At 43.2% G+C, this 98,221-nt stretch carries 102 protein-coding genes, 1 tRNA gene, 1 pseudogene and 1 other annotated feature (1 of these 105 only partly in view); of the genes and pseudogenes, 16 read left to right on the forward strand and 88 right to left on the reverse strand.

Going from position 1 to position 98,221, the window contains the following annotated elements:
• From PCY11_RS02915 to PCY11_RS02935, 5 genes are all read right to left on the reverse strand, one after another.
• Positions 1-1,586, reverse strand: partial view of an ATP-dependent RecD-like DNA helicase gene (locus PCY11_RS02915; RefSeq protein WP_070845350.1) — the 5' portion only. Its footprint begins 1,141 nt before the window's first position; 1,586 of the gene's 2,727 nt are visible here — the first part of the coding sequence; it begins with the start codon at positions 1,584-1,586; its stop codon lies off the left edge, out of view.
• A 183-nt stretch (positions 1,587-1,769) separates the two neighbouring features.
• The gene (locus PCY11_RS02920) at positions 1,770-4,763 is read right to left on the reverse strand and encodes a type I restriction endonuclease subunit R (protein ID WP_301362479.1); all 2,994 of its coding nucleotides are present in this window, start codon (positions 4,761-4,763) and stop codon (positions 1,770-1,772) included.
• Between the two features lie 127 nt (positions 4,764-4,890).
• On the reverse strand, positions 4,891-5,256 hold the full coding sequence (locus PCY11_RS02925; protein ID WP_070845348.1) for a TIGR02328 family protein: 366 nt from the start codon (positions 5,254-5,256) through the stop codon (positions 4,891-4,893).
• Positions 5,257-5,634 (reverse strand): YbgA family protein, encoded by a 378-nt coding sequence (locus tag PCY11_RS02930; protein ID WP_070845346.1) that lies wholly within the window; start codon positions 5,632-5,634, stop codon positions 5,257-5,259. It lies immediately after the preceding gene.
• Positions 5,635-5,893: 259 nt separating this feature from the next.
• On the reverse strand, positions 5,894-6,151 hold the full coding sequence (locus PCY11_RS02935) for a SemiSWEET family transporter (RefSeq protein WP_003011864.1): 258 nt from the start codon (positions 6,149-6,151) through the stop codon (positions 5,894-5,896).
• A gap of 287 nt (positions 6,152-6,438) precedes the next feature.
• Here PCY11_RS02935 and PCY11_RS02940 point away from each other — a divergent pair, with 287 nt between their 5' ends.
• Entirely contained in the window at positions 6,439-6,702 is a 264-nt protein-coding gene (locus tag PCY11_RS02940; RefSeq protein ID WP_003012241.1) for a SemiSWEET family transporter, read from the forward strand.
• A 369-nt stretch (positions 6,703-7,071) separates the two neighbouring features.
• On the opposite strand, the gene PCY11_RS02945 is transcribed toward PCY11_RS02940, so the two are convergent.
• From PCY11_RS02945 to PCY11_RS02965, 5 genes are all read right to left on the reverse strand, one after another.
• Positions 7,072-9,057, reverse strand: a complete 1,986-nt coding sequence (locus PCY11_RS02945; protein WP_301362455.1) for an ABC transporter permease — start codon at positions 9,055-9,057, stop codon at positions 7,072-7,074.
• Positions 9,058-9,816: an ABC transporter ATP-binding protein gene (locus PCY11_RS02950; protein WP_004219620.1), complete on the reverse strand. Its 759-nt coding sequence runs from the start codon at positions 9,814-9,816 to the stop codon at positions 9,058-9,060.
• Positions 9,817-9,831: 15 nt separating this feature from the next.
• Positions 9,832-9,960: a hypothetical protein gene (locus PCY11_RS02955; RefSeq protein WP_261674222.1), complete on the reverse strand. Its 129-nt coding sequence runs from the start codon at positions 9,958-9,960 to the stop codon at positions 9,832-9,834.
• Positions 9,961-10,075: 115 nt separating this feature from the next.
• A complete protein-coding gene (locus PCY11_RS02960; RefSeq protein WP_301362457.1) occupies positions 10,076-11,050 on the reverse strand; it encodes a sensor histidine kinase in 975 nt (324 codons plus the stop codon).
• The gene (locus PCY11_RS02965; protein WP_061455317.1) at positions 11,043-11,720 is read right to left on the reverse strand and encodes a response regulator transcription factor; all 678 of its coding nucleotides are present in this window, start codon (positions 11,718-11,720) and stop codon (positions 11,043-11,045) included. The genes PCY11_RS02960 and PCY11_RS02965 overlap by 8 nt, the downstream gene beginning before the upstream one ends.
• A gap of 169 nt (positions 11,721-11,889) precedes the next feature.
• Between PCY11_RS02965 and PCY11_RS02970 the strand changes: the two genes are divergently transcribed.
• Positions 11,890-13,074, forward strand: a complete 1,185-nt coding sequence (locus PCY11_RS02970) for a DUF2974 domain-containing protein (protein WP_301362459.1) — start codon at positions 11,890-11,892, stop codon at positions 13,072-13,074.
• A 227-nt stretch (positions 13,075-13,301) separates the two neighbouring features.
• On the opposite strand, the gene PCY11_RS02975 is transcribed toward PCY11_RS02970, so the two are convergent.
• The 4 genes and pseudogenes from PCY11_RS02975 to PCY11_RS02990 form a co-directional block, all read right to left on the reverse strand.
• A complete protein-coding gene (locus tag PCY11_RS02975; protein WP_301362460.1) occupies positions 13,302-16,538 on the reverse strand; it encodes a pneumococcal-type histidine triad protein in 3,237 nt (1,078 codons plus the stop codon).
• 7 nt (positions 16,539-16,545) lie between these two features.
• The gene (locus tag PCY11_RS02980; RefSeq protein WP_155200215.1) at positions 16,546-17,481 is read right to left on the reverse strand and encodes a zinc ABC transporter substrate-binding protein; all 936 of its coding nucleotides are present in this window, start codon (positions 17,479-17,481) and stop codon (positions 16,546-16,548) included.
• Positions 17,482-17,833: 352 nt separating this feature from the next.
• A pseudogene (locus PCY11_RS02985) lies at positions 17,834-18,817 on the reverse strand (Gfo/Idh/MocA family protein).
• 16 nt (positions 18,818-18,833) lie between these two features.
• Positions 18,834-20,096 carry a DUF6287 domain-containing protein gene (locus PCY11_RS02990; protein ID WP_301362461.1) on the reverse strand — a complete coding sequence of 421 codons (1,263 nt, stop codon included), beginning with the start codon at positions 20,094-20,096 and terminating at the stop codon, positions 18,834-18,836.
• Between the two features lie 248 nt (positions 20,097-20,344).
• On the opposite strand from PCY11_RS02990, the gene PCY11_RS02995 reads away from it, so the two are divergent.
• A complete protein-coding gene (locus tag PCY11_RS02995; protein ID WP_195424460.1) occupies positions 20,345-20,866 on the forward strand; it encodes a DUF2975 domain-containing protein in 522 nt (173 codons plus the stop codon).
• 10 nt (positions 20,867-20,876) lie between these two features.
• On the forward strand, positions 20,877-21,083 hold the full coding sequence (locus tag PCY11_RS03000) for a helix-turn-helix transcriptional regulator (RefSeq protein WP_003006064.1): 207 nt from the start codon (positions 20,877-20,879) through the stop codon (positions 21,081-21,083).
• A 504-nt stretch (positions 21,084-21,587) separates the two neighbouring features.
• Here PCY11_RS03000 and metG read toward each other — a convergent pair.
• The 22 genes from metG to PCY11_RS03110 form a co-directional block, all read right to left on the reverse strand.
• Positions 21,588-23,579 (reverse strand): methionine--tRNA ligase, encoded by a 1,992-nt coding sequence (gene metG / locus PCY11_RS03005; RefSeq protein WP_195424458.1) that lies wholly within the window; start codon positions 23,577-23,579, stop codon positions 21,588-21,590.
• Between the two features lie 160 nt (positions 23,580-23,739).
• Positions 23,740-24,432, reverse strand: coding sequence for a phosphoglycerate mutase (locus PCY11_RS03010; protein ID WP_003012031.1), 693 nt, complete (start codon positions 24,430-24,432; stop codon positions 23,740-23,742).
• Between the two features lie 144 nt (positions 24,433-24,576).
• The gene (locus tag PCY11_RS03015) at positions 24,577-25,023 is read right to left on the reverse strand and encodes a Fur family transcriptional regulator (protein WP_003006041.1); all 447 of its coding nucleotides are present in this window, start codon (positions 25,021-25,023) and stop codon (positions 24,577-24,579) included.
• A 417-nt stretch (positions 25,024-25,440) separates the two neighbouring features.
• Complete coding sequence (locus tag PCY11_RS03020) at positions 25,441-25,716, reverse strand: HU family DNA-binding protein (RefSeq protein WP_003006038.1); 276 nt, start codon at positions 25,714-25,716, stop codon at positions 25,441-25,443.
• Positions 25,717-25,826: 110 nt separating this feature from the next.
• A complete protein-coding gene (locus PCY11_RS03025) occupies positions 25,827-26,660 on the reverse strand; it encodes a DegV family protein (protein WP_049472934.1) in 834 nt (277 codons plus the stop codon).
• An 89-nt stretch (positions 26,661-26,749) separates the two neighbouring features.
• On the reverse strand, positions 26,750-27,478 hold the full coding sequence (locus PCY11_RS03030; RefSeq protein ID WP_301362462.1) for a metallophosphoesterase: 729 nt from the start codon (positions 27,476-27,478) through the stop codon (positions 26,750-26,752).
• 20 nt (positions 27,479-27,498) lie between these two features.
• Entirely contained in the window at positions 27,499-29,157 is a 1,659-nt protein-coding gene (recN, locus tag PCY11_RS03035) for a DNA repair protein RecN (RefSeq protein ID WP_301362463.1), read from the reverse strand.
• Positions 29,158-29,163: 6 nt separating this feature from the next.
• Complete coding sequence (locus PCY11_RS03040; protein WP_003006022.1) at positions 29,164-29,598, reverse strand: arginine repressor; 435 nt, start codon at positions 29,596-29,598, stop codon at positions 29,164-29,166.
• The gene (locus PCY11_RS03045; protein WP_195424454.1) at positions 29,588-30,406 is read right to left on the reverse strand and encodes a TlyA family RNA methyltransferase; all 819 of its coding nucleotides are present in this window, start codon (positions 30,404-30,406) and stop codon (positions 29,588-29,590) included. Before PCY11_RS03045 ends, PCY11_RS03040 begins: the two co-directional genes overlap by 11 nt.
• Positions 30,399-31,274: a polyprenyl synthetase family protein gene (locus PCY11_RS03050; RefSeq protein ID WP_301362464.1), complete on the reverse strand. Its 876-nt coding sequence runs from the start codon at positions 31,272-31,274 to the stop codon at positions 30,399-30,401. Before PCY11_RS03050 ends, PCY11_RS03045 begins: the two co-directional genes overlap by 8 nt.
• Positions 31,271-31,483 carry an exodeoxyribonuclease VII small subunit gene (locus PCY11_RS03055; protein WP_003006013.1) on the reverse strand — a complete coding sequence of 71 codons (213 nt, stop codon included), beginning with the start codon at positions 31,481-31,483 and terminating at the stop codon, positions 31,271-31,273. The genes PCY11_RS03050 and PCY11_RS03055 overlap by 4 nt, the downstream gene beginning before the upstream one ends.
• Positions 31,461-32,801, reverse strand: a complete 1,341-nt coding sequence (gene xseA, locus PCY11_RS03060; protein ID WP_049486561.1) for an exodeoxyribonuclease VII large subunit — start codon at positions 32,799-32,801, stop codon at positions 31,461-31,463. The genes PCY11_RS03055 and xseA overlap by 23 nt, the downstream gene beginning before the upstream one ends.
• A 152-nt stretch (positions 32,802-32,953) precedes the next feature.
• Positions 32,954-33,151, reverse strand: coding sequence for a hypothetical protein (locus PCY11_RS03065; RefSeq protein WP_049486562.1), 198 nt, complete (start codon positions 33,149-33,151; stop codon positions 32,954-32,956).
• 74 nt (positions 33,152-33,225) lie between these two features.
• Complete coding sequence (locus PCY11_RS03070) at positions 33,226-34,680, reverse strand: glycoside hydrolase family 32 protein (protein ID WP_070845312.1); 1,455 nt, start codon at positions 34,678-34,680, stop codon at positions 33,226-33,228.
• 9 nt (positions 34,681-34,689) lie between these two features.
• Positions 34,690-35,535 carry a carbohydrate ABC transporter permease gene (locus PCY11_RS03075; protein ID WP_176745622.1) on the reverse strand — a complete coding sequence of 282 codons (846 nt, stop codon included), beginning with the start codon at positions 35,533-35,535 and terminating at the stop codon, positions 34,690-34,692.
• 1 nt (position 35,536) lies between these two features.
• Positions 35,537-36,439, reverse strand: coding sequence for a carbohydrate ABC transporter permease (locus PCY11_RS03080; RefSeq protein ID WP_014712989.1), 903 nt, complete (start codon positions 36,437-36,439; stop codon positions 35,537-35,539).
• Between the two features lie 85 nt (positions 36,440-36,524).
• On the reverse strand, positions 36,525-37,838 hold the full coding sequence (locus PCY11_RS03085; RefSeq protein WP_041826251.1) for a sugar ABC transporter substrate-binding protein: 1,314 nt from the start codon (positions 37,836-37,838) through the stop codon (positions 36,525-36,527).
• A gap of 132 nt (positions 37,839-37,970) precedes the next feature.
• Positions 37,971-38,966: a LacI family DNA-binding transcriptional regulator gene (locus PCY11_RS03090; protein WP_070845308.1), complete on the reverse strand. Its 996-nt coding sequence runs from the start codon at positions 38,964-38,966 to the stop codon at positions 37,971-37,973.
• 26 nt (positions 38,967-38,992) lie between these two features.
• Positions 38,993-39,871: an NAD(P)H-hydrate dehydratase gene (locus tag PCY11_RS03095; protein ID WP_070845306.1), complete on the reverse strand. Its 879-nt coding sequence runs from the start codon at positions 39,869-39,871 to the stop codon at positions 38,993-38,995.
• A 52-nt stretch (positions 39,872-39,923) separates the two neighbouring features.
• A complete protein-coding gene (locus PCY11_RS03100) occupies positions 39,924-40,697 on the reverse strand; it encodes an HAD-IIB family hydrolase (RefSeq protein WP_049487481.1) in 774 nt (257 codons plus the stop codon).
• A gap of 13 nt (positions 40,698-40,710) precedes the next feature.
• Positions 40,711-41,565: a bifunctional methylenetetrahydrofolate dehydrogenase/methenyltetrahydrofolate cyclohydrolase gene (locus PCY11_RS03105; protein WP_003005994.1), complete on the reverse strand. Its 855-nt coding sequence runs from the start codon at positions 41,563-41,565 to the stop codon at positions 40,711-40,713.
• 165 nt (positions 41,566-41,730) lie between these two features.
• The gene (locus PCY11_RS03110; protein WP_003005989.1) at positions 41,731-41,961 is read right to left on the reverse strand and encodes a DUF1797 family protein; all 231 of its coding nucleotides are present in this window, start codon (positions 41,959-41,961) and stop codon (positions 41,731-41,733) included.
• A gap of 247 nt (positions 41,962-42,208) precedes the next feature.
• Here PCY11_RS03110 and PCY11_RS03115 point away from each other — a divergent pair, with 247 nt between their 5' ends.
• The 3 genes from PCY11_RS03115 (at position 42,209) to PCY11_RS03125 (ending at position 45,548) form a co-directional block, all read left to right on the forward strand.
• Complete coding sequence (locus PCY11_RS03115) at positions 42,209-44,464, forward strand: ATP-dependent Clp protease ATP-binding subunit (protein ID WP_070673764.1); 2,256 nt, start codon at positions 42,209-42,211, stop codon at positions 44,462-44,464.
• 264 nt (positions 44,465-44,728) lie between these two features.
• Complete coding sequence (locus PCY11_RS03120; protein ID WP_070673763.1) at positions 44,729-45,178, forward strand: NUDIX hydrolase; 450 nt, start codon at positions 44,729-44,731, stop codon at positions 45,176-45,178.
• 67 nt (positions 45,179-45,245) lie between these two features.
• Positions 45,246-45,548 (forward strand): DUF1827 family protein, encoded by a 303-nt coding sequence (locus tag PCY11_RS03125; protein ID WP_021152773.1) that lies wholly within the window; start codon positions 45,246-45,248, stop codon positions 45,546-45,548.
• An 81-nt stretch (positions 45,549-45,629) separates the two neighbouring features.
• Here PCY11_RS03125 and PCY11_RS03130 read toward each other — a convergent pair whose 3' ends face one another.
• The 14 genes from PCY11_RS03130 to typA all read right to left on the reverse strand — a co-directional run bounded on the left by PCY11_RS03130 (position 45,630) and on the right by typA (position 61,043).
• Positions 45,630-46,064, reverse strand: coding sequence for a GNAT family N-acetyltransferase (locus tag PCY11_RS03130; protein WP_070673762.1), 435 nt, complete (start codon positions 46,062-46,064; stop codon positions 45,630-45,632).
• A gap of 60 nt (positions 46,065-46,124) precedes the next feature.
• Positions 46,125-48,917: an isoleucine--tRNA ligase gene (gene ileS, locus PCY11_RS03135; RefSeq protein ID WP_070673761.1), complete on the reverse strand. Its 2,793-nt coding sequence runs from the start codon at positions 48,915-48,917 to the stop codon at positions 46,125-46,127.
• 253 nt (positions 48,918-49,170) lie between these two features.
• Positions 49,171-49,998, reverse strand: coding sequence for a DivIVA domain-containing protein (locus PCY11_RS03140; protein ID WP_021152770.1), 828 nt, complete (start codon positions 49,996-49,998; stop codon positions 49,171-49,173).
• Positions 49,999-50,007: 9 nt separating this feature from the next.
• Positions 50,008-50,799 carry an RNA-binding protein gene (locus PCY11_RS03145; RefSeq protein WP_070673760.1) on the reverse strand — a complete coding sequence of 264 codons (792 nt, stop codon included), beginning with the start codon at positions 50,797-50,799 and terminating at the stop codon, positions 50,008-50,010.
• Positions 50,800-50,805: 6 nt separating this feature from the next.
• Positions 50,806-51,069 (reverse strand): YggT family protein, encoded by a 264-nt coding sequence (locus PCY11_RS03150; RefSeq protein ID WP_003011858.1) that lies wholly within the window; start codon positions 51,067-51,069, stop codon positions 50,806-50,808.
• Between the two features lies 1 nt (position 51,070).
• Complete coding sequence (locus PCY11_RS03155; RefSeq protein ID WP_003005962.1) at positions 51,071-51,700, reverse strand: cell division protein SepF; 630 nt, start codon at positions 51,698-51,700, stop codon at positions 51,071-51,073.
• A gap of 9 nt (positions 51,701-51,709) precedes the next feature.
• The gene (locus PCY11_RS03160) at positions 51,710-52,378 is read right to left on the reverse strand and encodes a YggS family pyridoxal phosphate-dependent enzyme (RefSeq protein WP_070673759.1); all 669 of its coding nucleotides are present in this window, start codon (positions 52,376-52,378) and stop codon (positions 51,710-51,712) included.
• A 2-nt stretch (positions 52,379-52,380) separates the two neighbouring features.
• Positions 52,381-53,646, reverse strand: coding sequence for a cell division protein FtsZ (gene ftsZ / locus PCY11_RS03165; protein ID WP_045759167.1), 1,266 nt, complete (start codon positions 53,644-53,646; stop codon positions 52,381-52,383).
• A gap of 15 nt (positions 53,647-53,661) precedes the next feature.
• On the reverse strand, positions 53,662-55,050 hold the full coding sequence (gene ftsA / locus PCY11_RS03170) for a cell division protein FtsA (protein ID WP_301362465.1): 1,389 nt from the start codon (positions 55,048-55,050) through the stop codon (positions 53,662-53,664).
• Between the two features lie 142 nt (positions 55,051-55,192).
• Complete coding sequence (locus PCY11_RS03175) at positions 55,193-56,416, reverse strand: cell division protein FtsQ/DivIB (protein WP_061591335.1); 1,224 nt, start codon at positions 56,414-56,416, stop codon at positions 55,193-55,195.
• Positions 56,400-57,482, reverse strand: coding sequence for a UDP-N-acetylglucosamine--N-acetylmuramyl-(pentapeptide) pyrophosphoryl-undecaprenol N-acetylglucosamine transferase (locus PCY11_RS03180; protein WP_042759943.1), 1,083 nt, complete (start codon positions 57,480-57,482; stop codon positions 56,400-56,402). Before PCY11_RS03180 ends, PCY11_RS03175 begins: the two co-directional genes overlap by 17 nt.
• Before the next feature lies 1 nt (position 57,483).
• The gene (gene murD / locus PCY11_RS03185; RefSeq protein WP_024055331.1) at positions 57,484-58,833 is read right to left on the reverse strand and encodes a UDP-N-acetylmuramoyl-L-alanine--D-glutamate ligase; all 1,350 of its coding nucleotides are present in this window, start codon (positions 58,831-58,833) and stop codon (positions 57,484-57,486) included.
• A gap of 90 nt (positions 58,834-58,923) precedes the next feature.
• The gene (locus tag PCY11_RS03190; RefSeq protein WP_024055332.1) at positions 58,924-59,172 is read right to left on the reverse strand and encodes a DUF3165 family protein; all 249 of its coding nucleotides are present in this window, start codon (positions 59,170-59,172) and stop codon (positions 58,924-58,926) included.
• A gap of 23 nt (positions 59,173-59,195) precedes the next feature.
• Positions 59,196-61,043 (reverse strand): translational GTPase TypA, encoded by a 1,848-nt coding sequence (gene typA / locus PCY11_RS03195; RefSeq protein WP_061591336.1) that lies wholly within the window; start codon positions 61,041-61,043, stop codon positions 59,196-59,198.
• A 178-nt stretch (positions 61,044-61,221) separates the two neighbouring features.
• On the opposite strand from typA, the gene PCY11_RS03200 reads away from it, so the two are divergent.
• Positions 61,222-61,947, forward strand: a complete 726-nt coding sequence (locus PCY11_RS03200; protein ID WP_024055335.1) for a 16S rRNA pseudouridine(516) synthase — start codon at positions 61,222-61,224, stop codon at positions 61,945-61,947.
• Between the two features lie 44 nt (positions 61,948-61,991).
• Here the strand turns inward: PCY11_RS03200 and PCY11_RS03205 are convergent, their stop codons facing one another.
• Positions 61,992-62,375 carry a rhodanese-like domain-containing protein gene (locus PCY11_RS03205; protein WP_024055336.1) on the reverse strand — a complete coding sequence of 128 codons (384 nt, stop codon included), beginning with the start codon at positions 62,373-62,375 and terminating at the stop codon, positions 61,992-61,994.
• A complete protein-coding gene (locus PCY11_RS03210; protein WP_003017930.1) occupies positions 62,375-62,593 on the reverse strand; it encodes a YqgQ family protein in 219 nt (72 codons plus the stop codon). Before PCY11_RS03210 ends, PCY11_RS03205 begins: the two co-directional genes overlap by 1 nt.
• 87 nt (positions 62,594-62,680) lie before the next feature.
• On the opposite strand from PCY11_RS03210, the gene PCY11_RS03215 reads away from it, so the two are divergent.
• Positions 62,681-63,340, forward strand: coding sequence for an A24 family peptidase (locus PCY11_RS03215; protein ID WP_301362466.1), 660 nt, complete (start codon positions 62,681-62,683; stop codon positions 63,338-63,340).
• Between the two features lie 7 nt (positions 63,341-63,347).
• On the opposite strand, the gene trpB is transcribed toward PCY11_RS03215, so the two are convergent.
• The 14 genes from trpB to asnA all read right to left on the reverse strand — a co-directional run bounded on the left by trpB (position 63,348) and on the right by asnA (position 76,242).
• A complete protein-coding gene (trpB, locus tag PCY11_RS03220; protein WP_301362467.1) occupies positions 63,348-64,535 on the reverse strand; it encodes a tryptophan synthase subunit beta in 1,188 nt (395 codons plus the stop codon).
• Positions 64,536-64,656: 121 nt separating this feature from the next.
• Positions 64,657-64,892 (reverse strand) — a binding site (T-box leader).
• Positions 64,893-64,959: 67 nt separating this feature from the next.
• The gene (locus PCY11_RS03225) at positions 64,960-65,487 is read right to left on the reverse strand and encodes a VanZ family protein (protein WP_042760081.1); all 528 of its coding nucleotides are present in this window, start codon (positions 65,485-65,487) and stop codon (positions 64,960-64,962) included.
• Positions 65,474-66,562, reverse strand: a complete 1,089-nt coding sequence (gene rlmN / locus PCY11_RS03230; protein ID WP_003005918.1) for a 23S rRNA (adenine(2503)-C(2))-methyltransferase RlmN — start codon at positions 66,560-66,562, stop codon at positions 65,474-65,476. Before rlmN ends, PCY11_RS03225 begins: the two co-directional genes overlap by 14 nt.
• A 6-nt stretch (positions 66,563-66,568) precedes the next feature.
• A complete protein-coding gene (locus PCY11_RS03235; RefSeq protein ID WP_049474406.1) occupies positions 66,569-67,144 on the reverse strand; it encodes a YutD-like domain-containing protein in 576 nt (191 codons plus the stop codon).
• A 284-nt stretch (positions 67,145-67,428) separates the two neighbouring features.
• Positions 67,429-69,141 (reverse strand): sensor histidine kinase, encoded by a 1,713-nt coding sequence (locus PCY11_RS03240; protein ID WP_045759155.1) that lies wholly within the window; start codon positions 69,139-69,141, stop codon positions 67,429-67,431.
• Positions 69,138-69,872: a response regulator transcription factor gene (locus tag PCY11_RS03245; protein WP_024054871.1), complete on the reverse strand. Its 735-nt coding sequence runs from the start codon at positions 69,870-69,872 to the stop codon at positions 69,138-69,140. The genes PCY11_RS03240 and PCY11_RS03245 overlap by 4 nt, the downstream gene beginning before the upstream one ends.
• A 58-nt stretch (positions 69,873-69,930) precedes the next feature.
• Complete coding sequence (gene msrB / locus PCY11_RS03250; protein WP_070845300.1) at positions 69,931-71,052, reverse strand: peptide-methionine (R)-S-oxide reductase MsrB; 1,122 nt, start codon at positions 71,050-71,052, stop codon at positions 69,931-69,933.
• An 11-nt stretch (positions 71,053-71,063) separates the two neighbouring features.
• Positions 71,064-71,624: a TlpA disulfide reductase family protein gene (locus PCY11_RS03255; RefSeq protein WP_301362480.1), complete on the reverse strand. Its 561-nt coding sequence runs from the start codon at positions 71,622-71,624 to the stop codon at positions 71,064-71,066.
• A gap of 56 nt (positions 71,625-71,680) precedes the next feature.
• The gene (locus PCY11_RS03260) at positions 71,681-72,019 is read right to left on the reverse strand and encodes a hypothetical protein (RefSeq protein ID WP_023917420.1); all 339 of its coding nucleotides are present in this window, start codon (positions 72,017-72,019) and stop codon (positions 71,681-71,683) included.
• A gap of 26 nt (positions 72,020-72,045) precedes the next feature.
• A complete protein-coding gene (gene ccdA2, locus PCY11_RS03265) occupies positions 72,046-72,756 on the reverse strand; it encodes a thiol-disulfide oxidoreductase-associated membrane protein CcdA2 (RefSeq protein WP_023917418.1) in 711 nt (236 codons plus the stop codon).
• A gap of 162 nt (positions 72,757-72,918) precedes the next feature.
• Positions 72,919-74,001, reverse strand: coding sequence for a SepM family pheromone-processing serine protease (locus PCY11_RS03270; RefSeq protein WP_049472972.1), 1,083 nt, complete (start codon positions 73,999-74,001; stop codon positions 72,919-72,921).
• Positions 73,985-74,473, reverse strand: coding sequence for a pantetheine-phosphate adenylyltransferase (coaD, locus tag PCY11_RS03275; protein WP_070845298.1), 489 nt, complete (start codon positions 74,471-74,473; stop codon positions 73,985-73,987). Before coaD ends, PCY11_RS03270 begins: the two co-directional genes overlap by 17 nt.
• The gene (gene rsmD, locus PCY11_RS03280; RefSeq protein WP_021152746.1) at positions 74,463-75,002 is read right to left on the reverse strand and encodes a 16S rRNA (guanine(966)-N(2))-methyltransferase RsmD; all 540 of its coding nucleotides are present in this window, start codon (positions 75,000-75,002) and stop codon (positions 74,463-74,465) included. The genes coaD and rsmD overlap by 11 nt, the downstream gene beginning before the upstream one ends.
• 247 nt (positions 75,003-75,249) lie before the next feature.
• Positions 75,250-76,242, reverse strand: a complete 993-nt coding sequence (gene asnA / locus PCY11_RS03285; protein ID WP_003005888.1) for an aspartate--ammonia ligase — start codon at positions 76,240-76,242, stop codon at positions 75,250-75,252.
• A gap of 159 nt (positions 76,243-76,401) precedes the next feature.
• On the opposite strand from asnA, the gene PCY11_RS03290 reads away from it, so the two are divergent.
• Genes PCY11_RS03290 through PCY11_RS03305 form a run of 4 tightly spaced genes read left to right on the forward strand, consistent with a single transcriptional unit; the run spans position 76,402 to position 79,169 of the window.
• Positions 76,402-77,079 carry an XRE family transcriptional regulator gene (locus tag PCY11_RS03290; protein ID WP_024054965.1) on the forward strand — a complete coding sequence of 226 codons (678 nt, stop codon included), beginning with the start codon at positions 76,402-76,404 and terminating at the stop codon, positions 77,077-77,079.
• A gap of 2 nt (positions 77,080-77,081) precedes the next feature.
• Positions 77,082-78,494 carry a Y-family DNA polymerase gene (locus PCY11_RS03295; protein ID WP_024054964.1) on the forward strand — a complete coding sequence of 471 codons (1,413 nt, stop codon included), beginning with the start codon at positions 77,082-77,084 and terminating at the stop codon, positions 78,492-78,494.
• The gene (locus tag PCY11_RS03300; protein WP_024054963.1) at positions 78,491-78,862 is read left to right on the forward strand and encodes a hypothetical protein; all 372 of its coding nucleotides are present in this window, start codon (positions 78,491-78,493) and stop codon (positions 78,860-78,862) included. Before PCY11_RS03295 ends, PCY11_RS03300 begins: the two co-directional genes overlap by 4 nt.
• The gene (locus PCY11_RS03305) at positions 78,843-79,169 is read left to right on the forward strand and encodes a DUF5960 family protein (protein WP_009732369.1); all 327 of its coding nucleotides are present in this window, start codon (positions 78,843-78,845) and stop codon (positions 79,167-79,169) included. Before PCY11_RS03300 ends, PCY11_RS03305 begins: the two co-directional genes overlap by 20 nt.
• Positions 79,170-79,221: 52 nt before the next feature.
• Here the strand turns inward: PCY11_RS03305 and PCY11_RS03310 are convergent, their stop codons facing one another.
• The 12 genes from PCY11_RS03310 to PCY11_RS03365 all read right to left on the reverse strand — a co-directional run bounded on the left by PCY11_RS03310 (position 79,222) and on the right by PCY11_RS03365 (position 87,311).
• Positions 79,222-79,938, reverse strand: a complete 717-nt coding sequence (locus PCY11_RS03310) for a YebC/PmpR family DNA-binding transcriptional regulator (RefSeq protein ID WP_070845296.1) — start codon at positions 79,936-79,938, stop codon at positions 79,222-79,224.
• Positions 79,939-80,113: 175 nt separating this feature from the next.
• A complete protein-coding gene (locus tag PCY11_RS03315; protein ID WP_013903192.1) occupies positions 80,114-80,368 on the reverse strand; it encodes a Txe/YoeB family addiction module toxin in 255 nt (84 codons plus the stop codon).
• A 3-nt stretch (positions 80,369-80,371) separates the two neighbouring features.
• Complete coding sequence (locus tag PCY11_RS03320; protein ID WP_003014291.1) at positions 80,372-80,626, reverse strand: type II toxin-antitoxin system Phd/YefM family antitoxin; 255 nt, start codon at positions 80,624-80,626, stop codon at positions 80,372-80,374.
• A gap of 224 nt (positions 80,627-80,850) precedes the next feature.
• Entirely contained in the window at positions 80,851-81,954 is a 1,104-nt protein-coding gene (locus PCY11_RS03325) for a nucleotidyltransferase (RefSeq protein WP_045759150.1), read from the reverse strand.
• Positions 81,955-81,960: 6 nt separating this feature from the next.
• Positions 81,961-82,701, reverse strand: coding sequence for a class I SAM-dependent methyltransferase (locus PCY11_RS03330; protein ID WP_282184847.1), 741 nt, complete (start codon positions 82,699-82,701; stop codon positions 81,961-81,963).
• Between the two features lie 322 nt (positions 82,702-83,023).
• Entirely contained in the window at positions 83,024-83,377 is a 354-nt protein-coding gene (gene rsfS / locus PCY11_RS03335) for a ribosome silencing factor (RefSeq protein WP_049522610.1), read from the reverse strand.
• Between the two features lie 14 nt (positions 83,378-83,391).
• Positions 83,392-83,892: a cysteine hydrolase family protein gene (locus tag PCY11_RS03340; RefSeq protein WP_070845294.1), complete on the reverse strand. Its 501-nt coding sequence runs from the start codon at positions 83,890-83,892 to the stop codon at positions 83,392-83,394.
• A complete protein-coding gene (gene yqeK, locus PCY11_RS03345; RefSeq protein ID WP_003012035.1) occupies positions 83,893-84,489 on the reverse strand; it encodes a bis(5'-nucleosyl)-tetraphosphatase (symmetrical) YqeK in 597 nt (198 codons plus the stop codon).
• Positions 84,486-85,118 carry a nicotinate-nucleotide adenylyltransferase gene (locus PCY11_RS03350; RefSeq protein ID WP_003012335.1) on the reverse strand — a complete coding sequence of 211 codons (633 nt, stop codon included), beginning with the start codon at positions 85,116-85,118 and terminating at the stop codon, positions 84,486-84,488. The genes yqeK and PCY11_RS03350 overlap by 4 nt, the downstream gene beginning before the upstream one ends.
• A gap of 21 nt (positions 85,119-85,139) precedes the next feature.
• On the reverse strand, positions 85,140-85,451 hold the full coding sequence (gene yhbY / locus PCY11_RS03355) for a ribosome assembly RNA-binding protein YhbY (RefSeq protein WP_003005853.1): 312 nt from the start codon (positions 85,449-85,451) through the stop codon (positions 85,140-85,142).
• 223 nt (positions 85,452-85,674) lie between these two features.
• Positions 85,675-86,781 (reverse strand): ribosome biogenesis GTPase YqeH, encoded by a 1,107-nt coding sequence (gene yqeH, locus PCY11_RS03360; protein WP_049472983.1) that lies wholly within the window; start codon positions 86,779-86,781, stop codon positions 85,675-85,677.
• 2 nt (positions 86,782-86,783) lie between these two features.
• Positions 86,784-87,311 carry a YqeG family HAD IIIA-type phosphatase gene (locus PCY11_RS03365; RefSeq protein WP_118095844.1) on the reverse strand — a complete coding sequence of 176 codons (528 nt, stop codon included), beginning with the start codon at positions 87,309-87,311 and terminating at the stop codon, positions 86,784-86,786.
• 182 nt (positions 87,312-87,493) lie between these two features.
• Here PCY11_RS03365 and PCY11_RS03370 point away from each other — a divergent pair, with 182 nt between their 5' ends.
• Positions 87,494-88,108 carry a TVP38/TMEM64 family protein gene (locus PCY11_RS03370; RefSeq protein ID WP_024054803.1) on the forward strand — a complete coding sequence of 205 codons (615 nt, stop codon included), beginning with the start codon at positions 87,494-87,496 and terminating at the stop codon, positions 88,106-88,108.
• A 71-nt stretch (positions 88,109-88,179) separates the two neighbouring features.
• Here the strand turns inward: PCY11_RS03370 and PCY11_RS03375 are convergent, their stop codons facing one another.
• The 9 genes from PCY11_RS03375 to rlmD all read right to left on the reverse strand — a co-directional run bounded on the left by PCY11_RS03375 (position 88,180) and on the right by rlmD (position 96,550).
• Complete coding sequence (locus tag PCY11_RS03375; RefSeq protein WP_070845292.1) at positions 88,180-90,831, reverse strand: valine--tRNA ligase; 2,652 nt, start codon at positions 90,829-90,831, stop codon at positions 88,180-88,182.
• Between the two features lie 27 nt (positions 90,832-90,858).
• Positions 90,859-91,428, reverse strand: a complete 570-nt coding sequence (locus PCY11_RS03380; protein ID WP_049474397.1) for a GNAT family N-acetyltransferase — start codon at positions 91,426-91,428, stop codon at positions 90,859-90,861.
• Positions 91,415-91,993, reverse strand: coding sequence for a flavin reductase family protein (locus PCY11_RS03385; RefSeq protein WP_003014318.1), 579 nt, complete (start codon positions 91,991-91,993; stop codon positions 91,415-91,417). Before PCY11_RS03385 ends, PCY11_RS03380 begins: the two co-directional genes overlap by 14 nt.
• 372 nt (positions 91,994-92,365) lie before the next feature.
• On the reverse strand, positions 92,366-92,713 hold the full coding sequence (locus PCY11_RS03390; protein WP_003011968.1) for a helix-hairpin-helix domain-containing protein: 348 nt from the start codon (positions 92,711-92,713) through the stop codon (positions 92,366-92,368).
• A 180-nt stretch (positions 92,714-92,893) separates the two neighbouring features.
• Positions 92,894-93,148: a DUF1912 family protein gene (locus PCY11_RS03395; protein ID WP_013903179.1), complete on the reverse strand. Its 255-nt coding sequence runs from the start codon at positions 93,146-93,148 to the stop codon at positions 92,894-92,896.
• A 2-nt stretch (positions 93,149-93,150) separates the two neighbouring features.
• Positions 93,151-94,497 carry a DUF438 domain-containing protein gene (locus PCY11_RS03400; protein ID WP_024054662.1) on the reverse strand — a complete coding sequence of 449 codons (1,347 nt, stop codon included), beginning with the start codon at positions 94,495-94,497 and terminating at the stop codon, positions 93,151-93,153.
• Positions 94,497-94,730, reverse strand: coding sequence for a DUF1858 domain-containing protein (locus PCY11_RS03405; RefSeq protein ID WP_003005810.1), 234 nt, complete (start codon positions 94,728-94,730; stop codon positions 94,497-94,499). Before PCY11_RS03405 ends, PCY11_RS03400 begins: the two co-directional genes overlap by 1 nt.
• 13 nt (positions 94,731-94,743) lie before the next feature.
• The gene (locus PCY11_RS03410; RefSeq protein ID WP_024054661.1) at positions 94,744-95,187 is read right to left on the reverse strand and encodes a cytidine deaminase; all 444 of its coding nucleotides are present in this window, start codon (positions 95,185-95,187) and stop codon (positions 94,744-94,746) included.
• A gap of 10 nt (positions 95,188-95,197) precedes the next feature.
• The gene (gene rlmD, locus PCY11_RS03415) at positions 95,198-96,550 is read right to left on the reverse strand and encodes a 23S rRNA (uracil(1939)-C(5))-methyltransferase RlmD (RefSeq protein WP_003011951.1); all 1,353 of its coding nucleotides are present in this window, start codon (positions 96,548-96,550) and stop codon (positions 95,198-95,200) included.
• 37 nt (positions 96,551-96,587) lie between these two features.
• Between rlmD and recX the strand changes: the two genes are divergently transcribed.
• Together recX and PCY11_RS03425 are read left to right on the forward strand one after the other, a co-directional pair.
• On the forward strand, positions 96,588-97,370 hold the full coding sequence (recX, locus tag PCY11_RS03420) for a recombination regulator RecX (protein ID WP_021152716.1): 783 nt from the start codon (positions 96,588-96,590) through the stop codon (positions 97,368-97,370).
• Between the two features lie 95 nt (positions 97,371-97,465).
• On the forward strand, positions 97,466-97,999 hold the full coding sequence (locus tag PCY11_RS03425) for a DUF402 domain-containing protein (RefSeq protein WP_070845288.1): 534 nt from the start codon (positions 97,466-97,468) through the stop codon (positions 97,997-97,999).
• Positions 98,000-98,096: 97 nt separating this feature from the next.
• Here PCY11_RS03425 and PCY11_RS03430 read toward each other — a convergent pair.
• Positions 98,097-98,170 (reverse strand) — tRNA-Pro (locus tag PCY11_RS03430).
• Between the last annotated feature and the right edge of the window lie 51 nt (positions 98,171-98,221).

The following is a 98,221-nucleotide window of genomic DNA, read 5'->3' on the forward strand; positions in this document are numbered from 1 at the left end:
CCATAAACTAAAGCTACCGCTGAATTAGAAAAAAGCGAAGTTAGTTTTTCTTTTTTGTAAGAATCATCTATACTATCTCCGTTCTCTTCTAGCCACTTTTCGACTGATTGAGAATGATTGATATTATTATGACCTGAAAATTCTTTTAACGTATTTAATATTTCAAGCGCATCTATTTCATATTGTGAAATAAAAATTTGTCCCCTTTCTACTTTCAGCTTCCTACCTGAATGATTGCTAATTATTTTTCTATTATACTGATTTACTAATTCGTCAACTCTTTCAGAATAATCTTCTGGTAACTCTTCTATCAAAGTGTACAGTTTCCCACGAACTTCAGTATTGTTTTTTACTAGCCTAGCCAGAAATTCATAGTCTTTACCTTTATCATCAATACATTCTAACAAATCATATATTTTGGGATTATGGTTTACTAAAGATGTACAAAATGGCATTTCATCAAAAGGAATACACCCCCATTTTAACCGTAAACCTGATAATTTTATATTTCCTCCCTCATACTGATTATGAGGATGAATATCATAATAATATTGATTTTTTAAAACTCTATTATTCATATGGAATAACAAGTATTTCAGAATGTTAAAACCAGGCTTCTTTTCCTGAACTATTGTCCTAACTTCATCTAATATGTTAAAAATATAGGATACCTTCGATTTTTTATTGATATAAGCTCTTGTCTTTAAATATAATTCCTGATTTAACTCTATAATATCAACTAAATTCATTTGATATCTTTTCAAAAATGACATAAGAATCTGATATTCCACATGAGAAGATTTAATCTCATCATTCCCCATTTTTAGAATAGAACTCAGAGATTTAAATTCACATGGTCGAATAGAGACTTCCCAATCATCGATTACTAATATTGTGAGAGGTGAACCATATATATTAATTTTTTCTGTTCGAATATATAGCTTTGTTGCATAATTGGACAGTATCTCTTTATTGGTATATGCTGTGATTCTTTCAAATTTATTATGGTCCCCATCTGTACTAGTATATGTTACTTCATAATAAATCTTTTGATTAATGAAAAATGGTTTGATTTTCTGTATGTAGTATCTTTCGTTAAAAGAAATAGGGTAAATAGGATTATCAATAACATTAGCTATTCTAGAATAATATTCCTCAGACATTGTATCCATATTAAGTGGAAAGTCATTAAGATTTTCTAATACATAAAATCCATAATTATTATTCAAAAAAATTTTAATTTTAAGCAGATATTCATAATATTTAAGCATTAATCTCTCTGAATTATTCTCGCCAAGAGTATAATGAGATGCTGAAGGCTGAAGGAATTGATGAAATTTCCTTAAAAAAATATAATTTGCATTCTCATAAATATATTTTTTCCCTAAATCCAAGTTATCAAAATTCCATTCTAAGTCTACATCGTTATCATGATTATATATTTTAAGGGCGATATGTTCTACAAAATTCCTCAGCTCATTCATAATATTTTGTGAAGAAAAGCCCCGTTCTCCAGTCGCCTTTATAAGTTTAATATTTTTGCAAATATTTTTATCAATAACTAAAATATGTTTATCAATTTTCATAGTACATACTCCCAGCATAGTAATACACTCTCATACTCTTGATCAATTGAAATTTCTCTATTCTTAATCATTTGTATAGTATTATCTTTAATTTTACTTATCTTCTGTAAAAATGAATTATTCATTATGAGATTAATTTGTAAGTTTGATGAAAGAGTTCCCTCAAGTCAATGATAATTTTTCCTACCTCCCCACTCTCAGTGGTTCAATCACCTCTTCGATCAGTTGGGTATAGGCTTCTTTGATTTGTTTTTTGTAGCTGAGTGGGTTGAGGGCATCTGCTACTTCTGCCTTATAGTCTTTGTAGCGTTGGCTCTTGGTGAGCTGGCTTTCGCCGGCTTGTTTTTTGGCGCCTTTGCGGTAGTGTTGGATATAGTAGCGGAGTTCGTCGGCTCCGATATACCACTTTTTGGCGAAGCTTACGATATGGCTATCGATGATGGATTCGATCATCTGGTCCAAAACTCCGGTGATGGATTGTCCTCGGTAGCGTTCGGGTTCTTCTTGGACTTGGGTCCAGAGGTTTTGGATGATCTCCGCTAGGCTTGGATTGGTCCGGTTCAGGCTCTCGATATAGCTGTCCACGGTTGCGATATCCTTGTCACTCAGGGTCTGCTCGTCATTTTCCTCCTGCTGGATCATACTCTGGATCAGCGTGAGGATATAGGCATAGTTGATCTCATCGACTTGGACAGACTCCAGCTCATAGTGGATATCCAGCTCGTCTTCGCTGTCCACTTCTGGATCCCTGCTCTTGATCTCTGCCAGGATATTTTGATAGAGGCCCAGATAGGCTTCGAGCTGACTGTCGCTGAGGCCTGTTTCCCGATAGATCTCTTCCTTATCATACTCCGAGTAGACGCGGATCGAGGCTTGGTACTTGTCAAAGACCTGATAGGCTTTAGCGACCTTACGGAGCTGGGCTGTTGGGGCCTGCTCGAGGGCGACTCCTTCTTCTTCCAAGTCTGTGACTTGGCCTTTAAACTCTGCCCAGGCTTTTAAGAAGTTGCGCTTCTCTTCTTCCCAGCTTGGTGCTAGGACCTCATTTTCTCCTCCATTGGAGTAGAGCTTGAGGGCATTGTCGACGGCTTCCTTAAAGGCTTGAGGGCGCTGGAAAGTGATGATATGGCCGAAGTGCTTCTTGTCATCAAAGATCCGATTGGTCCGGCTGAAGGCCTGGATCAAGTCCTGTGGGCGCATAGGCTTGCAATCGATAAAGAGTGTAGAAAGACAAGGTGCATCAAAGCCCGTCAAGAGACGGTCGACCACGATGACCAGATCCAACTGCTCATTGCGGTAGAGGTACTTGTCCTGCTTTCTGGCTAGGCGATTGTTGACATCGCTATTAAAGCCCCGCAGATCCGCCAGGCTAAAATGCGTACCAAACTCTTGGTTGTAGTCCTCCATGACCTGCTTCATGTGGTCTTGGTAGCCGATGGATTCTTCCTCATTTTCAGATACTGAGTAGGTGATGGTAAATTTTGGAAAATCTGGTAGGTATTGTTTGACCCGCTCGGAAACTTTGACCCGCTCCTTGCCAGCGAGGATGCTCTTGAGCAAATTATAATAAGCCTGTGCTCGTGGGATGGACTTGACCGTCAAGATAGCCTCATAGCTCTTTCCGACCCCTTTAGGGATATTGAGCTGTTGCTGGCTCTTATTGAGGATGGCATCGAGGACTTCTAGCATGTGCTCCTTGTCCTCATAGGCCTGGTCTGGGATCTCTTCTTCTAGGAGATCTGAAATGATGGTATTGCGATAGTCGACCTTAAAGCCCAGAACCGCTCCATCATGGATGGCTTCCTTGACCGTGTATTCATGCAGGCGATCGCCATATTGTTGGTGGGTGGTCTGAGCCAGGTCTCCCACTTGTTTGCGTTTGTTTTCCTTAAAGATCGGAGTCCCTGTAAAACCGTACCAGAGAGAGTTTTTGAAGTAGGCCTTGATCTCTTTTTGCGTCTGTGGGGTGACCGCCCGATGGCACTCATCCACGACAAAGGCCACGCGCAGGTCCTTGATCTTCCCGGCATCCCGCTGGTACTTTCCTTCTTCGAACTTACGCATCATGGTCGTGATTTTCTGAATGGTCGTGACTACCACGCGCTTGTCTTTGCCTCCTAGGCGCTTGACCAGCTCATGGGTATTGTCCGTCTCGTCGATGTCGATGACATCATTGGCCGCATAAGAGAGGAAGGACGAAGTCGTCTGCTGGTCCAGGTCTCTGCGGTCGACGACAAAAATGGTCTTTTGAATGGCTGGGATCTGCAAGAGATTGCGCGCTACCTTGTAAGAGGTCAGGGTCTTACCTGAACCGGTCGTATGCCAGATATAGCCCGACTCTTGACGGCGAGAGGCTTCCTGCACGGCCTCGATGGCATGGATCTGGTAGGGACGCAGGAGGATGATGGCTTTCTTGCTATCGTCGATGACCGAGTACTGCATGACCATCTGGTGGGCCCGGGGGATGGAGAGGACCTCATGAGCAAAACTATTGAGATCGATCATGGGTTGGTTGTCCTTGTCCACCCACTTGGTCAGGAATTGCTTATTTAGCTTGCTTTCACGGGCTGCAGCGATATAGCGTGTGTCAATTTTATTGGTCACGACAAACATCTGCAAGCTGGAATATATGCCCCGAAACTTGCCTTCACGGTCGTACTTTTTAATCTGATGAAAGGCATCTAGAAAGGCCACTCGTGGACTCTTAAGTTCGATATGGATGAGAGGTAGGCCATTGATCAGAAGGGTCGTATCGAGCCGTCGATCCTGGTCTAGCGGATAAGCCTTGGCGCTTTCGACTTGGTTGACCACTTCATAGCTCGACTTACCGGCTGCGATATTCTCCCGCCAGATGACCGCTAGACGGATGGTCCCTAGACTAGCATCTTCTCGCTGGACTTCAACCTTGGCGATCCCATTTTCACCAGCAAGCCACTTGGCCGCTTCATAATAGCTGACAAAGTTGAGCTGGTTCTTGATCTGGCGCTTTTCTTGGTCGGTCAAGGGATGGTCCGCCAGCAAGGCGACATTGTTTTGCGCGAGCTTGTCAAAGAAATTGTCCCATAACTGGTCTTCGTTCTTGAGATCATCGCGATAAGTCCACTGACTCTCTCCTGATGCCAACTGCTGGATCAACTGTCTTTCAATCTCAAGTTCTGGAGTTGCTACTGCCTTCATCCGTCTATCCTTTTCCTTGTGCATAATCTCCTATTATTATAGCATGTTTGGGAAAGAAATTAACGCTTTCAAAGCATTTTGTTGGTTTTTCGCGCAAAAAAACGAACCTGATCTGGTTCGTTCTTTCTTAGTCTAGTTGGATCCCTTTTTCTGCTAGATTGTCTAGACATTCTTTGAGATAAGTATCCTGGTGCTCGGGATAGATAGGGGTGCTCAAGGCTTCCTCTTCCAGCTCTGGATAGGCTGGGCAGGTCTTGCCTCGGTAGGTCGGCTCCCACCACTCTGGGCTGACCTTGTAGCCACGTGCAGTCATCTCCTCCATGATCAGGCGGTGATAGGCATAGAGGCGATAGGGCGAGTAGTCAAAGACATAGTTGACCGTCGCGTGCTTCTTGCCCCAGCCATTGCCTCGAAGGGCACAGCATTCCCGGTGTTGACCCAGGAGCTGGGGACGAGGGAGTTTGGGAATCAAGTCTTGGTGCCAGAGTCTCATCTATTGACCTCCTAGTAGCGTTGAATCTTGTAAGTAGCGATTCGGGTAGCGCTCAAGGAGAGTCTGGATTCCCTTGATCAGATCTTCTTGCTGGGCTTGGCCATGCTGGTATTTCTCAAGTAGCAGCATAAAGTCCGCCTTTTCTTCAGGAGTCGCCTGCTTTTTGAAATAGCCCCAGATATGCTGGAAGGCATTAGAGACCTGGCCACGATTTTCCGGCAAGGCCAGCGCTTGCTGGATCAGGTCCTCGACGTGGCTGACCTCCACCTGGTCTTGCTTGAGGTATTCCCGGATTTCCTTGTAGATATTACTGGAATGACTCAGCACCAGGTACTTATTTTTCGCCCATAGGACTTGGCAGTGATGTTTTTGATCCACTCGTGTCTCCTTTTGATCTTCTCTATGAATAGTCCTCCCATTATACCATGGAAATGATTCATTCTATCAAAAAGAGGCTGGGACAAAAGTCCTGGCCTCTCAATTTTCTTTGGATTGTCGAGCAAGACGCAGTGGTTGAGTGGGCTCTACTACGCTGATTTCATCAGCTTTTACAGCCCTACTCAACTGTGCGGAGGTGGGACGACGAAATCGAATTCTAACGAATGACCGATTTCTGTCCCACTCTCTCTTTCGTTGATTACAAGGCTGTGATGGCTGTGATCAAACCAAAGATGATCCCTGGTGCATTGGCTGCAGCAAGTGGGATATCGCGTTCTTTTTTAAAGAGGCCGTAGTAGACCCAAAGGCTACAGTTGATGGCTGCGACAAGCGGTTGAATAAAGTTTCCTTTGTGACCAGCGAGGTTGTCCATGATTTGTGGGAAGTAAGACACATACATCATAACAGACATAAAGGTCGCAACCCAACCAAGAATTTTCATTTGTTTTTCATTCATTTTGAAACTACCATTTCCTTTTCTTTTTTTAAGTATGCACTATTCTACCTTTTGTCCTTTACAAATTCAAGTCTTTTTTTCAAATGTTACCGAACTGTAAAGTGTCACAATCTTGTGATTTTGCAGGAAGATGGATTTCTTTTCGAGAGAGTCTTCTCTCTAGTTGCTATTTTTTTGACACATTGTCTAATTTTGTGCGAATGTAATCATTTTCATCTTGCATAGCATGCAAATTAATTGCATTTTCTTCCTACTTATGCTATTTTGATACACAGAGGTAAAATTTTATGAATAAACAAAAAATCAACCAAATCGTTGGCTCGATCGGTGCCTTTATTGGGATTATCGTTTTCATTGCCTACATCCCACAAATTATTGCTAATTTACAGGGAAATAAGGCCCAACCTTTCCAACCCTTGTCAGCTGCTATTTCTTGCTTGATCTGGGTCATTTATGGTTGGACAAAGGAACCTAAAAAAGACTGGATTTTGATCATTCCAAATTCAGCAGGTGTCATCCTAGGAGGATTGACTTTCCTTACATCACTTTAATAGAAAGTGAACAAAGACTGAACTCTACGGGTTCAGTCTTTTTTGTGTATCCCTTTGAAAAACAAAAACAATCGCAGTCGGTTTTCGTACAAAAAAGCCCGCCATGAGCGAGCTTAAAAAGTTGACAATTTTTACTTTGAATAACCTAATCTGGACTATTGTGCAAAAATATCCAAATGATTTCTGATTATTATTTAGAGTATATTGAAATTTTCTGCTGTGAGAAAAGTGCCTGAAATAATCATGTTTCAGGCACTCGGAATTATTGAGACCTTAGGCTCAATAATTAGTCATGGAACTTCTTCGAAGTTCGCTGACGTCCGTACTCACCTAAGGAAAGTTTCTAATTTGATTCGAGCTTCTTTTTCCTTAAATCTGCACAATCTTACGGTAGCTCCGAGAGGTGATCCAAAAGACGATCAGGTAGGTGACGAGAAAGACACCACAAACGCTGAGGGTTACGACGAGGACTTGGCCACTATTGATGACACCGAGCACTTTGAGAATGAGGCGGATCATATGGTAGGCAAAGGCCAGGTGGACAAAGGCAAAGATGAGGGGGAGGAAGAAGACAGTCCGCACTTGACGGTTGATGGTCCGTTTGACCTCGTGTTCATCAAGCCCCACCTGTTGGAGAATGACGAAGCGATCACGGTCTTCATAACCTTCTGAGATTTGCTTGTAGTAGATGACGATGACGGTTCCGACCATAAAGATCAGTGACAAGAAAATCCCGATAAAGAAGATGCCGCCAAAGAGGCTATTCAACTCTGCCACATCATTGGCTCGGTTGCCTCCATAGATAAAGGTCCCTTGGCCCTGTTGGCTGCTCAATTCATCGATCATCTTGTCATAGCTGGCTGCCAGCTTGAGTTGCTGGTCTTCATCGACATTGACATTGAAGCCACCGTAGATATTGGTATTGATGGCCAGATTTGGAAACTGAGCGACAAAGACTGAGAGGTCCGGCACGATCAGGTAGTTGAAATCCTCCGTCAGCATGTTAAACTGATTTGGCACATGATCAGTGATAAAATCCTTGCTCACCTCTTCTTTGACTTGGAAGTCTTGCCCATTGATAGTGAACTGCTTTTGCCCTTTAAGAGCCTTGTTATGGGCAAAGAGGATGACTTGGTTGCCTGTCAGATCGACTTGTTCGCCTGTCATTTGTTCATAACTAGCTGCATCAAAGACCATAAAGACGGTTTTAGGAGTGACGCTGCGTTCATCAGCTGGATAGACGGTGAAATCCGTGCCCTTTTGTGATTTGACCCCAAAGTTGGCATAGGTCATCAGATCGCGATTTTTGATCTCAAGATGATGCTCAGAAGCAAATTCATCAAATTTCTGATTAATCTGCTCCAAGTCTACCCCTTTTCCTTGGACGGAGAAATCATGAGGAGCCATGATTTTCTTGACCATTTCGCTACCGACATAGATGTTGGTGGCAGCAGAGATGGTTACCAGCACCATGGTCGAGAGGATGGCAATAGTCGCAAGGCCCACTGCATTCTTCTTCATGCGATAGATGAGGTTAGAGACCGAGATCATGTTGTTGGGTTGGTAATAATAGCTCTTCTTTTTCTTAAGCAGGTGCAAGAAGACGGTGATCCCCGCATTAAAGAGTAAGTAGGTCCCGATCATAACCAGGATAACGGCTAGAAAGAAGGTCACAAGCGCAATGATGGGGTCTTTGACAGACACAGCTAGGTAGTAGCCAAGACCGAGAGAGGCTAGGCCCAGGATGGTTTGGGGCCACAAAAAGCGGGCTTTCTTTTCGCCACTTGCTTTCTCACGAGTTAGTTGCAGGGCATTCAAACGGAGAATGCGCCAAGCATTGAGAAGAACCAAAAGGCCAAAGATGAGACCAAAGGTGACAAAGACCAGGACGACAATCCCAGGTTGGAAGGTAGATACCAGCTGGACCTTCATTTTCATGAGTTTCAAGAGGAAGGCAAAGATCAGCTTATCAAAGAGGGCTCCGATCAAGACACCGGCTGAGACAGTTACAAATCCAAAGATCAAGAGTTCCTTGAAGACCATGCTGATGAGATGCTGTTTCTCAAGGCCAAGCATGCTGTAGATTCCCAGCTCTTTGGAGCGGTTTTTCATGACAAAGCTATTGGCATAGAGCACAATAATAGCACCCGCAGCATTGACCACGAAGAATCCCAAGCCGAGAGTGAACACTATAGAAGATCCTCCTCGAAGCTCGTGAATGTGGGGATTAAAGGTCAGGGAGTCAAAGAGGTAGGCGATGGTCACTGCGAGAATGACCGCAATCGCAAAAGGATAATAGAGCTTGCGGTTCTTGATCAGATTGGAGCAAGCTAATTTAGTGGTTAATCGTAACATCTACTCCACCTCACTTGCCATGACCGTCAAGGTATCCGAGATTTCTTGGAACATCTGACGTTCTGTTTTTTCCCCGCGGAAGATCTGGTTGTAGAGAATTCCATCCTTGATAAAGAGCACGCGCTTGGCCCTCGCTGCTGCGGCGGTTGAGTGGGTCACCATGAGGATGGTTTGTCCCATGCTATTGATATCTTCAAAGACATCGAGCAAAGCAGCCGAGGACTTGGAATCCAGCGCCCCTGTTGGCTCATCAGCAAGGAGGATTTCAGGTGAGGTGATGATGGCCCGTGCAACAGCCACCCGTTGTTTTTGCCCACCAGAGATTTCGTAAGGGTATTTCTCAAGGAGTTGGTGAATGCCCAACTCCCGACTCACGCTATCCACCTTACTCATCATTTCCTTGACCGGTCTGCGTGAGAGGACGAGAGGGAGAAGGATATTGTCCTTGACGGACAAGGTATCGAGCAGATTAAAGTCTTGAAAGACAAATCCTAGTTTTTCCCGACGGAAGCTCGAGGCATCCTTGTTCTTGATAGTTGAAGTGTCGGTGCCGTTGAGATAGACCCGCCCTTCCGTCGGCTGATCCAGCATGGCTAGGATATTGAGAAGGGTCGATTTCCCGGACCCTGATTCCCCCATGATGGCAACGTATTCACCCTTTTCCACAGTGAAGTGAATATCCTTTAAGGCTTCAACCTGGGTTCCTTGGAAGCGCGTTTTGTAGATCTTTTTGATATGTTGAACATCTAGTAATGACATACTTTTCTCCTTTTATTAGTAGATCAAGAAAAATTCTTGGGTTTGTTGCAGGACTTGGAGACCAAATTCCGTCTTTTCCAGATCGGGTTGGTTACAGTGTTTCTCAGTCTTTTTGAGTTGTTTCATCCATTTCAAGAGTTTCATTTTCTTGACCTCCTTCATTTGATGAGACTATTGTATAAAAAATAAAAGGCGGCTACCATAACCTAACCTTTCATTTTGACCTTTATTTCTTACATTTTTGTAAGATGGGGAAATCTTAATCCATGACCAACTTCTTCTCTTCAAAGTGAATGGCAACCGTCGTGCCTTGGCCGACCTCTGAGTGGAGGGTGATCCTGTGGCCCAATTGCTCTGCGATTTTCTTAGATAGATAGAGCCCCAGCCCTGAAGATTGCTGGGTCAGGTGGCCATTGTAGCCGGAGAAGCCCCGCTCAAAGACGCGAAGCACATCACTATTTTTGATCCCAATCCCGCTATCTTTTATATAGAGAGTCTGGTCTTTAAAATAGATTTCAATTCCACCGGTACTGGTGTACTTGAGGCTATTGGACAAGAGCTGCTCGATAATGACCAGGAGCCACTTACGATCGGTGATGACCTCCTCTTCCAAATCATGCAGATCCACGGTCAAGTTCTTTTGGATAAAAAAGAGGGCGTACTTGCGGACTACTTCTTTGACCAAATCTTCTACCAACACGCGCTTTAAGACCAGATCATCATGAAAACTCTCCAGTCGCAAGTACTGCAAAACCAGATTGGCATAGGAGTCAATCTTAAAGAGCTCCTGCTCCATCTGCTGCTTGACAATGGGCGTCTCGACATCTTGCACCAAGAGCTGGCTAGCTGCAATGGGCGTCTTAATCTGGTGAACCCAGAGGGTGTAGTAATCCATCAGGTCATTGAACTTGGCCTGGGCTGTTTTGCCTTCCTCCAGGCGAGCCTGCTGTTCTTCAGTGTATTTTTCATAAAGGAGATGTTCTAGTGGCGAGGCAACTTCTATTTCCTCATATAGCGCTGCTTTGCGATAGTCCTGAAAGGTCATGGCACAATCCCAGATCAAGACACAGAGGGCAAAAAAGCCTAACACCAGGGTCGCATAGAGGAAAATCGTCCCCGTCTCTGGAAAGAGATAGGCAAAGACCAAATCGACGATCAAAAAGATGACCAATAGATAGAGTAGGCGCCTGCGGGATACCACATATTGCCAGAAGATCGTTCCAAATTTATTCATGGGTCAACCCGTAACCGATGCCTTTCTTGGTTTCGATGAAGTTTGACAAGCCAGCCTCTTCTAATTTCTTGCGAAGGCGGGCCACATTGACAGACAAGGTATTGTCATCAATAAAGAGGTCGCTATTCCAGAGCTCCTTCATCATATCATCACGCGCCACGATACTGCCTGCATGCTCAAACAGGACACGCAGGATCTGAAATTCATTCTTGGTCAGCTTGATGACTTCCCCTTCATACACCAAGTCCGTGGACTTGAGATTGAGGATGGCTCCCCGGTGCTCCAGCAGATTTTGATCTGTCCCAAATTCGTAGGAACGGCGCAAGAGTCCTTGAACCTTGGCAAGGAGGACATTTTGGTCAAAGGGCTTAGTGACAAAGTCGTCTCCACCCATATTGATGGCCATAACAATATCCATGGCTTGATCCCGTGAAGAAAGAAACATGATCGGAACCTTTGAAACCTTGCGAATCTCTTGGCACCAGTGGTAGCCGTTGTAAAGAGGCAGGCCAATATCCATGAGGATCAAGTGAGGGTCACTTTCAACAAAGATCCCGAGGACATCCATAAAGTCCTCTACTGCGACCACTTCATAGCCCCATTGTTCCAATAATTGTTTGACCTGTTGGCGAATAATTTCATCGTCTTCTACTAAGAGAATTTTATGCATGGCTTTCTTTCCTTCTTTTTTTCTTCTTCCTATTATAACAGATTAAACAGCAGAGAAAAAGGCTGTTTCAGAGGGAAAGAAGAACTGGCCTCTACTTTCTTGATAAGAGGCGCTTTTTCTACATCCATTTTTGTGCTATACTGAAAGAAATAAGACACGGGAGGCACAGATGTCGACTATTTTTGATTACCTAAAAGAAGTGACTTACGATTCCATATATGACCGCCCCTTCAAGGAGCTGGATGTCCTCGCTTTGACAGAGCTGACCTATCTGCCCTTTGGACACATTGTGCCTCAAGGAGATACAACAGGGATTCCAGTGCGCCTGTCTGATGCGATGGAACTGATCGATCGGACTACCGATTTTATCGTGAGTAACCAGCACCTGCAATTAGTCGATGAGTTGGCTACTTCAAAGCGCTTTAAGAACATCAAACTCCTTAACTATGTCGATGAGTACGATCCCGATGTACAAAAACAGTTTGCAGCCATGACCTATCGGCTTAGTCTGGATACGTATTTGGTCGTTTTCAGAGGAACGGATGACACCTTGATCGGCTGGAAGGAAGACTTCCACATGACCTATATGGACCATGTTCCAGCTCAGAAGCGCGCAGCCAGCTACCTGCAACATGTCATGAAGGAATTTCCAAAAGGGCGCTTCTTAGTAGCCGGTCACTCCAAAGGGGGAAATCTCGCAACCTATGCCTGCTCGTATCTACCTGATCCCTTATTTGAACGGGTCGACGCGATCTACAGCTACGATGCTCCTGGCCTCAACAAGACCATTATCGAAACCGAAGGCTACCAGCGCACGTCTCCAAATATTCGTCGCTTTGTCCCTCAGGGATCCATCGTTGGCATGATGTTGGAAGTGCCAGAACCGACGACCATTGTCAAAAGTCGCGCATTTGGTGGCTTTACCCAGCATGATGCCTTTACTTGGGAAATCAAGGACTACAGCTTTGTGACCGTTTCTGAAACCAGTCCAGATAGCCAGCAGACCGATCTGACCTTGAAGCAATGGGTTCGCGAAACATCGGCAGACGAGCGCAAGAAGTTTTTTGATACCTTTTTTGGTATTTTTCTGGATGCCGGCATCACTTCCATCAATGACCTAATCGATCTCAAGCAGCTAGCCAAGGCCAAGGAAATCCTCCAAAATGCTCAAGATTTGGATCCGACCGAGCGAGAAATGCTGGAACGCTTAGCCAAGCAGCTCATCGACACTCGCTTTCAAGCTTGGAAAAAATGGCAAACGGTCCCCCGCATCCTGGTTCAAATGGCCGCATTTTTCAAGCGAAAAAAAGCAGTCGAGACTTCCTCACCACTGCTTCTTGAGCACAAGGAGTGAGGCTCAACTACTGACTTCTTCTATTCACTAAAACGCAAAAAGAGAGTGGGACAGAAATCGGTAATTCGTTAGATTTCGATTTCGTCGTCCCACCTCCGCACAGTTGAGTAGGGCTGTAAAAGCTGATGAAATCAGCGTATTAGAGCCCACTCAACCACTGCGTCTTGCTCGACAATCCAAAAATAATCGAGAGGCTAGGACTTTTGTCCCAGCCTCTTTTCTATTTTCTATTGGTTCTGAGGAGATGGAGTATCTGGCGTGCTTGCTTCTGTTACAGCTGCGCTTGCAGGCTCTGTTTCTGTCTCAGTTGTGGCAGGCTTGCTTCCTTCTGAAGCTGCTGCTTCTTTTTCCACCGGAGTTTCTGTAGCGACAGGCGTTTCAGCTGTGGAAGCTGATTTGCCCGCTTCGTTTGCAGATGGCGCAGCTGCCAATTCCGCCTGGAAGGCTTGGATGGCCTGTAGTAAGGCTGCTTTATCACTCTTTGGATTAGCCAATTGGTCAAAGAGAGCTTCTAAGCGATCAAACACCGCATCACTAGCTCCCTTGTCCTGCAATTGTTGGTGCAAGGCCATTAATTGGTTATAGAGCTGTTGATAAAGAGCGACATCCCCAATTTGAGGCTCTTCCGTTTGCTTTTGTTTTTGCTTTTCAATGGTATCACTGATTTCGCGTAGAAGTGCTTCCCCACTTGTAATAGCCTTGTTTGGATCAGATTCTTTTCCAAGTTGAGCCAAGCCTGTTTCAAAAGTCGTTCGTTTACCTTGGTCTTCGACTTGTGGCAAGAGCGACTGGATTTGCTCTAAGAGAGCTGTCAAAATCTTGTTCTGTTGACGGGCTTCTGTTGCCTTATCCAACTCTCCATACAAGCCTTTGAGGAAATCATAAACCGCTACGTTGTAGGATGGGGTTTGACTTCCTTTTTGATCCAAAACTGTTTTTTCAATAGGATAGGTTTGGCCTTTTTCTTGGGAGAAGAGCTGGTCAATAGCTTGCTTAGTTTGGTAGAGTTCCATAAAGTGAGACTTGGAATCCCAAGCTTCTTCAAAGGCTTGAGCTCGGTAGAGCTTCAAGGCTAGATCTGCTGCCTTAGTGCGGAGTTCTGGTGTCAAGCGCGCATCGCTCAAGCTTTGGTAGAAATACTTGAGGTAATCGACCGATGTCACACCCGTCCGATCTTGCATCTCCTGAACAGCTTCTAATAGCTTCCCTTCCTGCTCTAGACGCTTACTGTCCTTGGCAGCATAGGCTTCCTGCAGTTGAGAGACCAACTCTTCCTTCTTCAATTGGAATGCTTCTGTGTCTAGCAAGCGCACTTGTTCCAGCAATTCTTGGTAACGACGGTCCAAGGCTGTCTCTTCTTTTGGCTTGACCGCTTGAGTCGCATGAATGTACTGCGCATCAACCTGTTTGAGACTAGCTAGATAGCCCTCTGTTGAATTACTTGGGAAACTCTTGACATTTTCCAAGAAGTGGCCCAAGATCAGCTCAATCCGTCTTTGTTGTAATGGATCAGAAGCATAGAGAGTCCGGCTTTCTGCTAAGAGCTGGTTGACCTTGTCCTCTACGACTTTCTTGTCCAAGTCTCCTTTTTTGTAAGGAGATTGGATGGTTGGAAGACGGTGGGCTAAGTAGTCTGCTAGTCCTGCTGAACGTACCTTGATGTAGTGGTTGTGATCGCCATGCGGGATAACAAACTGACCATTTTCAATCTGGAGGCTATAAGGAGAAATCCCTGAACGAAGCGCTGTTGCATAGAGTTCATTGATAAAGTCTAGTTCAGGATTGCCAGTTTCAAGTGGGATCCGGACATGTTCCTTCCGAACGGCATAAGGATGGATGTGGGTCGGATCATATTCTTGGTCTGGATTGTTAAAGACAAAGAAACCATTGGAAATCTTAATGGCCTCGCGAGGGACACCGTAGGTCTTACTGATGTACTGGATCTTTTCCTCATCTGAGGCATCACGAGAATAGGTCGCAACGTCATCTGTCAGGGGCTGACCCTTGTCTTCTTCTTTCTTACCAGCTAGAGTTGCCTCCGCTGCTGCAATCTCTTGAGGAGAGAGGTCCTTTTTATAGAAATAATGGGCATGGTTGCCATGAGCGACCATATAGCCTTCCTCGTCCTTGCTGATGACCTTGTCTGCGTGGAAGCCGTGATCGTGCTCCTCTTCGCGCTCGTGACTGTCGCCATGCTCATGATCATGCTCATGTTCAACTGGTCTTGTGCTTGGATTTGAAGGTAAGCTTGGACTTCCTTCTGTTGAACTACCAGTTCCTTGAGCACGAAGCAATTGGAATTGCCGCGCCAACTCACGCTCTAAAGGCGATAGGGAGCTGTAAGGGATAAAGTGGAAATGATCCCCATGAGGGTAGACAATCCCTTGATCGGTCCACTTGGTAATCTTGCTTGGATCAAAGACAGAACCATCAGACTCCACATGACGAGAAGACAACGGGGCTTTCTGCAATTCTTCGATCAAGTTGGTCAAGGTTGGACTCGGTTTAGATGCAGCTGGTTTAGAAGTCGTTGGGGTTGTCTGTGTATTGGTTGGACTGGCTGATGGCTGGTTACTTGCTTGCTTCCCAAGGCTTGGAGAGGCTTGATCTGAAGTTCCATGCCCTTGTTCTGTGCTTGCTCCAGCTAGGTGTGAGTTCCCAGCCTGATGACCGGCTTGACCACCTAAGACGGAGAGGGCTGCTGCTAACTCGCCAGCAGATAGGGCACTCTTTGGAATATAATGGAAATGACCACCATGGGGCACAATAAAGCCGTCCCCTGTATCTGAAATGACATCTCCAGGACTAAAGACATAACCATCGTCCGTACGGTAGCCACCACCTGTATGGTTCTTAGCCGTCAGCATCTCAAGGGTCTTACCTTCCTTCAACGCTTGACTAGGTTGACGGAAGTCACGGGTCTTGCCTGCCTTGTGCGAGGAGCTCGCCTGTACCGATCCTGTTTCCCCTTCTTCTTTAGCGCCACCTTTTTGTTGCTGAGCGATCTCTTCGATCGAGCGCACATTGACCGTATGTTGGGCATCCTTTAAGTAGAGATAGTATTTCCCAGCGCGTTTGATAATATAGCCATCCTTGACCTTGCTCACGATATCCGCTTCTTGCAACTGATAAGTTGGATCCCGCAAAATCAACTCTTCACTAAAGATGGCATCAAATGGGACCTTCCCGCTGTAGTAATGAAAATGATCCCCATGAGAAGTGACAAAGCCTTCATCTGTAATCTTGATGACAATCTGCTCTGCCTGGGTCTTTTCCTTGGCATTGACCGCTTCGATGCTGTCTTCCTTTTTGCTGGAGGCAGACGATGACGATTTCTTGTCCGCTTGCAAATACTGAATCTGATTCTTTTTCTCTTCCTTGACTTGTGGCTGCTGACTGAGCGCATAGGCACAGAGTCCTAGCCCCAAGGTCGCTACCAATCCAATCGTTCCCTTTTTCTTCATTCTTGATTTACTCCTCTAATTCCTTGGCTAAAGTCGCCATATTTTCTTCTAAATTTTCTAATAGATCCTTATCATTTTTCGGATCAGCTTCCAGTGGATCCAAGACCTTGACACGCGCCCCTGTTGCCTTGGCAATACTATCTGCCACTTTTGACGACGTGTGCTTTTCCACAAAGATCGTTTTTACCTTGTAGTCTTTGACAAACTGCTGGATCTCCGCCAATTGCCGAGCGGTCGGTTCTTGCTCTGGGGAAATCCCTGCAATCCCTAACTGCTTGAGACCAAAGCGTTTGGCCAGATAAGAAAAGGCCGTATGCTGGGTCACAAAAGTCTTTTGCTTGGCCTTGTCAAAGAGAGGCTGGTAGCGGGCTACCAGTTCCTCACAGCGCTTTTCAAGCTTTTGAGCATTGGCCTGATAGAGCTCCTTGTTCTTTGGATCGATCTCTCCCAAGCGTTGGGCGATGATCTTTCCTTCCTCTGCAATTTTTACAGGATCCAACCAAGTATGCGGATCATACAAGTGCTTGGCTTCTTTTCCCTGACCAGCCTCGATATCCTCTAATCCAGCCACCTTATCAAGGGTCATTCCTTGGCTGCCTTCGATCACTCGCAACTTGGAACCTTGAAGATTGGGATCTAAGCGACCGGCCCACGATTCCAGGGTCTGAGAATGATAGACAAAAACATCCGCATCATAGATCTGGGCCACTTCTTTGGTAGAGGGTTCATAATCATGGATCCCTGCACCGGACTGAACCATCCAGATGTCATTTTGATCGCCAGAGATTTCCTTGACCAGGGCATAGATAGGATAAAAACTCGTGACAATTTTAAGACCTTTTTTAGAAGGGGGCTTGCCCGCATTTCCTTGACTTCCACAAGCTGTCAGTAGAAAGAAACCGAGAAACAAGAGTCCCAGAACCTTCATTCTTCTCCTATTCATCCTTCACCTCTTTTTCATTTTTATTAACTAGTTTATTAATCGGTTAATTAACTAGTTAATAATACTGCGAATCATTTGCTTTGTCAAGCCTTTTTTACATTTTTTTCCTTTTAATGCTAGAGACTAGCAATTTCCTAGACCCCACGAGCCTTCCTTGCAGTAAAAAAGAGAGTGGGACAGAAATCGGTAATTCGTTAGAATTCGATTTCGTCGTCCCACCTCCGCACAGTTGAGTAGGGCTGTAAAAGCTGATGAAATCAGCTTTTACAGCCCACTCAACCACTGCGTCTTGCTCGACAATCCAAAAACAATTGAGAGGCTAGGACTTTTGTCCCAGCCTCTTTTCCTTTCGTTATTCTTCTTCTGGGTAAACCAAGCCCCAGTCTTTGCGGAGTTGAGTCATGAGGTCCATGACATCGCGGCTGTAGTTTAGGTAGAGATGATTTTCCCTTCCTGCGACTGCTGCTTCCATATCGAGGACTTCATACTGGAGGGCTTTAGCGGTTTCTCCTGCTTCGATCACTTCTTGTGATCCATCTTCCGTATAGGTGATGACCGCTTTTTGCCCACGTGGATATTCGTAAAGTTCGATATAGCCCTTATCATAAGCGATCGTCCCACGTTTCGGTTGTTTGGCGTGAAGACTCAGCGTCACCGTCGCCATTTCCCCTTCACGATTCGTAAGAAGGATCCCTGCTTGCTCATCGACACCAGTCGGTGCCAGCTTGACCTGTGAAACCATTTCTGTCGGCTGTGAGGTCATAAACCAACGGACGAAAGACAGGGCGTAGACACCGATGTCAAGTAGAGCCCCACCTGCTAGATTACGATTGAAAAAGCGGTTGGTCATATCGTATTCTTTATAGGAACCGAAGTTCATCTGGATGACCTTGAGAGGGCCTAGCTTGCCACTTGCTACAATTTCAGAGAGTTTCCGATAAATAGGCATATGGAAAATGGTCATGGCTTCAGCCAGTTTGACATGGTTTTCTTCAGCAAGCTTTATCGCTTCTGCCAATTCCTCACTGTTGAGAGTGATGGACTTTTCACAGAGCACGTGCTTGCCAGCTGCGAGGGCCTTGCGAAGATACTGGATATGAGTATTGTGAGGTGTTGAGATATAGATGATATCCACTTAAGGATCCTCAAAGACTTCATCAATTTCATGATACACCTTTTCGATCCCGTATTTCTCAGCGAAGGCTACCCCCTTGTCATAAGTACGATTGGCAACGGAATAGAGTTTCCCACCAAGCGCTTCAAGGGCTTGCGCCAATTCATTGGCAATGACGCCTGTTCCAAGACTCGCCCACTTATAGTTGATGTGATGGCCCATGGTTTAATCTCCTTTTTTATTGACGGTAGAAATATTGATCGGCCGGATAGTTGCCTGCAGATTGAGTGACCACTAGACGTGGCTTGCTGGTATCAGACTGGTCTCCATCTGGATTTTGGAAACCGATTTTCAGAAGTCCAATCGCAGCACCAGTCTCACCCATCTTCATCTCAACATAAGGGATCTTGCTCTTCTTATCCGAGTCTGCAACAGCCTTGAGGCTGCCTTGGCCCTTGACTTTTCCATCTGCTTGGATGACGATTTCAGCCCCCTTGCCATTGCGCCAGGTTCCAGCTAAGCTTGAGAAATCTCCTCCGTTAATGGCCGCAATATCCAAGTCTTTCTCTTTTTTCGGTTGTGGGTATGCTTTCCACCACTCTAGATGATAATCCCGGTAGGCCGCATCCCCAAAGAGAATCCGACGTTCTTGGGAAGCTACTCCATCAGGACCTGTCACACCCGCTGGGATCAGGTACAAGGTTTGCTCTTGCCCTTGGATCGCAGTCCCGTTTGCCCCAGTGAAATAAACTTCATAATAGCCTTTTCGCTTCTTGGGCTCTTTTTCTTTATTGAGCAGGTAACTCGCCCGAGTGCCTCCACTCCAGAAAGTCCAGCCGGTCTCCCCATTTACAATACTTGGAAAGGCATTGGTCTTGTTTTGGTAATATTCTTCTGGAGTATAGCCATAAAGTTTAAAACCGGAATCTGCGATTTCCTTTTCATAGGTATCATTGGAATAAGCACCTTCAAACGGTGAGAGATTGCCATCAAGGACGACATCATTGGGATCTGTCGATTTGAAAAAATCCTCTCGATTGGCAAAGACCATCTCGTGGTCGGGATTTTTGTCAGACATGGTCACCGTGATCAAAGGCTTCTTATCTGTCTTGTATTTGAAGACACGAACAGTGACTGTAAAGTCTGTATTGCCATCGGATTTTTTCATCTTGCCTGTTGAAATTTTGTTAGATCCTTCGACCTTCCAATTCGTGCTAAATTCAGCAGATACCTTGCCGTCAGCCGTTTGGTAATCGATCTTCCAGGCCTTGCCTTTTTTCTCGATTTTGGCTTCATCCCGTTCATTAGAGACGTAGTCACCACTCAAGTCAATAGCTTTTTCCTTTGGCTTAGTGGCCTTCTTACTGGTCTGGTTAAATTCCTTTTGATGGTCTGGTTGGATGTTGGAGCTAGAGTAGAGATAGACTCCACCGATCAGAACAGCTGCTCCGACCAGCCCCAGAATCGGCCCCAGGTATTTTTTCTTCCACTTAAGATTCATTTTACTACCTCCATGGAATAAGATCTTTACACTAGTATACCCTAAATCGAAAGTATAGTAAAATTCCCCTCTATGTAGTGGTTTCTCCGGCTTAAACCGACTAGTTTTAGCAGAGAATACCTGTTTTTCAAAAATAATATTTTGTTTATCGTTATTTTTTTATCGTTTTTCGATACTTTTTTATTGACTAATTTTTTATAAGGAGTATACTATAAGTGAAAAATAAATAAACTTCAAGGAGGCTTGCGATGAAAAACTCAAAAACCTTAAAAAATGTCATTGAAGTCTTGACGACTTTCATTTACTTCTGTGGCTTTATGACTGTGGCTGCACTGGTCGTCCACCTGCTTTCACGGATGGGAGTGTTTAAAGATCTCATTCAAACTGGACGCTTGTCCTTTGATGTGAATGGCATCCAGCTCTTCCCCAAACATCTGCAACCTCTCTGGCAGTTGCTCTTCCCACTAGCCTCAAGCGCTATCTATATTTACCTTCTCATCACCATTCGCAGCTTCCTCCAAAATCTCTACCAAGAAAAGATCTTTTCTCACTCCAACATTGATCTTTGCAACCGAGCTTGGAAGATTCTCTTGGTATTGTCCTTTATGTCTGGCACACTTGAAACCAGTGGAAATGCTTATCTCCTTCCCTTCACTTTCAAATTCACCTTTAACACAGGGCTTCTCCTTGCCGTTCCAATCGTCTGGGTCTCTGGCAAGATTTTAGAGAGAGGTATTGAGATTGCTGAAGAAAATGAGCTAACCATTTAAGGAGGTTGCCATGATTATCGTCAATCTAGATGTCATGCTAGCCAAGCGAAAGATGAAATCCAACGAGCTAGCCGACAAAATCGGCATCACGACTGCTAACCTCTCCATCCTCAAAACCGGCAAGGCCAAAGCCATCCGCTTCACCACCCTTGAAGCCATCTGCAAAGAACTCGACTGCCAGCCCGGAGATATCCTGGAATATCGACCAGATGAATAGGAACTATATTCGGAGACTTTCCTTAGGTGAGGACGGACAGTAGCGAATCCCTTTGGGATTCCATACCTAAGATTTGAGCCCACTGTCTCAAATCTTCCGAGAGTCTGAAACGAAAATGTTTCAGACTCTTTTCTCACTGCGGAAGTCTCCGTTAACACCCATTACTAATAGGACTCATCTACCATCCTTGTAAAATTCAATGATGGGAACCTTATCGACACAAGAAAAGCACTCCTGCGGGAGTGCTTGAGAGTGTAGACAATCTGTTCTTTCTTACAAATCAAATTAATTCTATAAAAATCAAAAAATTTATTCGTTAGAATTATTCAATCATCTACTGAAACTTTCCGCCGTGAGAAAAGTGCTAGAAACAATTGTATTTCTAGCACTCGGGAGTTTTGGAACCTAGGGTCCAAAACTAAGTCATGGAACTTCTTCGAAGTTCGCTGACGTCCGTACTCACCTAAGGAAAGTTTTTTAGATGATTTTTTCTTTGTCTATCGTTTAGCCAATGATGCTTCCATTTGGTACAGATGGATCAACAGTTAAGACTGTTAATTGATCTCCGTGTTCTGCGGAAAGAATCATACCTTGGCTGACATATTTCTTCATCATCTTACGTGGTTTGAGGTTGGCCACGATTTGGAGTTTCTTACCGACTAATTCTTGTTCATTTGGATAGAATTTCGCAATACCAGAGAGGATTTGACGGTCTTCGCCATCTCCTGCATCTAGGCGGAAGCGAAGCAATTTGTCTGATCCTTCGACGCGTTCCACTTCTTTGACTTCTGCTACACGGATTTCAACCTTGTCAAAGTCTTCAAATTTGATCTCGTCTTTTTCAGACTTGAGCTCCACTTCTTCTGGAATCCATTCTTTTTCTTGTGGTTTTCCAGCAGTCATTTGAGATTGGATGTAGGCAATTTCTTCTTCCATGTCCAGACGTGGGAAGATTGGAGTTCCTTTGGCAACCACTGTGACATTTTCAGGGAAGCCTGCTAAGGTCAAGTTTTCAAGATCGAAGTCCAAGCCCAAGCCAAGTTGTTCCATGATGGCGTTTGAGGTGTTCATCATGAATGGTTGGATCAAGTGAGCCACGACACGAAGGCTAGCTGCCAAGTGAGCCATGACCGCTGCCAATTGTTCCTTGTCACCATCTTCTTTAGCGAGGACCCAAGGCGCTGTCTCATCGATGTACTTGTTGGTACGAGAGATGATGTTCCATACAGCTTCCAAAGCGCGTGGGTAATCCACCGCGTTCATTTGCTTGTGGTATTCAGCGATGTTTTCTTCAACCACCTTTGCCAAATCAGCATCAAATGCAGTAACATTTTCGATATAAGCTGGAACTTGGCCACCAAAGTATTTATTGATCATGGCTACCGTCCGGTTAAGGAGGTTTCCAAGGTCATTAGCCAATTCATAGTTGATGCGGGCTACGTAGTCTTCTGGGGTAAAGGTACCATCTGAACCAACTGGCAAACTGCGCATAAGGTAGTAACGAAGCGGATCCAAGCCGAAGCGTTCCACCAACATTTCTGGGTAGATGACATTCCCTTTAGACTTCGACATCTTGCCGTCTTTCATGACAAACCAACCATGGGCAATCAAACGTTCTGGCAATTTAACATCCAACATCATGAGAAGGATTGGCCAGTAGATGGAGTGGAAACGAAGGATGTCTTTTCCGACCATGTGGAAGACGGTTCCGTTCCAGAATTTGTCAAAGTTTTCATGATCTTCTTGACCGTAACCAAGAGCGGTCACATAGTTAAGAAGGGCATCGATCCATACATAGACCACGTGTTTTGGATTAGATGGGACTGGCACACCCCAGGTAAAGGTGGTCCGAGATACCGCCAAGTCTTCCAAACCTGGCTCGATGAAGTTTTTCAACATTTCATTGAGACGGCCATCTGGCGTGATGAAATCAGGTTGGGATTTGAAAAATTCAACCAAGCGGTCTTGGTATTTGCTGAGACGAAGGAAATAAGATTCTTCAGAAACCCATTCTACTTCGTGGCCTGATGGGGCTACCCCACCGATAACCTTGCCATTCTCATCACGGTAGACCTCAGCCAATTGGCTTTCTGTAAAGAACTCTTCATCAGAGACTGAATACCAGCCAGAGTATTCACCCAGGTAGATGTCGTCTTGCGCAAGCAAGCGTTCAAAGACTTGGGCCACCACTTTTTCATGGTAATCGTCTGTCGTACGGATGAATTTATCATATGAGATATCGAGTAATTGCCAGAGTTCTTTCACTCCAACGGCCATCCCATCTACATAAGCTTGCGGCGTGATCCCAGCTTCTTCTGCCTTCTGCTGGATCTTTTGACCGTGCTCATCAAGACCAGTCAGGTAGAAAACATCGTAGTTCATCATACGTTTGTAACGCGCCAAGACGTCACAGGCGATCGTTGTGTAAGCTGAACCAATATGCAATTTACCAGATGGGTAATAGATAGGGGTTGTGATGTAGAATGATTTTGTCATTTTCTTTTCCTTTCAGGGCTAATGGAACCCAATTTAGTAACACTCTATTATAACATTTTTAGGGGACCCTGAAAACCCAAAACCAGCTCGGATCTAAGGAAGACAAGCAAAAAAGCTGACCGAAGTCAGCTTTTTTTTATGGATAACAAATTATGTTATCTTACTTACCAAGATAATATTCTTTTACAACGTTCAATTTTTCGTCAAATTCGAATACCAATGGTGGGAAGTTAGGGATTTCCACATCCATGATTTCGTCGTCTGACAATTGTTTGATGTGTTTTACAAGGGCACGGATTGAGTTACCATGTGCTCCTACGAATACGTTTTTACCGTCTTTAAGAGCTGGAGCGATTTTATCTTCCCAGAATGGAAGGGCACGTTCCAAAGTAACTTTCAAGTTTTCAGCATCTGGAATCACTGAATCGTCAAGTGAAGCATAACGACGGTCAGTGTGTGCTGAGTGTTCATCATCACGGTCCATTGCAGGAGGCAATACATCGTAAGAACGACGCCAGATGTGAACTTGTTCATCACCAAATTGTTCAGCAGCTTCTGCTTTGTTTTTACCAGTCAAACCACCGTAGTGACGTTCGTTCAAGCGCCATGATTTTTCAACTGGAACCCACAATTGGTCAGAAGCTTCAAGAGCCAAGTTAGTAGTTTTGATCGCACGTTTCAATACTGAAGTATAAGCTTGGTCAAATTCGATACCAGCTTCTTTGATCAATTTACCAGCGTCGATCGCTTGTTGTGTACCTTTTTCAGACAAATCAACATCAGCCCAACCAGTGAAAAGGTTAGCTTTGTTCCATTCAGACTCACCGTGGCGAGCAAAAACCAATTTTACCATTAGATGGATCTCCTTTTTATTCTCCGAGGTTTCCCCCGTTTATCTATTTTATTCTACTAGATTTTCAGTAAAAAATCTAGTGGCGACCATAGAAAAGTGCAATTTCTCACAAAAAAGAGCCTGACGGCTCTGCTTTCTCTCACATTAATTTTTCTGACAGTCGGGACAAATGCCATAGACCGTCATCTGGGTCTTGGTGATCTGGTAGCCACTTTGACTGGCTGCTTCTTCGCGAAGATCTGGGACTTCAATGTCCACATCTGCGATACGGCCACATTTTTCACACACCACATTCAAATGGTCATGCCCCATGAAATCAAAATAGGTCGTGGTATCATTGCGAACCTTGATCTCAGAGACAACCCCCTCATCAATTAAAACCTTGATATTGTTGTAGACAGTTGCTAGACTCATGCTTGGAAACTGAGGCAATAAATCACGATAGATCTTCTCAGCGCTTGGATGTTCATGACTCGCCACTAAATAGGAAAGAACTGCTCTACGGGTATCAGTAATCCGAATACCCTTGGCACGCAAATTTTGCAAGACTTCTTCCACGCGCTCTTCTTCATGACGATGCAATGCGTTCACTATGATTCCCCCTTTCCAATATGATTTAATCGATTCGTTACCCTTATTATATCATGTTTCAAAATAAATCACTATTTAGAATGCTTTTAATTAAAAAAAATGTCCGGGGGACATTTTTTTCACGAGCCTGAAAATGGAAGAGCGAGTCTAATCTACTCTCAGCCGATCCAACTGGTCATCCAGCGCACGGTTCCTAGGATCATTTTGACCACGAGGATCATAAAGCAAAATTCCAGTACGAACCACAGCCCTTTCAGTAGATACAAAATAGGTCGGATAAACAACAGGGCAAAGAGTCCTAAAATGAATCGCATGTTCTTTTCTCTCTCTTTCTTTTTTCCTATTATACCCTTATCCTATAGAGCTGTCCAACAAAAAAACCACCCTAGAAATCTAGGATGGCTTTTCAAAATGCAATTATTTAACTGCTTCTTTAAGAGCTTTACCAGCTTTGAATGCTGGAACTTTAGAAGCTGCGATTTTGATTTCTTTACCAGTTTGTGGGTTGCGACCTTTACGAGCTGCACGTTCACGAACTTCGAAGTTACCGAAACCGATCAATTGAACTTTTTCACCTTTTGAAAGGTATTCTGAAACAGCTGCAAATACAGCGTCAACTGCTGCTGCTGAGTCTTTTTTAGTCAATTCTGTAGCTTCTGCCACTTTTGCGATCAAATCTTGTTTGTTAGCCATTTAACAAATCCTCCAAATTTTTTTAGGCTTTACGCCTTAACAGTACTATAATATCTAAAAAAAGCCTTTAGGTCAAGTACTAAACCTGTTTTTTCAAACATTTATTCAGCTTATTCGTAGCGCACCAAAACTGCAAATGCATTCTCACCTGTATGGGTTTGAATAATCGATCCAGTTTCGAGAACAGGGATCGCTTTTTCAACGAGCGATTGCAACTGAGCCTTCATTTCATTGGCCCACTCTGGTGTCCCTGCATAAGAAATCCCGATCTCAGCCACCTTACTATGGGAAAGTTTCTCTACCAATTCATCCAACCATTTCTTAAAGGTCTTGTTTCCACGTCCCTTGACGATTGGTTCCAACTGATGGTCCTTCATTTGCATCACCACACGGATGTTAAGAAGCGAGCTCAAAAGTCCGGTAACACGGCCAATCCGACCACCTTTAACTAGATTTTCCAAGGTAGATACGCCGATATACAACTCTGTCTTTTCTTTGACTTCTTCAATACGAGCTAAAACGGTGTCTAGATCTGCTCCTTCTTTAGCCAACTTAGCTGCCTCAACCACTTGAAACTTCATGGCTTGGTCTGTAAAGCCACTATCAATCACAGTTACTTCTGCCCCTGATAAGGTTGCCCCTTGGCGAGCTGCCTCTACGGTTCCTGACAAGGCATGAGACATATGAATCGAAACGATATGAGCTCCGTCTGCTGCTAACTTTTCATACACCTCCGCAAAGACTCCAACGGGTGGTTGGCTGGTCTTTGGAAGATTTTTGCTAGATTGCATTAAGCGCAAGAAGTCCCCTTCGCCCAACTCACTGTCGGAATAAAGGACTCCATCCACCATAACAGAAAGTGGCACAATGGTGATGCCATATTCTTCAACCACTTCAGGCTCAATTGTAATAGATGAGTCTGTAACTATTTTAATATTTGCCATATATTTCTATACTCTTCCTAAGAATGTTCTGCTTTCATTATATCAAAAAACACGGGGTTTTGCAGTGAAAGATATCTATTCCTGCTTCCTCAGTCGTCTGCAGCAGAAAAACCTGTATTATGAAGGACATGGTCTTGGACAATTCCTTGATCATCCAAGAGCAATCCATGGAGGACTCCACCAAAGACAGCGCCCCCATCGACGCCCATTTTCTGATCTGAAATCCAAAGATTTTCGGTACCGACTGGCTCATTGAGCAGTCCATAGACCGGTGTATGGCCAAAGACGATCCATTTGCCTGTATGATTCTCCGCTTCATGGAATGGTTTTCGGATCCAGACCTTTTGATAATCACTGGTTTCTCGCCAATTTTCAAGGGTTAGATCCACACCAGCGTGGACAAAATAATAGGTCTCTGTCTCGTAGTCAAAAGGCAAACTACGGATGAAGGCCACCAAGTCAGGAACGGCATTTTCTACTGCTTGCGCATCCGCAATGCCATCTACAGGAGCATCGAGCGGCCGGCCTAACAGAGAGTTGATAGTCGTATCGCCACCATTTCTTCGGTAGTGGTCATAACGCTCTTCTGGATTGTCCAACCAGGCTAAAAACATGTACTCGTGATTCCCGGAAAGGCAAACAGCTCCGTGATGGTCTACGTAGTCCTTTACGATTTCAATTGATCGTTTGCTGTTTTCGCCTCGATCTATCAAATCCCCTAAAAAGACCAATTGAGCTTTTCCATCCCATTCTGTCATGAGCTCTTCTAGCATTTGTGCTTTTCCGTGAATATCTCCGACTACAAAGTATGTTGACATTGTTTCAAACCTTCTTTCTCTTAACGCTTGAGAAGTTGCTCTGCTTGTTGACGGGCAGCTTCCGTTAGATCCTCTCCTGCCAGCATCTTGGCAATTTCTTCAATTCGTTCTTCTCTATTGAGCAAACGCACAGTAGATACAGTTGAGTGTTCATCACTGATTTTCTCAATATAGAATTGATAATCTGCTGCAGCGATGACTTGAGGCAGGTGAGAAATGGCAAGCACTTGGCCATTTTGACCAATCTTATGAATTTTCGCTGCAATGGCTTGAGCCACGCGCCCAGAGACCCCTGTATCCACCTCGTCAAAGACGATACTGGTTTTTCCTTCTTTTCGAGAAAAAGCCGACTTAATGGCCAACATCAAGCGTGACAATTCTCCGCCGGATGCTACCTTGACAAGAGGTTTAAAGTCCTCTCCTGGGTTGGTCGAAATGTAAAATTCGACAGCTTCATTTCCCTCACGATTAAACTTAGCTTTGCTAAAGCGCACTTGAAAGCGCGCCTTGTCCATGTAAAGGTCCGCTAATTCTTGCTGGATTTCATTTTCTAAAGCTTGGGCCAGGGCATGCCGCTGATCACTCAAATCTTGAGCCAAGGATACCAAACTCTTTTCCAAACGTTTGAGTTCTTTTTCTAATTTCTCAGATGAGAGGTCACTTCCGGTGAGGAGACTATATTCTTTAGTAATTTGCGCCAGGTATTCCAAGACATCCTTGACTTGGCCACCATACTTTCGCGTGATGGAATGAATCAAATCCAAACGCGACTCCACCTGCATGAGGCGATTGCCATCAAACTCCAGACCATCGACCACATCTTCTAAGCGTTTGGTAATGTCCTCAAGGGCATAGAAGGTTTCCGCCAGCTGGCCTGAGAGCTCTTTGTAGCTGGGATCGTATTCTTCGATGCTTTCCAGATCATTCATGGCTGAGCGAACATTGGAGAGGCTCGAAAACTCTTCTGCATCCAGCATGGTATAGGCATTGGTTAGGGTATCAGCAATCATCTTGTGATTGAGCAGGCGTTGGCGTTCTTGCTCCAGACGCAGGTCCTCATCCACTTCCAAGGCAGCTGCCTCAATCTCTGCAATTTGAAACTCCAACATCTCAATACGGGCCTTGTTTTCCTGCTGGTTGCGCTGAAGTTCCACTACTTGTTTGCGCAGACGTTTGTAATCTTCAAAGGTTTGACGATAAGCGTCTTTGGTTTGGAAAAAGGCTGCATCCCCAAATTCATCCAGCATAGCGATATGCAATTGGGGGCGCATAAGTTCTTCCTGATCATGCTGGCCATGGATGTCCACCAAATGTTGACCGACTGCCTTTAAGACAGATAAATTCACCATCTGACCATTGATCCGGCTGACACTTCGTCCATTTTGCAGGATCTCTCGGCGAATGATCAATTCATCGGTCCACTCTAGTCCTTGCTCTTCAAAGAGAGCCGTCAGATGGCGATTGCTCTCAACAGTGAAGAGACCTTCGATTTCCGCTTTTGGGGCTCCGTGTCGAATGACATCCGTCGTTGCGCGGCTTCCCAGCATCATGTTCATGGCATCGATAATGATGGATTTCCCTGCACCTGTTTCCCCTGTCAGTACCGTCATTCCCTTTTCAAAATTTAAGGAAATCTCTTCGATAATGGCAAAGTTCTTAATCGACATTTCTAATAGCATAGGCTCTTACCACCCAAAGATTGATTTGAGGATATTCTCTGCTTCTGGAGCTGAATAGGCGATCAGCAAGATCGTATCATCATCTGCAACAATACTAAAGATATGCTCCTTATAAATCTCCCGCAAGCGACGTTTGACTAAAGGAGCCGTCCCTGGAACCATGGTGAAATTGACATATTCTCCCATGCGGCGATGAGACAAGATATTGCTTTCGATCATCCCGATCCCCTGGTGGTGCTTACGTGGCAATTCATAGACATAGGTCATGTCTTTTAGAGGGCGTTTTACGATGCCCAATTCTTTGATATCCCGTGACACTGTAGCTTGGGTTGCTGAGATGCCTTCTTCTTTCAAATGTTCGACGATCTCTTCTTGCGTCCCCACTTCATGATCGCGAATGAAGCGACGAATTTTTTCTAATCTGATATTCTTACTCTTCATGTTTAAATTCCTTGTGTGCCAGCTCCACAACAGCCTCCAGCTGCTCTGTCGTTGGCTTTGTTTTCTCTTCTTTTTTTTCTAGATACATCAAAAATTCGATGTTGCCATGGCCTCCTTGAATAGGGGAATAATCCACTCCCATTACCGCAAAGCCATGTGTCCCTGCAAAAGCAGCGACCTTTTCAAGAACGGCTAAATGAATCTTAGGATCCTTAATAATCCCATTTTTCCCGATCTGTTCGCGTCCTGCCTCAAACTGAGGTTTCACCAGCGCCACGACTTGTCCATTTTCTGCCAAAATCCGGTGAAGGGCTGGCAGAATCAAGTCTAAGGAAATAAAGCTGACATCGATGCTCGCAAAGCTCGGTGTCGCTTCAAAATCATCTGGCTCGGCATAGCGGAAATTGAACTGTTCCATCGAGACCACTCGAGGATCATTGCGCAATTTCCAGGCCAACTGATTGGTCCCGACATCCACCGAAAAGACCTGGCTAGCTCCGTTTTGCAGCATGACATCCGTAAAGCCACCTGTAGAAGCTCCAATATCGATGGCAATCTTGTCCTCTACAGACAAACCAAATTGGTTCAGGGCTTTTTCTAATTTAAGACCGCCCCGGCTGACATATTTGAGCTTTTCACCCTTTAATTTCAACTCGGTTGCTTCATCAATTTTTTCACCCGGTTTATCGAAGCGCTCACCATTGATGACGGCAACGACAAGACCTGCCATCACCCCTCTTTTGGCTTGTTCGCGGGTATCAAATAGGCCTTGTTTATAGGCTAATACATCCACTCTTTCCTTAGCCATCTATTCGTAATCCTTCTATTAATTTCTTGATCGCTCGCGGATCAAAGTCGCAAGCAGTTGTAATCTGATCCAACAAGTCCTCGCAAGCGTCTAATTCACTTGTCAGCAAGGCTTTTGATTCTTCCAATCCCAACAGGGCTGGATAGGTCGATTTTTCAGCTACTAAGTCCTTTTGAGGGGTCTTACCCAAAGCTTCAAAATCAGCGACCAGATCCAAAATATCATCCCGCACTTGAAAAGCCAGGCCTAATTTTTTCCCGATTTTTTCTAAGAGCTGACCAATGTCTGCTTGCAACTCTAAAATCAAACCAGCTGCAATGAAAGGATAGGCAAGGAGGCGCCCTGTCTTATTGGCATGGATAGTCTGCAATTCTGCTAGCGTGAGCTGTTTGTGCTCCCCTTCCATATCAAGGACTTGGCCAGCTACCATTCCACGACTACCGGAAGCATCTGACAATTCAAGAATCAAGGAGACCTTGACCGCATCAGGAAGGGCACTCGCAGCTATCATCCCAAAGGGATCGAGAAAAAGCGCATCCCCTGCTAAAATCGCCAGGTCTTCTCCGAATTTCTTATGATTGGTCAATTGTCCCCGACGGTAATCGTCATTGTCCATGGCTGGCAAATCATCGTGAATGAGACTTCCTGTATGGATCATCTCCAAAGCTCCTGCCACTTGAAAGTGAGGCTCTGTCAATTCCAGTCCAAAGGCCTCTAACAATTCTAGAAGGAGCAAGGGGCGCAGGCGTTTTCCACCTGCCTGAATCGAATAAAGGACCGAGTCCACTAAATGGGGGGCAACGGCTTTCTCCTCATAAAAAGAGCGAACTGCTTGCTCTACTCTATTTCGTTTTTCTTCTTGTCTCATGCTAGATCCGCTTCAGTACCATCTGCTTGCATGACCTTGACCAAGGTTTTCTCTGCTTGATCCAAGGTATCTTGCAATTCTTTTGACAACTTCATTCCTTTTTGGAATTCTGTAATAGCTTCTTCTAAAGCCACATCACCACTCTCCAATTTTTGGACGATAGCTTCCAAATCTGCTAAATTTTCTTCAAATTTCTTTTCTTTCGACATGTTTTACCTCTACTTCTAACTGGCCATCTCTCATAATGAGTGACAGCGGGTCCCCTTCTGTTACTTTCGCAACCGAATCTAGAACCTGATCTCCTTCCTTGACCATGGCATAACCACGCGCAATAATCCGACTGGTATCAAGCATCAAGAGGGCTTCTGATAAGCCTTGTACCTTGATCTTTTGCTCTTTTAGGACTTGTTCCATTCGGTTGGTTAAGATTCTCTTATCTTGGAGCAGGCGGTCTTGGTAGCGCTCGATGCGATGCAAAGGAGACGTAGCTTCTAAGCGATGACGCAGACCTTGCAGCTGATTGGCCCCTTGTCCATAAGCATCGCGCATCCCTTGTTTCAATCGCAATTGCAACTGGTCAATCTTTTGCAGGTAGCCATCATAGAGTCTTTCAGGCTGTCTAAAAATAACCGATTGACTTAATTTTGCCAAGCGTTCACGATTATAGGCCAAGCGATTGGACATCGCTGTTGCCATGCGATTTTCCTGCTTTTGTAAATGGGACAAGAGATCCAACTTCGTTACTGGAGTGGCCAATTCAGCAGCGGCTGTCGGAGTAGCGGCTCGTCGGTCTGCTACAAAATCGGCTAGAGTCGTATCTGTCTCATGTCCAACACTGGAGATAATCGAAATCCGCGATTCAAAAATGGCTCGCACCACTGCTTCTTCATTAAAGGCCCAGAGATCTTCAATTGAACCACCCCCACGACCGATAATCAAGACATCCAAATCATCCCGTTGGTTAGCCCTTTGAATATTAGCAACCACCTCACTAGATGCACCTTCACCCTGAACCTTGGTCGGGTAGAGCACAATCTCAACACCAGGGAAGCGTCGGCTCACCGTTGTGATAATATCGCGAATCACGGCCCCGCTTTGACTGGTGATGACCCCGATCTTTCTTGGAAATTGTGGCAGAGCTTGCTTCCACCGATCCTGAAAAAGCCCTTCTTCGGTCAACTTTTTCTTGAGTTGCTCAAATTGGATGGCCAAGGCCCCTACCCCATCTGGTTCAGCCTTTTCAATGACAATGGAATAACTCCCACTTGGCTCATAGAGCTGAATGCGACCGATGACATTGATCTTCATGCCTTCTTCTAGCTCAAAACCAAAGCTTCGATAAACCCCAGCCCAGACCGTCGCCTGAATAACTGCTTTTTCATCTTTTAATGAAAAATACTGGTGGTTGGGGCGTTTTCGGAAATTGGAGACCTGCCCTGTCAGATAAACCCTTTCCAAATAGGGATCCTTATCAAATTTTAATTTCAAATATTTGGTCAAACTTGATACGGATAAATAGTTGGACATAGGAACTCCTTTCTGCAGAATATGATCAAGTTTAATTATACCAAAAAACACCAAAAAAGGCTGGCAGACAAAGCGAAATCATGAATTTCCTTTCTCTACAAGCCTCATTTTATTCAAGACACTTTCTACTGGTCTATTTTAAACCAGCTTCCTTATTTTTCACACTTCTCTAACCGTTCAATAAAGGAGCTAAGACGTGCTTGGGGTTCCCCTTCATTTGGATAGGCATAACTAATATAGAAGACTGTTTTTTCCTCTTCAACCAGCGGAATTTTGACAAGATTTGGATATTCTGGAAAGAGAGTCAGATCCGTCATGAGACCAATTCCCAAATTTTCTTCGATGAACACAAATCCTATTTAGGATACAACAAAAAGACAAGTCATAGAACTTGTCTTTTATTCTTTAGGAGGCTATTGCTTTCCTATTCTTGATAGGTTTTCAAGACCCAATCGACCCCTTCATCTGCCGTGAGGGTATAGACGGGATTCTGACTCGTTTCATAAAAGGTCATGGAGAGAGTTTTACCATCCACGAATACTTCGATGGAGTTGGTATCGCGAATGATCGAAAAATGATGATCTTTTTCAGCATCCAACTGAATCCATCTCGATTGAAATGCTGGATTTTCTTTTCCAGAAATGGGGTGCCCAAATTGGTCTCGACTTAAGCTAAAGCGTTTTTGAGAGGCATCATAAACCAATTGCAAGACACTATCAGGATCAGTTTCATCACCATATCCAAGGATAAAGGAGCGACCCGGTTTGGTATCTAGCTCAAACAAGGTTTGTTTCCCTTTCGCTGGGATCGTGATCTGATTGCCCTTAACAATGGTTTCTGACGCATGCTCTACAAGAAAGTGTTCGTTCACTGACTCAGGTAACTCCTGAACCAATCGTCCGTCTTTCAGAGACAATTTTCTTGGAAGAGTCATACTACCTGCCCACCCATGAGCTAAATCATGACTGGGGATAGACCGGTGCCACATTTGCATCCAGGCAACCATGTATCGTTCGCCATTTGGTCCTTGACAAGTTTGAGGGGCATAGAAATCCAAACCACCATCCATTTCATCATAGGAATCGACATGAAAGCGCCCTGTTTCCCAATTCATGTCACCGATAAAGGCAACCGTCGAATTTAAGTTCCAGTATTTTTCTTGCTGTCTTTCCATTTCAATGGGTGACAGGATCAAGACCCATTTGCCATCTAAAGGGAAGAAATCGGGACACTCCCACATAATCCCTTGCCCTTTTTCACCTTCTAAAAGAACTGATGTAAAGGCCCAATCTACTAGATTACTTGATGCAAATAGGAGAATTTGACCTCTATCATCTGGCGTCTTAGAAGCAACGACAGCGTAATAGCTTCCTTGGTATTCAAATACTTTAGGATCACGAAAATCTGCAATATCTGCGATCCCCTCAATATGTTGAGCATGGATCACTGGATTAGTAGGCAACTTTTCAAAGGTAATGCCATCTGTCGAAACCGCAAGACACTGCGTCTCTTCTCGCTTTTCCTCATCGTCTACATGACCCGTATACAGCAAATAAAGCTTGTCATCTTTCACAATAGCACTACCCGAGAAACAACCATCCTTGTCATAGCTTTCACTTGGTGCTAAAGCTACTGGCAATTCTTCCCAATGGAGGAGATCTTTTGATTTGGCATGCCCCCAATGCATGGGTCCCCAAACACTATCATAGGGATAGAATTGGTAAAACAAATGGTATTCCCCACGGAAATAAACAAAGCCATTTGGATCGTTCATCCAGCCGATTGGAGGGAGCAAATGAAATGCCCCTCTATATTGCTGGTCAACCTTCTCCCTGTTTTCATCGATATACTGATTTGCCTTCCGAATGCTTTCCTTCATACTGATCACCTACTTAATACCTGTACCAGATCCACCTAGACCTTGAATAATATATTTTTGTGCTACGATATATACTAGAATAAGTGGAATTGTAGAAATTGTCAAAACAGCCATTACTTGATTGATATAAACTGGTTGAGTTGTATTAATGGTTGTAATTGCCACCTGCATTGAAAATTTTGACGAATCGGTTAAAACCATCAACGGCCAGATATAATCATTCCAACTAGAAATAAAGGAAAGAACACCTACTGTTGCAACCGCTGGTTTCGACATCGGCAACATAATCTTGAAAAAGATCCGTAAGATACTTGCACCATCTATTTTTGCAGATTCGATAATTTCTTCTGGAATGGCAATAAAGAAGTTTCGGAAAAGATAAATATTAAAGACACTAGCTAATCCAGGGATAATAACCGCTAAACGATTATTAACTAAGCCAAGTGAATTAATAATTGTAAATTGTGGAATCAACACTGTTTCCATCGGAATGATTAACAAGGCCAATAAAAAGCCAAACAGAATTTTTTTACCTGTAAAATTAATTTTTGCAAATGCAAATCCCGCTAAGGCGTTTACTATAATAGACCCAAGTGCAAATGTTCCTGCATAAAAAATACTGTTCCCTAGATATGTTAGAATACTAAAACGGGCAAGAACCTCTTGGTAGGGTTTAAACCAATCAGCTGGATTAAAACTAGGTAAGAATGCTTTCCAACTTGTTAAATTCTTATACACATCTGCTTCTGGCTTCATTGCTGAAACCACCATCCAGATCATAGGAAATAGAAAGAGGCCTGCTAATAGAATTAATAAAACATATTCTAAAATAATAGTCGGTTTTAAACGTTTCATCCTAATCATCCTCCTTCAAAACTCGCCGTTGTACAAGACTAATCATACCAATCAATGTTGTAAATACTAAGGCAATCGAACTTGAGTAACCAACAAGACGGTCAGTGAAACCTTGTTGATAAATGTAATATACCATAGTGATTGTTGAGTTCAATGGACCACCTTGAGTCATGACCATTGGTTGCACAATCAATTTAAATGCTGAAATCAATGTTGTCAAGAGTACAAACAAGGCAGTTGGTTTCAATAAAGGCATCGTGATATATCTAAATTGAGCCCATTTTGAAAATCCATCCAACTCTGCCGCCTCATAAATATCTTGTGGAATATTTTGCATTCCTCCAAGGAATAACAACATTTGATAACCTGCACCCTGCCATGCAGAAACAAATACAATGGCATACATGGCTTGTTTTGGACTTGTCAAGAATGGTTGTGAAGAAATACCAATTTTATTCAGTAGAGCATTGAGCAAACCATTATTTGGATTTAACAAGTATAACCAGAGGATAGAGATAACGACAAGAGACATCACAACAGGAGCAAAAAATGCTACCTTAAAGAACATATTTCCTTTACGTTTCTTATTAACAATTAAGGCCATCCCGAGAGCCGCACCAAGTTGCACTGGAATAATCCAAACTACAAATTTCAAGGTATTCAAGAAGCTTTTTATAAAGATTGGATCTTGTGCTAAGCGCATAAAATTTTGTAGTCCTACAAATTTTCTATCCTCAGGCGTTAATAGGTAATAATCTGTAAAGGCATAATAGATCACCATACCAACAGGTATCACTAAAAAGATGAAAAGTAATATTAAAGCTGGAGCTAAAAAGCTATAGCCCATAATATTTTCTTTAAGGCGTTCTTTCTTTTTTGTTTCGACTTTATTTTTTTCGCTCATTGTTCGTCTCCTAAGATGAAACTATTAAATAAAATAAGGTGGAAGGTACATTCCATAACTTACCTTCCACCTTTTTGAATGTCAACTATTTATTTAAAGATTGGTCGATTGCTGTTTGCATTTCTTTCGCACGAGCATCTAATACTTTTTGTACATCTGGATTATCTTTATAATAGCTGATATCTTGCATTGCTTGTTGGAAAGCGCGTGAAACTTGTGGATAAGCTACTACAACTGGACGAGCATGAGCCGTTTTAGCATTTTGTTCCATCAAGAAACGCATTGGCTCAGATACTTTGTCCTTAATATTTTTAATTGTTGATTTTCTGATTGGAAGAACACTGTTACCTAAGCTTAGAATTTCACTAGATTCAGTATTTGTAGCAAACTTAACAAATTCAGCGGCTGCTTCTTTTTTATCAGATTTTGTTGTAACGGCTAATTGCCAACTACCTGAAGGTGATACCAATTTCTTCGTTTTATCTGAAACTGGATAAGGAAGAATACCAAAATCAATATCTTTGTAATTTGTTTGTAGGTCTGCAATCGTCCAAGAACCGCTCAGAACCATAGGATATTCACCGGTTTCAAAACCTTTTTCAACAGGACTAACTGTCGTATATCCATCCTTCACAAGATCTTGAATAAATTGAACAGCTTCAACACTTTCTTTGCTATTGAAGTAGCCTTCCGCTTTTGTTCCTTTAGAATTCACAACAGATCCACCATTTGACCAAATAAGAGGCATGTAAGCATATGGCAACATCTCATCGTTTGAATTCAAACGGAAATCAATTGCTGGTTTGTTAAAATGATCTTTTAATTTCTTAGCAATGGCATTAAACTCAGACCATGTCCATGGTTTTTCTAGGGTTGGCAAACTAGCTTCATCAATCCCTGCTTCCTTAAACATTTTCTTATTATAGTAAACACCTACATTGGATTCTGAATAACCAAATGCATAAAATTTACCATCATAAGTTCCCTGTTGTTTAATACTGTCCAGTACATCATCCATATTATCGTCTTTTAGATAATCATCCAAAGGAGCAATCACCTTTGATTTTGCATAGGCTGCAGTATTAGGACCATCTAGTGTAATGACATCTGGTAAACTATTTGTCGTAACAGCGGCGTTAACCTTATCTTCATATCCACCACCACTACCGCTACGTGGAATAAATTCTGTCACAACCTTATATTTTGTTTTCTTTGATTTGTTGAAATTATCAACAACTTGTTGCCAAGCTTTTCCCTCAGCTGTTTCATCTGAGAACTGAACCCAGACTTTAATCTCATTTGAAGAACTTGCAGTTTTGGATTTTGATCCCCCACCACATCCTGCAAGCAATCCTAATGATAGTGCTGCAACTACAGATAACTTAATACCTTTACGCATAGCGTCCTCCTTTTTGAAACGTTTCATTTTTTTGGTTATATTTTCAACTCAAGCTAAAATAGTTGAGTTTTTTGAAACGTTTCATTTTATAGCTAAATTATAACAGCGCTTTCATAATTTGTCAAGCACTTTTTATAATTTTTTTGTAGTGTTCCCTTCAAAGAAATGTACGGGTAAACTAATCACATTCTTTTCTATTTTTTCTTTACGAATCAATTTAAGTAATAATTCTACTGCCGCTTGGGCCATCTGAGCTATTTCTTGAACAATGGTCGAAAGTAAGTACGGTTGATCAAAAGCAGGTCTTAACCCATCAAAACCAATAATTTGATAGTCCTCTAGAGGAGTTTTTCCCATCTCCGTCAAAACTTTTATAACACGTAGAGCCATAAAATCATTTACTGTAAAAATCCCATCAATCTGAGGATGAGCTTCAAAAAAGGACTTAATTTGTCTTTCTGCTTGATCTAACGGTTCTGGCATTTCAAGACTACAGAGTTTTGTATTTTGCTGCTTAGCTTCATCTTTAAACCCCCTTCCCCGTTCCGTTGTTTCATTCAAATGTTTGTTCACACCGCTGATATAAGCTAAATTTTGGCAACCTCGTTTGACTAACTCTCGGCAAGCTAGTTGACCACCATGATAATTTTCAGAGGTTACGTAATAGACATTTTCAGAAAAATGACGGTCAATACTAACAAAAGGTAAATTAGAGGAGATATACTTATCGATATCTGAATAGGTGATCCCAATGATCCCATCTACCTTATTTTTTTCAAGTAATTTTATGTACTCTATCTCGTTTTGAGCATCTTTATCTGCATTACAAATCAATAATTTACATTGATTTTTCAACAATTCCTTTTCTACATGATATGCAAACTCAGAAAAGAATGGATGCCAAATGGTTGGAATAAGTAAAGCGATAATATTACTACGATTCGTTTTTAATCCTCTCGCATATTCATCTGGCACATAAGACAATTTTTCAATCGCTTGTTGAACTTTTTTTAATGTCACCTCTTTAATGCCTTTTTCGTTATTGATAACACGAGAGACTGTCCCAACACTAACCCCAGCTTCTGCTGCAACATCTTTCATCGTAATCGATTTTTTTTGCTCATTCATTTTCTCACCTCCTTTCATCCATACTATCATGAAAACGTTTCATTTTCAACATTTTCGTTTGAATTGTCACTCCACTTCTTCATCCATTTGGGGATTTCTTGGCTAATGGTCGTCGGTAGAACCACATAAGCCTCCTTGCTCAAGTCTTCTGCAATGGCTGAATGGAGATAGGTCGCAACCACCACGCGCTCATAGAGACTGACCTGTGGAAATTGACCCGCAAATCCTGCGATCATCCCTGCCAAGGTATCTCCCATACCCCCTGTTGCCTGATAGGGACCACCAACATCTAGCTGATAGCCCTCATCTTGCCCACTTGTCCAAATGCGGGTGTGTGGCCCTTTTTCTACAATGACAGTCCCTTTAGGAAAACTTTGAACCGCTTCTCGACTTCTATCTTCAGTCTGGCTTGTTAGATCAAGCCCTGACAGTTTTTCCCATTCCTTTTGATGAGGGGTAAAGACCAACTGAGCCTCTGGCAGGTCAAACTGAGAAGCTGCAAAAAGACTAATAGCTCCGCCATCTAATATCAAGACCTGCTGGCTAGAGACATGCTCAAAAATCATGTGTAAGATCGCTTGGCTTTCTCTTGCTTCCTTTAAGCCCGGTCCTACGAGAATCACACCGGCTTTTTGGAGCTGCTCACAAAGGAGTTCGTGATCGGCTAGATCAAAGCCCATGGCTTCAGGAAGATGGCTATGAAGGGCTGTCAGATTATCAGGATCTGTTGCGACAGTAACCAGCCCCGCACCACTATGAACCGCAGCAAGGGCTGCCATAATAATAGCTCCTCCATAGGGGTAAGTTCCCCCAATCAAGAGCAGGCGACCAAAATCGCCCTTATAAGAATTCTCCTCTCGCTTCACAATAACACGCTGGATCTCTTCTTTCTGAACTGTTCTCATACCTTCCTCATTTCTAGTGAAAAAGGAGAAGCCACGACTCCCCCTCCATCTTTTATTTTCCTCTGAATTCTGCAAAGACTTGCAAGATCTTAGCAGCCACAGCTTGTGGTTGATTTTGTTTGGCTACCAATTGATCATCCGCATAAGGCTGAAGGGCTGGAAAATCACCAATCTGAACTGCATAAAGAGCTTTTTCAAAGAGCTCGATATCATTTTGATCATTGCCAAAAGCCACGAAATTCTCTCCACAGAGTTCTTCTACGGTTGTCGCTTTATGCGTGTCTGCTGGATTGAGATAGATGCATTTTTCATGCGCATGATAGCGGATATGGGCCTTATCTGTCTTTTCGATCCGCTCGATGATCTCATCCACGAGCTCCTCATGGCCACCCATATAGATCACGACCTTAATCGGATCTGTCAGCTCCTCTAATGAACGATACTGGGCTTTCTTGAGGGGATCTACATTAGCAACAAAAGGAATCTTTTCCAAAATCTGTCCGCTATAATCAAAGGTATCATCCACAAAAAATGGTAGATTGTAATGGCGGCAAAAGCCAAGGACTTCCCGATACACATCCTTGTCCAATTGTTCCTCATATACCAATTGCCCCTGGCGATAGGCCAATCCACCATTTAAGCCTATCACGAGTTGCTGACTCAATGGGTCCCCTAAAAGACCCAAGCAGTCCCGGTAAGAACGTGCAGAAGCAAAGGCAACTTCATGGCCAAATTCTTCTGCTCTCAATAAGACCTGTTTGATTTCATCATCGATTGTGACACCATCGAATGACAGGGTTCCATCTAAATCAAATACAAACTTCATCTTGTTCACACTTTCATTTTTTTAAGGCACGAACAGCTGCTTCGTAGGTCTGCTCCATCAGCATGGTGACAGTCATAGGCCCAACCCCTCCTGGTACCGGGGTAATATGACTGGCCAAAGGTGCAACAGAGTCAAAATCGACATCCCCACACAATTTGCCATTCTCATCGCGATTCATTCCGACGTCAATAACAACGGCGCCTTCTTTCACGAAGTCTGCTGTTACAAATTTGGCACGACCGATCGCAACAACCAAGATATCTGCTCTTCTAGCAATTTTAGGCAGATGATGGGTCCGGGAATGGGTCAAGGTTACCGTCGCATTTTTGGCGAGGAGCAACTGCGCCATTGGTTTTCCAACGATATTGGAACGACCAATCACGACTGCTCGCTTCCCTTCTAGATCAATCCCGTACTCTTTGAACATCTCCATGATACCAGCTGGAGTCGATGGCACCATAATCGGATTTCCAGCCCACAAGCGTCCCATATTCAATGGATGAAAGCCATCCACATCTTTTGTCGGATCAATGGCTAAAAGGACTGCATCCGCATCGATATGCTTAGGCAGTGGCAACTGCACCAAAATCCCATGCCAAAGGGGATCTTGATTGTAGTGTTCGATCACTTCTAATAATTCAGCTTGGCTGATGCTTTCAGGAAGTCGTCTCACTTCACTCCGAAAGCCTGCCGCAATAGCAGAACGCTCTTTATTTCTTACATAGATTTTGCTAGCTGGATTATCTCCTACTACGATGACAACGAGGCCAGGCACAACTCCTGTCTCTTCTTTTAATCGTGCTGTTTTCTTCGCAATCTCACCCTGTAATTTTGTAGCGAGCGCCTTCCCATCAATGATTGTCGTCATGTCAATTCTCTTTCTAGTCAAGTAATGAAAATAGTCCTCTCTATTATAGCAGATTTCAACTCTCAAACCTAACTGTTCCTAATTAGAATTTCTTATAGACGAAAACTATAGCCAGATGGACAAAAAATGAGCTTGAGACCACCCCAAACTCATCCACACAGCTGCTTAGTAAAGCAATTCATAAATTTCCATTGCAATTAAATCAATGCTATCAAATGTATAGGTTTCACGCGCTTCAACATCACGAAGTGTAAAGGTTGAACCTTCTTCTTCATTGTGGTTGTAGGCTACTTCAGCGACAACAACACCGTCACGTTCAAAATTACGTTTCAAGTTTCCACCGTCTTTTGTCATCGTCTCCAAACGGTTGATAATCCGTACTAAATGTGATTCCATTTTATTTCTCCTCTTTACTTTCTACTCTCCTATTTTATCATAAAAGAGAAAGCTCTTCCAATAAAAATTCACATTTTTCCATTGATTTGCTCTTTCTTCAATCCTTAGCGACATTCCGTAGCAAATTCTTGCAAACTTCTAGAATACTGATATAATGAAACTATAAATCTTTGACTATTTTTGACCTTTCAAAAATAGGCTCGTCTCTTGATGGAAAACCATCAAAAACCTACTGTGAGGTATGTATATGCTTTGTCAAAATTGTAAAATAAATGAATCAACCATCCATTTATATACAAATGTAAATGGACGTCAGCAGCAAGTAGACCTCTGTCAAAATTGCTATAAAATTATGAAAACAGACCCTAATAACAGCTTCTTGAAAGGCATGACCCAACGTAGCCAACTCACTGGAGATCCTTTTGAAGATTTCTTCAATAACCTTGGAAACTTCCAAAGTCCGCAAGAACCTCAAACCCCTCCAACTCAATCCGGAGGCAGTTATGGAGGTGGCGGCTACGGCCAAAACAATAACCGTGGTGGTCAAGACCCTCGTCAAGCCCGTCCTCAAAAGCCAAAAGGTCTTTTAGAAGAGTTCGGCATCAATGTCACAGAAATTGCCCGCAAAGGGGATATTGACCCTGTCATTGGCCGTGATGAGGAGATTATCCGTGTCATCGAAATTCTCAACCGTCGAACCAAGAACAACCCGGTTCTGATTGGAGAACCTGGGGTCGGAAAAACTGCCGTTGTGGAAGGCCTGGCTCAAAAAATCGTCGATGGCGACGTTCCACATAAATTGCAAGGAAAAGAAGTCATCCGCCTAGACGTCGTGAGCCTCGTTCAGGGCACAGGCATCCGTGGTCAATTCGAAGAACGCATGCAAAAATTAATGGATGAAATTCGTCAACGCGAAGATGTTATTCTGTTCATCGACGAAATCCATGAAATTGTTGGCGCAGGATCAGCCGGCGAAGGCAATATGGACGCTGGAAATATCCTCAAACCAGCCTTGGCGCGTGGAGAACTCCAATTAGTTGGGGCTACTACCCTCAATGAATACCGTATCATTGAAAAAGATGCGGCCTTGGAACGTCGGATGCAGCCCGTTAAGGTCGATGAACCAACGGTTGAAGAAACCATCACCATCCTCAAGGGCATCCAGAAAAAATACGAAGACTACCACCACGTCCACTATACAGACGGTGCCATCGAAGCGGCAGCTATTCTTTCAAACCGTTACATCCAAGATCGCTTCCTGCCAGACAAGGCCATTGATCTGTTGGATGAAGCGGGATCTAAGATGAACCTGACCCTAAACTTTGTGGATCCAAAAGTGATCGATCAGCGCTTGATTGAAGCGGAAAACCTCAAAGCTCAAGCGACGCGCGAAGAAGACTTTGAAAAAGCAGCCTACTTCCGCGATCAAATCGCGAAATACAAGGAAATGCAAGGTCAACATGTCACTGATCAGGAGACCCCTGTCATCAGTGAAAAAACGATTGAACACATCGTTGAACAAAAGACCAATATTCCTGTTGGTGATTTGAAAGAAAAAGAACAGTCTCAATTGATCAATCTGGCTTCTGATTTGAAAGCTCATGTGATTGGTCAAGACGATGCAGTAGATAAAATCGCGAAAGCCATTCGACGCAATCGTGTCGGCTTAGGATCGCCTAACCGTCCAATCGGAAGCTTCCTCTTTGTCGGACCAACTGGTGTCGGAAAGACCGAACTGTCTAAACAATTAGCGATCGAGCTCTTTGGCTCTGCAGACAATATGATCCGCTTTGACATGAGCGAATACATGGAAAAACATAGCGTAGCGAAACTAGTCGGAGCTCCTCCGGGCTATGTTGGCTACGATGAAGCTGGACAACTAACGGAAAAGGTTCGTCGCAATCCTTACTCCCTCGTGTTGTTGGATGAAGTGGAAAAAGCCCATCCAGATGTCATGCACATGTTCTTGCAAGTTTTAGATGATGGCCGTTTGACAGATGGTCAAGGCCGTACCGTCAGCTTTAAAGATACCATTATCATCATGACCTCTAATGCTGGAACCGGCAAGGCTGAGGCCAATGTTGGTTTTGGAGCTGCTCGCGAAGGTCGAACCAACTCTGTACTTGGAGAACTCGGGAACTTCTTTAGCCCTGAATTCATGAACCGTTTTGATGGCATCATTGAATTCCAACCTCTATCAAAAGAAAACCTTCTCCAAATCGTTACCCTCATGCTCGATGAAGTCAGTCAACGTCTCGCACAAAATGAGATTCATCTGGATGTGACAGAGAAGGTCAAAGAAAAATTGGTCGATCTGGGATACGATCCAAAAATGGGGGCCCGCCCACTCCGTCGTACCATCCAAGACCATATCGAAGATGCCATTACCGATTATTACCTGGAACATCCAAGTGAGAAACAACTCAAAGCCGTCATGACCAGCAATGGGAATATTAGTATCAAAGCTGTTCACAAGACGGCTGAAAAGAAGTCAGAATCATAATCAGTAAATGTACATTCAGAGAGTGGGACAGAAATCGGTAATTCGTTAGAATTCGATTTCGTCGTCCCACCTCCGCACAGTTGAGTAGGGCTGTAAAAGATGATGAAATCAGCGTAGTAGAGCCCACTCAACCACTGCGTCTTGCTCGACAATCCAAAAACAATTGAGAGGCTAGGACTTTTGTCCCAGTCTCTTTCTTTTTTCCCTCCAGATTTTTGCTAAAAAATATGATATAATGATGAAAAAATAAGAAAAGAGAAAACCATGACCATTCCAAGTTTTGGTGAAAAGAAACAAGATGTGACCTATGTCAATCGCTATGGTGTCTACGCTGTTATTCCCAATAAGGACAAGGATCAGATCATCCTCGTTCAAGCTCCAAATGGGGCTTGGTTCTTGCCTGGCGGGGAAATTGAGGCAGGTGAAGATCACTTACAAGCTCTGAAACGGGAACTGATCGAAGAATTAGGCTTTACCGCTGTTTTAGGGCAATACTATGGCCAAGCAGATGAGTATTTCTATTCTAGCCACCGCGATACCTACTACTACAATCCTGCCTATATTTATGAAGTGGTAGACTATACAGAAGCTCAAAAACCACTGGAAGATTTTAACAATCTTGCTTGGTTTCCTGTAGATGAAGCTATTAAAAAACTCAAACGTGGCAGTCATAAATGGGGCATTGAACAGTGGAAAAATACCCATAAAAACTAAAGGACTTCTTTCACAAAATAAAAAAAAGTGCTATAATAAATGAAGATAGAGGTCAGGAGGAACTCATATGAAGCTCATTAATACCACCAATAGTCATGCTGCACTGGTCAAGAGCCAACTTGCCAGCACTGACGCCTTACTTGTCGAGGTTTATTCCGCGGGCAATACTGATGTTGTTTTTACACAAGCCCCAACTCACTATGAATTATTGATCAGTAACAAACACCGTGCTATTCGTGAAACTGAAGTAGAATTAATTCGTGAGTTCTTTTTAAAACGTAAGATTGATCTTCAAAACATTGACCAATCCGCTATTAAAACCCTCTACTCTGATAAACTAATTGAAATTTCCTTTCCAATTACTAAGTAAGGCCAATTTGCCTTGCTTTTTTCTTTGGTATCTTTTTCCAAAAAAAATCCTTTCACCTCGATTATGAGATGAAAGGATTCTTTATTTCTGAAAGATCATTTTTACGTGAGGGGTAGAAGCCAAGATAAAGGGCTCGCTCACCGTTTGAAAACCTAATTTTTCATACAAGCCTACCACCTGTTCTTGAGCCTCAATTTCAATGGTCCGTCCAGGAAATCTCTGTTCACACAGGTCCAAAATCTGCTCTACCATGTCTTTTGCCAGTCCTTGGCCACGACTGTCTTTGGCTACAGCCACTCGGCCAAAATGAATCGTCAGTCCCGTTGCGAATATGCGAGCATAGGCATCCACACGTCCTTCCCTATTTTGATGAAAAAGATGGATAGATCGATAATCAACATCATCGAGATCATTGTAGATCCTAATTTGTTCTACGACAAAGGTCTCTAATCGCAGCTGAACGATCTCGTAAAACTCTTTCAGTTCTAGTTCCTTAAATTCTTTCTGGTACCACATAACTTCCTCTTTATTGAAAAGTCGCAAGGAGACTCTCTCCCTGCGATTTTTCATTTCTTATTATTTTGCTTCAAATCCTTCTGCGACTGCGTCCGCAAAGTTCTCTTCGACAATGCTTGCACAGTGATCACAGATGGTTGCGTGGTAGTGGCGTTCTGCAGTTGTTGGATCGATACGACGGCAACGGTCACAAACTTCACCAGCTGCACGTTCAACAGTGAAGGCAACATCTTCGAAGGCCACTGCACCTTCTGGAGCTGAACCTTCTGCAATGGTCAACTCAGAAACAATCAAGAGTTGAGCGACATTGCTATCAACAGCTCCAAGAAGTGTTTTCACAACTTCATTTGGATAAACTGTCAAGTGAGCTTCTAGTGATTTACCAATCACTTTTTCATTACGTGCTTCTTCCAAGGCTTTTTGAGCTTGACCACGGAAGTCCATGAAGGCTGACCAAGTATCCAAGATTTCTTCTTGGTTGGCAAATGTTTCTGCTTCTGGCAATTCTGATAATTGAACAAAATCCTCTGCTTCAAACTCAAGGTATGACCAAATTTCTTCAGCAGTGTGAGGAAGAATTGGCGTCAAGAGTTTAGTGATTTTCACAAGGATGTCATAGAAGACTGTTTGCATTTGACGGCGTTCAAGGGATTTTGCACCTTCAATATAGACAACATCTTTGGCAAAGTCAAGGTAGAAGGCAGACAAATCAACGTTGATAAAGTTGACTAGCGCTTTGTAGATCGTCAAGAATTCGAAGTTGGTATAAGCATCACGAATCGTCTTAACAAGTTGGTTAAAGCGAATGGTCATGTACTTGTCAACTGAACGAAGCTCGTCGTAAGCAACTGTATCCTCAGCTGGATTAAAGTCAGAAGTATTGGCAATCAAGAAACGAAGGGTATTCCGGATCTTACGGTAAGTCTCAGACACTTGGCTCAAGATATCCATTGAGATACGCACGTCATTGCTTGAGTCTACACTGGTTACCCAGAGACGCAAGATTTCAGCACCAAATTGCTTTTCAACATCACTTGGAGCAATGGTATTTCCAAGAGATTTAGACATCTTCTCACCTTTCCCATCCAAAGCGAAACCTTGAGACAAGATTTGTTTGTATGGTGCGACACCATGGTTCGCCACAGATGTGATGAGTGATGAGTTGAACCAACCACGGTATTGGTCAGAACCTTCAAGGTAGAGGTCGGCTGGGTATTTGAGTTCTGGACGGTTAACCACAACCCCATTCCATGATGAACCTGAGTCAAACCAGACGTCCATGATGTCAGTTTCTTTTGTAAATTCGCCATTTGGTGAACCTGGATGCGTAAATCCTTCTGGCAAGAGGTCTTTCGCTTCACGCTGCCACCAGATGATGGAACCATGTTCTTCAAAGAGTTGCGCTACATGTTCGATGGTTTCAGCTGTCATGATTGGCGTTCCGTCTTCTGCATAGAAGATTGGAAGAGGCACACCCCAGGCACGTTGACGAGAGATGACCCAGTCACCACGGTCACGAATCATGTTGTAAAGACGGACTTTCCCCCATTCTGAGTGGAACTTCACTTTTTCAATTTCGTCCAAGATATCTTGACGGAATTTCGATACTGAGGCAAACCATTGTGGAACTGCACGCCAGATAATTGGTTTTTTCGTCCGCCAGTCAAATGGGTAGGAGTGAGAAATTTCTTCTTGAGCAAGGAGTAAATCGCCAAGTTTTTCGATAACTGTTGGAACAACCTTGTCATAGAACTGACCTGCAAAGTCAGGGCCAGCATTCTCCATCATGATTCCTCGTTCGTTAACAGTAACAGCAACTTCGAGACCATTAGCAATCCCTACATTGTAGTCATCCTCACCAAAACCAGGAGCGGTATGGACGATACCAGTACCTGAATCAAGCGTTACATGCTCACCAAGGATCACCAATTCATCCACTTCAGGATCCCATGGGTGTTCTGTAACAATATGGTTCAATTCTTTCCCTTGGTAAGTCGCAAGGACTTCAGCATTTTCCCAACCGAATTTTTCAGAAAGGCTTGGCAAGAGCTCAGATGCTACAACATACTTGCGGTCAGATCCAGCAGGTTTCACTACGACATAATCAAACTCTGCACCCACCGTCAATCCACGAGAAGCTGTAACCGTAAATGGAGTTGTTGTCCAAACAACGATGTAGGTATCTGTATCTAGGACACCCTTACCATCTTTAACCTTGTTCGCATAGTAAAGAGACGTTGATACCAAATCATGGTATTCAATCTCTGCTTCAGCGAGGGCTGATTCAGAAGACCAAGACCAGTAAACTGGCTTAGCCCCACGGTAGATATAGCCTTTATTGGCCATTTCACCAAAGACGCGGATCTGTGCTGCTTCATAGTCAGGCGTCAAGGTTACATAAGGATGATCCCAATCACCTGAAACACCTAAGCGTTTGAAGTCTTCGCGTTGTTTATCTACTTGAGAAAGCGCATATTCACGGCAGAGTTTCAAATACTCAACCAAGTCCATTTCTTTACGTTTCACACCTTGTTTGGCTAAGACTTGCTCAATTGGCAAACCATGGGTATCCCAACCTGGAATATAAGGAGCGTAAAATCCTGACATAGACTTAGAACGAACGATGATATCTTTTGAGATCTTGTTCATGGCATGCCCTACGTGAATATTTCCGTTGGCATAGGGAGGGCCATCATGAAGCGTAAAATGCGGTTTCCCTTCATTCAACTCTTGACGGCGTTGATACAATTTTGCATCTTCCCATTCTTTTTGCCAAACTGGTTCCTTCGTTGGAAGCCCAGCCCGCATTGGAAAAGCTGTTTTTCCAAGATTCAATGTTTCTTTGAGTTTCATTGTGTCTCCTTATTGATTTAAAAAGCTATAAAAAAACACGAGCATCCTAAAAAGGACGATTGCTCGTGGTACCACCTTTGTTCGAGAAGTCGCAAACGACTTTCTCCTCTCATCCCGTAACGAGGGAAACGTCCGTTCTTACTCAAGGGTTCAGAACGAATACTGTAAAAGGATCATCCATTAAGAGGGAGTGCAGATCTTCCACCATCATCTGCTCGCTAGACCTATCATTAATGGACCTGTTTTTACAAAATTATAAAATATTGACAGATTCACGATTTGCATCATCTTCTGGTTGAACAGTTTCTTCAACCTCAACGACTTCCTCATTTTCATGACGAGCGTGCTCTGCTTCTTCTAAAGCGGATTGAACTTTTTCATTCAAACCTTCAAACGCTTGTGTTGCACCCAATTCTAAATTAGCAGCTTCGATGCGTTTTTGCAATTCTTCGATTTCAGCTGGAGAGAATTGACGAGTCAAATCAATGTTATCATCTTCTGCATGATGATGGTGAACTGATTCACCCAAAGCTTTCTCCACAATTTCACGGAAAGCTTCATCACTTGTTTGAATGTACATAGCTGTTGGACGAAGAATTTCATCCCATTCAGGTGTATCGATAATGCTCAATTGGCTTTCGATGGTTGATTTCAAACGTTGATGGAAGACGCGTGTCTTGTTCTTCAATTCCTCTGTTTCAACGGCAACCTTCTTGGCATTATCCGTTGCATGACGAAGGATTTCATTTGCTTTTTGTTTTGCTTCATCTACTAAGTGCTGTGCATCTTGTTCAGCTTGACGAACAATATTTTCAGAACGTTCGTTAGCGGCTTGTTTGACACGTTCCGCAGTATCTTGTGCAATCAAAACAGATTGACTCAATGAATCTTTCATTTCATCAAAATAGTTTAAGCGTTCTTCAAGAGCTTGAATTTTTGCTTCTTGATCATGATTTAAACGAACAAGATCTTCATAATCGCGAACAACGATATCTAGAAATTCTTCTACTTCGTTCGCATCATACCCTCTAAATTTAACGCCAAAAGTTTTATCTTTAATTTCTAAAGCAGTAAGAGCCATAACTCCTCCTCATTTTTTACTTAAGAGTACTTCAACAGTTATTTTATATTTTCCACTCTTTGAAATACCATTTTCAGAAACAATTTTAAGACGCCCAAAGCGTCGGACACTGACTAAATCATTCAGACCTACAGCATAGCTAACATTGGAAGTAGTAGCATAGTTAACTTTCACTAAACCAGAACTAATCAACTGACTAGCTTGTGAGCGTGAAAGCTTGAAGGTCCCAGCAATCACCTTATCTAACCGATAACTCGACACGAGAATATCTCGCTGCTGGCTTTCTTCCTCTACGATCATTTGTTCAGAGAGAGGAACTTCCCTCAGCTTAACAGGTACCCGAGAAATTTTCTGGATGTGATCCATGAAATAGGGAACAAAACGCTGTTCAACAAATACTTGGATCTTTTCATCACTCGTTAGAATATCTCCAAAGGACTTGCGTTCCACACCTAATTGGTGAACAATGGTCCCCAGTACCTGGGAATGGGTCAAGTGATGAAATTTTGAAGCATAGACCATTTCCAATAGGGCCAGATCAAAGTCACTTGGATCTAATTGGTAATAATCTGGAGCAACAATAACCTTGGCATACTCCATTTTCTGCTCATCGCTGGAAGCAAAGACCTGTAATTGGTAGCTTGCCGCGACATTTCGTAAAATAGTGACCTGATGAGGGTTTAAAAAGCCCGTCACCTCAACAGAATAGCGTTCCACCACTCTTTCAGACAATTCAATACAACGATCAATGAATTCGTGATCTTCGCGATTGAAATGTTGGTAAATCTCTGTCTGTCCCATCGTTTTCTACCCAATCAAAAGTAGGAACAAGCGGGCTAATAACTGATTCATCAAGTTCAAGACCAAAAGTGCTACAAGAACCGTAAAATCCAAGCCCCCAAACTGTAATGGTAACTTTCTAAAAAGGCTCAAAAATGGTTCAACTAGGCGGTGAACCATTTGTCCAAGAGTACTCTGAGGTGCCCCAGGGAACCAAGATAGTAAGGCATAGATGACAAGAATGATGGAATAGATTTGAATGATATTTGATAAGTATTGAAAGATAACCATCTTAACGATTACGTTTCATATCATAGTCAAATTCTGTCACTTCCACATCATTTGGAAGGCGGATATCTTCAATGTTAACAACTACATTAATTGGAGTCAACAAGTACATGGTACTTGCAACACGACGAAGATTTCCTGCTAAAACATAACGAGCCCCATCCAAATAATCTAAACAACGACGTGCTTGTACTTCTGTCATATATTGGAAGTCAATCAAGATACTCTCATTAGATAGTAATAGATCAACAATTTCAGTCGCTTCCTCGTATTTGCGGGGATAGCGTACATCAATGGTAATCTTTTCATCTGTATTCGCACGATTAGCAGCCAATTCACGTTGACGTTCATGCAAACGAGTAATATTTTCAGATGTATTTTTCGTTGTTGAAACAGGTTCCTTCACTGCCGCTGTAGACACTGGAGTCGTAACAGGTGCGACAGGAGTCGGTTTTGGTTTTACTGGTTCTCTTTGACTAATCTGTGGACGTGGAGAAGTCACTTGAGGAGTCGGCTGTGGCTGTGGAACTGGTTGTGTTTCCGCCCCAGCTGCTTTTGCCTCGCGAACTTCTACTTCTTCACCGTCTTCTGTGAAGTAGTCAATAAAGTTGTTAAATTTATCTTTTAATGACATAGTTCTTTCCTATTTAAAAAATGATGTCCCAATTCTAACATAAGTCGCTCCGTTCGCAATGGCTACTTCAAAGTCACGACTCATACCCATACTTAGTTCTGAAAAAGGCATATTTTTTAATTGTTTCTTTTCTAGTTGTTTCTGAAGTTGGTGAGTTTTTGAAAAAATATCCTGCAACTCTTCTTGACTAGCCTCAAAAGGAGCCATCGTCATTAAACCAACAATTTCAATTTTGTCCAGCTGTGCGATTTCCGCTAAAAAATCACCCAGTTCATCGGGTGCAAATCCATGCTTACTTTCTTCTCCAGAAATGTTCACTTGGAGGAAACACTTGATCGGGTGTTCTGCTCGCTTTTGAATTTCTTGAGCCAGCTTCACCGAATCCAAGGCATGAAAGTAATCGACGAGATTGATCACGTCTTTTACTTTCCGCCGTTGGAGGCTCCCAATCAAGTGCCAAGTGAGATCATACTCTTTTAGAGCTTGATACTTTTCTAGGAATTTATCAACACGATTTTCACCGATATGTTGGATACCTGTTTTCACCAGTGCTTCTGTTGTAGCAACATCCACATACTTGGTGACAGCTATCACATTAACTTGATCTTGACGGTTAGCTTTGTTTCTTGCTGTTTCTACTTGTTGCCGAACAAGATCAGCATTCTCTACCAGATTCATGATTAACGATTCCGGAAGAATGGTGGTGTTTCCAATTCATCATCATCTGAAGATGAATCTACGTAACGATCAACTTGATGTGTTGATGTTGGTTCAGTTTGGCGAACGATATTCTCACGACGAATATCCCAATCACCAAAGGCTGAGCCACGGTTTGGTTCTACCGCTGGACGACTTGGAGTTGTTGGCAATTCAACATCTTGTTTCAAATCAAATTCACGGTCAAATGGTGCAGCTTGTGGGCGTTGTTCACGTGGTCCTGTTTTATAAGGACGTTGTGAGGAAGCAATTCCGCTAACGCGTTCTACCTTGTCTTGACGGACACCAGTTGCAACAACCGTCACGCGGATTTCATCTTTAAGAGATTCATCAATAGATGTACCCAACCAGATGTTCACTCCGTGACCTGCAGCTTGGTTCACAATTTCTGAAGCTTCTTCAGCTTCGATCAATGTCATATCCAAACCACCTGTTACGTTGACGATCACGTCTTCTGCACCATCAATTGTAGTTTCAAGAAGTGGAGAGTAAATGGCTTTACGAGCCGCTTCGATAACGCGTTCTTCACCGCTACCAACACCAATACCCATGAGGGCATTTCCTTTGTTTTCCATAACAGTCTTCACGTCTGCAAAGTCAAGGTTGATCAATCCAGGACTTGTGATCAAGTCAGTGATCCCTTGAACACCTTGACGAAGAACGTTATCTGCTTCACTCAAAGCTTCAAGAAGCGGTGTCTTCTTGTCTACAATTTCAAGCAAGTTGTTATTAGAAATAATCAACAATGTATCTACATGTTCGCGAAGTTCGTTGATCCCATCAATAGCGAAGTTACCACGTTTTGACCCCTCAAACCCGAATGGACGAGTGACAACCGCTACTGTCAAAGCACCTACAGCTTTGGCAATACGAGCGATGACTGGTGCAGCACCTGTACCAGATCCTCCACCCATCCCTGCAGTGATGAAGACCATGTCTGCACCTTGCAAAGCTTCTGTTAACACTTCTTCGCTTTCTTCAGCTGCCTTACGACCAACTTCAGGTTGACCTCCAGCACCCAATCCACGAGTCAATTTTGGACCCAATTGGATAACTGTTTCAGCTTTTGCACTTGAAAGTGCTTGAACATCTGTATTAGCTGCGATGAATTCTACACCGGCAACGCCTTCGTCAATCATACGATTGATGGCGTTACCGCCACCGCCACCGACACCGATTACTTTAATTACTGCACCTTGTGCCGCTGCTGTGTCAAATGAAAATGTCATAAATACTTACACTCCTTAATCAAACATATTACCGATCAAATTTTTCATTCGGTCTGTGAATGTAGTTTTTGGTTCTTGTTTGCTATCATTGCTTGCTGCTGGAATTTCTTGAGCATCCACTGGAGATTCAATCTTCTCAGCATTGTATGCAGGTACTACCGGTTGTGCTGGAGCAGCAGGTTGTGGTTGTACTTGTGGTTGAACTGGACGATCAAATTGAATCGGTTGTTGACGCAAGACTTCGTCTCCATGAACCGCAGCCTGAGCAATAATATCCACATCTGTCAAATTGCCTGCATATTCAGACAAGCTAATTACATGGGCAAAAGCTGGATTGCGAATTCCAATTTGATTTGGAACAAACAATTTCACATTTACACCAAAGACTTCTTGAGCCAATTCTTCAACACCAGGAAGGATCGCCCCTCCACCGATAATCACAATACCACCAGGAAGATCCAACAAATGTCTTCTCTCAAGGTCTTGTTTGATTTGCTCAAAGATGTGTTTGATACGTGCTGAAATGATTTCAGCTAAATACTTCTCAGTCACTTCAACTGGCTCTACTTCACCGATGACTTCTACATAGAAGACTTCGTTTCCAGCAGATGGCACATAGGCCTCACCATAGTTGAACTTCAAGCCTTCTGCCAATTTTTGAGAAGTTTTCAATACTTTAGAAATATCTTTGGTAACATAATCGCCACCTTCTTGGTAGATATTTGTAAATTGAAGTTCTTGGCTACGAACAGATGCCACCGTTGTTTGGCCACCACCCATATCGATCACCGTTGCTCCGAATTCACGTTCGCCTTCATTCAAGACTGTTTTGATCATCGCAAGCGGTGAAATGATGATGTTTTCAACTTGTAAGCCTGCACGTTCAACGGTTTTACGCAAATTGTGCAAGATTGTACGAGGTCCTGTATAAAGAAGGCCACGCATTTCAAGTCGGATCCCCATCATTCCGCGTGGATCGCGGATTCCTTGGAAACCATCTACTGTGAATTCTTCAGGAATGAAGGTGATTACTTCACGATCCGGTGTCATACTTTTTGTGAGTGCAGATTTGACAACATTTTCAACATCTGCATCTGTGATTTCTTTCGAATCACTTGTGACTGGAATCATTCCTTGAGTTGCTTCGATTTGTAGTAAGTTTGCAGGCAACCCAACATTGACTAGATTGATTGAAATCCCTGCTTTTTCTTCAGCTTGGCTGATTGCATTTTTAATTGCATTTGAAGCAGCTTCGATATCTACTATAATTCCATCTTTGACGCCAGCACTTTTTGCATTGCTGACTCCAATTACATTCATTTCTCCATTGACATGTTCTGCCACCAATACTTTTATTGAACTAGTACCGATATCTAAACCTGTAAAAAAGCCGTCTCTAGCCATTACACCAGTCCTCTCTCTTTATTTGTTTTCACTTTACATCTATTTATAGCCCTTTTAGTTGGAACTATCCAAACTTCATTATATCACAAAGAAGCCTAAAATGGACATTTTTTCTTCAATTATTTGAGATAATTTATGGGCTTTACTCATTCCCAGAAGAATTCTCTCCTTCTGGATTCTGTTCTGGATTCTGTTCTTGGCTTGCTTCCTCAGAATGTTCTTCTTGCTTTTCTGTACTTTCAGCCTTTCCTTTTTCAGCTTGCTCTTTGGCAGCTGCAATGGATTGTTCACTATAGCTGAATACTCCAGCCTCCATATCAATGGTGGAATCATCGTCTAATTGCTTACTGATCGCCTTATAATAAGGAAGCTTGCGGGTAATTTGGGAAACAGGCACCAAGATTTTATTATCGTTTTTCATAGTGATGGTCACCAGATCCTTGGTGACCTTGCTCGGAGTCAGATCTACCGAAACAATTTTATCCGTAATGGAAGAAGAAATAGACTTCATTTCTTGGACAAATTGTCTAACTAATTCTCGATCTGAGAATTTTAAGCTAATATAGGAGGACGGCAATTCCGAAGCTGGAGTTACTGTCTCCACTACTTCTCCATTTTCCAATACTGGATAGTGGTCTTCTCCCGTCACATAATAGGCAACCACTTTGTGTTCCACGATATTGACTTTAAAGGTCACTGGGAATTGATAATGCATGTGCACTTCTTTGATCCACGGACTAGCCGTTTTCATATTTTGTTCATAGACCGATTTATGAAGGAAGGTCGTCAGAGTATAATCTTCTTCTTTGATGCGACTTTTTTCATACAAGAGTTGCTGATCAACCGCCTTGTTCCCTGAAAATTCAATCACTTTCTGTGTGGACAAGGGACTTAAAAAATAGATTGAGAGAAGGGCGACAATCGAGCTGATTCCGATTACCGGAAGGGCACGATAGATATGGCGTTTTGCCACTGTCGGTTCCTTCTTTGGTTTTTTCGTCTTCAAGCCTTTAAAAAATGAAGGCTTTTTCTCTTGTTTCTCTGAAGGATCTAGCTCCTCTTTAGCCGGATCAACTTCTTCTCCTTCTGAACTTTCTCCATCCGCATCTGGATCCTCTTTGGCCTCAGATTCATCTTCCTCTTCAGACTCTTCTATTTCTTCAGATTCTTCCTCTGAGACAGAAGCTGTTTCTTTTTCTGAAAGGTCTTCGTCTTCTTTTGCTTCTTCGCTTTCAGTTTCCTCTGTCTCAGCTTCTTCCGCTTTTTCAAGCGCTTTTTTTTCTAAATATTCTTTGTTTCTTTTTTGCCAGGCTGACAATTCTGTAATTTTGTCATCCGTTGGCGTTTTTTTATTGTCGTCCGTCATCTTTTCCCTTACTGATATCTTTTTGAAGCAGGCCATAAAAATCGTCTAGTGAAAGGAGTTCTGTCGATTTTTCCATTGCTTGGTGGTAGACTTGGCTTTGCTTCAACATTTCTTGAATGGTTTCATTGAAGGTTTCGAGCGTCAATTGATCTTCCTGCAATTGCTCTGCATAACCTTTATCCACAAAATATTGGGCATTTTCAATCTGATCGCCACGGCTGGCTTCTTTTCCTAGCGGTACAATCAAATGGAGTTTGTTCATAGCTAAGAGCTCAAATAAGGTATTGGCTCCACCCCTAGTCACCACTAAATCAGCCTTTTGGAGCATTGGTAAATACTGATCGGTTACATAATCCACTCGATACAAGCCACCCTCAGCCTGATTCAATGTTGAATCACCCGTCAAATTGATGATATTGTAGTGCTGCAAGAGCTCTGCTTTGTGCTCTGTCACAAATTCATTAAAGACACGCGCACCGGCTGATCCTCCGACAAAGAGAAGGGTCGGCAAGTCTTTTCGGAAACCTTTTGTTTTTTCTTCTAAAACTTCTGAAGTTGGCGGTATATGATCTGTGACCTTGGTTACCGCACCGATATGCTCACTCTTTGTCAAACCATGTGCTTGCTCAAAAGTCGTGTACATCTTGGTAGCAAATTTATAAGCAATTTTATTGGCCAATCCCATAGAAAGATCGGACTCATGGATATAGACAGGAACACGCGTGAGTCGGGCTGCGATCACTGGTGGCACAGAAACAAATCCTCCTTTTGAGAAGAGAACTTGTGGGCGCACACGAAGCAGGATTGCAATGGACTGGAGCGTCCCCCAAGCCACCTTGAACACATCCATCATATTTTGGAAAGAGAAATAGCGGCGCAATTTCCCTGTTGCAATCGAATGGAATCGTACCTCTAATCCAGACTTTTTGATCTCTTGGTATTCGATTCCTTTTTTGTCCCCAATATAATGAACTTCCCATCCATCTTCGATAAATTTTGGAATCAAGAGGAGATTAAGGGTCACATGTCCCACGGTTCCCCCACCAGTAAACATTATTTTTTTCATCTTATTTCAACCCTTTTACTGTAGCAAGGAATTCATCCCCACGCACTTCAAAATTCGGATACATATCCCAGCTGGCATTGGCAGGACTTAAGAGCACAACATCTCCAGGGCTAGCCAAGTCGAAGGCTTTCTTTGTAGCATCTGCCACATCTGTCGCATCGACATAAGGGACGCCTGCTTTATCGGCTGCACGTTTCACTCGAGGAGCTGATTCCCCTAGAATTACCATTTCCTTTAAGCCAGTAATGTGAGGCACCAATTCATCAAATTCATTGCCACGATCGAGCCCCCCTGCAATCAAGATCACCTTGCTGTTATCAAAACCAGAAAGAGCTTTTTGTGTTGCTAGAATATTAGTCGATTTGCTATCATTGTAGAATTTGACACCTTGAATTTCATCCACATATTGAAGACGGTGTTTCACTCCTCCAAAGGCTGACAAGGTTTCTTTAATGACCTCATTCTCCACACCACGGACTTTTGCAACAGCAATCGTTGCCAAGGCATTCTCTACATTGTGACTACCTGGAACGCCCAGTTCATCTGCACGCATGACAGCTTCTCCCTTAAACTTGAGAAGTCCATCTTCCAAATAAGCCCCATCCACTTTTTCAACCGTTGAAAATGGAAGGACCCTTGCCTTGGTTTTTGTAGCGAGTTCCTTGGCCAGGTCTTGGTTGAAGTTCAAGACAATGACATCTTTTTCTGTCATATTCTTTTGAAGATTCCATTTGGCAGCTACATAATTTTCAAAAGAACCATGATAGTCGATATGAGTTGGCATGAGGTTGGTAATCACTGCAATCTCTGGATGGAATGCATCAATTCCCATCAATTGGAAAGAAGACAATTCCATGACCAGAACATCCTTTTCTGTTGCTGTTTGTGCAACTTGACTAGCTGGAAAACCGATATTCCCAGACAATAGACCACCTTGGCCGGCAGCCGTCAAGACTTCTCCGATCATGGTTGTTGTCGTCGTTTTTCCGTTTGATCCTGTAATCCCAATAATTGGCGCATCCGAAATCAGATAGGCCAATTCCACTTCAGTGAGGATGGGAATGCCTTTTTCAAGCGCTTTTTCAACCATTGGATTGGAATAAGGGATTCCTGGATTTTTGACCATGACTGCAAAGTCTTCATCCAACAGTTCCAGAGGGTGACCTCCTGTCACAACTTTAATCCCTTCTTCCAGTAAACTTTGTGCTGCTGGATTTTCTTCAAAAGGTTTGCCATCATTGACGGTCACAATCGCTCCTAAGCGATCCAACAAACGGGCAGCTGACTCGCCTGACTTAGCCAAACCTAATACAAGAACCTTTTTATTTTCAAATTGTTTCACAAATTTCATGATTTCTTCGCTCCATTTTTATCACTCTCTATTTTACCTTTTTTTAGCAAAATTAAAAAGCCCAAAGGGCTTTAAAAATCACGTCACCGTTTATTTTTTCTGTTTGGTCGTCATTTTGGAAATATCTACCAAAGCCATGTAGCCAACAAAGGCCAGAAAGGCACCGACAAAAAACTCGGACGGTAGTTGGAATATCTGAAAAATGGCTAGACAAGCAAGGACGATAAAAGAGACGATCAAGACCACCATTGTGACACTGTTTAAGGTACCACGAATACTCTTTGGGGTCATAAAAAGGTAAAAAAGGAGAATCAAAATCCCTAAGATAAAATAGACCATTTTGTTTCTCCTTTCTTTTCGTATTATTCAGCAGCTGCTGATTTTTTCTTTTTATTTGCTTTTTCGCGTTCTGCTTTGTTCAAGATCTGTTTACGCAAACGGATAGATTCAGGTGTTACTTCCATGTACTCATCGTCGTTCAAGAACTCAAGAGATTCTTCCAAGGTCAAGATACGAGGAGTCTTGATAACCGCTGTTTGGTCCTTAGTAGCTGAACGAACGTTGGTCATTTGTTTGGCTTTCGTAATGTTTACGGTCAAGTCGTTCTCACGAGAGTTTTCCCCGATGATCATTCCTTCGTAAACTTCTGTACCTGGATTGACAAAGATCGTACCACGTTCTTCGATAGACATGATAGAGTAAGTGGTTGCTTTTCCGTTATCGATTGAAACAAGAGCACCACGGTGACGTCCACCGATTTCTCCTGGAATCACTGGCAAGTATTGGTCAAAGGTGTGGTTCATGATTCCGTAACCACGTGTCATTGACAAGAACTCTGTTGAGTATCCAATCAAACCACGCGCTGGAACAAGGAAGACCAAACGAGTTTGACCGTTACCAGTTGAGATCATATCCAACATTTCACCTTTACGTTCAGAAAGACTTTGGATAACAGCTCCTTGGTATTCTTCTGGTGTATCGATTTGTACGCGTTCAAACGGTTCGCATTTGACACCATCAATTTCTTTGATGATAACTTCTGGACGAGATACTTGCAATTCGTATCCTTCACGACGCATGGTTTCGATCAAGATAGACAAGTGCAATTCCCCACGTCCTGAAACGGTCCATTTATCAGGTGAATCAGTTGGGTCAACACGAAGAGAGACGTCTGTTTGTAATTCCGCTTGCAAGCGTTCTTCAACTTTACGAGAGGTTACCCATTTTCCTTCGCGACCAGCAAATGGTGAGTTGTTGACCAAGAAGGTCATTTGAAGGGTTGGTTCATCGATGTGAAGGATTGGAAGAGCTTCAACTGCGTCTGTCGGTGTGATCGTTTCTCCAACGAAGATATCTTCCATACCAGAGATAGCGATCAAGTCACCCGCTTTAGCTTCTTGAATTTCACGACGTTCCAAACCAAAGAAACCAAAGAGTTTGGTAACACGGAAGTTCTTAGTCGTTCCATCCAATTTAGAAAGGGTTACTTGGTCCCCAACTTTTACAGTACCACGGAAGACACGTCCGATACCGATACGTCCAACGAAGTCGTTGTAATCAAGCAGGGATACTTGGAATTGAAGAGGCTCATCTGAGTTATCAACTGGAGCTGGGATGTGATCAATGATGGTATCAAAGATCGGTGCCATTGTGTGCTCTTGATCAGCTGGATCATCTGAAAGTGAAGATGTTCCGTTGATCGCTGATGCATAAACAACTGGGAATTCCAATTGGTCATCATCCGCACCCAATTCGATGAAGAGTTCAAGAACTTCATCTACAACTTCTTCTGGACGAGCAGATGGTTTGTCGATTTTGTTGACAACAACGATTGGAACAAGGTCTTGTTCCAAGGCTTTTTTCAATACGAAACGCGTCTGAGGCATGGTTCCTTCGTAGGCATCGACGACCAATACAACCCCATCAACCATTTTCATGATCCGTTCCACTTCTCCACCGAAGTCCGCGTGTCCTGGTGTGTCCATGATATTGATTCGAGTTCCGTTATAAGCAACGGCTGTATTTTTAGCAAGGATCGTGATCCCACGTTCTTTTTCAAGATCGTTTGAGTCCATTGCACGTTCTTGCAATTCTTTACGTTCATCCAAGGTGTGCGATTGTTTCAACAATTCGTCTACCAAGGTTGTTTTACCATGGTCAACGTGGGCAATGATCGCAACGTTACGAATATCTTCTCTTAATTTTGTCATGATTTCCTCTATAAAATTTTAAATAATATTTCTAACTGAACAATTATACCACAGTCCTATCTAAAAAACACAGTTCAGCTAGTTGTAAATGTTTTCATCTTCATTTCTTTTCTCGGACTCGATTTCCTTTTCTTTTCATGATACACTGATGATAAGAATTTCAGAAAAAGAGGCTCTCATGAGATTAGATCAATTGATGGCAGACCATCAGTACGCTCGCAAAGACATCAAACAACTTCTGGCCCGAAGGCAAATCTTGGTCGATCACCTACCAGCTCAAAAGCTATCCCAAAACATCGACCCTGGACTCCAACAGATTCAAATCGGGGAACGAATCATTCAAGAACCGCGTCACCACTACTACATGCTCCATAAACCAATTGGGGCCGTGACTGCCAAAAGAGACGCCCACCATCCAACGGTGATCGAGTTAGTGGACCCCCAGCAAGAGTACCCAGACCTCTATCCACTTGGTCGCCTCGATCGCGATACCAGTGGTCTGCTCCTCCTCACAGATAATGGTCCCTTAGGCTTTCAACTGCTCCATCCTCAATACCATGTGGAGAAAGTCTATGAGGTAGAAGTCAATGGTCCGCTCTATGCAGCCCACATCGAGCAATTTCAGAATGGGATTTCATTCACAGACGGTCCTATCTGCAAGCCTGCCTCCTTGACCATTCTAGAAAGCCGCCCCAGCTACAGCAAGGCCCAAGTCCGGATCTCAGAAGGAAAATACCACCAAGTGAAAAAGATGTTTTTGGCTATTGGAGTCAAAGTAATGACCTTAAAACGCTTGTCTTTTGGCCCCTTCACCTTGGATCCTCAGTTAGCACCTGGCGAAAGCCGACCTTTAAATGAGGTAGAACTCACATGGGTCAAAGACTTCCTTGAAAAAACGAGATAAAAAAGCTCTAACCACACATTTGGTGCAGTTAGAGCTCTTTTTTATTAGGCGTCTTTTTTCACTTTCCCATTCCAAGAATCAAGACCATAAGACAAGACATAAATGTCTGTATAGCCCTGTTTCTTAAGATAGAGAGCCGCATTGGTTACACGCGAACTACGGCTATTTTCATAGAGCAAAATTGGTTTATCTTTACGCAAGGCTGCAAGACTCAACTTCAACTGAGTAGAAGGAATGTTGCGTGCTCCTAAAATATGCTTGGCATGAAACTCAGCTGGCTCTCGCAAGTCAATCAACTGCCCTTTACGAATCAGCTCTTCAAAAGTGGCATTATCCACAAATTTAGCAGCTTTACGGATGCGGAAATAATTAAACGCCATCCATCCAAATGCTCCTAAAATAGCCAACCAAACAATGATATTTCCCATCACTCTACCTCACTCTTTTTCAAAAATTCTAATTCTTGCTTGTGTTCTCTTCTTAAAACGGTATCGGCTTCTAAATAATCGAGCCGCTCCATTAGGCCTGCATCATAAAGACGTTGAAGCTCAATTTTCATCAATTCGATGTCATAGAGGCGCTTCCCCACGTAAATGATGATTCCAAAACGTTTTAAAAATTGTTGAACATCATACAGGTTTTTCATGTTCATTATTGTATCAAATTTAGAAAGGCTTTACAAGATTTTCAAGCAAATGATGACATTTTTCGATTTCTTTACGAATAAATAAGTATGATCAACTTTTCTTTTTTTACCATCGGTACTTGCATCGCCTCTTTTTTGGGGCTAGTTGTCGATCGTTTCCCAAACCAATCCATTCTCGCTCCTCGTAGTCATTGTGATCAATGTCAGCACGTCCTTGGAGTTTGGGATCTCATCCCCATTATCTCGCAACTACTCCATCGTTTTCGCTGTCGCTATTGTCATCAGACCTATCCATTTTGGTACTGCCTTTTTGAGATCTGGAGTGGCCTACTCTTTTTAGCCTGCGCCAATGGTTTCCTTTCTCTGCCTCAGCTTCTAACACTACTGGGAGCTGCCGTTTTAGCCATTTATGACCTTCGCTTTATGGAATACCCCTTGGTCATCTGGTGCTGTCTCCATGCCCTGGTCCTCTTTTTATCCGGTAGTAATCTCCTCATGCTGGTCTTTTTACTCCTTGCGATCGGAGCTCACTTTTTCTTTATCGGAATGGGAGCAGGAGATTTTCTCTTACTAGCTACCTTTTCGCTAAGCTTTTCTTCTACCCAGATCCTCATTCTCATTCAGATCGCATCCATCTTAGGCATTCTCGTCTTTGCTCTCAAAAAAGAAAGAGACCGGATTCCCTTTGTTCCCTGTCTCTTTCTCAGTTATCACGCTTTACTGCTTTATACGATGTTTTGCAGATAAATTCTTTTTATTTTGCAGCTTTCGCTTCTAGATAATCGGCGATGGCAGCCACATCCTTATCCCCACGTCCGGAAACATTGATGATGATGATCTTGTCTTTATCCAATTGTGGAGCACGCTTAACCGCTTCTGCAATCGCGTGTGAGCTTTCAATAGCTGGGAGGATCCCTTCTGTCTTACTGAGGAGAAGAAGAGCTTCTACTGCTTCATCATCTGTTGCAGCCACATATTCGACACGACCAGAATCTTTAAAGAAAGCATGCTCTGGACCAACCCCTGGGTAGTCCAAACCAGCAGAGATCGAGTACACTGGCGCTACTTTTCCATCTTCGCCAAAGACTGCATAGGTCCTCATACCATCAACCACACCGATAGTCCCTTTGGTCATGGTCGCTGCGTGTTGATCGGTGTCCAAGCCATGTCCAGCTGCTTCTACCCCAATCAAGCCGACTTCCTCTTCTGCGACATATTCAGAAAAGGCACCGATGGCATTGGAGCCACCACCGACACAGGCAATCACATAGTCCGGCAAACGACCTTCTTTTTCCAAGATTTGACGTTTAGATTCTTCACTGATCACTTTTTGGAATTCATGCACAATAGTTGGGTATGGGTGAGGGCCAACAGCAGAACCCAAAACGTAAAAGGCATCTAGATCCGCCATCCATGCTCCAAAGGCAGCATCAACGGCGTCTTTCAAGGTCTTAGTCCCGGTTTCAACCGCATGAACGGTTGCCCCCATCATTTCCATGCGGAAGACATTCAAGCGTTGGCGTTCCACATCTTCTGCCCCCATGTAGACATCACAGGCCATACCGAACTTAGCTGCCGCAGCTGCTGTAGCTACACCGTGTTGACCGGCTCCTGTTTCAGCAATCACGCGCGTTTTGCCCATGCGTTTAGCCAAGAGGATTTGCCCCAAAACGTTATTCAATTTATGCGAACCTAGGTGATTCAAGTCTTCGCGCTTCAAATAAATTTTTGCCCCACCTAAATGCTCTGTCAAACTTTCCGCAAAGTAGAGCGGTGTTTCCCGACCAGAATAATCTTTCAAATAATGTTTGTATTCTGCGATAAATTCTGGATCATTTTTATACTGTTCAAAGGTTTCCTCTAATTGATTGAGCAAGTTTTGAATCGGTTCAGGTACGAAAGATCCACCAAATTGTCCGAAATAGCCTTTTGTTTCTGTCATGATTGTGTCCTCTTTTCTATATCTTCAATCCTGTTTATGATCTTTTTCTCTCGCGGGTCCTTTGAGCTGCAGTCTCACTGGGTTCCTTTGAGATACAAAAAACCTCACACAGAAAAATCTGTGTGAGGACGATTCGATACCGCGGTGCCACCTCAATTGTAGGAGGCTATTTTTTCTCCTACATCTCTGACCTGTCTAACAACAGGGTGCACGATAAGGTGTGCTCACCGAATTTTTATTGTTTCAAATTCATCATCATAAACGCATCAGCCCATTTCAAGATTCACCACTGCTTGTTCGCAATCACCACAAGCTCCCTGGAAGTGAGAAAAATCTCTACTTTTCTGATGTCTTGAAGCTATTATAGCTCCCGCTTCTGACTTTGTCAACAAAAATTTTAAAAAACGGCTGAAATGTTCGGATTTTACATTTCCCCATTTTTTGCTAGCAATCGTACTCTGAAATACTGAAAGCCTAGATAAGCTAGATAAGCGCCTAAGGTATTGGTCCACAAATCATCTAGCTCAAAGACACGATTAGCATCATACAAGAGGTCTAACAGAACTTGGCTGCATTCAATCCACAAGCTCATCGCAAAGCCGAAGCACAAGACCCGTTTTCGACTCCTCAACCAGGGCCATAGCCAGAGGAGTTGAAAGACCAGCGGACTTAACAAAAAGATATTGGCTACGTTTTGGAGAATAACCTTAATGAGTTGGAGGGCACTGGTGATCTGGCCAAGATTCATCACCGAATTAAGAGGAACCAGCAGGACGACGATGCGACCGAAATGTTGAATACCCGGTGTTTCCATACCTGGCTCTGGCTGTTGGGGCAAAAAACACATCAGACACAAGAGGATAAAATAGAAGAAGCTGCCACTCCGTAACAGCCTTCTTCCTCTTTTTGTTAGTTCTGTATGATCGATCAGCCCTTGTTTAAGGTTGCGCATGTTCAACAATCGCTTTCTCCCGATCCCGTTTCATGGTATTTGAACGCAATTGGCCACAGGCAGCGTCAATATCTGTACCGTGCTCTTGACGCACTACACAGTTAACACCTTGTTTTTTCAAGGTATCATAGAAGGCCATGACCCGTTCTTTTGGACTACGGCTGTATTGGTCATGCTCACTGACAGGATTGTAAGGAATCAAGTTAACATAAGACAATTTCTTGATATTCTTGAGCAATTCTGCCAACTCTAAGGCTTGCTCGACTCCATCATTGACTTCATTCAACATGATGTACTCAAAGGTCACCCGACGGTTCGTAGTCTCAATATAGTATTCAATCGCCGCAAACAATTTTTCAATTGGAAAGGCCCGGTTGATCTTCATGATGCTAGAGCGCAAGTCATTGTTTGGAGCATGAAGAGACACTGCTAAATTGACCTGCACACCTTCATTTGCAAAATCACGAATTTTATGAGCCAAACCAGAAGTTGACACGGTAATATGGCGAGCACCAATCGCTAATCCCTTGTCATCGTTGACCGTCCGGATAAATTTCAAGACATTGTTATAGTTGTCAAATGGTTCTCCGATCCCCATGACAACGATATGGCTGACTCGTTCATCTTGGCCACGTTCGTCAAAGTATTTTTGGACCAACATGATTTGAGACACGATTTCACCATTGTTCAAATCGCGTTGTTTTTTGATCAAACCAGAAGCACAGAAGGTACAACCGATATTGCATCCGACCTGAGTGGTGACACAGACTGACAAGCCATAGTGCTGACGCATCAAGACGGTTTCAATCAACATGCCGTCTGGCAATTCAAAAAGATACTTAACCGTTCCATCTGCTGACTCTTGCACGATCCGTTGCTTGAGTGGGTTGACGACAAACTGATCATTCAACTTCGCAATCAAATCTTTGGATAGATTGGTCATTTCTTCGAAGGACTGGACGCGTTTGCGATAGAGCCATTCCCAGATTTGTGCTGCACGGAATTTCTTTTCGCCGTTTTCTTCCGCCCAATCAATCATATCCTGGCGTGTTAAACTATAAATGGATGGTTTCATTCTTTCTTACTCCTCTTTTTGTCGAATCACAAAATGACGTTTGTTGTCTGTCTTCGTTGTTTTTTTGGTCTCAGCAGACGGTCTTGTTTTTTTCGAGTTATTGGCTGACTGTCCCTTGTCGCGTTCTCGTTTTTGGAAACGATCTTTTTGTTTGCGATTGCGCGAACGCTTCTTCGGCTCTCTTTCTTCTGATTGAGCTTTTTTGACCGGTGATTTCTTATCAAAAGAAGCACGATGGGGCTCCTTATTTTCAAGGACAAAATAAGCACAACCATAGCTACAATATTCTAACAAATAATCGTCTAAGCGACTTAATTTATCCATCGTTGCAACATCGCGCTCTTCCTTATAAAAGCCACGCAAGCGCAACTGCTCATTGCTCCAATCACCAACAATGTAATCAAACTTGGTTAAAATCTCAGAAAATCTCTGACCAAAAACAGTCGCATCAAATGCTTCTTTTTCATTTTTTAACAACTCAAAGGAGAGGTTTTCTGAAAGGATCTGGTCTCCTACCTGACGAAACACAGGTCCAGGAAATTTATTGTAATTATATAATTCAGGGTCAATCTCTTTTCGCATAGTGTTCCTTCATCAAAATCTATTTACTGTAACACTTTATTTTATCATAAATTTGATGACTTGCGTCAGATTTGACTAGAAAAGAGTCGAAATTCCTTTGAGAGCAAAAAGAGAGTGGGATAGAAATCGGTAACTCGTTACAATTCGATTTCGTCGTCCCACCTCCGCACAGTTGAGTAGGGCTGTAAAAGCTGATGAAATCAACGTAGTAGAGCCCACTCAACCACTGCGTCTTGCTCGACAATCCAAAAATAATTGAGAGGCTAGAACTTTTGTCCCAGCCTCTATGAATATTCATTGCCGGATGCAAGTGGCAAAAAAAGAGTAATTTTGGTATAGCTATTTGCCTTAGAATCAATCTCCATATGATAGGCTTCGCCAAATTGAAGATGCAATCGTTGGTCCACATTTTTCAAGCCAACACCTCCTAAACGAAGAAGGGTTTGGGCTGTTGATCCTGATCGGTCAAACCCTCGTCCATTGTCAAAAATCGATACGCAGGCGTAGTCTCCACTGACTTCAGTTGTCACTCGAATGAGACCTGGCCGATCGATCTCTTTAATGCCATGGTAAATCGCATTTTCCACTAAGGGCTGAAGCACTAATTTCGGAAGCTGATAGTCGCCCAACCGTTCATCTTCTAGAATTTCATAGTTGAGCTTTTCACCATAACGTTGTTTTTGAATGAAAAGATACTGGCGGACATGGTCGATTTCATCTCTCAGTAGGATTTGTTCCTGGCCTTGGTTAAGAGCCAGTCGAAAATATTGAGCCAGAGACTTAGTGATGTCGACCACGCGCCGACTATCATTAAACTCCGCCATCCAGACAATCGTATCCAAGGTATTGTAGAGGAAATGCGGATTAATCTGAGCCGAAAGTGCCCGCAACTCGTACCGCCGTGCGTTCTGCTCCTCTTCCTTAACCTGTTGCATGAGGTTATCGATTTGGTCCAACATGGCATTAAACGCTTGAGCGAGGGCCACCAATTCTGGAGATCCTTTGGCTGCAGCCCTCACGTGAGCATCTCCTGCTCCAATCCTCAAAATGATAGTCTGAAGGTCTTGTAAGGGTTTGATCCACAAACGCAGAACAAAGCCGATCCCTATCAAACACATGATCAAAGCTAGTAATCCTAGACCAATGAAAGAGTACAGGAGTTGCGACTGCAGCATCTGAAGTCCTTCAAGTGAAGCCACTCCAATCAAGGTCCAATCGCTATCTGGAATCGGAACCTGATAGATAAAATTCTGTCCTCCTTTAGCATAGCCATCTGTCACAGCAATATAGGGCTGCATGGCCTGCATTTCTTGGCTGGAGGAATAGACCGCCTTTTTAGGATGGTAGACAAACTCATGCTTTTGATTAATGATAAAACTAAAGCCTTGTCTCCCTAGTTGAAGGTGATCCAAGTAAGCCTGAAGGCTATCGTAGCCAATATCCAAGCGTACTACTCCGAGATTTTGGCCAGTCTGATCGACCACTTCTTGGGTAATAGAAACCACCCATTTTTCTTTTTCCGAAGTCAAAGATTCCTTTCGAGCTGGCGTCAAAACTGGCATGGCTCTTTCTTTAATCGCCTCTTGATACCAACTTTCATTCATCATATCTGAAGAAGTCTGCATGCTGATTTTGGAATCTGTCGCTACCAGACGTCCATCCTTGGTCACCAAGACCGCTGAGACCAAGTCCGGATCCGTTTCAATCATCGTTCGCATCAGGTGTTGAACCGTTTCTTGATCCGCACTCCTATCTTGGGCAAATTGTCGAACAGCCTGTTCCTGGCTAAGCACCGTCGTCGTCTGCTTTAATTTTTTTAGATAGGAAGTGATAAACTGACTGCTTTGATCGATACTATTTCTTGTCGTCCGCTCTGTTTGCTGGCGGATCGTCCCTGAACTCGTTTGATAATAGAGACCACCAATAAGACCAAAAAGTAGGAGAATGAAGAGAAAAAAGTAGAGGACCAGCTGAATCAGCAAGGGATATCGTTTCATTCATGCTCTCCTTTTTTGTACTGCCTTGGTGTCACCCCAACAACCTGCTTAAAGCGTTGAGAAAAATAGTTCATATCTTCAAAACCAACCTGATCGGCGATCTCATAAATTTTTAAATCTGTCGTGAGAAGCAAGAGTTGAGCCTTCTTCATTCGCTCTTGAATGAGGTAGTCTTGGAAGGGGAGTCCCAATTTTTTCTTGATCAATACACTTAGATACGAGGCACTGAAACCAAGTTGATAGGCCAGATCCTTTAGAGTTAACTGAGAGTCTGCTAAACGAGCATGAATGGCTTCTTCCAAGTCTGTCGAATAACCCTGACTGACCAAATCTTCGACTTGCGCTTTCTTACGCTCTTGATCAAGTTTTCCTTTCACCTTTGCTAACATCTCTTCAATATCATCTTTTGAAAAAGGCTTCAGCAAATAATCATCTGCACCTAACTTGATGGCTTTCCTTGCAAACTCAAAGTCATCATAACCTGTCAAAAAAATGATATGGCAAGACGGAGATTGTTCTTTGACGAGATGAGCCAGATCCAAGCCATTCATTTGTGGCATATTGATATCGGTTAGAAGGATATCGGCTGGTTGCTCTTGAAACTTCTCCCAAGCCTCACGCCCATTTTTAGCCTGGTTGATGACGGTCATTCCAAACTGTTCATAATCCACTAAGGAAGTCAGACCCTGCCGGATAAGCTCTTCATCTTCCACAATCATGATCGCATACATGTCTTTCACCTACTTGTCTTTGCTATACTTATTATAGCAAATTATGGTTCCAAATGTCTCAGACGTAGTCCATTAAATAACCGTAGCCCTTTTCTTTCATTTCTGCTTTGGGAATGAAGGTAATAGACAAACTATTGATGCAATAGCGAAGGCCGCCTTTTTCCTTGGGACCATCGGTAAAAACATGGCCCAGATGAGAATTTCCTACACGGCTCCGAACTTCTGTCCGAGTCATATTGAAACTCTTATCCTCCTTATAGATGGCCACATCAGGACTAATAGGTCGACTGAAACTCGGCCAACCACAACCAGAATCAAATTTATCCTTAGAGGAAAAGAGCGGCTCACCAGTCACGACATCTACATAAATACCGGCATCAAACTGATCCCAGTAACGATTGGAGAAGGCCCGTTCGGTATCATTTTTTTGTGTCACCGCATACTCTTCAGGAGATAACTTCTTTTTGATCTCCTCATCGCTTGGCTTAGAATAGCGACTAGCATCTATAACAGGATAAGAAGCCTGATTGACATCGATATGGCAGTACCCATTCGGATGTTTCTTTAGATAATCCTGGTGGTAGTCCTCAGCCTTGATGAAATTGGTCAGTGGCTCTTTTTCCACTGCTAACGGTTTGTCGTATTTTTTTGCTTCTTCTTCAAAGACTTGGTTAATGGTTGGAAGGTCTTCTTGGGAGACATAATAGACACCTGTTCGGTATTGTGTTCCTTGATCATTTCCTTGACGATTCTTCGACGTTGGGTCGATAATCCGGAAATAATGCAGGAGCAATTCTTTCAGAGATACCTTCTTGACATTGTAGGTGATGTGAACTGTTTCAGCATGGTCTGTTTGAGGGACCAATTCATACTTGGTCGTTTCTCCCTTTCCATTGGCATAGCCTGATACGGCATCAATCACACCTGGAACACGGGAGAAATATTCCTCTACGCCCCAGAAGCAACCACCAGCCAAATAAATTTCACGATGATCCTTTGGATCAACCGTTTCATTTGTTTCCTTTTTGGCTACTGGAGTCTGACTCATCGATACTTTTTTAATCATCTCAGTGCTTGTTTCTGATTGATCCATTCCGTTTGCTCCCTTACTAAAGAAAAAGAAACCAATCGATAGCAAGCCAATGAGAAGGATAGCAAACACTTTCCATTTTGTTTCCATTGTCTATCTCCTTACTGCATGTTCTCTAGGGTCTTGAGGATATCCTCTTTATTCATATAGCCAATATGACTCTTTGCTAAAGTCCCATCACTATTGATAAAGAGCGCCGATGGATAAGAACGAATCCCATATTCTTTGAGCAGTTCCCCTTTACTATCTAGCAAGACTGGGAAATCCTTGTAATCCAAAGACTGGTACCAGTTTTTGAAATCTGCTGCTGATTTTTCGCCATTAAAGATTGGAGCTACAACGGATAAAACCACATAATCCTTACCTGCCTCTTCTTTTGCCAACTCATTGGTATCCTCTAATGTCGACAGGCAAATAGAGCACCAGGAAGCCCAAAATTTGAGGTAAACTTTCTTCCCTTTGTAATCGGATAAGCGGTAGGTCTTGCCATCCACTCCTTGCAGGCTAAAATCCTTCACTTTCTTGCCAGATGGTTGCCTAGCCCCAGCTTTGGCTGTTTGTTGGTTCATGTTCTTATTGGAAGTAGCCATTCCTTGACTCGAACAAGCCCCTAAAAGTCCAGCGCATACGAATCCTGCAGCTACTAAAGCTAATTTCTTCATCATTATTACCTCTTTAAACAAGGAGAAAGTCATCCTCAGATGACCTCTCCCATCTTTCATTCCTTGTCTGATTTCATATCAGATGATTCACTCTTTTCATTTTTCATTTCTGAATCGCTAGATTTCATCTCATCTTTTTTCATATCGTCCTTCATTTCAGAACTGCTGTCAGACATCATAGATGAATCTTTCATGTCTTCTTTTTTCATTTTATCATCGGACATGGATGAATCCTTCATGTCATCCTTCTTCATATCGTCCTTCTTCATATCGTCCTTCTTCATCATACTACTATCGTCCGTTTTTTTCATATCTGAATCTGATTTCTGTCCAGAACAAGCTGCTAAAGTGACGATGCTAAGTGTAGCAATAGAAAGTGCAAGAATTTTTTTCATGATTTTTCTCCTTTAATCATTCAAGATTAGTGAAACAAAGATGCGAGGCTATTAAGATTTCCTAGCATCAGCAAGATGCCCATCAAGACGATGAGGGCACCACCAATTTTTTTCAAGGTTCCCATATGGGGCTTGAGTTTAGCAAAATGTTGTAGAACCCAGCTAGAAGCTAGAGCCAAGACTAAGAAGGGGAGCGCCAATCCTAATGTATAGACCAGCATCAGGAGAGCGCCTTGCAAAGCACCATCTCCTCCAGAAGCGGCAATGGCTAGAACAGAACTCAGAACTGGTCCTACACAAGGGGTCCAACCAAAACTGAAGGTGACCCCTATCAGAAAAGCATTGAAGAATTCATTGCGCTCCCGATTCTTATTGAGTTGGATGGTCTTTTGCTTTTGGAGTTGTCTCAGATTGATCACTTCCATTTGGTGAATCCCTAATAGGATCACAATCCCTCCTAGCAGATAGCGAAACCATGGAGCATAAAGCACCTGGCCAAGGGCCCCTGCACCGTATCCTAGAATCAGGAAAACAGTTGATAGACCTGCGATAAAACAAAGAGTCTTCACCAAGCCGTACCAAGAAATATCTCTTCCAAAAATCCGAACAGTTTTCACACGTTCAGAATCCAATAGAATCCCTACATAGACTGGCATCAGTGGCAAAATACATGGGGAGAAAAAGGATAGAACTCCCGCTAAGAATACTGAAATGGAAAACAAACTGGTTTGAATCATTTCACTACCTCCCTTTCTTTCTGATACCAGTATAAAGAAAAAATCCCTCTAAAAATAGAGAGATTGATAAGCAAAAACTTGAATTTGATTAGAAGGTGAATCTTCCTATCTGCCAACTCTACCTCGTACTTTCAAGTACGAGACTGATCTAACAAGATACTTCTAATTCTTCTTCAAATAATCAATAGCGTCTTGAAGGGTTTTGACGGGGACAATTTTCATCTTCGAATGAATTTGTTTCGCTGCTTCTTTCGCTGTTTCATAGTTTGATTTGGCCTTGGGATTGGCTTTCTTTTCTTCTTTGGAAACAGGATTATTAGGGGCAAAGAAAATTTCTGCTCCTTCTTTATCGGCTGCGACGACTTTCTTGTCAATCCCACCGATATCGCCAACCGTTCCATCTTGGTTAATGGTTCCTGTCCCTGCAATATGGCGTCCCTGACGAAGATCTGGATCAGCCACTTGGGTATAGATGGCTAGGCTAAACATCATACCGGCACTTGGTCCACCAATTCCTTGAGTCGCAAACTGGACAGGAACATCGCCTTTGGCTTCAGTCCGGTCGATCAGGCTAATCCCGATTCCGTTTTTCCCGTTAGACAATTTGATGATCTTTCCGTCTGCGGTCTTGGTTTGTCCATCCTCAATATAGGTCACTGAAACAGGATCGCCAATTTTTTGAGAACCAACATAATCAATCAATTCTTTGGAACTCTTAAAGGTCTTGCCATTCACACCGGTGACGGTATCCGCAATGTTCAAGATACCCTTAAAGGTCGAGTCATCTGCTACTTGCATGACATAAACACCTAGAAAGTCCATCTGGGTTTCTTTTCCAGCTGTCTTTAGCCCTTGGTAGATGGCCATATTTTGCGAGGTTTCCATATAGAATTGGTTAATCCGCGTAAATTCTTGGCTCGAACTACCACCTGTCATATCCTTGGCAGAGTAGATATCTGTAAAAGGTGTCGCCCAAGCATAGATCAAATCAGCCGGGGTCGCTTCTTTCACTGCTACGGTTACAAAGTCATAGGATCCTGACTTGGTATCCATTTTTCCATCCACTGTCATGACGGATCGAATATCTTCTGCCGTTCCTGGCATCTCAATATAATAGGGAAGGCGAATCACAAAAGCAGAGAGCAAGAGGAGCAAGAATAGAACGCCTGCAATCGGCCATCGGTATTCTTTCAATCGTCCTTTTTTCTTTTTTGTAGGCAAGCTTGGTTTATTCGCTTGTGTCATCTTTGATTTCCTCCATTACACTATTTGGGACATAAGGTGAGATATCCTGCTGAAAAGCCAGCAACTCTCGAATACGCGTTGAACTAATGGCCTGGTAAGGTGGCTGGGCATAGAGATAAACCGTCTCCAATTCAGGCGCCAACTGATGATTAAAGTAATCCATATTGGCTTCGTATACCAGATCCTGTGCATTGCGCAAGCCCCGGATCAACGTGATGACCCCAAGATTGCGCGCCACTGTCACAGCCAACTCTTGAGTTGACGTCACAATTTCAACATTTTCCAAATGAGCCAGGGCCCCTTTCACCATGCGCACGCGCTGCTCAATGGAAAAGAGTCCGACTTTTTCCGAATTATAAAAAATTCCGACATAGACACGGTCAAACAAGCGACTAGCTCGCTCGATCAATTGCACATGCCCAATGGTAATCGGATCAAACGATCCTGTAAACAATCCACTTCTATCTGACATATACTGTTACCTTACTAATTCCATAGATTTTTTCTTTCCAGATTCCCACTTGTCCGATTTCCTCAGGAAGTTCTACATGTTTATCGGTTTCGCACACAATCATGATGTCCTCTGACAAGAGATGGCGCTCGCACAAGGTTTCGATATCGCGGACAATCTCTTCCTTGGCATACGGAGGGTCTAAGAACACCAAATCAAAGGTGCCCGTTAAAAGCCCTAAGGCTTGCTTGGCCTCCATTTTTAGCAGTTGAAACCGTTCCTTTTCCTTGGTCATGGCAATATTGGCTGCTACAATCTCCTGCGCTCTACGATCTCTTTCCACTAGAACGGCCTCTGACATGCCTCGAGAAACGGCTTCGATAGAGAGCCCACCGCTTCCTGCATAGAGATCCAGCACTCTTCCACCATCAAAGTAAGGACCAATCATATTGAACATGGCCCCTCTGACCTTATCAGAAGTCGGCCTGGTTGTTTTTCCTTCAAGTGTTTTGAGGGGACGTCCCCCATAGGTTCCAGATACTATTTTCATAGGGACCATTATACCAAAAAAAATCAGAAAATTGCGATTTGATATGGTCAAGCGATAATTAAAAGAGGCTGGGACAAAAGTCCTAGCCTCTCAATTATTTTTGGATTGTCGAGTAAGACGCAGTGGTTGAGTGGGCTCTACTACGCTGATTTCATCAGCTTTTACAGCCCTACTCAACTGTGCGGAGGTGGGACGATGAAATCGAATTCTAACGAATTACCGATTTCTGTCCCACTCTCTTTCTTCCTTATAGGATATTTTCATATTCATCGCGGACAGATTGAGGCCAGACACTGGTTTGGACTTCACCGATATGTTTCTTACGAAGCAAGAACATCGCCAAACGAGATTGTCCGATCCCTCCACCAATTGTAAGTGGGAAAAGACCATTTAACAAAGCTTTGTGCCACTCTAATTGGAGACGATCCTCGTCCCCTGTGATCGCAACTTGACGGCGAAGCGTATCTTCATCGACACGGATTCCCATTGAAGACAGCTCAAAGGCTGAACCTAGAACGTCATTCCAGACGAGGATATCGCCATTCAAGCCCTTGTAGCCATTTTCAGACTCTGTTGTCCAGTCATCGTAGTCAGGTGCACGTCCATCATGTGGTTTGCCATCTGCAAGCTCTCCACCAATCCCGATCAAGAAAACGGCTCCGAATTCTTTGGCAATGGCATTTTCACGCTCTTTTGGAGTTAAATCTGGATAGCGTTCCACCAATTCTTCTGTGTGAACGAAGGTAATTTGTTTTGGAAGAACTGACTCAATATCATAGCGCGCTTCTACTGCTAGTTCTGTTAAACGAATCGCCTTGTAGATCTTTTCAACCGTTTCTTTGAGGTAGGCGATGTTGCGTTGACCATTTGGGATGACTTTTTCCCAGTCCCATTGGTCTACATAAACAGAGTGGATAGCATCTAGCGAATCTTCATCTGGACGAAGGGCCTTCATATGGACAAAGAGACCTTCTCCTTCGCCAAAACCAAAACGTGCCAAGGTATGGCGTTTCCATTTTGCGAGTGAATGCACGACTTCATAAGTCTCATCAGGAATTTGAAGGACCTTTACAGATACCGGATGTTCAATCCCAGAAAGGTTATCCTGCATCCCGTCTCCGACCTTGCTCAAAATTGGCCCTTGGACTTCAATGATGTCCAATTTATCTTTTAAATATTGTGTAAAAGTCGTTTTAACAAACGAAATTTCTTTTTGTTGGTGGATAAAACTTTTTTTCATATAGTTCCTCATTTATAGACATTTTAGAAATGATTATACTCTTTTTTCAATCAAAATCAAGTCTTTTCATTCATTTTCAACTGAATTTTTCTCTTGCAAAAAGGATTCATTTTTGATAAACTATATGTAACTTTTAAAACGTTACATAGGAGAAGTGACATGTTTGATGCAAAAAAACTAAAAGAAAGACGCCTGGAAAAAGGCTTAACCCAAGCAGATGTCTACGAGGAGCTCAAGATTTCTCGCAAGACTTACTCCAGTTGGGAGAATGGCTTAGCGGAGCCACACGAAAAAAATCTCAGGAGGTTGGCCAAGCGCCTCTCCGTTAAAGAGGACTACTTTATTAACAAAGAGTCTGCACTCTACACCTACCCTTTATTAACCCCACCTCATCAAAAGAAAGTCGACCAGTTGGCCAGCCAGTTATTGGAACAGCAGCAAAAAGTTGTTTCCTTGACTGCTTATAAGGTTCTTTCGATTGAGTTGGCAGCCGGTTTAGGACACACTTTTTATGACAACGAAACGGACTATGAAACCGTCTATTTTGACCAAGAGATCCAGCATGACTTTGCTTCTTGGGTATCCGGAGATTCGATGGAACCTCTCTATCCCAATGGCTCTGTTGCCCTCATGAAGCAGACTGGCTTTGACTATGATGGTGCTGTCTACGCCCTCATCTGGAATGGAAAAACCTACATCAAGAAAGTCTATCGGGAAGCGGAAGGTTTGCGCTTAGAATCCATCAACCCTGATTACGACGATTTATTTGCTCCCTATGAAGACGAGCCCAAAATCGTCGGCATTGTGGTCGGTCATTTTCTTCCACTCGAGGTTTAAATATGCTATTTGATTATTCACGTGAGCCTCATTCTGATATTGCTTTTGTGGATATGAAAAGTTTTTATGCCAGTTGTGAATGTGTCCGTCTGGGGCTCAATCCCTTGACGACTTCTCTTTGCGTCATGAGTCGGAGCGACAATTCAGCTGGCCTGATTTTGGCGAGCTCTCCCGTTTTCAAACAAGTCTTCGGCAAGAAAAATGTTAGCCGTAGCTACGACCTACCTTTTGACCTCAAAACCAGAAAATTTAATAGCTACGCCGCCAAAAAACAAGGATTGCCCACAGATCCAGCCTTTATTGCATCCATTGAATCCTGGGCCAAGAGAACCCTGATTGTGCCTCCACGGATGAATGCTTACATTCAGGTCAATATGGAAATTCAGAAGGTCTTTCAGGAATTTGCGGCACCAGATGATATTTTCCCTTACTCGATTGACGAAGGCTTTATCGATCTGACCTCTTCCTTAAATTATTTTATTCCAGATCCCTCCCTCTCTCGAAAGGAAAAACTGGATCTCCTTTCTGCCAGGATCCAAAAAAGGATCTGGCAGGAAACTGGAATCTACTCTACCATCGGCCTCAGCAATGCCAATCCTCTTCTTGCCAAGCTAGCCTTGGACAATGAAGCTAAGCATTGCCGAAATATGCGCTCCAATTGGTCTTATGAAGATGTAGAAAGTAAGGTCTGGAAACTGCCCCAGCTCACTGATTTTTGGGGCATTGGACGTCGTACTGAAAAACGATTGCAAAAGATCGGGATCACGTCGATTGCTGAACTGGCCCAGGCTCACCCAGATCTCTTAAAGAAAGAATTCGGAGTCATGGGCCTTCAACTGTGGTTCCATGCTCATGGCATTGATGAAAGCAATGTCCACAAGCCTTATCGTCCGAAATCACGAGGCATTGGCAACTCTCAAATCTTGCCCTATGACTACCATCTACAAACCGACATTGAACTGGTATTTCGGGAGATGGCTGAACAGGTGGCTATTCGCTTGCGACGGAAAAAAAAGAAGACCCAGCTGGTCTCCATTCATGCCTCCTACTCCAAAATCGAGGGGCTTCCGTCCATTCACTGCCAGCAAAAGATTGAGCCTACCCAATCCACCAAGGTTTTATCCGATACGGTTCTGCGGCTCTTTCGCTCCAAGTACGAAGGAGGCGCCATTCGGCAGATTGGTGTTTTTTATGGAGAACTTGTCGAGGAGTCTCTTCAACTCCTTTCTCTCTTCGATGACCCAGTAGCCTTGGAAAAAGAGGAGAAACTCCAGCAGACCATTGACCGCATTCGGGATCAATTTGGCTTTACCTCTCTTCAGAAAGGCTCCTCATTACTAGAAAACTCACGCGCCATTGCACGCAGTAAACTAACAGGCGGACATTCCGCAGGAGGCTTAGATGGATTAACATGATTGACCGTTCTTATCTCCCTTATCAATCCGCCCGCGAGTTTCAAGATCGTGGTATGGCCAAATGGGCTGGCTTCTTTTTATCCGAGCACACAACTGCCCTGCATACAAAAGAAATTGACCACAGTCAGCTCACGGTTCTTCCACTTGCTGAACAGATCCAGCTCCTGGAGCAGGCCTTTCAACAACAAACGACGATCTCGATCACAACTTTAGAGGGGAATCAATTTGCAACCTACACAGGTTCGATTCACACCTTATCTGCTTCTGAAGTTCTTCTCAAAAGCGATGACCACTATCACCGTCTCCTCGTAGACTCTATCATTTTTATTGAATCTGAGGAAACAGCCTATGAAACCTATTCAAACTAAACACGAATTACAATTTGATTATTTTTCGGAGAATTACCACCAATTTGAGACAGACTTTTACAAGTGGGCCGCTACTTCTACGCCGCTCGTCTTTTTAGAAGACGATATTCTCCACTCTATGGCAGCAGGCCAGCGAAACTACTTTCGTCTTCACCATACTAAAAGTCGGGATCATCGAGACCATTATTTCTATTTTAAGGTTTCCACACTCTCCCAATCACCCCTGACCCGTATTTACGCTTATACAGGACATCACTTACAAAAGATAGATCCTCATCAGACAGAGAAAAAGGATAGCTTGATCTGAGAAGCTATCCTTTTTCTTGATTTATGGGATTCACTACAGTCCTTACGAGTGATTAGAATCCATCTACGTTTGTGTAGATTTTTTGTACGTCCTCGTCGTCTTCAAGAACGCTGTAAAGTTTTTCAAATGTTTCCAAATCTTCACCTGACAACTCAACTTCTGATTGAGGAATCATTTCCAATTCTGTTACTTGGAATTCTTCGACACCTGATTCACGCAAAGCAACGATTGCTTTGTGAAGATCAGTTGGAGCAGTGTAGACTGTGATCGTTCCTTCTTCTGCTTCGACATCATCTACATCCACATCTGCTTCAAGCAAAAGTTCAAAGATCGCATCAGCATCATCACCAGCAAAGACGATAACACCTTTGTTGTCAAAGAGGTAAGATACAGAACCTGAAGCTCCCATGTTCCCACCGTTTTTACCAAAAGCAGCACGGACATTGGCAGCTGTACGGTTAACGTTTGAAGTCAAAGTATCAACGATCAACATCGAACCATTTGGTCCAAATCCTTCGTAACGTCCTTCTGTAAAGGTTTCGTCTGTATTTCCTTTTGCCTTATCGATCGCTTTATCAATCACGTGTTTTGGCACTTGTGCTTGTTTCGCACGGTCAATAACGAATCTCAAAGCAGTATTTAGTTCTGGATCTGGTTCACCATTTTTAGCAGCTACATAGATCTCCACACCAAATTTAGCATACACTTTTGAGTTGGCACCATCTTTGGCAGTTTTTTTGGCAACAATATTGGCCCATTTACGTCCCATGAGGATTCTCCTTAAATTTTTTCAAATTATTTTCAATCTTTTATATTATATCACAAATCATCGAAGTTAGACTAGATTTTTCTATTTTTAGAAAGGGGATTTTATAGGAATTTTTCTTCGAGTTGGAAACTTTAAAGAGCTATCCTAACTATCAAAAAGATACTCTTTTAAAGACTTAATAATGATCTTTAAATGACAGAAAAGCGACACCTGACTCATCTAGCATATAAATCAGGCGATTCTCTGCATCAATCCGTCTTGACCATGCTCCTTGAAAGTCATATTTCAAAGGCTCAGGCTTACCAATCCCTGCAAATGGGTCCCTTTGGATCTCTTTGATAAGGGTATTGATTCGCTTCAGTGTTTTTTTGTCCTGACTTTGCCAGTAACAATAATCCTTCCAGGCATCTTCTGTAAACTTGAGTAACATCTGTTACCCCTCAATCTCATGGAGTTGAACCTGACCAGCTCGGACTTCTGCCATGCCCCGCAAGACCTTATCTGACAATTCCTTGTTCTGAGCTAGTCTCAGGGTTTCTTGTAGGCTGTCCCACTCGCTCTTAGAGATGACCACAATATCTTCGTCTGGATTCTTATTCACGACCGTCAAAGGCTCAAACTCATCATTCACCTTCTTCATATAATCCTTCAAATGATTGCGGAATGTTGAATAAACGACTGCTTCCATTGCCATACCTCATTCTACCTCTTTTCTATTATTATACATGAAAAAGAAAAACTTGTCAGGAACTTGTACAAGTTTTCCCTTCTCCAATTAATTATTCGTAAAAAATTTCTAAATTTGGTAAAAAAAATCTACTGTCTAAAGGAATTTTTAGACAGTAGATAAACACTGTTTCCGCGCATCATCACTTTCTTGCCTTACGTGAATGTGGACAGAGAAAATTTACGTCAGACTGTTGATTCTTCCACCCTCACTGGCACCCGACCCCAGATCTGCTCTGGCAATTGGGGATGGCCTAGTTGATACACCTGATCGGCTTGCTGGGTCAAACTGTCCCAAGGTTCCTTACCGATTCGGGTCACCAAGTCCACTTGACCTTTTAGTGATTTGAGGTGAGCTTGTCCCTTTGCGGAAAATCCTAAGACATGAATGGCATCGGGAAGAGATTGATCCATCGCCCCTACCAAGATGTAGGTCAAGATGCGGCGCACACGCGCCTTGGTATAGCGCTTGGTTGCGACTTTCTCCACCAGGTCTTCCACAGAACTAGCACTTCGAACCGCATCCTTTATCCGATTGGCCAGTTCCTCATTGACCTGAAAAATCTGTGTCAAATCCGGACGGGTTAGGATTTGATAACGGAGCAGTTGGTCATAATTCTCCCAAGATACCTGTGGAGCCGACTGAAAGAGTTGGCTATTGGGCATGAATCTAGCAACAAAGTCCTGATCTTCCTTGTGTAGGCGTAGACTAGTCGCAGAAGCATAGGCCACTTCTTTTTCTTCTGAATGGTAGCCCGCACCCTGGCGCTGGACGGGCTTAAGCGCAATCCCCTTCCCAGCACAAGCCTTGGCATAAGCCAGCCCTAGAATATGATTGGGAGTATCTCCTGTGAACTCCACTCCAGCAAAGGTTTCCCACATTTTTTGGGTCTTTTGTGGATAAGATAAATCGTCTGGAAGACTTCGCAAGAAACCTTCCATTTCCGCTCCTTTCTCCGAATAAATAGTCGCAATCGCTTGGTAATCCAAGACTTCTTCTGTCCCAAAAATCAATTGGTCAATTCCTAGACGGGACAAGATTTCTACCGCTCCCTTGGCAAAATGATCAGCCGACTGAACAGCCACAAGAAAGGGGAGCTCGACCACCAGATCCGCTCCATTTTCCAAAGCCATCTGCGCGCGAATCCACTTGTCTACAATGGCAGGCTCGCCACGTTGAACAAAATTTCCGGACATGGCCACAATCTTCAGCCCGTCTGCCTGTTTCAACAGGTACTTGTGACCATTGTGAAAGGGATTAAATTCTGCAATAATACCTATAACTGTCATGCTGTCCTACTTCTGTGCTACAAAAAACCATCGTTTGCTGGTCTTTGTTGGCGCTTTGTCTTCAAAGTCTGCATACAATTTGAAAGATTTAAAGCCAGCCTGCTCCAATAAAATGTCATAGGTTAAAACTTCATAGGTGCGTTCCTCATGAACTTCATCGTGGCGACTAAAGCTGCCATCCTCTTCTTGGACAAAGAAGGTCAGCTCATGGACGATCGAGTGAGGGGCCGCGTCCTCGTAAGTATCCCAGAGCATGGCAAAGTCTTCTGCGTTTTCGTGGTAAGAATAGCCTGGGAAGACCTCATCTGTCTGATAGGTCGAATGGACATCAAAGATAAAGACTCCGTCCTCATTGAGGGCATTATACACTTCTTCAAAGACATCCCCTACTTCTACCTCGTCCTGCATATAGCAGATAGAATCCGAGTAGCAGGTCACGAAATCATAAGTGCCTGCTTGCGACAGGTCCAGCATATTGCCCTCGATAAAATCAATCTTCTGCTTGGCTGAAGCAGCTCTTTTTTCAGCAATTTTCAGCATGTCAGCACTCAGGTCTAACCCCGTCACATCAAATCCAGCTTGAGAAAAGCGAACAGACTGAATCCCTGTCCCACAAGCCAATTCCAGTAATTTTTTCCGATCCTTGCTTTTAGGGAGATGCCGGAGAGAAAAATCCGTCCACAAATCATACAGACTGTCATCCATGACCGCATCATAGACCGCCGCAAAGGTTTCATAAGTCGCCATATTCATGATACCAAGTCCGCCCGTAATCCGATAGAAAATTAGGAGCACGACGATGGAGCTAAGCTCCAAGGAGAGCTATCTATTTTCCGAGGATTACAGGACGGGTTCAAATCCTTTCTAAGATACAAAGAGCCTTAAAAGCATAGAGAAAATAGGAAACTTTCTGCCGTATCGTCAGATACAAAGGAAGTTCCTCTTTTTCTCACAGCTTTTAGCTCGTGTTCAATTATCAAATTAACCAAACACGAGGCCCCATCCTTTCTTTCCATAGAATTTCAATTTAACCAACAAAACTCAGTTGCTACCAACTGAGTTTACCTGCTTATGCTAGGGCTGCTGAAAGATCGACAGCACTTGCTTCGTGCCATAGCTTTTCTAGGTTATAGTGGGCACGCATTTCTTCTGAGAAGACATGGACTACCACATCACCTAAGTCAAGAAGGACCCAACCTCCAGCTGAATCACCTTCGACGTGGCTGGCATTCCCACCAGCTTCAATGACCTTCTCGCGAATATTTTCAGCGATAGCCTCCAACTGGCGGCTATTCATAGAGCTTGCGATGACAAAGTAATCTGTCACACTGGTCAAGCTTTGAACATCCAAAGCCACAATGTCTTCCGCTCGCTTTTCATCTGCTGCTTTGACAACTAATTCAAGTAGTTCTTTTTCTTTCATGTAATCCTCTTTCCTTAAAAAATTGATTTGTAATCTAAGACATCCGCAAAGCGTTCTGCCCAAATCTTCTCATAAAATTCATTGAGCGTTTCTGCCGGGATATCCTCTCCATCAAAGGTTGTGACAGCTCCTTCTGGAATGATCAGCTTATAGCCGTATTCAAATCCCACTTTGACGGATGTATCGACACAATATTCTGTCTGCATACCACACAGGACCAGTTGTTCAACCCCTTGTTGATCCAAGTATTCTTTTAATCCTGTCTCTTTAAATATGCTATTGTATCGCTTCTGAAACACCTTCTCATCTGCCTTCCTCTTCAACAGGGGCGATAATTGCCAATCTTCCGAAGTTAAAGCCTCTGGCGTTTCAATATGCTGTATATAGATGATTTCAACCTGCTGTTTTCTAGCCTGATCTTGCAAATAAGCGATCTTCTCTAAGAGCTTTCCTGTCTCAAAACCTGTTTCCACTAAGATATTTTGTACATCAATAATGATAAAAGCTGTCTTCACTCACTGCTCCTCTTTCAAATACTTCACAAAGGCGTTATAGGTTTCAAGTGTTTGGGGATAAATGGGCAATCCTTGGTGAGCCAGGTGTTCGACTGTGCGAGCCGTCTCATAGGCCACGGCACGATCCAAAGAAACTTGGGCGATGTCACGCGCCTGATCTACCCCCGGAAAGGCCCGGTTGTGCTCAATGTAATCAGCCACATAGACAATCTTATCTAAGATCGACATCTGTCCACTCCCCACGGTGTGAATCTCAATACTGCGAAGAATGGCTGGATCTGTCAATCCGAGGTCTTCTTGAATCTTGTAAATCCCGACCATCCCATGCCAGACATTGTTGCCCCAGTTTTTTAATGCTGGATCCAGCTCATAGCGATCAATCAAGTCTAGAAATTCCTGATCTGATAATTTCTTGGCATAGTCATGTAACAAACCCGCTAGGCCAGCCTGCTCTTCGTCAGCCCCATAGCGTTTGGCCAAGTCACGCGCAGCCTTCTCAACCCCTAAACAGTGAGTTAGTCGCTTTTCTGGCAGGATTTGGCGCATTTTTTCAAGCAAGACCTCACGAGAAAAGCCTAGATAGTTTTCATAGGTCATTGATACAATCCTTCTTTCTTGATATAGTCCAAGACTGGTTTTGGCAACATAAAATTCGGCGTCCGGCCTTTGGCCACAAAATCACGCACCATACTAGAGGAGATGTCCATTAGAGGAACATCCACCCAGATCACCGGATAAGAAGTCCCTGCCTTATAGCGTGGCCGCTGGACCCCGACAAATTGCACAATCTCCACCAATTCATCGATGCGGTGCCATTTTGGTAAATAATCTACCATATCTGCACCAATGATGAAGTAATAATCTGTGTCTGGATCCCGTTCATTGAGCAAGAGCATGGTGTCGTAGGTATAGGAAATCCCTTTCCGCTCGAGTTCAATCGTCTCGATCTCCAGACCTTCAATGCCTTCAATGGCTAATTCCAGCATCTTAAGGCGATGGTGCTCTGCAATCGTCCCCTTGGCATCGACATGCGGCGGCTCATACTCAGGCATCAAGAGCACCTTATCTAACCCTAATTGTTGGCGCACTTGATCCGCAACGACCAAATGGGCATTGTGGACCGGATTGAAATTTCCACCCAAAATACCAACTTGTTTGCGTTTCTTGTCTTTGATCTCTGGCTCTAACTCTACCTTGGTAAAGGGAGTCAATAGTTCAATTGCCATAGGTTTGCTCTCCTCGATGTCTTAAATTTCTTTTACCTTCGCTGAAATTTTACGATTTTCTTTTTTGCTCGATTGTTTGAACAAGATGAGAATCCGACCAATCTTTTGGACAGTTTCCACACCGATTTCTTCTTCCAAGATTTCTGCGACTTCATGGATATTCTCATCCGTATTTTGAAGAAGAGTCACCTTGATCAATTCTCGCGCATCCAGCGCTTGGCGCACACTGGTTTTGATTTGGTCATTGAGCCCATTTTTCCCAATTTGAATAATGGGTTTGAGGCTGTGGGCTTGGCTATTGAGGAAAGCCCGTTGTTTAGATGTTAATGTCATATTTTTACTTCCTTTTTTTGATCGTTATTTTAAGTGGTGGGGACGGCCGGAACTAATTTTTCAAAAATCTCATCTTTGAAAAAGGGATTTCCTCACCTCAAAATGGAGCCTTGGTCTCCATTTTGCCCTTGCCAATCGATCGATTGGCAACTACACCACGGCAATAACGATCTCTTTATGAGCTCACTTTGTTCGCTCTTCAGATATATTTTTTCCTATTTTTTTAAATGATAGCTTTGCGGGTAACGACGGCGACGCCTTCTGGTGCCCAGACGGCTACTTTGGCTTCTCCATTGACGCGGATCCAGCCCAGTCCTGAGATGACCAGGTCTGTCTTGTCCTTGATGGTAAACTCATGAGAAACCAAGGGTGGGAATTCTTCTTTTTCCTTGCTATTGGGTGGAGTTAGTAAGCCACCGACATGCTTGTCATAAAAGGCAGTCGCTCCTTCTAGCTTGGTTCGGTGAAGCTTGAGTTCGTTATCAAAGAAGGCGGTGAAACCTTGCTTTTCTCCCTTGATAAAGTCAAAGCGTCCTAGACCACCCAAAAAGAGGGTTTGCTCTGGATTGAGCTGATAAGTCTTAGGCTTGATTTCCTTTTTAGGGCTGACATACTTAAGATTTTTTGCTGTCAAGTAATGAGCCATCTGGTGGCGATGGATAATCCCTGGTGTATCATAGATGTAGGATCCATCGTCCAGTGGGATTTCGATCTTGTCCAGTGTCGTCCCTGGGAAGCGAGAGGTCGTGATGATATCCTTGTCTCCAGTGATTTCTTGGATGATTGCATTGATGAGGGTCGATTTCCCAACGTTGGTCACACCCACCACATAGACATCACGGCCCTTGCGGTACTGCTCAATCTTTTCCATTAAGTCCTTGATCGCACTCTTGTTTTGAGCAGAGGTGAGGACCACATCGACAGGACGCATGCCTTCTTCGTGGGCCCGCTCCATCAACCAATGGGTCACCTTGCTATCCTTGACAGACTTGGGCAAGATGTCTTTTTTGTTTCCGACCAAGAGAACATCATTTCCTGCTACAAAGCGTGGTAAGCCTGGGATAACAGATCCATTAAAATCAAAAATATCCACTACATTGACCACGAGAGCATCACTATCTCCTACCTCGTGAAGGAGTTTTAGGAAATCATCATCCGTCAGATGCACATCTGTTATTTCATTGTAGTGACGCAGACGGAAACAGCGTTGGCAATAAACTTCGCCTGTTTCCAAACCCTTTTCAAGAGCTGATTGGGGAGTATAGCCTAGCCCCTCTTTGTTTTCTGTCTGAATGGGGGCTCCACAGCCAATACAGAATAATTCTTCCATTCTTAAATTCCTTTTTTATATACAATTGGACCATATTTTTCGGCCATTTGCTTCATGACACGGCGTTCACGCGCCCGGTTGATCTGCGTCTTGATGGAGTCATGCTCAACCAAAGGCTTGACCAAAATCGAACGAATGCCTGCACGATGGGCAGCCCGGATATCCGTCATCAGTTGATCCCCGACCATGACCACTTCATTTTTCTCATAGTGGAAACGTTTGAGGGCCCGATCAATCCCAAAAGTAAAGGGCTTGAGCGACCAGGCTTCATAGTCAATATCAAATTTCTCAACAGCGCGCTTGACCCGTTTGGGACTATTATTAGACACCACGATAACCCGAATCCCTCCATCACGAAGGTCATGCAACCACTGGCGCATTTCAGGAGTCCCATCCGGATTATTCCAAGCAATCAAGGTATTATCCAAATCCACAAGGACCGCCTTGATACCCTGTTTTTTCAAGTCTGTAACGGTGAGATCATAGGCTGCTTCCACCGCAAAATCTGGTTTGTAATTTTCGATTGACACGTTTTTCTCCATTTTTTATACTCCTTTCATTGTAGCATAAAAAGGCCCATTTTGCACCCGCTTCACGACCAAAACAGCGACAGACTCCAATCAGGTCGCTTTCACTACTCAAAAAATAGACAAAATCCTTACAAAGTTCCAAAAACATGGTATAGTAGAAGAAAAAGAACTCGGAATTTTTTATGAAACAAACAAGCTTAAAAGAGGTCTCTCCTCTTCTCCAAAAAATCATCAATTGGTCATCCATCATTGGGGCCTTCGCAACCCTTGCATTCTGCATCTGGGCCTACTTTTCTGGCATCCTTCAATCCAAAGAAACCTTGTCAGCTTTTATTCTCCAAGCAGGCATCTTTGGTCCACCTCTCTTTATCTTTCTTCAGATCCTTCAGACAGTGGTCCCTATTATTCCAGGCGCCCTGACATCTGTAGCAGGTGTTTTCATCTACGGTCATATTATCGGGACTATCTACAATTACATCGGCATCGTGATTGGCTGTGCCATTATTTTCCACCTTGCGAGAATGTACGGTCCTAAGTTCGTCCAATCCATGGTCAGTCAGAAAACCTACGACAAGTACATTGGCTGGCTCAATGAAGGCAAGCGGTTCGATCGCTTCTTTATTTTCATGATGATTTGGCCAATTAGTCCTGCCGACTTCATCTGTATGCTTGCAGGTCTGACCAATATGACCTTCAAACGCTACATGACCATCATCATCCTCTGCAAACCCATCACCCTGGTTATCTACACCTACGGCCTAACCTATATCATCGATTATTTCTGGAAAATGGCCTAAAAATAGTTACTTAAACTTTTTCTCTTACAGAATCATACAAAAAAACACGGCATACCGCCGTGGTTCTGTGTTTATTTCACAAGTTTCTTCATCTCATCAATACGTGCGACGGTCGCATCGTACTTCGCTTGGTAGTCGGCTTGTTTGTCGCGTTCTTTTTGGACGACTTCTGGTTTGGCATTGGCTACGAAGCGTTCGTTAGAGAGTTTCTTACCAACCATATCCAGTTCTTTTTGCCATTTGGCTAATTCTTTTTCAAGACGGGCCAATTCTTCTTCAACATTGAGAAGGTCAGCCAGTGGCAAGTAGATTTCTGCACCTGTGATGATGCTTGACATAACCAAGTCAGGTACTTCGACATCTGCTGCAATTTCCAGGTGTTCTGGGTTTGTGAAGCGTTTGATGTAGTTGACATTATCATTGAAGAAGGCATCGAGCTTGCTGTCGCTTGTCTTGATCAAGATAGTGATTGGCTTACTTGGCGCTACGTTCACTTCTGCACGTGAGTTACGAACGGAGCGAATCACATCTTTAAGAGCTTCTACACCAGCTGCTGCTTCCTCGTTTTCAAACTCTGGACGAACCACTGGGTATTCCGCCGTCACGATTGTTCCTTCAGAGATTTGGCCGTAGATTTCTTCAGTTACGAATGGCATAATTGGGTGAAGGAGACGCAAGATTTGGTCCAAAGTGTAAAGAAGAACAGAGCGTGTGATAACTTTTTCGTCTTCGTTATCGCTGTATAGCACTTCCTTAGTCAACTCAACATACCAGTCCGCAAACTCATCCCAGATGAAGTTGTAGAGGATGTGACCAGCCACACCGAATTCAAACTTATCAAAGTTTTCAGTGACTTTTCCAATAGTTTCGTTGAGGTTGTGGAGAATCCAACGGTCTGTCACGTTACCTGATTGACCAGCAGCGACTTTAGCCACATTTTCACGCGCCACCTCCAAGGTCAAACCTTCATTGTTCATGAGGATGTAACGTGAGATGTTCCAAATCTTGTTAATGAAGTTCCATGACGCATCCATTTTCTCGTAAGAGAAACGCACGTCTTGCCCTGGTGCAGAACCGTTTGAAAGGAACCAACGAAGGGCATCGGCACCGTATTTCTCGATAACATCCATTGGGTCAATCCCGTTACCGAGTGACTTAGACATCTTGCGTCCTTGCTCGTCACGAATGAGACCGTGAATCAGGACGTTTTGGAATGGCTGACGGCCAGTGAATTCCAATGATTGGAAAATCATACGAGACACCCAGAAGAAGATGATGTCGTAACCTGTTACCAAGGTTGAAGTTGGGAAGTAACGTTTGAAGTCTTCTGACTCGACATCAGGCCAGCCCATAGTTGAGAATGGCCAAAGGGCCGAACTGAACCACGTATCCAAGACGTCTTCGTCCTGAGTCCATCCGTCACCTTCTGGAGCTTCCTCGCCGACATACATTTCACCCTCAGCATTGTACCAAGCAGGGATTTGGTGACCCCACCAGAGCTGGCGAGAGATCACCCAGTCATGGACATTTTCCATCCATTGGAGGAAGGTATCGTTGAAACGAGGTGGGTAAAATTCAACCTTGTCGTCTGTATCTTGGTTGGCAATAGCATTTTTAGCTAATTGATCCATCTTGACGAACCATTGCGTAGACAAGCGTGGCTCAACCACAACACCTGTACGCTCTGAGTGACCAACACTGTGGACGCGTTTTTCGATTTTAACAAGGGCACCGATTTCTTCCAATTTCTTAACAACAGCCTTACGTGCTTCAAAGCGGTCCATACCGTTGAATTCGCCAGCCAATTCATTCATGGTACCATCATCGTTCATAACGTTGACTTGCGGAAGATTATGACGTTGACCAACCAAGAAGTCATTAGGGTCGTGGGCAGGTGTGATCTTCACCACACCGGTACCGAATTCAGGGTCTGCGTGTTCGTCACCAACGATTGGGATTGGCTTGTTCAAGATTGGCAAGATAACATTTTTACCAATCAAGTCTTTATAACGGTCATCATTTGGGTTAACCGCTACGGCAGTATCCCCAAACATAGTCTCAGGACGAGTTGTTGCTACTTCAAGGGCACGTGAACCGTCTTCCAACATGTAGTTCATGTGGTAGAAGGCACCTTCGACATCCTTGTGAATAACCTCGATATCAGAAAGGGCTGTACGGGCTTTTGGATCCCAGTTGATGATAAATTCACCACGGTAGATCCAGCCCTTCTTGTAAAGCTCTACAAAGACCTTACGAACGGCTTTTGACAACCCTTCATCAAGGGTAAAACGCTCACGAGAGTAGTCTACAGAAAGCCCCATCTTGCCCCATTGTTGCTTGATAGTAGTGGCATACTCGTCTTTCCATTCCCAAACTTTATCAAGGAATTTTTCACGACCAAGGTCATAACGAGAGATGCCGTCCTCAGCCAAACGCGCTTCTACTTTAGCTTGAGTAGCAATACCTGCGTGGTCCATACCTGGAAGCCAAAGCGTATCGAAACCTTGCATCCGTTTTTGACGGATGATGATATCTTGCAAAGTTGTATCCCAAGCGTGACCAAGGTGAAGTTTACCAGTTACGTTTGGTGGTGGAATAACGATTGAATAAGGCTTAGCCTTTTTATCGCCAGAAGGCTTGAAAACATCTTCGTCAAGCCATTTTTGGTAACGACCAGCCTCAACCTCGGCTGGATTGTATTTAGGTGAAAGTTCTTTAGACATGTGTGCGTCCTTTCTAGTTATTTCTTTTTAATGTTTATTTTGAGTTTCCCACTCACTCTTCAGCAAGCCGTATCTCAAATCATCACAGCGATTGCCTTGGGCATCTTTACGGTCTCTTATGCGTGCTTCAAGGGTGAAACCAAGCTTCTCAGCAACTCGTTGACTTTGGACATTGTAGCTAAAGCAAGACAATTCTACCTTATGAAGCCCTAGTTCTTTAAAAGCCAGGTCAATCAAGGTACGCGCTGCTTCGGGTACATAACCCCGGCCCCAATAGTCTGGGTGCAAGGTATAGCCAATCTCCAGCACATCGTCTTCGTGGCGATGGTTGAAGTCAACAGAGCCAATGATTCTATCGGTTCCTTTGACCACAATGCCGTAACCAGCTGGAAGATTTTCTTTTTGATTGCGATCGGGAAGGATATGCTCTAGATAATAGATCTCGTCTTCCAAGGTCTTGACGGGTGGAAAGCCTGCTGGGTAAGAGACTTCTGGAAGACTGGCGTAGGCATGGATGTCCTCAGCATCCGCCACTGTTCGGACTCGTAAGACCAGACGCTCCGTTTCGATTCGTTCTGGCAGCTCAGCTCTTGTCATTCTTCTTCCTCGCTTTCTTCATAAAGCTTCCCATGGGGTCGACTCGGTCGTCCAGATAACGATAAACGCGCTGATGGCCGTCCCCCATAAAGTAAGTCGGTGCAAAACGGTCATTTTTAAAATGCCCCTTATCATCTAAGAGCTCTGGATCAGCCAGTCGCTCAAGAATCTTTGCAAAGATATGGCAAATGCCATCTTCCTCGATAATCCGATCTACCTGGCAATCCAATACGACTGGACAGGCCTCCAAAATCGGAGCCTGGGTCCGTTCAGAAATCTCATAGTCCAGCCCTAAGTGATCCAACTTCTCCCGATGGCTGATAAAGCCAGCCTGCTCCATCTCCAGCATAAAGTTTTCATCAGGGATGTTCACAGTGAACTGTTGATAATGCTTAATCTGGTCTGCCGCATTTTCCTCAGCACCAACCCCTATGACGAGCCAATCTCCCAGACTATAAGAGGAACTGCAGGTTGTGATATTGTGCTCAAAGTTCTGGTCCTGATACCCCAAGATGAAGATCGGAAAACCATAGTAGAGTTTACTGGTGTTAAAAGATTGTTTCATGACAACCTCCTTTGGCTAGGGGTGTAAAAGAAAAATAGTCCCTGTCATTAATCTGACAGGGACGAATGTGTTGATCCGCGGTACCACCCAAATTCGGGCAAAGCCCGCATCTTTAATCTTCTTGTTTCACTTTTATGACGTCGTTAGCTCGTCTTGGCGTACTTCAGTACAGCCTGCAACTCGCCGCCTAGTCCTAAAAGGAAACAAAAAGATTTATATTTCATTTTTTAATTTCATCCATTAGCAACCAGTTTTGACACATTTGTGGACTTCTCAGCACCGCCACTTTCTGTAAAATGTGGGATTCAAAACACCTCTAATAGGTTCATTTTAGCAAGTTTTCTTGGAAATAGCAAGAAATCACAAAAGCGATTATTTAAATTTAACGCCTAGTTCTTTCAATTTCTTGATTGTAGCTGGGCCGATTCCTTTAAGGGCCAACAACTCTTTTTCTGTCCAATTTGCAAAGTCCGCAACAGAGCGAATACCTTCATCATAGAATGTTTGCGCACGATCAAGTGCCACACCTTCCAAACTTGCAGCAAATTCTTCCACTGAAGAAGCTGCTTGTTTCACTTCTTTCGCCACTGCTTTTGTAGCTTTCTCAACCTTTTTAGGTGCTTCTTTCACAGCTGCAGTTACAGTTGCGACAGCTTTTTTCAAAAGATGTCTATTTTGATGTTTGTATTGTTTCGCACGGTTTACGTTCTTCTTTGCCATTTTTCCTCCTAAATTCAGTGATCAATTCCTAAGGCAACAAGGTTTCATCACCATAATTCCATTCAAAAATCCGTTGATGTCATTTCAACTTTTTTATTGTATCACAATCCCCTAAAAAATCAAGTCATTGCTCAATTTTCAGGTAAATCTAGCTAGTTAAACGCCTTCAATAAGGTATTTTTAATATTTTCTTTCACCAAAGAGCCCATCAGGTAAATCATGAAATCCTTTTCCAGCATGGAAATTTTCAAACTTCCCTTGCAAGAACTGATAAGCGTCCAAACGGCTTTCATAGCGAATCATAGCGATTTTAGCTCGTTCATCCTGATCTTCATCAAAAACCTTCTTACTTTCTTCAAGAGCCATTTCATTGATCATGACTTGAGTCTTGATCCACTCCTCAAACTCCTTCATAAACTCTGTTTCGTAACTCATCTTTACTCCATTCCTCTATAAAAATCCGTATCGATCTCCCGATAAGGTTGAATGTCCTGAACATATTCCAAGACCCCTTGAAAGTCTCCATCCTCATCACGCACTGCTGCATAGGTGACATGGACAAATTTCCCACGCGATTCTGATTTGAACCACATTTCATACTTGTCTTTTTTCCCTTCACGAAGCCCCTGCATGATGGCTTTGACCTTCTCCAAATATTTCGGTGGGTGACACAGCTCAACATTGCGTCCTACCTGCGATGGCGTCCTCTTAAAAATCATTTCCTCAAAAGGCGCAGCATCGTTGTAATATTGAAAAATATCATCCTTATTGACAAAGGTGATCTCCATCGGCAGATGATTCAAGATCAAATTCGCTTGCTCCACCGATAAAAATCCATGGCCAAAAGCTTGTGGTTGCTTGCGGTCGAAGCTCTCTTCTTTTTTCTTAGGCGTGAAGGTAATGGTCAACTGCCCCTCAGGAGTCTCAATGACCTGATGGTGATCATCGCCTTTTGAAGAAGGAAGTGGTTCAGTTGGCCCCTCTGACTCTTTCGACGCTTCCTCCTTGAAGTCAACACGTTTTGGCACCCACTTTTCACTTGGGAGAATAATGGCATAACCATAAACATCACTTTCTTCTGCAATGGAGAGCCAGTCATCCTGGGTAAAGGACTCCAGCAAAATCATCAAGAGAATCGACTCTTCCTTGAAGATCATGCCCTCAAACTCTTGCGCAAAGGCTTCAAAGCGTTCCTTGACTTCAGAAATACTAGAATCCGGTAATTTCTTTGCCGCATCTGAAACTTTCGCAAAGAGTTCCCGAATCTGGTCATCCACTCCCCACATCACTTTTGGTGGGGAATCATGCCCATATTTTTCCATAATCGGAAACATCAACTCTTCCTTACGACGGTAATGCCGGTCAAATTGACCCACCAAGCCCAGCTGACGTAACAAGCCCTTATGAATCTCCTGAATCATCTCAGGATCCTCGGTTGTCTCATAATTGTCTAGCAAGCGGCGGACCCGCATCATAGCTGCACGAAGAGCTAAGTTCTCCTGTTTAAAGATTTGAACCGGATGACCTGGGTGGTCAGTATCTGCTACTTCGACTCCTTGAACCGCATTCTTAAAGAGATTGGCATGGACATCACAAAGTTCCATCACATCTTCAAAAGTCACACCTGCATCTGAATTCATCAGTTCATGCTCCATAAGAGAGATCTCAATCGCAGAAACCCCTGCAAAGGTCGCATCAAAGCGCTCCTGAACCGACTCAGGAGAAGCTCCATGATGAAGCTCTAATAAGATATCTCTTAAGACGTGAATTCGTTCATCACTCATTAGTCTAGCCCCACTACTTCATAGCCATTAGCCTCTAGTGTTCGCACAATCTTCTCCATAGGAGTACCTTCTAATTTTGATCCTTGTTTCAAAGAAACCTTGCGCCCAACTGTATTGCGCATGATCGGATTGGCTAAGGGTTTAAAGCCCAACTCCACTAACAAATCCAATACTTCCGGATGTTGATCAATAACTTGAGCAACTGGAATCGATACATCAATAACATTGTCCATTTATTTATTTCCTTTACTCATTCCCTTTATTTTCTCTTTGACGAGCCCGCTCTTCGCCCCACCAAAGAGGCATCAGTTCTCCTAAAGTAATGGTCTTGCGGCTCTCATAATCCACCATAAATTCTAGATGACGATTCTCTGCATCTAGCTCAAGGAGAAATTCACGACAGGCCCCACAAGGCATCCCTGAGCCTTCTCCATAAGGAGGCTTGTCTCGAAAAGCAATAATGCGCTTGACCTTGGTCTGTCCTGATTGTTGATACATGTTGAAGAGAGCTGCTCGTTCGGCACATAAATGAAAGACGCCACAGGTTCCTTCCATACAAAAGCCCGTAAAAATCTGACCATCTGCAGCCTCAACAGCAGCAACCACATGTCGAGCATAGACAAAATCTGAAATCTCTTGAGGCGCATAGAGAGCTTTCGCCTCAAGATAAAGTTTTTCCCAAATATCCATTCTTCTTCTTTCACTTCTTCACTAATTTCACAACTGCTTCTGTCCTTGCAGTATGGGGAAACATATCCACTGATTGAATGTATTCAACCTGATAAACCTTTGTCAAAGCCACTAGATCCCGTGCCAAAGTAGAAACATTACAAGAGACATAGACCATCTTTTCAGGTGCATAGTGCAACAAGGTCTCGATTAATTTTGTCCCCAAGCCCGTACGAGGTGGATCCACGATCACAGCATTAGCCCGATAGCCTTCTTGGTACCAGCGAGGAATAATCTCTTCTGCTGTACCAGCCTCATAGTGGGTATTCTCAAATCCCATCCGTTTAGCATTGTATTTGGCATCCTCAATCGCTTCAGGAATAATATCCATCCCCCGAACACTTTTCACTCTATTAGCAAAAGCAAACCCAATCGTTCCGACCCCACAATAGGCATCAATCAGGTGATCCTCTGGAGAAACATCTAGAGCCTTGACAGCCTCACTATACAATACTTCAGTTTGTTCCGGATTCAACTGGTAAAAGGCTCGAGGAGAAAGGGAGAATTCATAATCCAAAACACCTTCCAAAATGGCCTCTTCTCCCCAAATAATCTGCGTTTGTTCCCCATAAATCTCACTGGAACGAGACGTATTTTTGTTAACAGCAACCGTGACAATTTCAGGGTGTTTCGTGACCAAGTCTTGCACCAAATTGTTTACGTTAATCTGACGACTGGTGACCACAATGATCTGAACCTGACCAGACTTCCGAGCCCGTCTAACCATCATGGTTCTGACACCCAGTTCTTTACGCTCATCAGCAATCGGAATCTGATAATAGGTCAATAAATCCGCTAGATCGTTGGCGATAGCTTGAATAACCGGATCTTGAACCAAACAATCTTTTAATTCCACCAAATAATGTGAATTTTGAGCATAGAGTCCCGCCTTCACCTGGCCCTTGAATTTCCTTGTTTGAAATTGCAATTTTGCCCGATAGTAAAGAGGCTCCTGCATTCCAATTGTCGGCCGAATATCATACTGTTCAAATCCTTCAGGTGAGAACTTCTTCAAGGCCTGTTGCAACAAATCTGTCTTAAACTCCAGCTGCTTGTCATACTTCAAATGCATGATTTGACAGCCCCCACAGGTCTCATAGATATCACACATGGGCGTCACACGAAACTTAGACGCCTTATTCACAGATAAGAGTTTGGCTTCCGCAAAATTTTTCTTGACACTTGTAATTTGGCAGAAGATATCTTCTCCCTTTAAAGCACCTGGCACAAAGACAAGTGTTTTTTTATAAAAGCCAATCCCTTCACCGTTAATTCCCATTCGTTTAATTTTCAAAGGAATTTTTTGTTTTACTTTAACGTTCATATCCCTATCTTAACACATTTTTCGGTATAATAAAAACATGAAAATTACAAAACTAGAAAAGAAAAAAAGACTCTACCTCCTGGAATTAGACAATGATCAAAAACTTTATATTACAGAAGACACCATCGTCAAATATTTCCTTTCCAAAGATAAGGAAATCAGTGAGGAGGAATTAAAAGAAATCCAAGAGTTTGCTCAATACTCCTATGGTAAAAACCTGGCCCTTTACCATCTTTCTTTTAAAGCTCGGACAACAAAAGAAGTCCGAGACTACCTGACAAAATATGAGATTGAAAGTGACATTATTGATAAAGTGGTCCAACACCTAAAAGAAGACAAGTGGTTAGATGATCGTCAATATGCAAGAAACCTGATAGAGGCTAACCTTCTCAGTGGCGATAAGGGCCCTGCCTTATTACAACAAAAAATTCAACAAAAAGGGATCTCAAAATCTATCCTTCAAGAAATTCTTGCAGACTATGATTTTTCAGAAGTGATCGACCGTACCGCAATAAAACTCGTAAAAAAATACCAAGGGAAATATCCGTTAAAAGCTATTGAAACTAAAATCATCCAAGGACTCATTTCAAAAGGCTTTACATACAACCAAGCGAAGATAGCATTCCAAAATCTCGAGCTCGAAACAGATGAAGAAACAACCAATGAGCTCATTCTAAAAGAGTTAGAAAAACAATACCGTAAATACAGTAAAAAATATGAAGGCTATGACCTCAAACAACGCTTGACTCAGGCACTAGCCAGAAAAGGCTACGATTATAGTGATATAACGTCAGCCATTAGAGAATACTTAGATTCATAAACCAAATTGAAAATTAAATAGTAAAATAAGAAAAAATTTGAAAAAATATGATACAATATAGAGGATATACTTAGATTGTAGAAAGTTGGTAAGTTATGAAACTACCTAAAGAAGGCGACTTTATTACAATTCAAAGTTATAAACATGATGGCAGTTTACACCGAACATGGCGTGACACCATGGTATTAAAGATAACCGAAAATGCAATTATTGGAGTAAATGATCATACACTTGTGACTGAAAGTGATGGTAGACGTTGGATCACGCGTGAACCAGCGATCGTTTATTTCCATAAAAAATATTGGTTTAACATCATCGCCATGATCCGTGACAATGGTGTGTCTTACTACTGTAACCTAGCAAGTCCTTTTCACATTGACCAAGAAGCCTTAAAATATATCGACTATGATCTCGATGTCAAGGTCTTTACCAATGGTGAAAAAAAATTGTTAGATGTTGAAGAATACGAGCAGCATAAAAAAAAAATGCACTATTCAGATGACATCGACTTTATTTTAAAAGAAAATGTTAAGGTTCTAGTAGATTGGATAAACCAAAACAAAGGTCCTTTTTCTGAGGAATATATCAAAATTTGGTATAACCGTTATGTTGAACTGCGAAATAAATAAAGTTGAAAAGAGCGAAAGCTCTTTTTTCTTGAAAATTAATAAAAAAATAACTACAAAAAAAGTCTAATGTCAACCATTAGACTTTTTCGATACACTATCGGGAAGACAGGATTCGAACCTGCGACACCTTGGTCCCAAACCAAGTACTCTACCAAGCTGAGCTACTTCCCGATCTAAAGCTACCGCTTTATGCACCCTAGAGGAGTCGAACCTCTAACCGCC

Origin of the sequence: Streptococcus sp. SP8, from assembly GCF_030440045.1 — a bacterium.
In the GTDB taxonomy this organism is placed as follows: Bacteria; Bacillota; Bacilli; order Lactobacillales; family Streptococcaceae; genus Streptococcus; species Streptococcus parasanguinis_I.

Coding starts and splice junctions, on each gene's coding strand:
- PCY11_RS03255 (WP_301362480.1), bottom strand. CDS start 71,624: ATGAAGAAATTAGCTTTAGTAGCTGCAGGATTCGTATGCGCTGGACTT.
- PCY11_RS03095 (WP_070845306.1), bottom strand. CDS start 39,871: ATGAGAACAGTTCAGAAAGAAGAGATCCAGCGTGTTATTGTGAAGCGA.
- PCY11_RS03085 (WP_041826251.1), bottom strand. CDS start 37,838: ATGCGTAAAGGTATTAAGTTATCTGTAGTTGCAGCACTATCATTAGGA.
- rlmN (WP_003005918.1), bottom strand. CDS start 66,562: ATGAAACCATCCATTTATAGTTTAACACGCCAGGATATGATTGATTGG.
- PCY11_RS03080 (WP_014712989.1), bottom strand. CDS start 36,439: ATGAGCGAAAAAAATAAAGTCGAAACAAAAAAGAAAGAACGCCTTAAA.
- PCY11_RS03070 (WP_070845312.1), bottom strand. CDS start 34,680: ATGAAGGAAAGCATTCGGAAGGCAAATCAGTATATCGATGAAAACAGG.
- PCY11_RS03260 (WP_023917420.1), bottom strand. CDS start 72,019: ATGAAAAAAATTCTTGCACTTTCTATTGCTACACTTAGCATCGTCACT.
- PCY11_RS03425 (WP_070845288.1), top strand. CDS start 97,466: ATGAAACTACCTAAAGAAGGCGACTTTATTACAATTCAAAGTTATAAA.
- rsfS (WP_049522610.1), bottom strand. CDS start 83,377: ATGAAAGAAAAAGAACTACTTGAATTAGTTGTCAAAGCAGCAGATGAA.
- PCY11_RS03145 (WP_070673760.1), bottom strand. CDS start 50,799: ATGGGACAGACAGAGATTTACCAACATTTCAATCGCGAAGATCACGAA.
- recX (WP_021152716.1), top strand. CDS start 96,588: ATGAAAATTACAAAACTAGAAAAGAAAAAAAGACTCTACCTCCTGGAA.
- PCY11_RS03125 (WP_021152773.1), top strand. CDS start 45,246: ATGAAGCTCATTAATACCACCAATAGTCATGCTGCACTGGTCAAGAGC.
- PCY11_RS02995 (WP_195424460.1), top strand. CDS start 20,345: ATGAAAAACTCAAAAACCTTAAAAAATGTCATTGAAGTCTTGACGACT.
- PCY11_RS03040 (WP_003006022.1), bottom strand. CDS start 29,598: ATGAAGAGTAAGAATATCAGATTAGAAAAAATTCGTCGCTTCATTCGC.
- metG (WP_195424458.1), bottom strand. CDS start 23,579: ATGACAAAATCATTCTACATCACAACCCCTATCTATTACCCATCTGGT.
- PCY11_RS03150 (WP_003011858.1), bottom strand. CDS start 51,069: ATGGTTATCTTTCAATACTTATCAAATATCATTCAAATCTATTCCATC.
- PCY11_RS03385 (WP_003014318.1), bottom strand. CDS start 91,993: ATGAAACAATCTTTTAACACCAGTAAACTCTACTATGGTTTTCCGATC.
- recN (WP_301362463.1), bottom strand. CDS start 29,157: ATGCTATTAGAAATGTCGATTAAGAACTTTGCCATTATCGAAGAGATT.
- PCY11_RS03115 (WP_070673764.1), top strand. CDS start 42,209: ATGCTTTGTCAAAATTGTAAAATAAATGAATCAACCATCCATTTATAT.
- PCY11_RS03200 (WP_024055335.1), top strand. CDS start 61,222: ATGAGATTAGATCAATTGATGGCAGACCATCAGTACGCTCGCAAAGAC.
- yqeH (WP_049472983.1), bottom strand. CDS start 86,781: ATGGAAGAATTATTCTGTATTGGCTGTGGAGCCCCCATTCAGACAGAA.
- PCY11_RS02945 (WP_301362455.1), bottom strand. CDS start 9,057: ATGTTACGATTAACCACTAAATTAGCTTGCTCCAATCTGATCAAGAAC.
- PCY11_RS03130 (WP_070673762.1), bottom strand. CDS start 46,064: ATGTGGTACCAGAAAGAATTTAAGGAACTAGAACTGAAAGAGTTTTAC.
- PCY11_RS03180 (WP_042759943.1), bottom strand. CDS start 57,482: ATGAAAAAAATAATGTTTACTGGTGGGGGAACCGTGGGACATGTGACC.
- PCY11_RS03270 (WP_049472972.1), bottom strand. CDS start 74,001: ATGACACAAGCGAATAAACCAAGCTTGCCTACAAAAAAGAAAAAAGGA.
- yqeK (WP_003012035.1), bottom strand. CDS start 84,489: ATGACCTATGAAAACTATCTAGGCTTTTCTCGTGAGGTCTTGCTTGAA.
- PCY11_RS02960 (WP_301362457.1), bottom strand. CDS start 11,050: ATGAATAAATTTGGAACGATCTTCTGGCAATATGTGGTATCCCGCAGG.
- PCY11_RS03225 (WP_042760081.1), bottom strand. CDS start 65,487: ATGCGCAACCTTAAACAAGGGCTGATCGATCATACAGAACTAACAAAA.
- PCY11_RS03160 (WP_070673759.1), bottom strand. CDS start 52,378: ATGAATCTGGTAGAGAATGCTGATCTTGTTCGGCAACAAGTAGAAACA.
- PCY11_RS03075 (WP_176745622.1), bottom strand. CDS start 35,535: ATGAAACGTTTAAAACCGACTATTATTTTAGAATATGTTTTATTAATT.
- trpB (WP_301362467.1), bottom strand. CDS start 64,535: ATGACAGAAACAAAAGGCTATTTCGGACAATTTGGTGGATCTTTCGTA.
- PCY11_RS03010 (WP_003012031.1), bottom strand. CDS start 24,432: ATGGTAAAATTGGTTTTTGCTCGCCACGGTGAGTCTGAATGGAACAAA.
- yhbY (WP_003005853.1), bottom strand. CDS start 85,451: ATGACATTAACATCTAAACAACGGGCTTTCCTCAATAGCCAAGCCCAC.
- rsmD (WP_021152746.1), bottom strand. CDS start 75,002: ATGAAAATAGTATCTGGAACCTATGGGGGACGTCCCCTCAAAACACTT.
- PCY11_RS03370 (WP_024054803.1), top strand. CDS start 87,494: ATGAAACAAACAAGCTTAAAAGAGGTCTCTCCTCTTCTCCAAAAAATC.
- ccdA2 (WP_023917418.1), bottom strand. CDS start 72,756: ATGATTCAAACCAGTTTGTTTTCCATTTCAGTATTCTTAGCGGGAGTT.
- PCY11_RS03155 (WP_003005962.1), bottom strand. CDS start 51,700: ATGTCATTAAAAGATAAATTTAACAACTTTATTGACTACTTCACAGAA.
- PCY11_RS03240 (WP_045759155.1), bottom strand. CDS start 69,141: ATGAAACGATATCCCTTGCTGATTCAGCTGGTCCTCTACTTTTTTCTC.
- PCY11_RS03395 (WP_013903179.1), bottom strand. CDS start 93,148: ATGAGTTACGAAACAGAGTTTATGAAGGAGTTTGAGGAGTGGATCAAG.
- PCY11_RS02990 (WP_301362461.1), bottom strand. CDS start 20,096: ATGAATCTTAAGTGGAAGAAAAAATACCTGGGGCCGATTCTGGGGCTG.
- PCY11_RS03110 (WP_003005989.1), bottom strand. CDS start 41,961: ATGGAATCACATTTAGTACGGATTATCAACCGTTTGGAGACGATGACA.
- PCY11_RS03000 (WP_003006064.1), top strand. CDS start 20,877: ATGATTATCGTCAATCTAGATGTCATGCTAGCCAAGCGAAAGATGAAA.
- PCY11_RS02955 (WP_261674222.1), bottom strand. CDS start 9,960: ATGAAACTCTTGAAATGGATGAAACAACTCAAAAAGACTGAGAAACAC.
- PCY11_RS03350 (WP_003012335.1), bottom strand. CDS start 85,118: ATGGCAATTGAACTATTGACTCCCTTTACCAAGGTAGAGTTAGAGCCA.
- xseA (WP_049486561.1), bottom strand. CDS start 32,801: ATGTCCAACTATTTATCCGTATCAAGTTTGACCAAATATTTGAAATTA.
- PCY11_RS03190 (WP_024055332.1), bottom strand. CDS start 59,172: ATGGTCTATTTTATCTTAGGGATTTTGATTCTCCTTTTTTACCTTTTT.
- PCY11_RS03300 (WP_024054963.1), top strand. CDS start 78,491: ATGATTGACCGTTCTTATCTCCCTTATCAATCCGCCCGCGAGTTTCAA.
- coaD (WP_070845298.1), bottom strand. CDS start 74,473: ATGTCAGATAGAAGTGGATTGTTTACAGGATCGTTTGATCCGATTACC.
- PCY11_RS03210 (WP_003017930.1), bottom strand. CDS start 62,593: ATGAAAAACCTGTATGATGTTCAACAATTTTTAAAACGTTTTGGAATC.
- PCY11_RS03050 (WP_301362464.1), bottom strand. CDS start 31,274: ATGAGACAAGAAGAAAAACGAAATAGAGTAGAGCAAGCAGTTCGCTCT.
- asnA (WP_003005888.1), bottom strand. CDS start 76,242: ATGAAAAAAAGTTTTATCCACCAACAAAAAGAAATTTCGTTTGTTAAA.
- PCY11_RS03410 (WP_024054661.1), bottom strand. CDS start 95,187: ATGGATATTTGGGAAAAACTTTATCTTGAGGCGAAAGCTCTCTATGCG.
- PCY11_RS02935 (WP_003011864.1), bottom strand. CDS start 6,151: ATGAATGAAAAACAAATGAAAATTCTTGGTTGGGTTGCGACCTTTATG.
- PCY11_RS03380 (WP_049474397.1), bottom strand. CDS start 91,428: ATGACAAGAGCTGAGCTGCCAGAACGAATCGAAACGGAGCGTCTGGTC.
- PCY11_RS03295 (WP_024054964.1), top strand. CDS start 77,082: ATGCTATTTGATTATTCACGTGAGCCTCATTCTGATATTGCTTTTGTG.
- PCY11_RS02965 (WP_061455317.1), bottom strand. CDS start 11,720: ATGCATAAAATTCTCTTAGTAGAAGACGATGAAATTATTCGCCAACAG.
- PCY11_RS02950 (WP_004219620.1), bottom strand. CDS start 9,816: ATGTCATTACTAGATGTTCAACATATCAAAAAGATCTACAAAACGCGC.
- PCY11_RS03175 (WP_061591335.1), bottom strand. CDS start 56,416: ATGACGGACGACAATAAAAAAACGCCAACGGATGACAAAATTACAGAA.
- PCY11_RS03100 (WP_049487481.1), bottom strand. CDS start 40,697: ATGAAGTTTGTATTTGATTTAGATGGAACCCTGTCATTCGATGGTGTC.
- PCY11_RS03315 (WP_013903192.1), bottom strand. CDS start 80,368: ATGTTACTCAAGTTTACAGAAGATGCCTGGAAGGATTATTGTTACTGG.
- PCY11_RS03105 (WP_003005994.1), bottom strand. CDS start 41,565: ATGACGACAATCATTGATGGGAAGGCGCTCGCTACAAAATTACAGGGT.
- PCY11_RS02975 (WP_301362460.1), bottom strand. CDS start 16,538: ATGAAGAAAAAGGGAACGATTGGATTGGTAGCGACCTTGGGGCTAGGA.
- PCY11_RS03020 (WP_003006038.1), bottom strand. CDS start 25,716: ATGGCTAACAAACAAGATTTGATCGCAAAAGTGGCAGAAGCTACAGAA.
- ftsZ (WP_045759167.1), bottom strand. CDS start 53,646: ATGACATTTTCATTTGACACAGCAGCGGCACAAGGTGCAGTAATTAAA.
- PCY11_RS03310 (WP_070845296.1), bottom strand. CDS start 79,938: ATGGGACGTAAATGGGCCAATATTGTTGCCAAAAAAACTGCCAAAGAT.
- ileS (WP_070673761.1), bottom strand. CDS start 48,917: ATGAAACTCAAAGAAACATTGAATCTTGGAAAAACAGCTTTTCCAATG.
- PCY11_RS03215 (WP_301362466.1), top strand. CDS start 62,681: ATGATCAACTTTTCTTTTTTTACCATCGGTACTTGCATCGCCTCTTTT.
- PCY11_RS02970 (WP_301362459.1), top strand. CDS start 11,890: ATGTCGACTATTTTTGATTACCTAAAAGAAGTGACTTACGATTCCATA.
- PCY11_RS03030 (WP_301362462.1), bottom strand. CDS start 27,478: ATGTCAACATACTTTGTAGTCGGAGATATTCACGGAAAAGCACAAATG.
- murD (WP_024055331.1), bottom strand. CDS start 58,833: ATGAAATTTGTGAAACAATTTGAAAATAAAAAGGTTCTTGTATTAGGT.
- PCY11_RS03390 (WP_003011968.1), bottom strand. CDS start 92,713: ATGGCAAAGAAGAACGTAAACCGTGCGAAACAATACAAACATCAAAAT.
- PCY11_RS03245 (WP_024054871.1), bottom strand. CDS start 69,872: ATGTATGCGATCATGATTGTGGAAGATGAAGAGCTTATCCGGCAGGGT.
- msrB (WP_070845300.1), bottom strand. CDS start 71,052: ATGGAAACAAAATGGAAAGTGTTTGCTATCCTTCTCATTGGCTTGCTA.
- PCY11_RS03290 (WP_024054965.1), top strand. CDS start 76,402: ATGTTTGATGCAAAAAAACTAAAAGAAAGACGCCTGGAAAAAGGCTTA.
- PCY11_RS03140 (WP_021152770.1), bottom strand. CDS start 49,998: ATGGCTCTTACTGCTTTAGAAATTAAAGATAAAACTTTTGGCGTTAAA.
- typA (WP_061591336.1), bottom strand. CDS start 61,043: ATGACAAAATTAAGAGAAGATATTCGTAACGTTGCGATCATTGCCCAC.
- PCY11_RS03055 (WP_003006013.1), bottom strand. CDS start 31,483: ATGTCGAAAGAAAAGAAATTTGAAGAAAATTTAGCAGATTTGGAAGCT.
- PCY11_RS02920 (WP_301362479.1), bottom strand. CDS start 4,763: ATGAAGGCAGTAGCAACTCCAGAACTTGAGATTGAAAGACAGTTGATC.
- PCY11_RS03400 (WP_024054662.1), bottom strand. CDS start 94,497: ATGAGTGATGAACGAATTCACGTCTTAAGAGATATCTTATTAGAGCTT.
- PCY11_RS02940 (WP_003012241.1), top strand. CDS start 6,439: ATGAATAAACAAAAAATCAACCAAATCGTTGGCTCGATCGGTGCCTTT.
- PCY11_RS02925 (WP_070845348.1), bottom strand. CDS start 5,256: ATGAGACTCTGGCACCAAGACTTGATTCCCAAACTCCCTCGTCCCCAG.
- PCY11_RS03120 (WP_070673763.1), top strand. CDS start 44,729: ATGACCATTCCAAGTTTTGGTGAAAAGAAACAAGATGTGACCTATGTC.
- ftsA (WP_301362465.1), bottom strand. CDS start 55,050: ATGGCTAGAGACGGCTTTTTTACAGGTTTAGATATCGGTACTAGTTCA.
- PCY11_RS03205 (WP_024055336.1), bottom strand. CDS start 62,375: ATGGGAAATATCATTGTTTGGTTGGCTATTTTAGGAGCATTTGGATGG.
- rlmD (WP_003011951.1), bottom strand. CDS start 96,550: ATGAACGTTAAAGTAAAACAAAAAATTCCTTTGAAAATTAAACGAATG.
- PCY11_RS03375 (WP_070845292.1), bottom strand. CDS start 90,831: ATGTCTAAAGAACTTTCACCTAAATACAATCCAGCCGAGGTTGAGGCT.
- PCY11_RS03320 (WP_003014291.1), bottom strand. CDS start 80,626: ATGGAAGCAGTCGTTTATTCAACATTCCGCAATCATTTGAAGGATTAT.
- PCY11_RS03045 (WP_195424454.1), bottom strand. CDS start 30,406: ATGGCTAAGGAAAGAGTGGATGTATTAGCCTATAAACAAGGCCTATTT.
- PCY11_RS03405 (WP_003005810.1), bottom strand. CDS start 94,730: ATGGACAATGTTATTGATGTATCGATTCCAGTTGCTCAAGTTATTGAT.
- PCY11_RS02980 (WP_155200215.1), bottom strand. CDS start 17,481: ATGAATAGGAGAAGAATGAAGGTTCTGGGACTCTTGTTTCTCGGTTTC.
- PCY11_RS03330 (WP_282184847.1), bottom strand. CDS start 82,701: ATGGCGACTTATGAAACCTTTGCGGCGGTCTATGATGCGGTCATGGAT.
- PCY11_RS03305 (WP_009732369.1), top strand. CDS start 78,843: ATGAAACCTATTCAAACTAAACACGAATTACAATTTGATTATTTTTCG.
- PCY11_RS03325 (WP_045759150.1), bottom strand. CDS start 81,954: ATGACAGTTATAGGTATTATTGCAGAATTTAATCCCTTTCACAATGGT.
- PCY11_RS03090 (WP_070845308.1), bottom strand. CDS start 38,966: ATGAATGAGCAAAAAAAATCGATTACGATGAAAGATGTTGCAGCAGAA.
- PCY11_RS03235 (WP_049474406.1), bottom strand. CDS start 67,144: ATGCGAAAAGAGATTGACCCTGAATTATATAATTACAATAAATTTCCT.
- PCY11_RS03025 (WP_049472934.1), bottom strand. CDS start 26,660: ATGGCAAATATTAAAATAGTTACAGACTCATCTATTACAATTGAGCCT.